The organism is Pseudoalteromonas sp. 19-MNA-CIBAN-0066 (assembly GCF_040308705.1).
Taxonomy (GTDB): Bacteria; Pseudomonadota; Gammaproteobacteria; order Enterobacterales; family Alteromonadaceae; genus Pseudoalteromonas; species Pseudoalteromonas nigrifaciens.
The window spans coordinates 1-98194 of the sequence record NZ_JBEONZ010000013.1; the positions used below are offsets into that span (position 1 = coordinate 1).

Annotated in this window: 80 protein-coding genes and 1 pseudogene; 62 read left to right on the forward strand and 19 right to left on the reverse strand. The window is 37.6% G+C overall.

Annotated features, from left to right (window positions below; genetic code table 11):
- Positions 1-217: 217 nt before the first annotated feature.
- From AAEZ18_RS09425 to AAEZ18_RS09490, 14 genes are all read left to right on the forward strand, one after another.
- Positions 218-1084 carry an ATP-grasp fold amidoligase family protein gene (locus AAEZ18_RS09425; RefSeq protein WP_011328468.1) on the forward strand — a complete coding sequence of 289 codons (867 nt, stop codon included), beginning with the start codon at positions 218-220 and terminating at the stop codon, positions 1082-1084.
- A 61-nt stretch (positions 1085-1145) separates the two neighbouring features.
- Positions 1146-2174 carry an acyltransferase family protein gene (locus AAEZ18_RS09430; RefSeq protein WP_011328467.1) on the forward strand — a complete coding sequence of 343 codons (1029 nt, stop codon included), beginning with the start codon at positions 1146-1148 and terminating at the stop codon, positions 2172-2174.
- Between the two features lie 219 nt (positions 2175-2393).
- On the forward strand, positions 2394-3671 hold the full coding sequence (locus AAEZ18_RS09435) for a flippase (RefSeq protein WP_011328466.1): 1278 nt from the start codon (positions 2394-2396) through the stop codon (positions 3669-3671).
- A gap of 35 nt (positions 3672-3706) precedes the next feature.
- Positions 3707-4621, forward strand: coding sequence for a glycosyltransferase family 2 protein (locus tag AAEZ18_RS09440; RefSeq protein WP_011328465.1), 915 nt, complete (start codon positions 3707-3709; stop codon positions 4619-4621).
- Positions 4622-4635: 14 nt separating this feature from the next.
- Entirely contained in the window at positions 4636-5862 is a 1227-nt protein-coding gene (locus tag AAEZ18_RS09445) for an EpsG family protein (RefSeq protein WP_352255342.1), read from the forward strand.
- Positions 5863-5898: 36 nt separating this feature from the next.
- The gene (locus AAEZ18_RS09450; protein ID WP_011328463.1) at positions 5899-6696 is read left to right on the forward strand and encodes a glycosyltransferase family 2 protein; all 798 of its coding nucleotides are present in this window, start codon (positions 5899-5901) and stop codon (positions 6694-6696) included.
- A 12-nt stretch (positions 6697-6708) separates the two neighbouring features.
- Complete coding sequence (locus AAEZ18_RS09455; RefSeq protein ID WP_089368434.1) at positions 6709-7437, forward strand: WecB/TagA/CpsF family glycosyltransferase; 729 nt, start codon at positions 6709-6711, stop codon at positions 7435-7437.
- Positions 7438-7634: 197 nt separating this feature from the next.
- Positions 7635-8591: a phosphoribosyltransferase gene (locus AAEZ18_RS09460; RefSeq protein WP_011328461.1), complete on the forward strand. Its 957-nt coding sequence runs from the start codon at positions 7635-7637 to the stop codon at positions 8589-8591.
- 1112 nt (positions 8592-9703) lie between these two features.
- Entirely contained in the window at positions 9704-11107 is a 1404-nt protein-coding gene (locus tag AAEZ18_RS09465) for an undecaprenyl-phosphate glucose phosphotransferase (RefSeq protein ID WP_011328459.1), read from the forward strand.
- A complete protein-coding gene (locus AAEZ18_RS09470) occupies positions 11091-12308 on the forward strand; it encodes an outer membrane beta-barrel protein (protein WP_179807282.1) in 1218 nt (405 codons plus the stop codon). The genes AAEZ18_RS09465 and AAEZ18_RS09470 overlap by 17 nt, the downstream gene beginning before the upstream one ends.
- On the forward strand, positions 12305-12826 hold the full coding sequence (locus AAEZ18_RS09475) for a polysaccharide biosynthesis/export family protein (protein ID WP_041454467.1): 522 nt from the start codon (positions 12305-12307) through the stop codon (positions 12824-12826). The genes AAEZ18_RS09470 and AAEZ18_RS09475 overlap by 4 nt, the downstream gene beginning before the upstream one ends.
- A gap of 20 nt (positions 12827-12846) precedes the next feature.
- Positions 12847-15060, forward strand: coding sequence for a GumC family protein (locus AAEZ18_RS09480; protein WP_011328456.1), 2214 nt, complete (start codon positions 12847-12849; stop codon positions 15058-15060).
- A 3-nt stretch (positions 15061-15063) separates the two neighbouring features.
- The gene (locus AAEZ18_RS09485; protein WP_179807281.1) at positions 15064-15792 is read left to right on the forward strand and encodes a tyrosine-protein phosphatase; all 729 of its coding nucleotides are present in this window, start codon (positions 15064-15066) and stop codon (positions 15790-15792) included.
- The gene (locus tag AAEZ18_RS09490; protein WP_179807280.1) at positions 15785-16507 is read left to right on the forward strand and encodes a VpsP family polysaccharide biosynthesis protein; all 723 of its coding nucleotides are present in this window, start codon (positions 15785-15787) and stop codon (positions 16505-16507) included. Before AAEZ18_RS09485 ends, AAEZ18_RS09490 begins: the two co-directional genes overlap by 8 nt.
- Positions 16508-16735: 228 nt before the next feature.
- Here the strand turns inward: AAEZ18_RS09490 and rsmF are convergent, their stop codons facing one another.
- Positions 16736-18184 (reverse strand): 16S rRNA (cytosine(1407)-C(5))-methyltransferase RsmF, encoded by a 1449-nt coding sequence (rsmF, locus tag AAEZ18_RS09495; RefSeq protein WP_041454719.1) that lies wholly within the window; start codon positions 18182-18184, stop codon positions 16736-16738.
- Positions 18185-18447: 263 nt separating this feature from the next.
- On the opposite strand from rsmF, the gene AAEZ18_RS09500 reads away from it, so the two are divergent.
- The 5 genes from AAEZ18_RS09500 to prpF all read left to right on the forward strand — a co-directional run bounded on the left by AAEZ18_RS09500 (position 18448) and on the right by prpF (position 25162).
- Entirely contained in the window at positions 18448-19146 is a 699-nt protein-coding gene (locus AAEZ18_RS09500; protein ID WP_011328452.1) for a GntR family transcriptional regulator, read from the forward strand.
- 71 nt (positions 19147-19217) lie between these two features.
- Positions 19218-20090: a methylisocitrate lyase gene (gene prpB / locus AAEZ18_RS09505; protein ID WP_011328451.1), complete on the forward strand. Its 873-nt coding sequence runs from the start codon at positions 19218-19220 to the stop codon at positions 20088-20090.
- A gap of 22 nt (positions 20091-20112) precedes the next feature.
- The gene (gene prpC / locus AAEZ18_RS09510) at positions 20113-21237 is read left to right on the forward strand and encodes a bifunctional 2-methylcitrate synthase/citrate synthase (protein WP_086994992.1); all 1125 of its coding nucleotides are present in this window, start codon (positions 20113-20115) and stop codon (positions 21235-21237) included.
- Positions 21238-21371: 134 nt separating this feature from the next.
- On the forward strand, positions 21372-23981 hold the full coding sequence (gene acnD, locus AAEZ18_RS09515) for a Fe/S-dependent 2-methylisocitrate dehydratase AcnD (RefSeq protein ID WP_350594627.1): 2610 nt from the start codon (positions 21372-21374) through the stop codon (positions 23979-23981).
- Positions 23982-23995: 14 nt separating this feature from the next.
- Positions 23996-25162, forward strand: coding sequence for a 2-methylaconitate cis-trans isomerase PrpF (gene prpF, locus AAEZ18_RS09520; RefSeq protein WP_041454466.1), 1167 nt, complete (start codon positions 23996-23998; stop codon positions 25160-25162).
- A gap of 90 nt (positions 25163-25252) precedes the next feature.
- Here the strand turns inward: prpF and AAEZ18_RS09525 are convergent, their stop codons facing one another.
- Positions 25253-26269, reverse strand: a complete 1017-nt coding sequence (locus tag AAEZ18_RS09525; RefSeq protein ID WP_086994997.1) for a LacI family DNA-binding transcriptional regulator — start codon at positions 26267-26269, stop codon at positions 25253-25255.
- A gap of 145 nt (positions 26270-26414) precedes the next feature.
- Between AAEZ18_RS09525 and AAEZ18_RS09530 the strand changes: the two genes are divergently transcribed.
- The 4 genes from AAEZ18_RS09530 to AAEZ18_RS09545 all read left to right on the forward strand — a co-directional run bounded on the left by AAEZ18_RS09530 (position 26415) and on the right by AAEZ18_RS09545 (position 31314).
- The gene (locus AAEZ18_RS09530; protein ID WP_306287947.1) at positions 26415-27458 is read left to right on the forward strand and encodes a UDP-glucose--hexose-1-phosphate uridylyltransferase; all 1044 of its coding nucleotides are present in this window, start codon (positions 26415-26417) and stop codon (positions 27456-27458) included.
- A complete protein-coding gene (gene galK / locus AAEZ18_RS09535; protein WP_306287948.1) occupies positions 27458-28600 on the forward strand; it encodes a galactokinase in 1143 nt (380 codons plus the stop codon). Before AAEZ18_RS09530 ends, galK begins: the two co-directional genes overlap by 1 nt.
- Before the next feature lie 41 nt (positions 28601-28641).
- Positions 28642-30204, forward strand: a complete 1563-nt coding sequence (locus tag AAEZ18_RS09540) for a sodium/sugar symporter (protein WP_350552124.1) — start codon at positions 28642-28644, stop codon at positions 30202-30204.
- Between the two features lie 135 nt (positions 30205-30339).
- A complete protein-coding gene (locus tag AAEZ18_RS09545; protein WP_306287949.1) occupies positions 30340-31314 on the forward strand; it encodes an aldose epimerase family protein in 975 nt (324 codons plus the stop codon).
- A 59-nt stretch (positions 31315-31373) separates the two neighbouring features.
- Here the strand turns inward: AAEZ18_RS09545 and AAEZ18_RS09550 are convergent, their stop codons facing one another.
- The 11 genes from AAEZ18_RS09550 to AAEZ18_RS09600 all read right to left on the reverse strand — a co-directional run bounded on the left by AAEZ18_RS09550 (position 31374) and on the right by AAEZ18_RS09600 (position 41100).
- Entirely contained in the window at positions 31374-31577 is a 204-nt protein-coding gene (locus AAEZ18_RS09550; RefSeq protein ID WP_011328442.1) for a hypothetical protein, read from the reverse strand.
- A gap of 106 nt (positions 31578-31683) precedes the next feature.
- A complete protein-coding gene (locus tag AAEZ18_RS09555; protein ID WP_306287950.1) occupies positions 31684-33171 on the reverse strand; it encodes a bifunctional 2-methylcitrate dehydratase/aconitate hydratase in 1488 nt (495 codons plus the stop codon).
- Between the two features lie 410 nt (positions 33172-33581).
- Positions 33582-34847, reverse strand: coding sequence for a RidA family protein (locus AAEZ18_RS09560; RefSeq protein ID WP_350552128.1), 1266 nt, complete (start codon positions 34845-34847; stop codon positions 33582-33584).
- Between the two features lie 188 nt (positions 34848-35035).
- Entirely contained in the window at positions 35036-35620 is a 585-nt protein-coding gene (locus tag AAEZ18_RS09565) for a HupE/UreJ family protein (protein ID WP_089368418.1), read from the reverse strand.
- 59 nt (positions 35621-35679) lie between these two features.
- A complete protein-coding gene (ureG, locus tag AAEZ18_RS09570; RefSeq protein WP_089368417.1) occupies positions 35680-36318 on the reverse strand; it encodes an urease accessory protein UreG in 639 nt (212 codons plus the stop codon).
- Between the two features lie 30 nt (positions 36319-36348).
- The gene (locus AAEZ18_RS09575; RefSeq protein ID WP_197108153.1) at positions 36349-37056 is read right to left on the reverse strand and encodes an urease accessory protein UreF; all 708 of its coding nucleotides are present in this window, start codon (positions 37054-37056) and stop codon (positions 36349-36351) included.
- Positions 37046-37558: an urease accessory protein UreE gene (gene ureE, locus AAEZ18_RS09580; protein ID WP_197108154.1), complete on the reverse strand. Its 513-nt coding sequence runs from the start codon at positions 37556-37558 to the stop codon at positions 37046-37048. Before ureE ends, AAEZ18_RS09575 begins: the two co-directional genes overlap by 11 nt.
- A gap of 20 nt (positions 37559-37578) precedes the next feature.
- The gene (gene ureC / locus AAEZ18_RS09585) at positions 37579-39282 is read right to left on the reverse strand and encodes an urease subunit alpha (protein ID WP_011328435.1); all 1704 of its coding nucleotides are present in this window, start codon (positions 39280-39282) and stop codon (positions 37579-37581) included.
- On the reverse strand, positions 39282-39614 hold the full coding sequence (locus AAEZ18_RS09590; RefSeq protein ID WP_011328434.1) for an urease subunit beta: 333 nt from the start codon (positions 39612-39614) through the stop codon (positions 39282-39284). The genes ureC and AAEZ18_RS09590 overlap by 1 nt, the downstream gene beginning before the upstream one ends.
- 11 nt (positions 39615-39625) lie before the next feature.
- Complete coding sequence (gene ureA / locus AAEZ18_RS09595; protein WP_011328433.1) at positions 39626-39928, reverse strand: urease subunit gamma; 303 nt, start codon at positions 39926-39928, stop codon at positions 39626-39628.
- 263 nt (positions 39929-40191) lie between these two features.
- A complete protein-coding gene (locus AAEZ18_RS09600; RefSeq protein ID WP_179807370.1) occupies positions 40192-41100 on the reverse strand; it encodes an urease accessory protein UreD in 909 nt (302 codons plus the stop codon).
- A 1046-nt stretch (positions 41101-42146) separates the two neighbouring features.
- Between AAEZ18_RS09600 and AAEZ18_RS09605 the strand changes: the two genes are divergently transcribed.
- The 15 genes from AAEZ18_RS09605 to AAEZ18_RS09675 all read left to right on the forward strand — a co-directional run bounded on the left by AAEZ18_RS09605 (position 42147) and on the right by AAEZ18_RS09675 (position 62073).
- On the forward strand, positions 42147-43001 hold the full coding sequence (locus tag AAEZ18_RS09605) for a pirin family protein (RefSeq protein ID WP_011328431.1): 855 nt from the start codon (positions 42147-42149) through the stop codon (positions 42999-43001).
- A gap of 164 nt (positions 43002-43165) precedes the next feature.
- The gene (locus AAEZ18_RS09610; protein WP_011328430.1) at positions 43166-44053 is read left to right on the forward strand and encodes a LysR family transcriptional regulator; all 888 of its coding nucleotides are present in this window, start codon (positions 43166-43168) and stop codon (positions 44051-44053) included.
- Between the two features lie 100 nt (positions 44054-44153).
- The gene (locus AAEZ18_RS09615) at positions 44154-44849 is read left to right on the forward strand and encodes a pirin family protein (protein WP_011328429.1); all 696 of its coding nucleotides are present in this window, start codon (positions 44154-44156) and stop codon (positions 44847-44849) included.
- 1 nt (position 44850) lies between these two features.
- A complete protein-coding gene (locus AAEZ18_RS09620; protein ID WP_011328428.1) occupies positions 44851-45582 on the forward strand; it encodes a sulfite exporter TauE/SafE family protein in 732 nt (243 codons plus the stop codon).
- Positions 45583-45640: 58 nt separating this feature from the next.
- Complete coding sequence (locus AAEZ18_RS09625; RefSeq protein WP_217896478.1) at positions 45641-46264, forward strand: nitroreductase family protein; 624 nt, start codon at positions 45641-45643, stop codon at positions 46262-46264.
- 1148 nt (positions 46265-47412) lie between these two features.
- The gene (locus AAEZ18_RS09630) at positions 47413-48291 is read left to right on the forward strand and encodes an NAD(P)-dependent oxidoreductase (protein ID WP_350552237.1); all 879 of its coding nucleotides are present in this window, start codon (positions 47413-47415) and stop codon (positions 48289-48291) included.
- A 139-nt stretch (positions 48292-48430) separates the two neighbouring features.
- Positions 48431-50692: a chondroitinase-B domain-containing protein gene (locus AAEZ18_RS09635; protein WP_350552234.1), complete on the forward strand. Its 2262-nt coding sequence runs from the start codon at positions 48431-48433 to the stop codon at positions 50690-50692.
- 4 nt (positions 50693-50696) lie between these two features.
- Positions 50697-52913: a heparinase II/III domain-containing protein gene (locus AAEZ18_RS09640; protein WP_192532096.1), complete on the forward strand. Its 2217-nt coding sequence runs from the start codon at positions 50697-50699 to the stop codon at positions 52911-52913.
- Between the two features lie 5 nt (positions 52914-52918).
- On the forward strand, positions 52919-53263 hold the full coding sequence (locus AAEZ18_RS09645) for a cupin domain-containing protein (protein WP_011328423.1): 345 nt from the start codon (positions 52919-52921) through the stop codon (positions 53261-53263).
- Between the two features lie 2 nt (positions 53264-53265).
- Positions 53266-54573, forward strand: coding sequence for an MFS transporter (locus tag AAEZ18_RS09650; protein ID WP_011328422.1), 1308 nt, complete (start codon positions 53266-53268; stop codon positions 54571-54573).
- Positions 54574-54646: 73 nt separating this feature from the next.
- The gene (locus AAEZ18_RS09655; RefSeq protein ID WP_192532097.1) at positions 54647-55579 is read left to right on the forward strand and encodes a sugar kinase; all 933 of its coding nucleotides are present in this window, start codon (positions 54647-54649) and stop codon (positions 55577-55579) included.
- Positions 55580-55636: 57 nt separating this feature from the next.
- On the forward strand, positions 55637-56254 hold the full coding sequence (gene eda / locus AAEZ18_RS09660; RefSeq protein ID WP_192532098.1) for a bifunctional 4-hydroxy-2-oxoglutarate aldolase/2-dehydro-3-deoxy-phosphogluconate aldolase: 618 nt from the start codon (positions 55637-55639) through the stop codon (positions 56252-56254).
- 13 nt (positions 56255-56267) lie between these two features.
- Positions 56268-57350, forward strand: coding sequence for a class II fructose-bisphosphate aldolase (fbaA, locus tag AAEZ18_RS09665; protein WP_350552229.1), 1083 nt, complete (start codon positions 56268-56270; stop codon positions 57348-57350).
- The gene (locus AAEZ18_RS09670) at positions 57347-58327 is read left to right on the forward strand and encodes a class 1 fructose-bisphosphatase (RefSeq protein ID WP_350552226.1); all 981 of its coding nucleotides are present in this window, start codon (positions 57347-57349) and stop codon (positions 58325-58327) included. Before fbaA ends, AAEZ18_RS09670 begins: the two co-directional genes overlap by 4 nt.
- Positions 58328-59022: 695 nt before the next feature.
- Positions 59023-62073, forward strand: a complete 3051-nt coding sequence (locus tag AAEZ18_RS09675) for a TonB-dependent receptor (RefSeq protein WP_350552223.1) — start codon at positions 59023-59025, stop codon at positions 62071-62073.
- Between the two features lie 65 nt (positions 62074-62138).
- On the opposite strand, the gene AAEZ18_RS09680 is transcribed toward AAEZ18_RS09675, so the two are convergent.
- Entirely contained in the window at positions 62139-62870 is a 732-nt protein-coding gene (locus tag AAEZ18_RS09680) for a FadR/GntR family transcriptional regulator (protein WP_041454459.1), read from the reverse strand.
- A 404-nt stretch (positions 62871-63274) separates the two neighbouring features.
- Here AAEZ18_RS09680 and AAEZ18_RS09685 point away from each other — a divergent pair, with 404 nt between their 5' ends.
- A complete protein-coding gene (locus AAEZ18_RS09685; protein ID WP_350552220.1) occupies positions 63275-63718 on the forward strand; it encodes a hypothetical protein in 444 nt (147 codons plus the stop codon).
- A gap of 309 nt (positions 63719-64027) precedes the next feature.
- On the opposite strand, the gene AAEZ18_RS09690 is transcribed toward AAEZ18_RS09685, so the two are convergent.
- Entirely contained in the window at positions 64028-65548 is a 1521-nt protein-coding gene (locus AAEZ18_RS09690) for a catalase (protein WP_182683415.1), read from the reverse strand.
- Positions 65549-65966: 418 nt separating this feature from the next.
- Here AAEZ18_RS09690 and AAEZ18_RS09695 point away from each other — a divergent pair, with 418 nt between their 5' ends.
- The 19 genes from AAEZ18_RS09695 (at position 65967) to AAEZ18_RS09785 (ending at position 88003) form a co-directional block, all read left to right on the forward strand.
- Positions 65967-67562: a hypothetical protein gene (locus AAEZ18_RS09695; RefSeq protein ID WP_350594623.1), complete on the forward strand. Its 1596-nt coding sequence runs from the start codon at positions 65967-65969 to the stop codon at positions 67560-67562.
- Between the two features lie 169 nt (positions 67563-67731).
- Positions 67732-68868: a CRISPR-associated ring nuclease Csm6 gene (gene csm6 / locus AAEZ18_RS09700; protein ID WP_350594621.1), complete on the forward strand. Its 1137-nt coding sequence runs from the start codon at positions 67732-67734 to the stop codon at positions 68866-68868.
- 70 nt (positions 68869-68938) lie between these two features.
- Positions 68939-72382: a type I restriction endonuclease subunit R gene (locus tag AAEZ18_RS09705; protein ID WP_350594619.1), complete on the forward strand. Its 3444-nt coding sequence runs from the start codon at positions 68939-68941 to the stop codon at positions 72380-72382.
- On the forward strand, positions 72383-73126 hold the full coding sequence (locus AAEZ18_RS09710; protein WP_350594617.1) for a virulence RhuM family protein: 744 nt from the start codon (positions 72383-72385) through the stop codon (positions 73124-73126).
- A complete protein-coding gene (locus tag AAEZ18_RS09715; RefSeq protein ID WP_350594615.1) occupies positions 73104-73322 on the forward strand; it encodes a hypothetical protein in 219 nt (72 codons plus the stop codon). The genes AAEZ18_RS09710 and AAEZ18_RS09715 overlap by 23 nt, the downstream gene beginning before the upstream one ends.
- Before the next feature lie 133 nt (positions 73323-73455).
- Complete coding sequence (locus AAEZ18_RS09720) at positions 73456-75036, forward strand: type I restriction-modification system subunit M (RefSeq protein ID WP_350594613.1); 1581 nt, start codon at positions 73456-73458, stop codon at positions 75034-75036.
- A complete protein-coding gene (locus AAEZ18_RS09725; RefSeq protein ID WP_350594611.1) occupies positions 75033-76232 on the forward strand; it encodes a restriction endonuclease subunit S in 1200 nt (399 codons plus the stop codon). The genes AAEZ18_RS09720 and AAEZ18_RS09725 overlap by 4 nt, the downstream gene beginning before the upstream one ends.
- A gap of 140 nt (positions 76233-76372) precedes the next feature.
- Positions 76373-76690, forward strand: a complete 318-nt coding sequence (locus tag AAEZ18_RS09730; RefSeq protein ID WP_350594608.1) for a hypothetical protein — start codon at positions 76373-76375, stop codon at positions 76688-76690.
- Positions 76691-76754: 64 nt separating this feature from the next.
- Positions 76755-77765, forward strand: a complete 1011-nt coding sequence (locus tag AAEZ18_RS09735; RefSeq protein WP_350594606.1) for a glycosyltransferase family 9 protein — start codon at positions 76755-76757, stop codon at positions 77763-77765.
- A gap of 18 nt (positions 77766-77783) precedes the next feature.
- Positions 77784-78809: a radical SAM protein gene (locus tag AAEZ18_RS09740; protein WP_350594605.1), complete on the forward strand. Its 1026-nt coding sequence runs from the start codon at positions 77784-77786 to the stop codon at positions 78807-78809.
- Complete coding sequence (locus AAEZ18_RS09745; protein WP_350594603.1) at positions 78806-79651, forward strand: histidinol-phosphatase; 846 nt, start codon at positions 78806-78808, stop codon at positions 79649-79651. The genes AAEZ18_RS09740 and AAEZ18_RS09745 overlap by 4 nt, the downstream gene beginning before the upstream one ends.
- Positions 79629-80819, forward strand: a complete 1191-nt coding sequence (locus tag AAEZ18_RS09750; RefSeq protein WP_350594601.1) for a phosphoribosyltransferase family protein — start codon at positions 79629-79631, stop codon at positions 80817-80819. Before AAEZ18_RS09745 ends, AAEZ18_RS09750 begins: the two co-directional genes overlap by 23 nt.
- On the forward strand, positions 80809-81801 hold the full coding sequence (locus AAEZ18_RS09755; protein ID WP_350594599.1) for a capsular polysaccharide synthesis protein: 993 nt from the start codon (positions 80809-80811) through the stop codon (positions 81799-81801). Before AAEZ18_RS09750 ends, AAEZ18_RS09755 begins: the two co-directional genes overlap by 11 nt.
- Before the next feature lie 431 nt (positions 81802-82232).
- Positions 82233-82469, forward strand: a complete 237-nt coding sequence (locus AAEZ18_RS09760; RefSeq protein ID WP_350594597.1) for a hypothetical protein — start codon at positions 82233-82235, stop codon at positions 82467-82469.
- 373 nt (positions 82470-82842) lie between these two features.
- Positions 82843-83700 carry a GTPase gene (locus tag AAEZ18_RS09765; RefSeq protein WP_350594595.1) on the forward strand — a complete coding sequence of 286 codons (858 nt, stop codon included), beginning with the start codon at positions 82843-82845 and terminating at the stop codon, positions 83698-83700.
- 3 nt (positions 83701-83703) lie between these two features.
- Positions 83704-84234 carry a hypothetical protein gene (locus tag AAEZ18_RS09770; protein WP_350594594.1) on the forward strand — a complete coding sequence of 177 codons (531 nt, stop codon included), beginning with the start codon at positions 83704-83706 and terminating at the stop codon, positions 84232-84234.
- Between the two features lie 16 nt (positions 84235-84250).
- Positions 84251-86098: a dynamin family protein gene (locus AAEZ18_RS09775; protein WP_350594591.1), complete on the forward strand. Its 1848-nt coding sequence runs from the start codon at positions 84251-84253 to the stop codon at positions 86096-86098.
- A gap of 1 nt (position 86099) precedes the next feature.
- Positions 86100-87722 (forward strand): GTPase, encoded by a 1623-nt coding sequence (locus tag AAEZ18_RS09780; protein WP_350594589.1) that lies wholly within the window; start codon positions 86100-86102, stop codon positions 87720-87722.
- A 2-nt stretch (positions 87723-87724) separates the two neighbouring features.
- Entirely contained in the window at positions 87725-88003 is a 279-nt protein-coding gene (locus AAEZ18_RS09785; RefSeq protein ID WP_350594587.1) for a YkgJ family cysteine cluster protein, read from the forward strand.
- Positions 88004-88195: 192 nt separating this feature from the next.
- On the opposite strand, the pseudogene AAEZ18_RS09790 reads toward AAEZ18_RS09785, so the two are convergent.
- Positions 88196-88861 (reverse strand): annotated as a pseudogene (locus AAEZ18_RS09790) (transposase); the annotation flags it as partial.
- 244 nt (positions 88862-89105) lie between these two features.
- Between AAEZ18_RS09790 and AAEZ18_RS09795 the strand changes: the two are divergent.
- From AAEZ18_RS09795 to AAEZ18_RS09805, 3 genes are read left to right on the forward strand one after another with little or no spacing between them, the layout of a single operon-like run.
- A complete protein-coding gene (locus AAEZ18_RS09795; protein WP_290191940.1) occupies positions 89106-89675 on the forward strand; it encodes a hypothetical protein in 570 nt (189 codons plus the stop codon).
- The gene (locus AAEZ18_RS09800; RefSeq protein WP_290191941.1) at positions 89672-92206 is read left to right on the forward strand and encodes a hypothetical protein; all 2535 of its coding nucleotides are present in this window, start codon (positions 89672-89674) and stop codon (positions 92204-92206) included. The genes AAEZ18_RS09795 and AAEZ18_RS09800 overlap by 4 nt, the downstream gene beginning before the upstream one ends.
- Positions 92176-95289, forward strand: coding sequence for a site-specific integrase (locus AAEZ18_RS09805; RefSeq protein WP_290191942.1), 3114 nt, complete (start codon positions 92176-92178; stop codon positions 95287-95289). The genes AAEZ18_RS09800 and AAEZ18_RS09805 overlap by 31 nt, the downstream gene beginning before the upstream one ends.
- A gap of 33 nt (positions 95290-95322) precedes the next feature.
- Here the strand turns inward: AAEZ18_RS09805 and AAEZ18_RS09810 are convergent, their stop codons facing one another.
- The 3 genes from AAEZ18_RS09810 to AAEZ18_RS09820 are packed head-to-tail and all read right to left on the reverse strand — an operon-like array spanning position 95323 to position 97628.
- Entirely contained in the window at positions 95323-96180 is an 858-nt protein-coding gene (locus tag AAEZ18_RS09810) for an HD domain-containing protein (protein ID WP_157696007.1), read from the reverse strand.
- Positions 96173-97384 carry a site-specific integrase gene (locus AAEZ18_RS09815; RefSeq protein ID WP_290191943.1) on the reverse strand — a complete coding sequence of 404 codons (1212 nt, stop codon included), beginning with the start codon at positions 97382-97384 and terminating at the stop codon, positions 96173-96175. Before AAEZ18_RS09815 ends, AAEZ18_RS09810 begins: the two co-directional genes overlap by 8 nt.
- Complete coding sequence (locus AAEZ18_RS09820) at positions 97377-97628, reverse strand: hypothetical protein (RefSeq protein ID WP_024594200.1); 252 nt, start codon at positions 97626-97628, stop codon at positions 97377-97379. The genes AAEZ18_RS09815 and AAEZ18_RS09820 overlap by 8 nt, the downstream gene beginning before the upstream one ends.
- An 87-nt stretch (positions 97629-97715) precedes the next feature.
- Here AAEZ18_RS09820 and AAEZ18_RS09825 point away from each other — a divergent pair, with 87 nt between their 5' ends.
- A complete protein-coding gene (locus tag AAEZ18_RS09825; protein ID WP_222714603.1) occupies positions 97716-97937 on the forward strand; it encodes a helix-turn-helix domain-containing protein in 222 nt (73 codons plus the stop codon).
- Positions 97938-98194: the final 257 nt, after the last annotated feature.

The following is a 98194-nucleotide window of genomic DNA, read 5'->3' on the forward strand; positions in this document are numbered from 1 at the left end:
CGCTTTAGCATTTACTATGATGTGGCTACCAATGTGGGCTGATTGATATATGTACTACAAAGATCAACAGCCCCTAAGTAAATTAAAAGTTTAATCTTATAAGTTGATCTATTATAAGATGAATTGTTCTATTTAAAACCAAGTGAGTTTGATGGTAGCTCCAATTTTGGAGTTAGAAAAATTATTTTACGTTTAGTAAATTTAAGAGAGTCAACGGATGGGTTTATTTTTGAAACTGTTGAAAAATAAATTAAAGGTATTGATACCTGACTCTATATATATTCGATATGAATATTTAAAGCTTCACCGTAAATTTTATTCAAAAAAGAAAGTGCTTACTTTTAGCGATAGGATTTTCTCCTGGAAACTAAGTAAGAAACTAACTGATTTTTCTATTTTTGTGGATAAATATAAAGTTAGAGCATTTGTCGCTGATAGGTGCGGTGAAAAATATCTTCCAACCTTACTAAAAACTTGTACCGTAGCTGAAGATTTTAATTTAACCGAAATGCCAGATAAATTTGTCATAAAACTAAATAACGGTAGTGGCTATAATCTTGTTATCAATAATAAAAATGATCATTGTAATGCTGAAATTCGCCAATTAATTACACAATGGCTAAAGTCTGATTTTTATGCAATAAGTAAAGAAAAACAGTATAAAAACGTTGAGCAGCTAGTTATTTGTGAAGAGTTTATTGAATCAACAGATGGCCTAAAAGACTATAAATTTTATTGTATAGAGGGCGCAATTGAATTTGTGCAGGTAATTTCACAAAGGGCAAGCAATAAGCAAACGCACAACTACTATTCAAGGTTATGGCAACCACTTCCAATCTTAAGGGCTGGATGTGATATTGGAGAAGTTGAACTCAAACCAAAAAATTTTGCAGAGGCAGTTGTAATTGTAGAAGCATTGAGTAGCTCATTTTCTTTTGTAAGAGTTGATCTCTATATTCAAGATAAAATATATTTTGGTGAATTAACGTTTACTCCTGGGAATGGGTACATTAAATTCCTGCCTGAACAGTTTGATAGGGAGTTAGCAAGTAAAATGAAATTAGCTTTTAAAAACAATGGTTAATAAATTAAGAGAATAAGTATATTTAATAAATGGTTCACGCTTTTACTTTAAGGGAGTGAAGATGAAAATAAAAAAAATTCTCAGTCTAGAAACACTCAGAGGGTGGGCTTGTTTATTATTAGTACTTAATCACTTAATAGGTGAACCAAATATATCAGGTTTAAAGTTACCCGAAAATAACGACTTTTATTTTTTTAACTTAATGTTAGAAAATGTCAGAATGCCATTATTTGCATTTTTAGGCGGCGTTATTTTCTCTTTTAGAGGAGTGACATCAGAGCAATTTTTTTCTATGTTAAAAGGAAAGTACTTTAGACTAATCATTCCTCTAATTTTTGTAGGCCCAATTTATCTATTTATTCAGGCACATACTTTAGGAGCAAATCAAAAAATAGAAATAACCAATATTACTTATTACTTTAGCGTGATATGGGAAAGTAAATTTCATTTTTGGTTTTTACAAGCAATGTTTTTGGTGTTTTTATTTTATGGCTTATCATCATTTATAAAAACTACAACTCAAAATAAATACATATTTGCGCTATTTACGGGGATTATTTTATGCGTATTTATGCCTACAGATATTTATTTTTTTTCATTATCTGGATTTTTCTTTTTATTACCTTTCTTCTCGTTAGGGTGCTTACTTAGCTCAAAAAGACACAGCGAAGAAAAGCTAAATATAAAGTTAGTTACAATATTATTAACTTTGTTTGCTGGCCTTATGTTGTATAAATTTTTACAACTACAAAGCCAGAGTAACTTTGAAAGAAACAGCCTAATGGGGCTAGTAACTGGATTTGTTGGTTGTTCATTATTTTACTTTGCAAAAATAAAGATTATACCCCTTGTGTTTATTGGTAAATATTCATTTTCAATATACTTATACCATGTTTACTTTTTGGTTTTATCTAGAATGTTACTAGTTTATTTAGGTGTGCAATTGACAGAGCTTAATATTGTATTTGGCATGTTCTTTGGGATCTTTGGTCCGATTGCAGTTGAAATTGTATTATCAAAAAGTAATTACGCATCACGAATTTTTTTAGGGCAAAAAAGTACTGTTAAATATGCACAAAAGTCGACATAGGAAACGATGTTTGTATATGAGTACTAATTATGTGCGTATTTTTTACGTAGCAGTGATTAGTGAATTTTAATAAAGCAGTACACATTACTAATATGGTTACTACACTGAGATCTTTATAAATCTAAAACAGTCAGTCAGTTAATTTATTTAGTTATTGAATTTTAAAATTTTGATTTATTGAAGTTATAAATATGACTCTATTATTACAAGGTAAGTTTTTTGAGCCAATCGCCAGCTATTTTAAATAAGTTTTTAGGCACAGCCGGTTTACAAATGATAAGCCGTGCTTTATCCGTTATAGCAGGCGTAATACTTGCCCGTTATTTAGGACCTGAGCAATATGGCTTATATACCTATGTTTTATCAATTATTGCCATAGTCACAATACCTGTTATAGCAGGTTTACCACAATTATTGATCCGTGAAATTGCACATGCTGAATTGGAAGGTAAATGGGGAGAATTAAAGGGGTTACTCAGGTGGTCATCGGCATTTATTATCAGTATTTCTGCGCTTGTGATGCTTACGACCATGCTTATTTTATATTTAGGCTTAATAAGTTCCCAGACTGCTAGTTTACTTTGGTTTGCAATTTTTTTGATCCCTATAAAAAGCTTTTCTGCAAAACAAGGAGCTATTTTAAACGGTTTTAGAAAACCAATTCTAGGCTTATTTCCAGAGTTTATTTTGATGCCATTTTTAGCCATTTTAGTTTACTTATATTTTATTGTATCAAAAACTGAGTTCACCAGTTTACTGCTTATAAAAGTACAGTTAATAACATCGGCATTAACGCTGTTATTAGGCTTAGGGCTAATATTTAAAGAGCGATCGAATAACCTTAACCATGTTAAACCTACTTACTATTTTAAAAAATGGCATATTGCATTACTCCCGTTTACGCTAATGATATTTATTAGCACCATGAATGCACAGCTTGCAAACGTATTTTTAGGCTACTTTGATGATAAAGAGTCTGTCGCTTCTTTTAAGGTAGCTTTACAAGGGGTGACATTAGTTACCTTAGGGTTTGCAGCGGTAAACAATATTATAGGCCCTAAAGTTGCTAGGTTGTATAGAAGTGGCGATATACAGTCAACACAGGCTTTACTAACTAAAAGTGTAAAGTTAAGCGCCACTTTTTCAATACCAATAGCGGTTGTTTTAATTTTTTTTGGGGATTGGTTTATAAGAATACTTTTTGGAGAGCAATATCTGGCTTCCCATCCAATTCTTATTATTTTATGTATTGGCCAAATAATTAATATTTGTTTTGGCTCTGTTGGTTTAGTGCTGAATATGACAGGAAATGAAAAACGTTCATTAAAAGCATTGTTGGCTACATTATTAATAAACGTGTTGTTGTTATTTATTTTAGTGCCTATCTATCAAGCAATTGGGGCGGCTTTAGCTGTAAGCATGAGTCTAGTGCTGTGGAATATTTGGATGTCGATTGATGTATATAAAATAACAAAGTTAAAAACTTGGTTATGCTAAATTTCATTTATAAAAATTAAAAAGGATTAAGCTAAATGGTAGAGTTAAGCATCATTATTCCTACTTATGGAAGAGTCACAAAAATAAGAAATGCAATACAAAGTGCACTTATAAACTCACTTTGTGAGGTAATAGTTGTTGATGATAATGGTAAAGGGTCAGAGCATCAGCTAAATACAGAGTCTATTTTAGAGGATTTAATTGTCTCTAAAAAAATAAAATACATACCATTAGAAAAAAACTCAGGAGCAGGGATTGCCAGAAACATTGGTATTAAGCAAGCCAATGGCGAGTATGTTACTTTTTTAGACGATGATGATTTTTTTATAGATGGGAAATTACTCGAAAAACTTAACTTTTTTAAACACCAACAAGAGCAGCCTGCTGTCTGTTGTAGCCATATGCAAGTAGAAGAAAATGGTAAAGGTGTTTTAGCAAACGATGATAAGTTTGTAGGCCATGACGCTAAGACCTTTTTGCTATCTGGGAGTTGCTATACTTCAATGATAATGATTAAAAAAAGTGTTTTAGAAGCCATAGGTGGGTTTTATGATACACCTTACTTACAAGATCATACCTTAATGTTAAAGGCCTTTATTCAAAATTATAGTGTGTGCATATTTGCTGAAAATGTCTTTGTGCATACAATCCACAATGGAGCGAGTATTACCACAGGTACTCGACCAATAGCAGGCGTACAGCTCAGGTGTAAATTAGAAAAAGAGCTAAGTAATAAGGTCACGTTGTCAGCTTCAGAGCAAAACGATTTGAATTATAGGTGGAGCACAATTGACTATCATAATTACTGGCTTGAACATGGGCGCAATTTCTCTTTATTTAAATTTTTGTTCACAAAAATAGTATGGCGCTCAAGAACAAGCGAACAACTTTATGAATCATTTAAGTTACTCGTAAAGTTTGGGATGAAATATCAATATTACTCAAAGTAAAAGGAAGCTTTATTTTGATCTATCACAATAAAACTTTTCTGTTAAATAGAACAATGTTGATTCTTGTTTTTGTATCATTAGTTTCACTGCTAGCGCCTTTTTATATAGGGATTTTTGCTTTATTCACGTATTTAACAACTAAAAGATCTGAGTGGCTTTACGTTTTTTTTATTAGCTTTATTTTGCTTTTTTGCAATATGAATTTACACAAAGAAGCATGGGCATTTGGCGATTTTTTAGGGATAGGCAATGACTTAGGCTGGTATTCAACCCAATGGTTTGCATTCAATAATTATCAATATGGTTTTTTGAGTATTTTTGATGAAGATTATGCAATTTTTATTAATGATGGCTTTTTAGTACAACCGAAAATATCGGAGCCGATTTATCATGGCTATTCTTACTTCTTTTCAAAATTAACGAATGGCAATTATATATTTTATACGTATACGATTACGTTATTTATCTATTTACCAGCATGTATTGTTATTTACAAGATATTAGATTCAGCTAAATTTAGTGAGGTGTTAATTGCGTTAGCGCTGATGTTTTTTATTTTTTATTCAATGAAATTTACAAACATGTTTAACATGATACGGCATTATTGCTCAGGTTCTTTCTTAATTATTACTCTATTTTTTTTATATTTTGACAAAATACGCTTCGCCATTTTTTTTGGTGTCATCGCATCATTAACACATAATGCAGCCGTGGTTGTTTGTGCAATTTATTTTGTTGTTTATTATGTTACGGCCTCTGATGAAAGAAGTAATAGATACAAAATTTTATATGTCGTTATGGGCTCTGCGGCAATATCAATATTATACCTTTTAGTTTATTACGCCACATTTACCAATTATGAAGAATTAGATGATAGAGGTTCAGGAATACTATTTAAGCTTTTAGATGTTGCTATCGTACTGCTTTCTATATTCGCCTATATGGTTAGGCGTAAATCGACATTTGATAAGATGTGGTTTTATTATATAGGTATTATCGTATTAATTTGTTTTATGCATACAACAAACTTCTTACAGCTACGCTATTATGCCTACTTTGATTATTTTAGATGGATTGGCTTGGTATATATATTTTCTTTAATACTACGTGTTGTCAGGCTAAAGCTACTGTTTTTTTCATTATCTTTAATCGCGTTTATTTTATTTTTGTGGTACAGAATTTATATTTCTGATTTCGATTTTAACGGAATGTTCCACCATTATTTCTTTATAAAATTTTAACTTCATATTATGTAATAACTACTTATAGGGATTGTAATGAAAATTTTATTATTAACAACATGTATATGTAATGACGAAAATATCAAAGACTTAAAAAGACTAATACTATCGATAAATAGTGTAAGAAACATTCAATTTGTACACTATGTACTATTACAAAGTGCAGATGGCTACAGTGAAGAGTGTTTACTTGGGCTAGCTAGTAACTATACGCTAATCACAATTAGTCAAAGTCATATTGTGTCGTTATCAAAGGCCAGAAATAAGCTTATTAAAGAAGTGAACAGTCGGTATTCATTGAATGATTTTGATTTCGTGTCCTGCCCAGACGATGACTGTTGGTACCCAGAAGGGTTTTGGAATAGCTTTAATGAACTACAAGCACTCAGTCGATTTGAATTGTTTTATACTCAATTTTCATCAGCACCAAGTATTAGCCCCTTTACTTCTAATGAACATAATTCGTCAAACTTAATACGATACGCATCATCTAACACTACATTTTATGCATCTAAAGTATTTAATGAAGTAGGGCTGTTTGATGAAAACTTTGGCGTCGGCGCTAAAAATAATGGAGGTGAAGATTTGGACTTTGCAATAAAAGCTTCACTTATTAGTAAGGTTATATTTTTTATGAACTCTGCAGCTATTGGCCATCGTGATCCATTACCAGAATTTAGATATAAGTATTTTCAAGGCTCTTTCGCGGTATTAAATAACCACAAACTAAAAAGTACTGCTCTTTACTATCACTATTTGCGAAAGCTTATGGTTGGTATTTTTTATTATTCACAAAGAAAAATAAAGTTTGCTGACTTTAAAGTAATAAAATAGGAGCTTAAAGCGATGGACCCTATCTTAAAGTCATTAACTTTAGTCAATGAGGTATCTTTAGCCAGTATTTTAGAGCGTATCACAAATACGGATAAAGCAATTTCGATCGGTTTTTTAAATCAGTATGCATATAACTTAATAAGTAGTAGTGATGCTATAAAAGCTAACTTTTTCGATTTAGATTATTTATTCAGAGACGGTAAAGGGGTTGAATTAGCGTGCTTGTACAACAATATTGACCCTCAATCTAACTTAAATGGTACAGACTTTATTCCGCGATTAATCTCGCAATTATATTTATCTAACAAGGAAATGACCCTTTTTGCGTACGGTACTCAGCAACCTTGGTTAGATATAGGTGCAACCTCGCTTTTTAACACCTCCCAATATTATAGTTTAAATGGGTTTAAAGATGTCGACTGTTATCTTGAGCACAATTTACAGTATCAAACTGAGAGTCTTAACGTAGTCGTTCTTGCTATGGGTATGCCTAAGCAAGAGCTGATAGCTACACAACTAAAACTACAGAGCAAAAATAAAATGATAATAATATGTGGTGGTGCAATATTGGATTTTCAAGCGGGTAGGGTAAAGCGCGCACCGACGATATTTAGAAAGCTTGGTTTTGAGTGGCTATACAGATTTGCTCTAGAGCCTAAAAGGTTATTTTCTCGTTATGTTGTCGGGATCCCATTGTTTTTTTTAAATGTATATCGCTCCAGTACTAAAAGAGTTTTGTAATTAAAGGGAGTGGTAAAAGTTAATTTCTATTAGCGTGAAGCTAACGCTTAAATCAAAGATATAATAACAATTTGATGGCTATTTTTGACGTGAGATCTACATTATTGCGATAAATTGTACTAACCTTAATAAAAGCAATGTAATTAATAATAATTTTAGTATGTTAGGTAAAATGTTTTTAAGGGAGGGTGATTCTAATGAATTATAAAAGTTATTGTCATTTAAGTCAGGATATAAAAGAACACTTGCCTAAAATACAGAGTTTAAACTTTGATTTAATTGTAGGCCTTCCAAGAAGTGGTTTAACACCAGCTAATATGCTGGCATTGTATTTGAATATTCATTGTACGGATTTGATTTCTTTAATTAATAATTCAGAGCTCAAAACAGGAAGTACACGAAAAAGTAAAAATCAATATTTAAAATACCCACAAAACGCACAAAAAATATTATTAGTGGATGACAGTATTGCAAAAGGTGACTCGATTAAAGCTGATATGGCTTTAATTCCCACATATTTACACAGTAAAATTACGACATGTGCAATTTACTCATCGCTAAAACAAAGAAATGATGTTGATTTTTTTCTAGAGTACCTACCATCACCAAGGGTGTTTGAATGGAACATTTTTCATCATCCAATTTTAACGACTGCTTGTTTAGATATAGATGGTGTTTTGTGTATTGACCCTACTGAAGAGCAAACTAATGATGCCGAAAAGTACATTGAGTTTATTTTAAATGCACAGCCATTATTTATACCCTCTAGAAAAGTTTATGCGCTTGTTACCAGCCGGTCAGAAAAGTATCGAGAACAGACTGAGATATGGTTAAAAAAGTATAAAGTAGAATACGAGTATTTAATTATGCAAGATTTACCTGGTAAAGAAGGAGGACAAAAGCAAATTAGTCATGCAAAGCATAAAGCTTTATTTTATCAAAAAAGTAGTGCAGAGCTTTTTATTGAAAGCGACTATAAGCAAAGTATTGAAATTAATCATATCACTAAAAAACCAGTTTTTTGTGCAGCTAGTAACCAAATAATTAACAACGGCTTTTATAATCTAAAGCATGAAGCAGTTACAAGCTTAAAAGAACGGTTGGCTTCGTTTATACCTCGTGGCATAAAAAATCAGATTAAAAAATTATATTAACTTTATTTACAAAGACTTATCTTGTTCTTTAGATAAATAGAGCCTAGCTTATATTATTGTTAATTTGCAAGTGTGTAGGGCTCCCATCAACTCAAAATATAAAAGCTAAGTTTTCAGTATTCACCGTATTTAGGCTTGATATTGTTTGCGCTTAAGCTCTTCAGTACTTAGCGTTTTTTGTTTATTAACTAACGCCAAACGTTTGTGTAAGCCTTACTGGTTAGTCATTGCCACCGTGTGCAGTATTATGTGACCACAGGCTACCCTAAAACCACCAAATAATAAAGATACACCATGCTTGTATTAAATCTAGAAGCAAACACTTATAACGTGTTTTCGGTTGTGTTATTAATTATTATCTAAACCAGTTAGCGGTCTGCTCTCTTACTTTTTGTACAGTCTATTATTTTTCTAAAGAATTACACTAGGGTAAAAATGTACTATTTCACAGGGTTTGGTTGATAGTAGTTTTTATATAGTCGCAGTTTAAACCTAAACACTGATAAGCAGGCTGTATAAAGCGATCTTTTATGTTTGTTTTTGTTTTATGTTTGTTTATTTTGTGTTTGTTTTATTAAGTTGTTTATTTTATTGGCTATAAATAAAACTATTAAAACCTTCAAGTAAACAGTAATTAAGCCCCAAGGTAATAGGTTGCTATTATGTTGTTGGTAAATGAATGTAGTTGCTAAAACTAAGTAGATGATAATTAAAAATAGCTGTAGGGCAAATTACACATCAAGAACAGAGCCAAAAATGTGCAAAATTTATTGTAATATTATGCTATTAGCTTTTATTCATCGGCATAGTTTTTACTGAGAGAGTAAGTTACGTATACCCTACTCATAATATTAACCAGATGGATTCATGCATTGTTTATTTAAATATCTAAGCATGATTACATAAAAAAGGGCTGTTGTTTAGATGAGGAGTTGTAGTTTAGATACATTTATATTTTAAGAAATATGTTTAATAAAATAGCTTTAACCTTTTGTATATTAGTAAACCCGCCTGTATGTTAATTGTGCAATTTGAGATGTTAATTTAGTATTAATTCCATAGTCTAGTGATGCTTCTTCTTACCTGAGACCAATTAATAGGAATTAATAGTTATGAGCTCTTCAAGGACATTTAAGTTATCAGGTTCGTCAGATGCCTGCTTTTATAGACTCTTCGATATTTTTGCATTATTTTTTGCTTTTCAATGCTCCGCCTTATTTTATAACTTTAATCTAAGCTCTTTTTATATGGTATCAGTGCTAAGTGTTGCATTAATTTACTTATATTGCGCTGAAATATTTTCTACTTATAGATCGTGGCGAGCAGGGAAGTTTAGGGTAATGATGTTGTGTGTTTGGGGCGCTTTATTAGTTTCATTCGCTTGTTTGTTTTTTATATCATTTATTTTTAAGTTTTCAGAATCCTTATCTCGGATTGGCATTAGCTTGTGGTTTTTATTAAGCATGCTTTATTTATATTTATGGCGCTTAGCTGTGTACTTGTATAAGCGAAATCGTCGTAAATTTGGTTCATATTTACGCAATGTAGCCATCATTGGTGCTACAGAAACCGCTGCTTACTTATATGATGAAATTGAGAAGAATGATGAGTTAGGCTTTAAGTTTTTAGGGTTTTTTGATGATAGAAACCCAGAGCGTTTATTTAGTAAATTAGCCTCTCATGATGTTGCAGGCAACATACAAAAAGCTGTGGATTTAGCAAGAGAGGGCAGAGTTGATGTGTTATATATTGCTCTTCCCATGAAAGCAGAAAAACGTATTGCAGACATTTTATTGCAGCTGGGTGATACCACTGTTGATGTGCATATAATACCTGACTTTTTGCTTTCTAATCTTATACATGCGCGTATTGAACATGTTGGCGAAGTTGATACTTTGAGTGTGTTTGAGTCGCCATGCATTGGTGCTCATGAGTTTATTAAGCGTACAGAGGATATTGTGTTTTCAATGATTATATTGTTATTGATTTCGCCATTACTATTAGTTATTGCCGCGGCAGTGAAATTAACATCAGCTGGTCCTGTAATATTTAAGCAAGATCGTTATGGACTTGATGGACGAAAAATAAAAGTTTGGAAATTCCGTTCAATGACAGTCACAGAAAACAGCAAAGTGGTAACTCAAGCTACAAAAAATGATGTGAGGATAACAAAGTTAGGCCGATTTTTGCGACGTACGAGTCTTGATGAACTTCCTCAGTTTTTAAATGTACTTGAAGGTGACATGTCCATTGTTGGCCCAAGACCTCATGCGGTTGCGCACAACGAAGAGTATAGAAAAAAAGTAGAGTTTTATATGTTTAGGCACAAAGCCAAACCAGGCATTACAGGGTGGGCGCAAGTTAACGGCTGGCGTGGTGAAACAGATACGTTAATAAAAATGGCGAAACGTGTAGAGTATGACCTACACTATATTAAGAACTGGTCATTACTATTTGATATAAAAATAATAATCATAACAATATTTAAAGGATTTAAGAATGAAAATGCCTACTAATACAATTGCCCCTTGCCTACTCGTTGTTTGTATTGGGGGCAGTCCTTATGCAGCGGCTAACCTAAAACCAGGTAGTATTATTACAAAAGATGGTGCCGAAATAACGCCTACACTACAAACAGGAGTGAGTACTAATAATAACTTTTTTAGAACACCAACTAATGAGGAGTCGCGGTTAATATGGAATATATCACCTAACATTTCGGCTGTAATTGAAGATGGCCCAGACAATTATAAGCTTAATGTTGGAACAATAACGTCCTTTCATAATAAAGATACCACAGATAACTTCACTCAAGTGACCACAGCAGCGAGCGTTCATAAAGAGTTTACCCAACAGCATAGACTCGATATTAAAGGTGATGCAGATTGGTTATATGAACCCAGAGGAAGTGGTTTAACCGAAGGTTTGGGGGATATTGTTAATGAATTAGTAAAGTACCAACAGCAAAATGTAACAACGCGTTATGAATATGGCGCAAAAAGCTCTAAAGCTCAAGTTGCGCTTATTGCTGGTTTTTTCAATAAAAAATACCAAAATTTTAGACCTGTATCTCAATATCGCGATTATGATAAAACTTTAGTGGGAATAACCGGTTACTACAATACGCTTGCAGCAACGCGCACTTTTTTGGAGCTAACACAAGAAAAGTACCGCTATGATGTTTTGCAAGCCAATGGTATTTCACGAGATTCAGATGACAGAAAAATATTACTGGGAATAGAGTGGGAGGCAACGGCGGTAACATCCGGTACCTTCAAAGTCGGTTATCAAGACAAAGATTTTTTTTCTGACCTACGTGAAGATTTTACCGGTTTAAGCTGGGAAGCCGCAGTACTTTGGCAACCACTTACTTATTCATCGTTACAATTTTTAACTAGCCGCTCAGCTAAAGATCCCTTAGTAGCAGGTGATTATATTAAAGAGAGTGTTTATAACATTACCTGGGATCACAATTGGAGTAATTACTTTAGTTCGTTGGCAAGTTTAAATTATGCAGATGAGCAATACACTGGGGATGTTGGCAGACAAGATAAAACAACAGCGGCTCGACTAGGTTTAAACTATTTGGTTAGTAACTTTGGGATGGTATCTAGTTACGTTGATTTTATAGATAAAAACTCTAATCAAAATACGATTGAATATGATCGTGTCATTGTCGGGATTAATTTTACCTTTGTTTTAAAGGCTAATCGATGAAATTTTGGATGCTTGTTTGCCTGGCTTTTTTATTAAGTTTTAATAGTTTTAGCCAAAATGCGCAAAACTATACTTTAGGGCCAGGTGACAAAATTGAAATAAAAGTTTTTGGCCAACCAGATTTAGATGTGACGGCGTTATTAGGTAACAGTGGCAAAGTTAATTACCCTTTTTTGGGAAAAGTTAAACTCGCTGGCCTAAATACATCACAGGTTGAACAAATAATAATAAGAGGGCTACAGCCTGACTATTTAGTTAACCCCAATGTGTATGCGCAAGTTACACAATATCGACCTTTTTATATTCATGGTGAGGTAAATAACCCAGGTGCATACCCTTATCAGCCGGCAATGACAGTAAATCAAGCGATTGCACTTGGCGGTGGATTAACAGAGCGAGCATCGATAGATAAAATATATATTTTTAAAGAACAAACCAAAGAGCAACAAATTAGAGGCAGTTTAAACAGTCAAATTGCAGCGGGCGACACCATTAAAATAGAACAGCGCTTGTTTTAAGCCGTTAAAGGCAGTGATGAATGAATCAAAAATCAGAAAAATTAAATAATAATGATGATGTAATTGAGTTGGGCATTAACTTTAATGTTATTAAGCAAGCAAAGTGGCGAATTTTGAGCTTTGCGATAGTTATTACATTATTAGCGATAATGATTACGTTAACTTTAATACCTAAATATAAAGCAAGTGCAACGTTATTAATTGAAGCTGAGCAGGCTAAAGCGGTTAGTTTTGAAGAAATATATGGTTTAGACTCAAACCAAAAAGAATATTATTTAACTCAATTTGAGGTAATAAAATCAGACAGTATTGCACGTGAAGTTATTACGAAACTAGATCTGCAGTCACACACTGACTTTATTCCAAAACCTTCAATATTTAATGAAGTTAATATACTAATTAAAGAGTTGCTGCCTTTTTTAAATAAAAAAGAAGTTGCTGCGCTCTCGTATGAAGATCAAGTTGAGCAACAAATGCAAGATTTGCTTAGTATATTTAATAAAGCATTAATAGTTTCACCAATTCGTAAAACGCAATTAGTTAGGGTGAGTTTTGAGTCGAGTGATTCTAAACTTGCAGCCTTAGTAGCAAATACGGTAGGTGAGGTATACATAGACAGCCAAATGCGCGCCAAAATGGGGATAACGCAACAGGCAACAAGCTGGTTAAACACACGCTTGTCACAGTTACGGATCCAATTAGATGATTCAGAGGTTCGACTGCAGGCGTACCGAGAGGCGCAGCAATTAGTTGATATAGAAGGTATTGCGGGGCTAGTGACACAAGAGCTAGAGCAAATGTCTCAGCAGTTAGTTGATGCTCGAGCCGCAAGAAATAATTTAAAGAGTATAAACAGAGTAATCAAGGAGTACGGAAATAATAATATAGAATTTTTAGGTAGTATGCCCGAAATAACATCACATAAAGTAGTACAAGATGTAAAGCGCGAGTTAGTACTTGTTGAGCGAAAAGTGAGTGACTTGGGCGAAGTATATGGCAATAAGCACCCAAAAATGATTTCTGCTAAAGCTGAACTTGCAACTGTAAAAGCTAATTTAAATAAGCAAATTAAAGGCCTAGTTACAGGTATCGAAAAAGAGTTAAACAGAACAACTCGAACCGTTAATACATTAGAAGCTGATCTAAAAAAAATCCGAGATGATTATCAATATATTACACGCAAAGAAACGCAGTATAATCAGTTAAAACGTGAAGTTGAAACTAACCGAAATATATTTAATACATTTTTATCTCGCTCTAAAGAAACCGAAGTAACCAGCGACTTCACCTCAGCAGCAGCTCGCTTTACCGATAGAGCATACACACCTAAATATCCCAGTAAGCCCAATAAAAAGCTTATTGTAATAATTACATTTATAGCTAGCTTTGCCTTTGCAGTAGTGATGAGCTTTATATTTGATGCATTAAACGATACGGTAAAAACAAAAAATGACGTTGAAAGTAAACTAGCGCAACGCATGCTAGGTTTATTACCCAAAGTTAAAATATCGAGAAAGAATCCGTTTCCGATATACGCATATTTAGAGGATGAATACCGTCGTTTTGCAGAATCTGTGCGTACATTTAGAACAAGCTTATTGCTTACTCAGTTAGACCGAAATCATCAAATAATAGCAGTTACATCAAGCGTCCCAGGTGAAGGGAAAACCACAACATCAGCTAACTTAGCCTTATCGCTTGCGCAAATGGGGAGCGTTTTACTGATTGATGCTGATTTACGTAAACCCAGCTTAGCAAAACGGTTTGATATACCCGTATTTCACCCAGGCTTAAGCAATTTAATTACTGGCACAGAGCAGTTTTCTGAGTGCGTTCATTTAGATGAGCGCTCTGGTGTTGCTATTATGCCAAGTGGGCAAATACCATCAAATCCGTTAGAGTTACTCTCTAGCGCCCGGTTTGATGAGTTATTAAAGGTTTTAAAAACCAAGTACGATCACATCATTATTGACACTCCCCCAACACAAGCGGTTAGTGACGCATTAGTAATTGCACAAAGTGTTGATTCGGTAGTGTATGTAGTGAGAGCAGACGTAACAAGAGTAAAACCGATTAAAGCTGGGTTAGAGCGTTTGTTTGAGGTAAAAGCACATGTGGCAGGCGTTATACTTAACCAAGTAGATATGAGCAAAACTAAAGATGAGCATAGCTACGGATACTATGATTATTATGATTACTCACAACCGCCAGAAAAACCTCAACCTAATGGCTAAATTATGATTGATATTCATTCGCATATTTTACCCGGTATTGACGATGGTGCTAAAAATTTAAATGAATCTTTAGCATTATTAAAGCTAGCGCAAAGTGATGGAATAACACATATGGTGATTACTCCGCATATTCATATAGGGCGATTTGATAACTCCGCGGTACAACTTCGCAGAGACTTAGCTGATTTAAAAGAGCATGCAAAACAGGCTCAAATTACTATAAAGCTAGCAGTAGCGGCAGAAGTACGCCTTGATATAGAGTTAATGGCACTGGTAAAGGCAAATAAATTGCCCTTCATTGGGAATTTAGCCGGAGCAAATTACTTATTGTTAGAGCTACCACATTCTCATGTACCACCAGGCTACGATAAGTTTATTGGCTGGTTAACAAAACAAAATATTAAAGTGATTATACCTCACCCTGAACGTAACCGTGATATTCAGGCTAATCCTTTTTATATAGAACATTTAAAGCAGTTAGGTTGTGAGTTTCAATTAACCGCTTCAAGTATTGAAGGGGGGTGGGGGGATAAAGCAAAACAAATTAGCAATGACATGCTTAAAGGTAATTTAGTTAATTATGTTGCCTCTGATGCGCATTCGGTAAAACGTAGGCCGCCAATACTTAGTAAAGCAAAACACATTGTGAGTAATTTAGTAGGGGAGGATAAAGCACATATGTTATTTGTAACTAACCCTTGGCGCTTAACTGAGTCACTATTTTGTGATTAGTTTTAAATTAAATAGGTTAATCCCTATTATTGTTTTAGCGCTTATAACCTTGTTTATTGCCTATTACAGTATAAAAAGCATACGCGCCAATGCTTGGTATTTTAATGCTAGAAATACGCTGGAACAGCTGTCCTCTCCAATTAAGCGCTCAGAATTAAAGCAGGCCGAAAAAGCTATTACTTTAGCGGCTAAATTTGAGCCAAGCCATCCTCATTATTGGCACTTGAATGCGTATATAAAAATATTATCAGTAAGTATTTTAAATCAGCCGACTGTAATTAATGCTCCTACACATCAGCTGGCTTACCAACAAGCCGAACAAGCGCTTTTAAAGTCTATTGAATTAAGGCAAACATGGGCAGAAACTTGGATAGCATTGGCGCAAGTGGTGAGTTATCAAGATGGGCCCACAGAGCAGGTTTATGATTATATTCAACAAGCAAAAAAAGTAGGACCTTATAAGCTTGATGTACATTTAGGTATTATTCAAATAGCGTTGATTCATTGGTCGCAGCTAACTCCACAATACAAAGCTTTATATGTTAACGAATTGAAGTTAGCAGTTAAATATGGCTATAAATTCAATCAAGTATTTGATATTGCAAAACAAAGTAATAGCTTACCCATATTGTGTTTATCGTTACAATTTGGTGGCGATTTCGATTCTGTTCGCAAAAGTTATATATTTAAAAAACATTGTGGTAGTGGCAAATAAAAATGCCCAGAGTTATAAAAACTCTGGGCTATAAAATGGCTCTTAGTTGAGCCTTACGTTAACTGAAGACGCTTTCTTGATTATAGGGAGAAGAAGAAAGTACATATAAGTATAGCTAAAATCATTAAAACCGCACATTTATTATCCGAATTTAAGTACTTTTAACAACCCAATTATATTCAAAAATGTATACATGTTTTAATACTCACATTTTACATTAAACGCTGTTTAATTGCTTTGTGCCCATGTTATTAGCTGCGTATTTTGTACTAGATCGCGTGGGAGTGAGTTTTTAACTTTATTTTTTTGCCATTTACCTAAGCCAATAGGGCAGCCACATAAAGTTAAAATAACTTCTCCTGTATTTTGGCTTACATCAGCTAAGCGAATATCCTTACCCTGAAAGTAGTCGTTAGCTTGAGTGTCGGTTAAAGGCAACACATTACTTTTACACTGCTTACCAAATGCGGTTGCAAACTCGTGGGCTAAACGCACGCCATTATTATGAATGGCACCAAGTTGAATGCCTAAACGGGCGTATTTAATTTTGTTTTGCACAGCTTCAAACTCCTGCGGAAATAACCACAGCTCTTTATCGCGCTGCATTAATATGCCCGGTAAGGTATTTAAACCAAATTGTTGCTTAAGTGTTTGCATAAAAACAGCACTTTTTTTGCTCTCAAATTGCTGAAACGGAAAAGCACCTTTTTTGACTTTTAGATTAGGGTTGTCACTACTTGCTTGTTTTTTGAATTTGGCAATAAAAAAGCCTTCACTGTCAAACGTTTGCGGCCACACATGTAAATACCCCTCTGGCGTAGTTGCTTTACTTGCGCCAGGAAATAGATCACTTAAAGACTCGGGTATTATACAGTCGCCAAATTCACTGAGTAAAAAGTCGCACACGTGTTGGTTTTCAAGTGGAGTAAGCGTACAGGTTGAATACACTAAGGTTCCACCGGGCTTTAAGGCGTAAAATGCACTTTTAATTAGATCTTTTTGTACTTGGGCAATTTCAATATTAGAGTCGATTGACCAATTTTTTAGTGCATCTGCATCTTTTCGTACCGTGCCTTCGCCAGAGCAGGGGGCATCGAGTAAAATGCTATCAAAGCACTCAAACATATAATTACCAAAAATTACCCCATCAAAATGCGATAACGCACAGTTACCTACTCCCATGCGTTTTAAAGTAGCGCTAAGTACTTTTAAGCGTGATGACGAAAGCTCATTTGCAACCAACACCCCTTGGTTATTCATTAGTGCAGCAAGCTGCGAAGTTTTAGAACCAGGTGCAGATGCCATATCAAGAACGTAATTAGTGTGCTCTATACTTTGTTTTAGTGCTATGGGGGGCAGCATAGAGCTTGCTTCTTGAACATACATAGCACCGCTAAGGTGAAGATCGGTATTGCCAAGTGCTAGGTTTTGCTCTTCTGCGGCAGGGCGCTCTAACCAAAAACCTTCCTCGCACCATGGAATAGGAGTGAGTAGCCAATTTTTTTGCTTAGCGTATTGCTTAAACTCAGTAACAGATATTTTTAAGGTATTAACACGAATAGATTTTCGTAGTGGCCGCCGGCAAGCATTAATAAAGTCGTCTATATCTAGGTGTGCAGGTAAATAGGTTTTTACATCATCGATAAAGTGCTCGGGGATAAAGGTATTTGCGTCCACGGTTTGGCCAGTCGTTATATTAAAGACAAATAATAACATTTCTTAAAGTGTGTTTCAGTGCTTAACAGGTAAAAAGTTAGTTTTTATTGGTGTCGACACTTAGCAGTGGTTTATCACTTTAGAGCAGATAATTATTATACTTTAGGCTAATGATGTCGACAATAAGTGTGTTTTTTAAGTTTTACATACTGTTTTAGGGTTGACACTTAGTGGTAGTGAGTTCATAGTGGCTTTATAAATTGTCGACAATCTAATAGTAACCTATGACGCAAAGCCTGTTAAATGAAACACCTATTACAACCGCATCAGATCAAGTGTTTGTAAATATGCGCCGAGAAATAGTAGAGGGCAGCATAGCACAAGGCAGTAAAATATCTGAGCCAGAACTGGCAAAGCGTTATGGAGTGAGCCGTGCAACGCTGCGTGAAGCGTTAAATCGTTTAGAAAGCTGTTATTTAGTTGAGCGTAAAGCCAACATAGGTTGCCGAGTTGTATCGTTAACAGCAGATCGCTTGATAGAAGTTTATCAAGTGCGCAGTGCCTTAGAGGGCTTGGCGTGTCGTCTTGCTGCCGACAATATGGCAGCCGATGAAGTCCAAGGTTTAAAGCAATTACTTAATCAGCATTTAAAAACGCAACGAGTAAAAGAAGGCGAGTCGTACTATCAAGAAGCAGGTGATTTAGATTTTCATTACCGCATTATTAAAGGCAGTAAAAATGCCCACTTGATTCATTTGCTATGCCACGACCTTTATCAATTAATAAGAATGTACCGTGTACAAATGGGTATGGTTGGTCCGCGGGTATCAAAAGCATTTGATGAGCACTTAGCTATTATTAATGCGATTGAAAACCACGATGGTGAATTAGCCGAAATGTTGATGAAGCGCCACATAAGTGCTTCACAAGCCAATATTCAAACTAAATTTGATTTACTTGCAGCGCAAACTAAAGCCAGTTAAATAAATCGTTTTAGTATTTAAAATATCAAAACTGCCCCAGAGCAGCCACCGTTCAAAGTTAGGAGAAACGAATGTCAGCAGGATCAAAGTTTAAACAGGCTATTGCCAATAATCACCCATTACAAATAGTGGGTACTATTAATGCGTACACAGCAATGATGGCTGAAAAAATGGGTCATCAGGCAATTTACTTATCGGGTGCTGGTGTTGCCAATGCTTCTTTTGGTATGCCTGATTTAGGTATGACTAGCCTTGATAACGTGCTTGAAGATATTCGCCGTATTACCGGTGCAAGCGACTTACCTTTATTAGTAGATGCAGATACAGGTTGGGGTGGTGCGTTTAATATTGCCCGTACAGTAAAAGAAATGACTAAAGCAGGCGCTGCCGGTTTCCATATTGAAGACCAAGTAGCGCAAAAGCGTTGTGGCCACCGCCCAAATAAAGAAATAGTTAGCCAAGGTGAAATGGTTGACCGTATTAAAGCTGCTGTAGATGCAAAAACCGATAGTGACTTTTACATTATGGCACGTACCGATGCGTTTCAAAAAGAAGGTTTAAATGCCGCTATTGAGCGCGCAGCAGCGTGTGTTGAAGCCGGTGCAGACGCCATTTTTGCAGAAGCCGTGCACGACCTTGCCGACTACCAAGCATTTACAAAAGCGATTAACGTTCCTGTATTGGCTAACATTACTGAGTTTGGTCAAACGCCTATTTATACTAAAGAGCAGTTAGGCGATGTAGGCGTTGAAATGGTGCTTTACCCATTAAGCGCATTTAGAGCGATGAACAAAGCAGCCTATAATGTATATAGCTCAATTTTAAATGAAGGTTCGCAACAAAGCCAAATTGAAAATATGCAAACCCGTGCTGAGCTTTATGATTTTTTAGATTATCACACCTATGAAAATACCCTAGATAACCTTTTTTCATCAACTAAATAATAACAATTTAAGGAGATAAATTATGAGTACTAAAGTATTAGCGGGTGCAGGTTTACGCGGTCAAGTAGCAGGTCAAACTGCATTATGTACAGTAGGCCAAACAGGTTCAGGTTTAACTTATTGTGGTTACGATATTAGCGAGCTTGCTGAAAAAGCGCAGTTTGAAGAAGTATCGTTTTTATTATCTCGTGGCGAATTACCAACAACCGGTGAGCTTGCAGAATACAAAGCTAAACTAAAAAGCTTACGCGGCTTACCACAAGCACTTAAAACAGTGCTTGAGAACATTCCAAAAGACGCACACCCAATGGATGTGATGCGCACAGGTTGCTCTATGCTGGGTAACCTTGAAATGGAAAATGATTTTAGCGAAGCCAATGATGCGATTGACCGCATGGTTGCAGTATTTCCAAGTATTATTTGTTACTGGTATCGCTTTACGCATGATGGCGTACGCATTGAAACGCAAACAGATGATGACTCAGTTGGCGCGCATTTTTTAACCTTATTACACGATAAAGCCCCGTCTGAGCTATTTGCTCAAGTAATGAATGTGTCACTAATTTTATACGCAGAGCATGAATTTAATGCCTCAACCTTTACTGGTCGTGTGTGTGCATCAACGCTATCTGATATTCATTCATGTGTAACCGGTGCCATAGGTACGTTACGTGGGCCATTACATGGTGGTGCTAACGAAGCGGCAATGGATATGATTGAAAACTTCACCAGCGCAGATCAAGCAGAGCAAGAAATTATGGGCATGCTTGAGCGTAAAGATAAAATTATGGGCTTTGGCCACGCTATTTATCGCGAATCAGATCCACGTAACGTAATTATTAAAAAGTGGTCTGAAAAGCTCGCAGCAGAAGTAGGTGATGATGTACTTTATCCTGTGTCTGTTCGTTGTGAAGAAGTAATGTGGCGCGAGAAAAAGTTATTTTGTAATGCTGATTTCTTCCACGCATCGGCGTATCACTTTATGGATATTCCGACCAAATTATTTACGCCAATATTTGTAATGAGCCGCGTAACAGGTTGGACAGCACACGTTAAAGAGCAACGTGCAAATAACCGTATTATTCGTCCAAGTGCTGATTACACTGGGCCAGATGCACGTAGCTACACACCTATCGAATCACGTTAAAATTATTTGGTGGGCACGTAAAGTGCTCACCTTTTTTATTTGCTGCACACTATTTTAAGGCTCATCACTTTTCACTCTCTCCTTAAATAAGCTAGTAGTGCACAACCACCGTCACCAAATTAGCGAATATTTTAATGACTATAATAAATAATACTGAATATCGAAAACCCTTACCCAATTCAAACGTTGATTATTTTGATGCTCAAGCAGCTGTTGATGCAATTAAACCAGGTGCATATGCAACACTGCCTTATACATCACGTGTATTTGCCGAAAACTTAGTGCGCCGCTGCGATCCAGCAATGCTTACCGATGCACTAAACCAGTTGATTGAACGCAAACAAGATTTAGACTTTCCTTGGTATCCGGCGCGTGTAGTGTGTCACGATATTTTGGGTCAAACTGCACTGGTTGATTTAGCTGGACTGCGTGACGCGATTGCTGCTAAAGGTGGCGATCCGTCTAAAGTAAACCCAGTTGTACCTACGCAATTAATTGTAGATCACTCTTTGTCGGTAGAGCATGCAGGGTTTGATCCCGATGCATTTGAAAAAAACCGTGCTATAGAAGACAGACGTAACGATGACCGTTTCCATTTTATAAACTGGACCAAAACAGCGTTTAAAAATATTGATGTGATCCCGCCAGGTAACGGCATTATGCATCAAATTAACCTTGAAAAAATGTCGCCGGTAATTCAAAACCGCGATGGTATTGCCTTCCCAGATACCTTAGTAGGTACAGACAGCCATACTCCACACGTTGATGCACTGGGTGTTATTGCTGTGGGTGTAGGTGGCCTTGAAGCAGAAAGCGTAATGCTAGGGCGCGCTTCGTACATGCGCCTGCCAGACATTGTAGGGGTTGAGCTAACAGGTAAGCGCCAACCGGGCATTACCGCTACCGATATCGTACTGGCAATTACCGAATTTTTACGCGCGCAGCGTGTGGTATCAGCGTACTTAGAATTTTACGGTGAAGGTGCAGATGCACTTACACTGGGCGATCGTGCCACTATTTCAAATATGACGCCTGAATTTGGCGCCACAGCGGCGATGTTTTACATCGACGATATGACCATAGATTATTTGCGTTTAACGGGTCGTGAAGAAGAGCAAATTGCACTGGTAGAAAACTACGCTAAAACCACCGGCCTGTGGAGCGATAGCTTAAAAACAGCGCAGTACGATCGCGTGCTTAAGTTTGACTTATCAAGTGTGGGGCGCAACATTGCTGGGCCATCAAATCCACATCGCCGTGTATCTACAAGCGATTTAGCTAAAGAAGGTATTTCGGGCGTAGTAGAAAACGAAGCAGGCTTAATGCCAGATGGCGCGTGTATCATTGCCGCTATTACCAGTTGTACAAACACCAGTAACCCACGTAACGTTATTGCCGCGGCATTACTTGCGCGTAACGCTAACGCCAAGGGTTTAACGCGTAAGCCTTGGGTAAAAACCTCATTAGCACCGGGCTCTAAAGCCGTGCAATCATACCTAGAAGACGCTAACTTACTTACCGAACTTGAACAACTAGGTTTTGGTATTGTTGGTTTTGCTTGTACTACGTGTAATGGCATGAGCGGCGCGCTTGACCCTGCAATTCAAAAAGAAGTGATTGATCGCGATTTATACGCCACCGCGGTACTGTCGGGTAACCGTAATTTTGATGGTCGTATTCATCCTTACGCCAAACAAGCCTTTTTAGCATCGCCGCCTTTGGTTGTTGCTTATGCAATTGCTGGTACGATTCGTTTTGATATTGAAAAAGATATACTGGGTAAAGATCAGCAAGGTAACGACGTTACGCTTAAAGATTTATGGCCGTCAGATGAAGAAATTGACGCAGTAGTTAAGCAAAGCGTTAAGCCAGAGCAATTTAGAAAAGTATACGAGCCCATGTTTAACTTAACCGTAGATTACGGTGAAGATAACGACCCGCTATACGAATGGCGTCCAGAAAGCACTTATATTCGCCGACCTCCTTATTGGGAAGGTGCATTAGCGGGCGAGCGTACCATGACAGGTATGCGTGCACTGGCAGTACTTGGCGATAACATTACAACCGATCACTTATCGCCTTCAAATGCGATAATGGCCAGCAGTGCCGCGGGTGAATACCTATTAAAAATGAACGTACCTGAGGAAGACTTTAACTCATACGCAACCCATAGGGGCGATCATTTAACAGCGCAGCGCGCTACGTTTGCTAACCCTAAATTGCTAAATGAAATGGTACTTGATGAAAGCGGCGAAATTAAGCAAGGTTCGTACGCGCGCATAGAACCAGAGGGAAAAAATACTCGCATGTGGGAAGCAATCGAAGCATACATGCAGCGTAAGCAACCACTTATTATTGTGGCTGGCGCAGATTATGGCCAAGGCTCGTCGCGCGATTGGGCGGCAAAAGGCGTAAGACTCGCGGGTGTTGAAGTAATTGCAGCTGAAGGGTTTGAGCGTATTCACCGTACTAACTTAGTGGGTATGGGTGTTTTACCGTTAGAGTTTAAAGCGGGAACAACTCGTAAAACACTCAAACTAGATGGCAGTGAAAGTTACGATGTAGCGGGTGAACCAACCCCTGGTTGCACACTTAACTTGTCGATCACTCGTAAAAATGGCGAAGTACTAAACGTACCAATGAAATGTCGTATAGATACACAAGAAGAGCTGTCTATTTATGCTGCAGGTGGTGTATTACAACGCTTTGCACAAGACTTTTTAGAAGCTACAAAAACAGCATAAGGGCAGGGTTAATTATGTTTAAACCACAAATTAAAGTACCTGCCACATACATGCGTGGCGGTACTAGCAAAGGGGTGTTTTTTAACCTTAGTGACTTGCCAAAGCCTGCCCAAGTGGCAGGTGAGGCACGTAATAACTTATTACTGCGCGTTATTGGCAGCCCAGATCCGTACGGCAAACAAACCGATGGTATGGGCGGTGCTACATCTAGCACCAGTAAAACAGTTATTTTAAGTAAAAGTGAGCAAGCCGATCACGATGTTGACTATTTATTTGGCCAAGTGGCAATAGATAAAGCGTTTGTTGATTTTAGCGGCAACTGCGGTAATTTAACCGCAGCTGTCGGTGCTTTTGCTATTAGTAATGATTTAGTTGATAAAAGCCGTGTACCCGATAATGGCGTTGCTGTTGTACGTGTGTGGCAAGCCAATATTAAAAAAAGCATTTTAGTGCATGTACCTATGACTAATGGCGAAGTACAAGAAACCGGTGACTTTGAGCTAGACGGCGTTACATTTGCAGCAGCTGAAGTAAAACTGGAATTTATTGACCCTGCAGATGGTGATGGGGCGTTATTCCCAACTGGCAATGTGGTTGATGACCTAGAAGTGCCGGGAGTCGGTACTTTAAAAGCGACGATGATCAACGCAGGCATTCCCACCATTTTTGTTAATGCAAGCGACATTGGTTATACCGGCACTGAATTGCAAGATGATATAAACGCAGATGCAGCAGCGCTTGAAAAGCTTGAAACCATTCGTGCCTATGGCGCAGTTAAAATGGGACTCATACAAAATATTGATGAGGCAGCAGCACGCCAACATACACCTAAAGTGGCATTTGTTGGTGCAGCACAAAATTACAAAGCGTCAAGCGGTAAGCAAATTAACGCCAGTGAAATTAACTTGTTAGTGCGCGCTATGTCTATGGGTAAATTACACCATGCAATGATGGGCACAGCAGCAGTAGCTATTGGTACCGCTGCGGCAATTGATGGTACGTTAGTTAATTTAGCCGCTGGTGGCGGGGCATTGAGTGAAGTTAACTTTGGTCACCCATCGGGCACCTTAAAAGTAGGCGCACACGCTACAAATACGGATGGTAACTGGCAAGTAACTAAAGCCAGTATGAGCCGCAGTGCACGGGTACTAATGGAAGGCGTGGTAAGAGTACCGCAATAAAGCATTGTTTTAATTACGATTAAGTTATTTATAATTTATGCATAAGTTGATGCGGTAATACTTTAGGGTATTACTCATCAACTTTTTTGTTTATGGGCTATTTTTGATACTCGTTGACTCTCGTTTGACCAAGCGGGGTAAATATTTATGCTCACTGTGACTGACACTTTCAACTATTTCATTTTTAAAGTGTGTTAACGCCAACTGAGCTGCATGCTGCGCCATTTTTTCAATGGGATAGTTTAAAGTGGTTAGTTTTGGCCTTGAATAACGCGCAATCAGCACATCATCAAAACCAATCACCGACACATCACCGGGTACTTTATAGCCATTATCTTCAAGTGTTGAAATAGCACCAATAGCCATAGCATCGTTATAAACAAAAATAGCGCTGAAGGGCTGCCCAGAGGCTAATAAGTTTTGCGCAGCGCTTTGTCCGCCTTGTAGGGTAGGCTCCGCGTATTTAATCAGCGCAGGGCTAATTGGATTACCTGCCATATTTAGTTCTGCCGAAAAACCATTAAGGCGTAGCGCAGGATCTTCAATTTGATACTTGCTGCTTATACAGGCAATGTTTTTATGTTTGAGCGCCATTAGATGCCGCGCTGCTATTTTTGCACCTTCTTCGTTATCTAACCAAATACATTTATGTTTTATTTGCTCAATGTGTCTATTGATAAGCACTAAGCCAGGGAGTTTTTCACATAAGGTGATTAGTTCGCAGTCAGGAATTATTTTACTATGCATAACAACAGTTTGGCAGCGGCGCTCAAGTAATAAATTAATAGCTGCGCGTTCAGATTCTACACTTTGTCCTGCGGTACTTAACAGCAATTGCATATTATTTTCGCGGGCTACTTTATCTACCCCGCTGGCTAATGATGCAAAAAATGGATCGCTAAGTTCGGGGATCACCACGCCTATGGTCATACTTTTTCGGGTTACTAAAGCACGTGCATTAGCATTGGGCGTGTAGCCAAGCTCTTGCATTACTTTATTTACTTTTTCTATGGTTGCCTTACTTACTTTAGGGCCATTATTAATTACACGAGATACCGAGGCGATAGACACGCCTGCAATTCTGGCTACATCTTTTATTGTTGTCATTGACGGGTAATCGTTTTCTACATCCTGTTAATAATAAAATTTACACTATTTAACGTGGGCTGTATATGTTGATTTTTTAGGTTGCAAATAGTGGGGTAAGCGTTTACCCTTTTTAGTTTTATCATAAACCACATTTGAGATATTTATGGATACAATTTTTGACCCAACTGAGCATCCACATCGTCGCTACAATCCATTGATTGATGAGTGGGTGTTAGTTTCACCGCATCGTGCCAAACGACCTTGGCAGGGACAAGTTGAAACTCTTGATGAAGACGTTAGAGAAAGTCATGATGAAAACTGTTTTTTATGTGCTGGTAATACTCGCATAAACGGTGAAGTTAATGACAACTATAAAAAAACTTACGTGTTTACTAATGACTTTTCAGCTCTGAAAATTGATACTCCAGAATTTAAAACAGATGATCCGCTATTTAAAATGGCCACAGAGCAAGGCGAAAGTCGTGTTATTTGCTTCTCTCCAGATCACAGCAAAACCTTACCGCAACTTAGTATTAGCGCCATTACCGACATTGTTAAAACATGGCAAAGCCAGTGCTTAGAGTTAGGCGAAAAGTATAACTGGGTGCAGGTATTTGAAAACAAAGGGGCGATGATGGGGTGCTCAAATCCGCATCCGCATGGCCAAATTTGGTCGCAGCAGCAATTACCTACTTTGGTAAATAAAAAACAACATGCGCTGAGCGACTATGCTAAAAAATATAACAGTAACTTATTACTTGATTACGCTCAGCGTGAAGCGCAGTCGGGCGAGCGTGTTGTTGTTAAAAATGAAGATTGGCTGGTGGTTGTACCGTACTGGGCAGGCTGGCCATTTGAAACCTTATTATTACCGCGTTTTGCGTTAACACGTATGGTCGACTTAACCCGAGAACAAGCGGTAACTCTAGCCGATGCATTAAAACAAATTACCACTAAATACGACAATCTATTTAATTGCTCGTTCCCATATTCTATGGGCTGGCACGGCGCGCCTTATGATGGGCAAGAGCACAGTGAATGGCAGCTCCATGCCAGCTTTTTCCCACCATTGTTACGCTCAGCTACTGTGCGTAAATTTATGGTGGGCTACGAAATGATGGCAGAATCACAACGTGATTTAACTCCAGAGCAAGCAGCACAAAGATTACGTGATGTACCAAACGTACATTATAAGGAGGCTAAGTAATGCCAAGAACTACAATGCTTATTAGCCAATTTGAACAACATTTTAATTGCCCGCCAGAGCAGCTATTTCATGCACCTGGGCGCGTTAATCTTATTGGTGAACACACAGATTATAATGATGGTTTTGTGCTACCCGCTGCGATTAATTTTGGCACCGACATTGCTGCAAAAGTGCGAGCTGATCGCAACATTAACGTCTTAGCAATTGATTGTAACAACGAAACCAATAGTTTTAGCCTAGATAAAATAGAATTTAGCCAACAAATGTGGGTTAACTATATTCGCGGCACACTACAAGCATTAATGCAAAGCTACCCAAATATTAGCGGTGCCGACTTAGTAGTGTCGGGCAATGTGCCACAAGGTACGGGTTTGAGCTCATCAGCTAGTTTTGAAATTGCTCTTTTAAAAACGTTTGCAACATTAAACAATATTCCGCTCGATGGTGTTAAAGCGGCACTCATGGGACAAAGAGCTGAAAATAACTTTGTCGGCTGTAATTGCGGCATTATGGATCAATTAATTTCGTCGATGGGTAAGCAAGGGCATGCCATGTTGCTCGATTGCAGAAGTTTAACCTTTGAATATGCTGTTATTCCAAAGGGAATGTTGTTAGTTATTGTTAACTCTAATGTTAAAAGAGGGCTGGTCGACAGCGAATACAATACCCGACGCGAGCAATGCGAAGCTGCAGCAAAGCACTTTAATAAACCGGCATTGCGCGATGTTACTCTTGAGGAACTAGAAGCAGAGCAAGCTAATTTACCGCCATTAATATATAAGCGCGCTAAACATATAGTCACTGAAAATACCCGTACCGAACTAGCTCTCAAAGCGCTAAACGTCAATGATATGGTAACTATGAGCCAACTTATGGCACAATCGCACCTATCAATGAAAAATGATTTTGATATTACTACCTCTCAAATAGACTTTTTAGTAGATATTACTGCTCAAGTTTTAGGCGATAAAGGCGGAGTGCGTATGACCGGTGGTGGTTTTGGTGGTTGTATCGTTGCTTTAACACCGGATCATTTAGTTGAGCAAGTACGTAACGCTATTGATACACATTATTATGCAAAAACAGGGCTTCAAGCAGACGTTTACGTATGCCTGGCTTCGCAAGGTGCTTTTAGTAATTAATAAAACACAATAAAAATCAATAAGACAACAAGGTTAAAGCTATGAAATTACAACCGCTCGACATTGCCATATTTGTTACTTATGTGGTGGGGTTATTAGTACTCGCGCTGTGGATCTCGCGAGAGGAGAAAGGTGCTAGTAAAAATACCGAAGACTACTTTCTTGCTAGTAAAGCACTGCCTTGGTGGGCAATTGGTGCATCATTAATTGCCTCAAATATATCGGCAGAACAAATTATTGGTATGTCTGGTTCGGGCTATGCGATTGGTTTAGCTATTGCATCTTATGAGTGGATGGCGGCAATTACCTTAATTATTGTAGGTAAATATATGCTGCCGATATTTCTTAAAAATGAAATATTTACTATGCCGCAATATTTAGAGCAACGCTTTGATAGCAAAGTTAAAACAGTGTTAGCGCTGTTTTGGCTAGCGGTATATGTATTTGTAAATTTAACCGCTGTTTTATGGCTTGGTGGTTTAGCAATAGAAACTGTTGCCGGTGTTGACTGGATGTACGGAATGATCTTTTTAGCCTTATTTTCAGTCGCTTATTCACTTTATGGTGGTTTGAAAGCCGTTGCTTATACCGATATTTTACAAGTAGTACTGCTGGTATTTGGTGGCTTATTTTTAAGTTACTTAGCACTTGATGCAGTAGCAGATGGCGACGGAATAATAGCAGGCTTTGGCGTTTTAACTGATCAGCTTCCAAACCACTTTGATATGATTTTAAGCCCAGATAGCCCGCATTATATGAGTTTACCTGGTTTATCTGTATTAATTGGTGGCCTGTGGATAATGAACATTAGCTACTGGGGATTTAATCAATATATTATTCAACGCGCACTTGCCGCTAAAAACCTTAAAGAAGCACAAAAAGGTATTGCCTTTGCTGCCTATTTAAAATTACTAATGCCAGTAATTGTAGTGTTGCCAGGTATTGCTGCGGTTGTTTTATACCCGCAACTTACCACGCCAGATCAAGCGTATCCATCTATGATGGCGTTAATGCCAACAGGTATTAAAGGTCTTATTTTTGCTGCATTAGTGGCGGCAATTGTTTCATCACTTGCCTCTATGACTAACAGTATTTCAACTATTTTCACTATGGATATTTACAGCAAGTTAAAACCAGGTAAATCACAAAAACATTATGTATTTATAGGCCGCTCAGCTGCATTAATATCTTTAGCTATAGCCTTGGTTGTGGCAGAGCCATTATTAGGTAAGTTCGATCAAGCGTTTCAATATATTCAAGAGTTCACCGGTTTCTTTACTCCAGGTATTGTAGTGATTTTTGTAATGGGTATGTTTTGGTCAAAAGCCAGTTCAGCGGGTGCGTTAGCTGCTGCAATTGGCTCGGCTGTATTCTCAATCCTGTTAAAAGTTTACTGGGTGGCGTTGCCATTTATGGACAGAGTTGGCTTAGTATTTTTACTGTGTTTGGCATTGTGTGTAATTGTATCATTAGCTAAGCCAGATAAAGGCCAAGACAGTAGCGTTAGCCTAGACGATGTTAACTTTAAAACCTCAAGCAACTTCAACATAGCGGCATTGGGTGTAGTTATCATCTTAATCGCTTTGTATACTACTTGGTGGTAATGCAGAATGCTTACTAAGTGAGTATGACAGCCATAGCTATCTGCTCACGTGTTTAACGCAAAATATAGTGAATCAAAGCAGCTTAGGTTGCTTTGATTTTTTTGTGTTCTAATAGACATAACAAGAAAACAGTAAATGAATCAATTACACAGTTATATATTAAGCAATGAGCAAGGCATGCGGGTCGAAATATTAAATTATGGCGCGCGGGTTAAATCTATTTTATTTCCGGTAAACGATACACCCACAGAAATGACAGTCGGGTATGCCGATACCAATCGTTATTTAACCGATACTTATTATTTAGGTGCTACTTGTGGTCGCGTTGCTAATCGTATTAGTGGTGCGAGTTTTGAGCTTGAAGGTGAGCAATATTTACTGAGTAAAAATGATGGTGAAAATTGCTTACATGGCGGGGCGGATAACTTTTCTCTGCGTTTTTGGCAAGTGCAATCGAGTACTGCCAACGAAGTGATTTTGAGCTTAAGCTCAGAAGATGGCGACCAAGGCTTTCCTGGCAAGGTTGAAATGCAAATACGTTATCATTTATCACATGATAATAAGTTGACTATGAGTTTTAGCGCAACCACAAATAAAGCAACCCCTATTAACGCTACTAATCATTGCTACTTTAATTTAGGTGAGCAAAATTGCTTGCCACTCACGTTACAAATAAATGCGGCCAGCTATTTAGAGCGTGACAATAACAGCTTACCAACGGGTAGAGTGTTAAGTGTCAAAAATAGTGACTTTTGTTTTGACCAACCGGTTATTATTGGCCAGCGTCTGCAGTCAGCTCAGCACCCACAACTAACAGGGCCAACAGGGTTTGATCATTGTTTTGTTATAAATCAGCCACAAGCAAACAAAGCTGCAGCGGTATTAAGCTCATTACGCAATAAAGTTAAAATGTCGTTGTACACCGACCAAGCATCTATACAGCTTTATACTGGTGCATTTTTAGCCGCACCATTAAGCCCTGATCAGGGAGTGTGTTTAGAAGCTCAAAATTATAGCGATGCAGTAAACTTTCCAGATTTTGAAAACTCAATACTAAAGCCGGGCGAAGTTTATAATAAATATATTAGCTATCACTTTGAAAATATTTAAATAAAGCTGTGCTAATACATAGCACAGCTTTATTGGCTATTTAGTATAAGGGCTATGAGCTATTTTTTAACGGGAATATCTTCGAGTATCTTTAAAATAGCCTGATTACTGTTTAATTTGGCTAAATCGATTAGGTAACTTTTTTCAAGATCTTGCATAGGTTGCTTTGTTAATAGCGCTTTTACTGACTCTTCTTCTGCATTTACTATGGCGGTTTTTAACGCTGCAAAGTTTGCGATACTGTGTTCATTTTGCTCAGTCATATTAAATCCTCTTATTGGCGCGAGTTGTGACTTTTAAAGTTATGGCCTTAACTACTTGGCCATATAATTAAATTTACGCGCTTTAATAAACCAGCCAGCGGTGTACTTACTCAATAACAAATAAGTCCATAAAGCTATTTACAAGCATGGCCTCAAGCGCTGTTTGATTTTTACAAAGCGTGAAAATAGTGTGGCATTGTTTATTCTCAAAGCGGGATGCTAAATTAGCTTTAAATTTTTGCTCCAATAGTGGTATCCCTTCCTCACGACGGCGACGATGACCCACAGGGTATTCTATAACTATGTCCTCGGTGCTACTGCCATCTTTAAAGAATACCTGAATAGCATTGGCGATAGAGCGTTTATCATCCTCTAAATATTCTTTGGTAAAGCGTGCATCTTCTACAATGTGCATTTTGTTGCGCAGCTCATCAATAATCGGGTGTGCGTTATGAAATTCGTCTTCGTAATGATCAGCGGTTAAATTGCCAAATATTAACGGCACTGCAATCATGTATTGTAAACAATGATCGCGATCGGCTGCGTTAGCAAGGGAACCCGTTTTTGAAATAATACGAATGGCCGACTCGTGAGTACGCACAACAATTTTATCAATATCAGCTAACCGATCTTTTACCTGAGGATGTAAAATAACCGACGCTTCAGCGGCTGTTTGGGCATGAAACTCAGCAGGAAACGATATTTTAAATAAAATATTTTCCATAACATAACTGCCGTAGTCTTGGGTGAATAAAAACTGCCGTTCGGCCTCAGGTTTAAGTGCTTGGTCTTTGTTGGTTTTAGAAAAAGAGACATCATAAAACCCCCATTGCGGGGCTGTTAACACGCTTGGAATGCCCATTTCACCACGCATAGATATATCAGCTAAATGAACAGCTCGGGAAGTTGCATCGCCAGCAGCCCATGATTTACGAGAGCCTGCATTGGGTGCATGCCTATAGGTACGCAGCGCTGAGCCATCTACCCAAGCTTGTGATATAGCGGCCATAATTTGTTGTTTATTGCCGCCCATCATTTTAGTGGTAACCGCAGTAGATGCAACCCGTACTAATAATACGTGGCATAAACCCACCCGATTAAACGAATTTTTTAGCGCTATTACGCCTTGAATTTCATGCGCCATGATCATGGCTTCTAGCACTTCGCGCATTGTTAAAGGTTGTTCACCCTTGCTCAGTCTCACTTGAGATAGATGATCAGCAACGGCTAAAATAGCACCTAAGTTATCTGACGGATGACCCCATTCGGCGGCCAACCAAGTATCGTTATAATCGAGCCAGCGAATAATACAGCCAATATCCCATGCCGCTTTTACAGGGTCGAGTACCAAAGATGTGCCCGGTACGCGTGCACCATTAGGCACAATAGTACCTGCTACTATAGGGCCGAGGAGTTTGCTGCATTCAGGAAATCGCAGCGCTAATAGCCCACACCCTAAAGTGTCTATTAAACAGTTACGGGCAGTATTGAGTGCTTCCTTGCTGCTTACTTTATAATTTAATACATAATCAGCTATATCTTGTATTACATGGTCGTAATCAGGGCGATTATTAATATCTACATTATTACTCATTTTTTATCCTTATTCGTTTAATGTTAACGATTAGAATGTGCACTGAGTATTTAATACATATTTATTAAACACTTTTATTTTTAACTAGTTTACGTTTCAACCATAGCACGAGCCGTTACCAGCTAATAGGGAAGCAGGTAAACATAATGTCGTATATTTAAAATACACTTATGACTAGGTGAAATTATTATGTACACAGAAATATTGGGCAGCTTTTGTATTCAATATTGTGCAATCTGTATTTAATTACTTAAATTCAAGATAATAGTGGAGACGCAAAAATTAAAAAGGGCAGCGTAGAGATCCGAGTGGATTTTGCGCTGCCCTTATTTATGCAAACTTAACGTTTAAAGTCATGTTTGTATTTAGTTGGTGATTAATCACCATTGCTTATAAACCCAAGTTTACAATTATAACTTAGGTGGCGTACCTTCAGCGTTAGACACTACCGCATCAATTTGTACTAGCGCGTTCATAGGGATAGCTGATACGCCTACCACAGTTCTTGCTGGCAAATCACCTTTAAAGAAGCTGGCGTACACTTTATCAATAGCGGCAATATCGCTAATGTTTTTAACTTGAATGTTAACTTTTACAAGGTCGTCCATAACATGATCAATACTCTCTACAATGGCTTTAATATTGTTTAAGCACTGTGTTGCTTGTGTTGTTACGTCATCAGCTACAAGATTAGCCGTTTTTGCATCAATGGGTAATTGTGCTGAAATATGGTTGTAGTGCGAAAATGCCACTGTTTGTGTAGATAGGGCATTAATTGGTGCATTTTGTGTGTTACTTGCTCTAATAATAATGCCGTGTCTGTCCTCAACTGCTTGTGGTGGTGTGCCATCTCCATGGGATATAACTGCATCAATTTGTACTAAAGCATCCATAGGTAGTGCTGCAACAACCATGGTTGATCTTGCTGGTACGTAAGCTACAGCTCTGGCAATAGCTGAGTCTGGAAAAAAGGTTGTATAAACTTCGTTTATTGCGTCAATATCTACTGGGTTTTTAACAAATATATTTACCTTAACTATGTCGTCAAAGGGTACGTCAATACTCTCTAAAATAGCTTTAATATTACTTAAACACTGTTTAGTCTGATTTTTTATACCACCGGTTACTATTTCTCCCGATTTAGGATCGACAGGTAACTGAGCAGAAATATTATTGTAATGAGAAAAAGCAACTGTATGCGTAGACACTGGGCATATAGGTGCATTATTGCTATTTTTTGCTACTTTAATTAAATCGCAAGGCGCTTGTGGTGTAGTACCTTCGCCATTAGAGATAAGCGCATCCATTTGTACTAATGCACCCTCTAGCGGTAAAGCTGCCACGGCAACTGTTGTGCGTGTTGGTAAGTAGTCTTGGAAGAAACTAGCGTATACGTCGTTTACAGCATCAATATCTGTGATGTTTTTTAAAAACACATTAATTTTAATCACATCGTCCATAACATGATCAATACTTTCAATAACCGCTTTAATATTTGTTAAACACTGTTTTGCCTGTGTTTTTATATCATCAGCTACAATGTTACCGCTTTTAGGAGCAATCGGTAATTGTGCTGAAATATTATTGTAATGCGAAAAAGCAACTGTTTGTGTAGCTACAGTGCTGCTTGGTGCATTATTGGTGTTTCTTGAAAGCTTTATGATTGTGCCGCTCATCTTGATATTTCTCCTAGCTGAGATAGTTATAATGAGGTTAAAATTAACCACATTAAAAGTGGGTTTATTCTCGCAGACTATCTAGCTGCTGCTCGATAGTCATTGATTTGAAGGTAAGGGTAACCATAGCATCAACTATGTTAGCGACAGTAAAGCTACCCTAATGGGGATAATAAATTCAGTTGCTATTAGCCAACTGCCAATACGCCACCAATTACAGCAACAACACCGCCAAGTGCACGGGTAGCGCGGTTATCAGCTTTTAGCATAAGTGTGCCTAAACCACGACCAATAAAGGTGATAGCTAAAGTAGCAACAACAAAGCCTGCCATGTAGCTCAATATACTTGCGCCTTCAGCCATTTCTGCACCGTGGGCATAACCATGTGTAAGCATAAATAAAGCGACTAAGCTTGCGCCTAATACGGTTGGTAATTTAGCCATAGTGGCAATTAAAATACCGGCTAGTAATACGGTCATTGCAATACCGGTTTCAACGCCTGCAAAGCTTAAGCCACTCCAAGCAAGGGCCGCACCTAAAACCATGCCGCCAACTACAAATAATGGCGCGCCGCGTTTCATTGCTGTGCTTTGGCGAATACTCCAAAAGCCAATTGCTGCCATTGCTAATAAGTGGTCAATACCCATCAGTGGATGTAACAAGCCACTAAGAAAACCGTTATGGGTTTCAACGCCATGACCAGGGTGGGCTAAAGCTGCAGTAGCTGTTAGCATTAGGCCTAATCCCATCAGTAATTTGGTCATTATTTTCATACTATTCTCCGTTTATATTTTTTACTATTGAATTGTGTTTTGATTAAAAATTGTGTTGCTTAATTAATACTATTTGGCTTGCCAGGTCGGCGTTCAGGTAACATGCCTTGCTTTAAAATAAAGCTGATGATTTCTTCTAAGCCAACACCATCGTAAAGGTTAGCAAAAACGAAAGGGCGTTCACCGCGCATTTTTTTCGAGTCACGTTCCATTACCTCTAACGAAGCATGTACATATTCTGCGATATCAATTTTATTAATTATTAATAAGTCAGACTTAGTGATACCTGGGCCACCTTTACGTGGAATTTTGTCGCCAGCAGACACGTCAATCACATAAAGTGTTAAATCAGAAAGCTCTGGGCTGAAAGTAGCTGATAAGTTATCGCCGCCAGATTCAACCAGTACTATTTCTAAATTGGGGTGGCGTGCTTGTAAGTCGTCAATCGCAGCTAAGTTCATAGAAGCATCTTCACGAATTGCCGTATGTGGGCAACCACCTGTTTCTACTCCTAAAATACGGTCCGCTGGGAGTGCGTCGTGTTTAAGTAAAAAGTCAGCATCTTCGCGGGTATAAATATCGTTTGTAACCACGGCGATATCATAGTGATCTTTCAATGCTTTACATAATTGACGTAATAAAGCTGTTTTGCCAGAGCCAACTGGGCCGCCAACGCCGATTCGTAAACAATGTGTCATTGCTGTTTTCCTTATGTATATAGAAGCGTATTAGCTTCGAAATAATCTTGAATATTGTGTTTCGTGCTGTGCACTACCAAGCGCTAAGCCAGGCATAATTGGCCCAAGTTGGTCGTCGGCTAATGCTAATGCAGTGTCGATTGCGATAACCATTTTAGGCCGTAATTGCTCAATTAAACGCTGCGCTGCAGTATGGCCAAGCGGCATTGCTTTACAGGCAACCGCCAGTTGGTTTTCTAACCAGCCCCAAACAAACCCGAGTAAGCTTTGGCGTACTGGAATTTGTCGCTGCTGCGCTAACCAGGCAAAAACGGTGACATAACCTGGGTCTTGCGGTAATGCTGCATGTCCTTGCTCGATTTGTGGCTGTAACTGTAAACTGTTGAGCAAACGCATCAGGGCTAAGCCTAAGCGAGTATCTTCATCGCTTAATTCGGCAGTTTCACGATTTGCATGTAGCCATTCGTTCCAGTAGCTTAAACCTTCGCTGTCGCTTTTAGCCCAGCAGTTTTGTAGCCGAGCAAGTACCGGTAATTCGCAGCGCGTTAAACCGTCGTCAAGCACACCTTCTAACCATTCGCCAAGTTGTTGCTCATTAGTAACCCAGCCAAGTTCAAACGCGCTTTCTAACCCCTGAGACCAAGCAAAAGCACCAATTGGCAGCGCAGGGCTGATCAATTGCATCAAGCCCAATAATGCCAGATCACTGCTTTGTGTTGGCTCAGTATTAGTGTGCATGAGTATGACCATCGGCATGTGAATGTTCATGGGAGTGAGCATGCGATTGCTCACGACCTGCGTGTGCATATGCACCAGATTCTGGATCAAACGGTGCTTGATGGTGCGTTAATTGCGCGCCTAAAAGTACCGCTAACTCTTCTAATACATGATCTGGCGGAAAACGTATCCAATGGCGACCATCAGCATCAACGCCAATTGCAAGTGACACATGGCGGTTACCTAAGTGGTAACATAAACGTGCCAAAGGCAAGCCGTTTTCTATGTATGCTGTGGTAACCGGCTCATCGGCAGCGCTAATACTAAATACTTCGCCGCTGCTGGCACGCAGTAAATCGCCATTACGAAGCACTGGGCCACGGTCAAGAAATAAACCAACATCATGACCATTGTCGGTCACTGCTTTTAGGCGACCACGAATACGTAACTCGTATGGCAAAGTGAGGGTATCGAACACAGCATCTTGTGTGTTGCTATCTATTCTTTTTGTTAATTCAAACATTAAATTGTCCTAAAAATGGATTAAAACAAATGGTAGCGCTGGGCTAACGGTAATTCAGTTGCAGGTTCGCAGGTAAGTAATACACCGTCAGCGTGAACCTCATACGTTTGCGGATCTACCGTTAATACTGGGCAAGCATCGTTGAGCTTCATATCGCATTTACGCACTTGTCGCACATTTTTACAGGCCACAAGCTGGCTTTTCAAACCGAGCTTTTCTTCAAGCCCAGTATTCATAGCAGCTTGGCTTACAAAGGTCATACGTGTTGCACTTACTGCTTTACCTAATGCACCAAACATACGGCGGTAATGTACTGGTTGTGGTGTAGAAATAGCTGCGTTTGGATCGCCCATTGCCGCACCTGCAATCATGCCGCCTTTTAATATAATTGATGGTTTAACCCCAAAAAATGGCGGTTTCCACAGTACTAAATCTGCAAATTTACCCACTTCTATTGAGCCTACTTCATGGCTTATACCGTGAGTGATAGCTGGGTTAATAGTGTATTTGGCAATGTAACGTTTTGCGCGAAAGTTATCGGCGCCCAGTGCTTCATCTTCTGGTAATAAACCACGTTGCACGCGCATTTTATGAGCGGTTTGCCACGTACGACACACTACTTCGCCAATGCGACCCATAGCTTGCGAGTCAGAGGACATCATCGAAATAACGCCCATATCATGAAGAATATCTTCGGCCGCAATTGTTTCACGGCGAATACGTGAGTCGGCAAAGGCTACATCTTCAGGAATGTTGGGGTCGAGGTGATGACAGCCCATCAACATATCAAGGTGCTCATCCACGGTATTAATAGTGTATGGGCGAGTCGGGTTAGTTGACGACGGCAACACATTAGGCATAGCACAAGCAACAATAATATCAGGAGCATGGCCACCACCGGCACCTTCGGTATGATAGGTGTGGATACAACGATCTTTAAATGCCTCTAAAGTATCTTGCACAAAACCAGATTCATTGAGGCTATCAGCATGAATGGCAACTTGAATGTCGTAGCGATCGGCAACATCTAAAGCATTGCTAATAGAAGCGGGTGCTGCGCCCCAATCTTCATGAATTTTTAAACTCATAGCGCCGGCTTTAATTTGTTGCTCAAGTGCTTCGGGAGTACTTGCGCTGCCTTTACCTAGAAAACCAATATTAATCGGTAAATCGTCCACGGCTTGCATCATTTTGCCTAAATGCCATGGCCCCGGTGTATGTGTTGTAGCTACTGAGCCTGTTGCTGGGCCAGTGCCGCCGCCAATCATGGTGGTTAGGCCACTCATGAGCGCTTCGTCAACTTGTTGTGGGCAAATATAGTGCACGTGGGTATCAACGCCACCGGCGGTCAAAATTTGACCTTCACCGGCAATAATTTCGGTACCTGGGCCAATAATAATGTCTATATCGGGCTGTGTATCAGGGTTGCCAGATTTGCCAATAGCAGCAATGCGGCCATTTTTTAAACCCACGTCGGCTTTAATAATGCCCCACCAGTCGATAATCACTGCGTTAGTGATAACCGTGTCCATAACGGCGTCATCACAGCGTTGGCTTTGACCCATGCCATCACGAATAACTTTACCGCCACCAAATTTTACTTCTTCACCATAATGGGTATGGTCATGTTCTATTTCGACCCATAATTCGGTATCACCTAAACGAATTCTATCACCCGTGGTTGGGCCATACATGTCAGCATAGGCTTGACGAGATATTTTCATTACACGCTCTCCTGTTTAGGTTTATTGTCTAAAGGTCCCATTACTTCACCACGAAAACCGTAAAGACGACGTAAACCTGAATAGGGGATCAAAGATACTTCACGGGTTTGTCCTGGTTCAAAGCGAATTGCTAAACCAGCAGCAATAGCTAAGCGATAACCATAGGCTTGCTCGCGATCAAAACTCAGTGCTGGGTTACTTTCGGCAAAGTGGTAATGAGAGCCAACCTGTACAGGTCGATCCCCTTTATTAGCAACATTAATGGTGATGCTTTTACGGCCAACACACAGTTCAATATCGCCACTTTTTAGTTGATATTCACCTGGAATCATAACGAACTTCCTTAAACTATAGGGTTATGCACAGTGACCAGTTTGGTACCGTCAGGAAACGTTGCTTCTACTTGGACGTCTTGAATCATCTCAGCAATGCCTTCCATTACATCGTCGCGGGTCAACATTTCACGACCCAATGCCATCATTTCTGCCACTGTGCGTCCTTCGCGCGCACCTTCCATAATAGCGCAGGTGATTAGAGCAATTGCTTCTGGGTAATTTAGTTTTAGCCCTTTGGCTTTGCGTCGCTCTGCAAGTAAACCTGCAGTGAATAACATTAATTTATCTTTATCTCTGGGTGTTAATTCCATCGCTAACTCCATAGTCCTCGATGTTGTTATATTAATTACCTATGACTAATTGGCACAGGTAGTGTGTTCGCCTAAGCAAAAGCTAAGACGATATGTTTAAAATATCGGTACAGTTTTCTTCAGCCAAGAGGCTAATCATAAGCAATAACTAGGCTCTGCTTATAATTAACACCTTGGTAAATAATAGTGTTTAATTAATCACCTAAAGAGCATAGGCGATAGAATTATTGTTGTCATTTTTAGCCATGACAAACAGTTAAAAATTAGGTTAACCAAATCCGTGGTATGGTGGCTTGATGTCCGCTTAATAGCGGGCGAAGTATGTTGCGTACTTGTTCAAATAATTTCCATACTTGGTTACGTTCGTGCCCTAAATAGCGCACTAATAAAACGTCACGGCGGTAGGTAGCGGCCCAATTATTACTGGGCGGTAGTTGTTCACGCAGTGCAGCAATAGCTGCTGCTGGATCGTTTAAGCCAACTGTCCAAAATGTGCCATGTACGGTAGCACCACCTTGGCCCCATTTACCGTTAAATCTAGGGTGAGTGGGGTCTAAATTTTGACGCTCTAACCACAATGGCTTACCGTCTTGGGTTAACTTAAAGCGCTGCTCAATACAGCCAGTAGCAAAGGGCAAATCACTGGCAGGGCGACCAAGGCCTAGTATTTCCCAGCCTAGGCACTTAGCTGTTTTAGCCAGTTCAATGTTAAATACTTGCAGCCCACGAGAGCCATCAAAGGCGAGGGTTTCTTGCGGTAACCACTCTAAAATGGCGTTGTCATCCACTTTTAAATTAGTAGTTTGGCTCCATGCAACCCCGTTGCTGTCGGCTTTATAAAGCTTATTGGCAGCAGGTGTGGTAATTAAACTATGCGCACCTTTAGTGAGCGAAATATCGATATTGAGCGCATCGCCACTCACAACCCCACCGGGCGGATGCAGTAAATACACGTGACAGCAACCATCTTTGCCTTCAGGGTAAAAAGGTCTTTGCACACGTAATGGACCATAATGACGAGCAATATTCATGCGCGTAACACGTGTATCGCCGCTGTTTTGAGCACAGAAGCCGAGCGTTAAAGAAGCCGCCCAGTGGCGATTGGCATCAAAGCTATGCCCAGATTTAGCGTCTGCCCGATGTGTTACGGGCATGGAGGAAAGTGTCATCATTCCAACATATACCTTTTATATAGGCCCAGCAGTGCACCTTTCGCTAAATTTATGGCTTTTCTGACGCGCAGGGGTATAGCCTTAAGATAGCAAAATCTTTAAGAACGTCCACATGTGTGGATTCGGTCAAATTGACGGAGTTGGCTTGTTAGCCTTCGCCGGATGTCAGTATGCGGGCAATTAATTGCCTGAAATTGCAAAACTGATGAAGATAAACTTCGAATACATATCAGGGTGTGTATCTACTTCCCGCAAATAGAGTCTGTTAAAGCTCAAATCATAGGGCGTGTAGAGTTGTGAGGAAATAGCTATGTTCTAGCTAGATGTTAGCTGAGGAAAATAAATTGTCCAGAAAAAAATTTAAAAAATTGCATTTTTTCAATGGATTTAACTATTTGTTTTTATTTATTAATTAGATACGGGGTTTTTCTGTTGGTACAAAATATGTACCAAAGGTTAAGTTTGATTAAAATAACGGCTACTCAAACATTAGTATAATATTGTATTAGCTGTTTTTAAGCTTTGGATTAGTATAAATATTAAGCCATTGAGGGTAAAAAAAACAAGCTCAGTAATAGCAATTAATGCAAATATACTTTTGCGCTAGCGTACTATTTTAAGTGCTAAAATTATATTTTAGCTTAAAGTATAGACAACTTAATAAGTTAAATACCTTGTATGCTATGAATTTTCTTTGCGATAAAACTAGCTAAACTATTTGGTATTTTGTACTGCAGCACTATTTACAGGTATAAACATTTTCACAGGTATGCACGTTTTAACCTAAAAATAAGAACGGTTTAATTTAAAATAAGAATAAAAAACAACCATGTAAATTACCGGTTTCTTTTGTATTATTGCAATGACATGCTAACATTCTCAAAGAAAGAATGCTGCGGGCTAAAGTGGCGTTATTCATTAATTAAATAAGAACAACGGATGTTGGCTATCATTAAATTACAATATGAATCGTAGATAGTTGAATGTATATAAATTACAAATAACATACGTTTATTTTTATAAAGCAACTTAAGAGGATGTTTATTATGGCTAAAGTGCTTAAAGCTAAAGAGCATGATATTGGTGGATTAAATGTAAAACGCGTTTTACCTCATCAAGAAAAACGCATGGTAGGTCCATTTGTTTTCTTTGACCAAATGGGGCCAAATAATTTCCCTGCGGGCCAAGGTATAAATGTTAGACCGCATCCACATATTGGTTTATCAACACTAACTTACCTATTTGATGGTAGTATTTTACATCGTGATTCGCTGGGTAATAATTTAGAAATTCGCCCCGGTGATGTTAACTGGATGACCTCTGGCAAAGGTATTACCCATTCAGAGCGTGAAAGCTTTGAAGTACGAGCAAATCCACATTCAATTAGTGGTTTACAGTGTTGGGTTGCATTGCCAGAAGCTATGGCAGAAATTGAACCGTCATTTAATCATGTGAAAAAAAACCAATTACCGCACATTACCCACGAAGGAGTAATGATGCGATTAGTGGTGGGTGAAGCTTATGGTTTAAGTTCGCCGGTTAAAACCTATTCACCCATGTTTTATATTGATGTTGTTGCCAGCAAAGGAAGTGTTATAAAGCGCCCACACCCAGAACAAGAAACTGCAATATTTACCATTTGTGGCGAAGTAACTGTTAACGGTGAAACGTTTGGTACTAATGAGTTTATTTTATTAGAGCCAGGCGATAGCGAAATTACACTGGCAAGTGACGGTCGCTTTATTATGTTAGGCGGCGATAAATTTGAAAAAGTACCATTTTTGTATTGGAACTTTGTGTCATTTAGCAAAGAGCGCATTGAGCAGGCGAAAGACGATTGGGAAAATGGGCGCTTTCCAACTATTCCAGGTGATGATAAAGAGTTTATTCCACTTAAATAATGCCAAAGCTATTGAGCTTTAATAGCTAATTACCTGAGATCCGAATAAAAGCCACATCTATTTATACATCATAACTAGGTGTGGTTTTGCTCAAGTTTAACTTGTCTGAAGATAGCCTGCAGAATTAACAACAAAAATAAAATATAAAGCAATAAGAGGTAATCATGCTTAGAGTCACACTAGAGCAATGGCGAATGTTTCGCTCTGTGGTGCAATTTGGTGGCTTTAATCAAGCCTCACAAGGAATTCATAAAAGCCAGTCAAGTATTCATAATGCGGTGGGTAAAATAGAAAGCTCGCTCGATGTTAAGTTATTTGAAATTGAAGGGCGAAAAACTGTTTTGACTCAAGCAGGTGAGCTAATGCTTAAGCGCGCCAACTTTTTGCTTGATGAAGCCGCTAAGCTGGAAATAGTGGGACATACTCTTGGTCAAGGCACAGAAGGGAGCCTAAAAATTGCAGTTGATGAAATGTTTCCACAAGCAAGGCTGTATAAAGTGCTTGATACTGTTTCTGCCCAATACCCAATGCTGCAAATTGAGTTGGTGGAGTCGGTACTGAGTGGGGCAAGGGAACTGATTGAAAATGCAGATGTAGATATTGCTATTTCACCGGTTGCATTAACAGAAGGTTTTAGTGAGCAACTTTGCCAAATAGACTTTATTGCAGTTGCTAATCCAGATCACACATTACATTCTTTGGGGAGAGATTTAACCGCAGAGGATTTAAAAAGTCATCGTCAAATTGTAGTGCGCGACTCAGGTATGCATCGTAAAAGTGATGCAGGCTGGTTAGGTGCTAACCAGCGCTGGACGGTGAGTCATTTACGCACTTCTATTGATATGATCTGCAGTGGTTTAGGTTTTGCTTGGCTACCTTTAACTTCTATTAAAAATGAACTAGCACAGGGCAAACTCAAAACACTCCCTTTGCAACATAACAGCAAGCGCTCTATGCAGTTGCATTTAATCTTTAAAGATGGCGACAGCTTAGGTCCAGCAGCCAGCGCTTTTTTAGCTGAACTAAGATACCAATGTGAAGAATTACAATAAACATTCTTTTAAATAGAATGATTGATACTAAAACAGCTAATTTTAATCGTATAAACACAGTAGTAAACTGGCTTCATTGAAATAGATGAAGGAATTTATAATGAAATATATAAGAAAGTCACAAGAGCGCGGCTCGGTCGATCTTGGTTGGTTGCAAAGCAAACATAGTTTTTCTTTTGGCAGTTACTACGATCCAAAACATATGGGTGTTTCAGCACTGCGCGTAATAAACGACGACATGGTTATGCCAGGTAAAGGTTTTGGGACGCACGGGCACCGCGATATGGAAATTATTTCGTATGTTATGCAAGGCGCATTAAAGCATGAGGACAGTGAAGGCAATAAGCACACTGTACCGGCAGGCGACGTACAACGTATGAGTGCGGGCAGTGGCGTAATGCATTCAGAATATAATGCATCTAACACTGACCAAGTTAAGTTTTTACAAATTTGGATACAGCCCAATAAAATGGGAATTAAACCAAGTTATGAGCAAAAAAGTATTGCGCAAAATGGTCCACTAACGCCATTACTTACACCAGAAGGCGGCGAAAATGCATTGTCAATTAATCAAGATGCAAGCTTGTCACGCTTAGTTTTAAACGCGCAACAAACGTTTATGCTGGCCTCGGGTAAGCAAATTGGTTACCTGCACATTGTAAAAGGTAGCGTAATGGTTGATGGTAAAGAATTTGCTGCAGGTGATGCCTTTGCGGTTGACCCTGCGACAGAGTTAAACCTTGAAGCAACAGCTGAACTTGAAGCCTTATGGTTTGAATTACCGGCGGATTTCTAGTATGGATATTACAACACTTGTTTTAATAGCAGCTGTTGTTGTGTTAATAGGTGTTTCAAAATCAGCGTTTGCAGGGGCATTAGGCGTGTTTGCCGTGCCGCTGCTAATGCTAAAATTGCCAGCAGCGCAAGCCATTGCACTGATGCTGCCACTATTAATTATTGGCGACATGTTAAGCGTAAGAAGTTACTGGCGAAAATGGGACAATCAACTACTTCTGCCCCTAATTCCTGGGGCAATAGTAGGTGTGCTCATTGCTTATTTAATTATAGACGTTATTAATGCAAAGCACTTACGCTTGATAATCGCCTTAATATGTATTGTTTTTTCAATTAAAAATATTTTCTTTAAAAAAAGCTCGCTTAAAATTCTCAGTAATAAAATTGGCGCGGGGATAATGTCCATGTTCTCCGGTATTACCAGCAGTTTAGTGCATGCGGGTGGGCCACCCATTATTATTTATTTCACAGCGATAGGGCTTACTCCGGGTAAGTTTGTTGCTACCGCGGCGATATTTTTCGCAATGATGAATGTAATAAAACTTATTGCAGCTTTATCGTTCGGCTTGTTAACGGGTGAGACAATTTTAACTGCACTGGCCTTTTTCCCACTGGCATTTGTAGGTAATTGGTTAGGGGTAAAAATTAATGAAGTACTGGATAAAGTGTTATTTTTAAAGATAATGAATTATTTATTGTTAGTGCTCGGTTTTTGGTTACTTTTAGGTAAGTAACTGTAAATAGATTAGTTTTTTAATTACTTAAATATTTGAACAACCACAGGAGATACTCATGTCTGAATTGAAAATGTCAAATTTAAAAGATCTACAACAATTAGCACAGAAGCGTCGCTCTATCTATGCTCTAAGCGATCAGTTGCCAGTTTCTAACGAAGAAGTAGTTAAGCTTGTTGAGCACGCGGTTTTGCATACGCCATCAGCTTTTAACTCTCAGTCGGCACGTATCGTCGTTTTGTTTGGTGATGAGCATCACAAACTGTGGGACATTACTGAAGAAACGCTTAGAGTTATCGTTGGTGACGACGAAAAATTTCAAGGTACTAAAAATAAAATTGCAGGCTTTAGAGCCGGTGCAGGTACGGTATTGTTCTTCGAGGACAAAGCCGTAGTAAGAAACATGCAAGAAGCTGCACCTTTGTATGCTGACAAATTTCCAATTTGGGCGCAACAAAGCAGCGCTATGCATCAGTATGCGATTTGGACAGCATTGGCTAGCTTAGACATTGGTGCCAACCTGCAACATTATAATCCAGTTATCGATCAAAAAGTTGCAGATGAGTGGAACATAGCTGCAGACTGGGAATTGAATGCACAAATGGTATTTGGCGCTATCGATCAGCCAGCAGGCGACAAGGAGTTTAAACCGGTTGAAGAACGTATGAAAGTATTTGGTTAATACACTTACTTTAATATAATTTAACCAATGAAACCGTTTAGATATATTTCTAGCGGTTTCATTTTTTATAAGTAACCAATTAATCTAACATTGATTTAAACAACAGCCAAAGCGTTTAACTTTAACATTTGTAATGTTAAAGTATGACTTACTTTTTTAGTGAATAAATCAGAATACCCGCCATAGCACCTAATACCTAACACCTAACACCTAATACCTAATACCTAATACCTAATACCTAATACCTAATACCTAATACCTAATACCTAATACCTAATACCTAATACCTAGCAATAGCATTTAGTATAAAATGATAAGCACTACTTCGCTTTGTAACCTCTACTTAGCTTATATTTTTAAATTAGCAATTTATAGCTTCAATAATCAAACGCTTGGCAATATAGCTTTATCCTATAAAAACAATACCGTGGCTTTCATGGTTGCTTAGGTATAGTTAGTTTAAGTCATTGTTTTCATTTCTTATTAAATTAAATTTAGGTTTATTATATCTGTAAGAAAGCGCATCTACCCTGCATAGCTTTTCTGAGAGCTTTGTTAAATTTAATTAATATTAGTTCCTTAAATCATAAATTCCCCCTTTTTATTGTCTTGAAATAAGTTGAGCCATCAATTACGCCTGCAGCTTTTTAGTAACAAAGCAAAAAGCTTTAAATTAAATTTACAATGTTATTACCAATTTTCATTTTTGGGTGCACTAGGTTGGGTAGGTGTACAATAAATATAAGTCAATTAAAATCAACACCTTGAATTTTGTGATTGTTTTTTGTCATATTAATAACTTTATTTTTAGATGAAGAGTATGTTTTAAATCTTACTTTGTTGTTGCTTGGTAAATTATATTGGTTGACAATTAAAGTGGTTGGTAATACGGTGTTTACATTCTCAAGGGTAATTCTTTACTAATGTAACGCTTTATCAATGTAGAGAAGAGCAGTTCTAAATTAAAATTAGATTGTTTATTAAGCTAAATTATTCAGGTTGATTAAAATTGGATACTTAATTTGGTTATGGCAGCCAAAGCTTTTTGGTAAATAATTTTAATGAATTTAAATTTAAATAAAGTGTGCTTATCAGGTGTATAAATAATTCGACTATAAGTATACGTCACAATTATTGGGAGTTTTTTTATGTCAAAACCTACTATTGGTTTTATTGGCCTTGGCTTAATGGGCGGCAACATGGCCGAGAATTTACAAAACAAAGGCTACGATCTTATTGTTATGGATCTTAACAAAGAGGCGGTTGCAGCGTGTGTTTCTAGAGGCGCAAAAACAGCAAGCACAGCAAAAGAGCTTGCTGCAGGGTCAGACATTGTTATGTTTTGTCTTACAACATCTGCTGTTGTTGAAAAAATTGTTTACGCCGAAGATGGCATTTTAGCCGGTATTAAAGAAGGCGCAGTATTAGTTGATTTTGGTACATCTATTCCATCATCTACTAAAAAAATTGGTGCAGATTTAGCTGCTAAAGGCGCAGGTATGATTGACGCACCATTAGGTCGTACACCTGCACACGCTAAAGATGGTCTATTAAATATTATGGCTGCGGGCGATATTGATACATTTAATAAAGTTAAGCCAGTGCTAGAAGATCAAGGCGAAAACGTGTTTCACTTAGGTGAGCTAGGTGCAGGGCATACTACTAAGTTAATTAATAACTTTATGGGTATGACAACAGTATGTGCAATGTCACAAGCATTTGCAGTGGCTGATCGTGCTGGTGTAGACCGCCAACAACTTTTCGACATTATGTCTACAGGTCCATCAAACTCTCCATTTATGCAATTTTGTAAAAACTACGCCGTTGATAATGTAAGCGATCTTGGTTTTTCTATTGCTAATGCAAACAAAGATTTAGGTTACTTCCTGCAAATGGTTAAAGACTTAGGCACTGAGTCAAAAATTGCCGAAGGTTCTTCTGCTAACCTACAAGCTGCATTTGATGCGGGTATGGGACAGGGCAACGTACCAGAAATTTTTGATTACTTTAAGCAGTTAAATAAGTAATACAAAATGGCGTTTAAATTAGCGTTTAAACGCCGCAACACACAATATTATCGATTGATTAGATTGACTGCTTTATACAAAAACCGTTGTTCAACATTCATAAAGCCTAAATTTAAATCACAATAAAAAAGAGTTAACTATGCGTCTAATGAATATAATAAAGCTTAGTCTAGTTCTCACTGGTTGCTTATCGACACAATTAGCTGCCAAAGATTATTTTGTAGAGAATAAACAAGCCTTTAATAGCATCTCAGCCGATTTAGTAGCAGGCGATAAAGTAATATTAAAAAATGGTACTTGGAATGATTTCGAAATTTTGTTTTCAGGCCAAGGAAGTAAAGCCGCCCCAATTTTATTAACCGCGGAAACTAAAGGCCAAGTAATTTTATCTGGTCAATCTAACCTTCGCCTTGCAGGTAAATACTTAGAGGTTTCAGGCTTAGTATTTAAAGATGGCTACACACCAAGCTCAGCGGTAATAGAATTTCGTCGAAATAAAAGTGAATTAGCCTACCATTCACGCGTAACTCAAATAGTGATCGATAATTATAGTAATCCAGATAAGCGCGAGTCAGATTACTGGGTTGCTTTATATGGACAACATAACCGCTTTGATCATAGCCATTTAGTGGGTAAACGAAACAAAGGGGTTACCGTTGCAGTTCGTTTAAACTCAGTGCAAAGCCAAAAAAATTACCACCGTATAGATAACAACTATTTTGGTTATCGTCCTACTTTTGGCTCAAACGGTGGTGAAACCCTACGAGTTGGCACCAGCCATCATTCATTAACTGATTCGCACACATTAGTAGAGAACAACTACTTTGACCGCACCAATGGTGAAGTAGAAACGGTTTCTATTAAAGCCGGTAAAAACATTGTTCGTAATAACGTATTTTACGAGTCGCGTGGCACATTAACACTGCGCCATGGTAACGGTAATGTTGTAGAGGAAAACATTTTTATTGGTAATGGTGTTGACCACACAGGTGGCATTCGCGTTATTAATAAAGATCAAATTATTAGAAATAACTACCTACAAGGGTTAACCGGCTATCGTTTTGGTAGTGGTTTTACGGTTATGAACGGTGTGCCAAACTCATCTATTAATCGTTATCACCAAGTTGAAAACGCAACAATTGAAAACAATACATTTGTAAATGTTAGTCATATTCAACTTGCTGCAGGTAGCGATGCTGAGCGCAGTGCTGTACCAAAAAATAGTGTAATGAACAATAATTTAATTATTAATCAAGACGCTAAGCAACCATTTTCGACATTTGATGATGTTAGCGGGTTAGTATTAAGTAACAATATAGCAAATACTAAAGTGCTCTCTGAGCTTGAATATGGTGTAAAACAGCAAAGTATTACACTTGAAAAAGCAAGTAACGGCTTACTTTACCCTTCATCTAAAAGTGTAAATGTGGGTGCAAAGCGCGACCTAAAAGTACTTAAAAAAGAAGACACCGGTGTTAGTTGGTATGCAAAAGTACCAGCAATAGTTGAGTTTGACTCAGGTAAAACGCATGTTGTTAAAGCCAGTGCTAGTGCGTTATTAAATGCTATTGATAATGCACAGTCGGGTGATGTGCTTGAACTTGCACCAGGGCAATATGATGTGTCTAAGCTTGTTGAAATTAATAAAACTTTGACCATTAAAGCCAAGCAAAGTGGTAAATCTAAACTTACCTTTCAACGCTCTACCTTATTTGAAATACACGATGGCGGTAACTTAAAACTAGAAGGGCTACTTATTTCTGGTGAATATGCACCAGATGCTATTGATAATAGCATTGTGCGTACGCAAAAGTGGGGCATGCTTGATAACTATCGTTTTGTAATGACCAATTCAAAATTAATTGCTTTAGATATTAACCATTCATTCCACTTTTTTGTTACCGGAAAAGGCGCTATGGCTGATGAAATTATTCTAACAGGTAATAGCTTTACAAATGTGACAGGGGATATTTTACGCTTAAATACTGAAATTGAAGATTTAGGTGTTTATAACGCTGAATACGTAACGGTTAATAACAATACCTTTAATGATGTAGAAGGCAGCCTAATTAAGCTTTATCGAGGTGGTACAGACGAAAGTACATTTGGCCCTCATTTAGAAGTGATTAATAACACGCTTAATAATGTTGGTTTTGGGGCGCGTAATAAAGCACAAGCAAGCATTTATGTGCATGGTGTTCAGGTAACAAATATTAAAGAAAATGAATTTGTTAAATCGGCCCCAATTGTTGTTGAGCATACGGTAGGGGAGCCAAAAACTGAGATTTCAAACAATACATTTAATGCCACAAAAACACCTAAGGTTAAAGAGCTAATAGTTAATGGCCCTCACACAGCGGTGTTAAAAAATAATAACGTTTTAAATAATAAGGCAGATTAATATTATGTATTTATTAAAATGCCAAACACGTTTTAAAACAGTTGCTATAGCGGTATCTGCCTTGTTTTTATCATTGGGTGCGCATGCCGCGCACCCAAACTTGGTAATTACTACAGATGATGTTAAGCACATGCGCCAAGCAATTAGCAGTAATAGCAGTGGCAAGTTTGCCACTGCGTTTGAGCTGTTAAAAGCGCAAGTAGATGAGCAAATAGCACACCCTATTACAGTGCCTGTACCTAAAGATGGTGGTGGTGGTTATACACATGAACGCCATAAAAAAAATTACCAACTTATGTACAACGCTGGCATTATTTATCAGCTAAGCCAAGACGATAAATACGCCAATTATGTGCGCGATATGCTACTTGATTACGCCAAATTATATCCAACATTGGATGTACACCCACAGCGTAAGGTTGACTCTCAAAACCCTGGTAAGTTTTTTTGGCAAAGCCTTAACGAAGCAATGTGGCTTGTGTACACAATACAAGCATACGATCTCGTTTATGATTCGTTAAATGCCGCAAATATTAAAACAATAGAGAACGATTTATTACGCCCGGTTTCATTATTTACATCGGTAGGCCAACCATCAACATTTAATAAAGTACATAACCATGGTACGTGGGCAACTGCGGGTGTAGGTATGGCAGGCTATGTGCTGGGTGAGCCAGAGTGGGTAGAAAAATCGTTATACGATTTAGAAAAGTCGGGTAAAGGCGGCTTTATTAAGCAGTTAGAAATGCTGTTTTCGCCACAAGGTTACTACAACGAAGGTCCTTACTATCAACGCTTTGCACTACTGCCGTTTGTAACGTTTGCGAAGGCAATTGAAAACAACGAACCACAAAGAAAAATATTTGAATACCGCGATGGTATTTTATTAAAAGCGATTGATACCACTATTCAACTTAGCTACAACGGTTTGTTTTTCCCAATTAACGATGCAATAAAAAGCAAAGGTATAGATACCATTGAGCTAGTGCATGGTGTTACTACTGCTTATGGCTTAACAAACGACGCGGGTTATTTAGATATTGCTAAACAACAAGAGCAAATAATTCTCTCTGGCGATGGCTTAAAAGTAGCACAAGCACTCGATAGCGATATGGCAAAACCTTATTCGTTTAAATCGGTTGCTTTTGGTGATGGTAATGACGGTAAGCAAGGTGCTTTAGTGGTTATGCGTACCCAAGTAGGGGGCGATCAGGCTTTATTGTTTAAGCCAGCAGCACAAGGTTTAGGCCACGGTCATTTTGATAAGTTAACGTGGCAGTTTTATGACCACGGTAACGAAATTGTATCTGATTATGGCGCCGCTCGTTTTTTAAATGTAGAGGCCAAATACGGCGGGCGCTACTTACCTGAAAACGAAACCTATGCCAAGCATACGGTTACACACAATACTGTTGTGGTTGACGAAACGACACACTTTAATGCCAATGTAGATGTGGGTAATAACAACCATCCTACACTAAACTTTTTTGAAACCAATGAGTTTGGCACAGTATCAAGTGGTGAAATAAGCACCGCGTATAAAGGTGTTGAACTTGAGCGTACCTTGGCATTAATTAATTTACCAGAGCTTAAAAGCAGCATTGCACTGGATGTATTTAATGTTACTGCCGATAACGCGCATCAATTTGATTTACCACTGCATTACAAAGGTCAGCTTATTGATACAAGCTTTGAATTAAAAGCCAGTACAACTCAGCTTGCTGCACTTGGGTCTAAAAATGGTTATCAGCACTTATGGCTAAAAGGGCAGGCACAACCACAAAGTGGCTTAGCTAAAGTAACTTGGCTTAACGATAACGGTCGTTTTTATACGCAAACCAGTTTGGTGAAGGGTGACGAGTCGTTTTTGTTTACTCAAATTGGTGCAAACGATCCGCAATTTAATTTACGCAATGAAAACGGTTTTATTCGCCGTGTAAACGCGCAAAAGCAGCATACGTTTATATCGGTATTAGAACCCCATGGTGAATACAACCCAAGTAAAGAATATACATTAGAAGCGGTTAGTCGAGTGTCGGCACTTAAATATACCGAGCAAGATGACTTAGTACTTGTACAACTGAGTATTAAAGGTAAATCGTATTTAGTGGCTATAAATAAAGCTCAAAACGCAATAAAAAATACATTTAAATTTCAAAATAAAGTATTCACCTTAAATAGCCGACTGGGCGTTTATGCGATGAACAATAACCAGGAGTAAACAGGATGCAAAAGCAAAGTGCACACTTTTCATTTGGCAACGAAACTGAAATTGAAGACTTAGGTAATGGCTTAAAGCGTCAAATGCTGGGTTATAACGAAGAACTAATGGCCGTTAAAATTTGGTTCGAAAAAGGGGCTATTGGCTATAACCATGCGCATAGGCACTCCCAAGTTACTTATGTTGTTGAAGGTGAATTTCATTTTAATATTGATGGCGTGACTAAAATATTAAAACCAGGTGATAGTTGTTTAATACCTCCTTTCGCTGATCATGGTGCAACCTGCCCAACGGGTGGTATTTTAATTGATACCTTTAGCCCAGCTCGTGAAGACTTTATTGAGGAATAATTATGCAACTTAAAGGCTTACGTTGGTGGGTTATCGCGCTAATTGCGCTTGCCACTATTATCAATTATATCGATCGCCAGGCACTGAGTGTACTTTGGCCAGACATAGTTGAGGATTTATTCCCGGATGAATCGGCGTTAGAGCGTAAACAAATATACGCTAATATCTCTATTGTGTTTGTGTTTTCTTATGCTTTTGGCCAAGCCATATTTGGTAAAATATTTGACTGGGTAGGCACACGACTCGGCTTTGTTTTATCAATTGGTGTTTGGTCGCTTGCAACAATTGCACATGCATTTGCCCAAGGTGTACTTAGTTTTAGCTTTTTCCGCGCTATTTTAGGTGTGGCCGAAGCAGGTAACTGGCCAGGTGCTGCTAAAGGTAACGCTGAATGGTTTCCGACTAAAGAACGTGCTTTAGCACAGGGTATTTTTAATTCTGGCGCGGCAATTGGCGGTATTATTGCCATCCCTTTAATTGCCTATTTAACAATTTACTTTAGCTGGCAAATGGTGTTTGTTGCTATTGGTGTTTTAGGTTTTCTTTGGTTAGTGCCGTGGTTAATTTTAGTTAAAGCGCCGCCTAGCTCTCACCCTTGGCTTACAGCTCAAGAACGTGAGTATATTTTAACCGGCCAAAGACGTGTTGATGATAATGGCGATGTAACAGACGAAGAGGAAGAAGAATACAACCCTTCTACCGCAGAGCTGTTGTGTCGTAAGCAAAGTTGGGGCGTAATTATTGCCTCGGCAGCGATTGATCCTATTTGGTGGCTGTTTGTTTTTTGGATCCCTATTTATCTAAACGAAGTGTATGGCATGGATGTTAAATCTATTGGTATATACGGATGGGTGCCTTATGTTGGTGCTATGTTTGGTGCATGGTTTGGTGGCTTGTTAGCGCAAAACAGGCTCAAATCTGGTTGGAATACCGATAAAACACGTAAACTTACCATAACATTGGGCTGTTTAATTATGCTACCGGCACTGCTTGCAATGGCTAACCCAGGTGGCCCAGTAACAGCGGTACTTATTATGGCGGTTATTTTATTTGGTTTTCAAACAGCCATTGGTAACGTACAAACATTACCGAGTGACTTACTGGGTAAAAAGGCTGTGGGCACACTATCAGGTTTCTCTGGTATGGCGGCAAAGTTAGGTGCTGTAGGCCTTACATCTTTGGTTCCTATACTTACTGCCGATGGTAATTATGCGCCAGCATTTATTATTGGTGCCTCATTAGCAATTATTGCAATGGCTGCTGTTTGGATCCTTATTCCAAAAATAGAACCTCTTAAAAAGCCTCAATAATCTCGATACTAACTGCTATGCCACTGTGTATTATAAAGCGCATAGCAGTTAACTACATAGGATAACTTCCAAAATGAAAAATATTTACTTTCTTGGTGAATGCATGGTCGAGCTTAGGGCTATGAGTGAGGCAACACTGCACCAATCATTTGCAGGTGATGTTTATAATTCTGCCGTTTATTTAAAGCGTAGCTTTGCGCAAATTTCGACCTCTGTTGTAACCGCTTTAGGCCAAGATAACTTAAGTAAAAAAATGCTTGAACGCTTTAAAAGCGAACAGTTAGACACTCAGTTTGTATTTGCTCACGATACCAAAGTACCGGGCATGTATTACATAGAAACGGATGAGCATGGCGAGCGTAGCTTTATTTATTGGCGCAGTGATGCTGCCGCTAAAAAGATTGTTGATTTTTTAACTCCCGATCTTGTTGAGCAACTTTCACAAGGTGATATGTTTTTCTTTTCGGGTATTTCACTCGCTGTAATAGAAGAAGGAGCGCGTGAGCGCTTTTGGCAAATTGTAACGCAGCTCAAAAATGCCGGAGTAAAAATAGTATTTGATCCCAATTACAGAGCGCGTTTATGGAAAAACACAGAGGAGACGAAAGCGCAGTATCATTTAGCGTTTTCTGTTGCAGACATTACCCTACCAGGCGTTGAAGATTTAACCACGCTTTATAATGTGCATAGCGTAGATGCGGTTATTGAATACTTACAAAAATATAAAATTGAAGAAATTGTTGTTAAAAATGGTCCAGCATCAGTTGTGACAAAACACGACAATACGCTTCAAAGCCATACTATTATACCGGTTAAAAATGTTGTTGATACAACCTCCGCGGGTGATGCTTTTAACGGTGTATATTTAGGTGCGCGTTTATCGGGGTGTACTATTGAAAACGCAGTACAACTTGCTGCAAAAGCCGCCGGTGCAGTTATACAACAACCTGGGGCTATTGTGCCAAAAGATATATTTCAGTTAGCAATGGCTGAAGCCGGTATTTAACTAAATTTAAAGGCCGCATCAGTTCGGCCGCATTATCTTTAATAAAGGAACAAGGTTATGACTCGCTTTTCTGAACTTATGTCAGGGCAAACATTATTGCCTATAATTCAAGCCGACACACCAGAGCAAGGCGTTAAAATAGCTCAAGCTATGGCCAATGCTGGCCTTACTTTGGTTGAAGTAGTTCTTAGAACTGATGCATCGTTAGATGCATTAAAAGCTATTAAAGAGCAGGTGCCAGCGCTTAAAGTAGGTGCTGGTACAGTAATAAATACTGACATTTTAGAGCAAGCACTTGCAGCAGGTGCCGACTTTATTGTTACGCCAGCAGTGTCTCCGCAATTATTAGCCGCGCTAACAAAATGCAATGTGCCGGTACTTCCTGGTGTGTCTAACACGGGTGACATTTTAATGGCGCTTGAGTACGGTTTTGAAGAACAAAAATTATTCCCTGCATCGCTCGCTGGTGGTACAGCATTCGTATCGGCTGTATCGTCAGTATTTAGAGCCGCTAGCTTTTGTCCTACAGGTGGCGTAAGCGAGCAAAATAAAATGGATTACTTATCTTTAAATAATGTATTTGCTGTGGGTGGTACTTGGATCGCAAATAAAGAGTGGGTTGCACAAGAAAACTGGCAAGCAATTACTGACTCGTGTATTCAAGCATTAAAGTAGTAAGGAACAAACAATGAAAGATTTAGCCCCGGCAATATTGCCAGGTGTAGTAGTTGGCGACGATGTTAGAATTGTATACGAACATGCACGTGCTAATCAGTATGCTTTACCTGCGGTAAATGTTGTTAGTACAACGTCTATTAATGCAACGCTTGAAGCTGCAAAAAAAATGAACTCGCCTGTTATTATTCAGTTTTCTAATGGCGGCGCACAATTTTTTTGTGGTAAAAGTTTGGTATTACCTGAGCAACAATCTGCAGTACTTGGCGCAGTTAGTGCGGCTAAATATGTACATACAGTTGCTGCGCATTATGAAATCCCCGTAATGCTACATACAGATCATGCTGCTAAAAAGTTACTACCTTGGATAGATGGTTTGCTCGATGCAGGTGAACAGCACTTTGAGTTAACGGGAAAACCACTTTTTAGCTCGCATATGATAGATTTATCTGAAGAACCTTTAGAAGAAAATATCGAGATATGTGCGCGTTATTTAGCGCGCATGAGCAAAATAGGGATGACGCTTGAAATTGAACTTGGTTGTACCGGTGGCGAAGAAGATGGTGTTGATAACTCTCACCTAGACAGTTCTGCACTGTATACGCAACCTGAAGATGTTGCTTACGCGTATGAGCGATTAAGCAAAATAAGCCCTAACTTTATTATTGCGGCGTCTTTTGGCAACGTTCATGGTGTTTATAAGCCGGGTAACGTGGTACTTACACCAACCATTTTAAAAGACTCACAAGCTTACGTATCAAATAAATTTAATTTACCCCCTAACTCAATTAACTTTGTATTTCATGGTGGTAGTGGCTCAGAGTACGACAAAATTGTTGAGTCTTTAACCTATGGCGTAGTTAAAATGAATATTGATACCGACACCCAATGGGCGTGTTGGACCGGTATTTTAGATTATTACACTAGCAAGCAAGCGTACTTACAAGGCCAAATTGGTAACCCAGATGGGGACGATAAACCCAATAAAAAATACTATGATCCGCGCGTATGGCTTCGCCATTCAGAGCAAAGTATGGTTGCAAGGCTTGTTCAGTGTTTTAACGATCTAAATTGTGTAAATAGGTATAGTGCATGAAAAGACTAAATACAGTATTAAAAGAAGATGGCGTACAAATCGACCTTATTTTACTTATTCGCACAATTTTAGCGACCAGCAAAGAAATTGCTTTTAGAGTAAGCCAAGGTGAATTAGCCGGTGTTTTGGGTTCAACCTTAAATGAAAACATTCAAGGTGAAGTGCAAAAAAAGCTTGATGTAATAGCCAATCAACTACTTAAAGATATTTTGCTAGAGGACAGCTCAGTGAGAACTGTAGCGTCAGAAGAAGAAGACCACGCAGTAGGAGCCAACCCAGAGGGTAAGTTTATAGTGGCATTTGACCCACTTGACGGCTCTTCTAACATAGATGTAAATGGCCAAATAGGCACTATTTTTACTATTTATTTAGCCCGAGATGATGTGCCCTATGATAGCGATGAGCAATTTAACCAATTAGGTGCAAACCAAGTTTGCGCGGGCTATGTGCTTTACGGCCCCTCGTCATTACTTGTAATGAGTACTGGCGGCCCTACACGGTGTTATACATTAGACTCTACACACGGCGGTTACTTACTAACAAATAGCCAACTTAGTGTGCCAGAGCAAAGCAGTGAGTTTGCCGTAAATATGGCTAACTATCGCTATTGGGATGAGCCTACACAGGTATATTTTGACAAGTTGCTATATACATGTAAAAGCTTTGATAAAAGCTCAGTGCGTTGGAACGCTGCTATGGTGGGAGATGTACATCGTATTTTATGCCGTGGCGGGTTATTTTTATATCCACAAGATAACCGCGCTGGTAATGAAAATGGAAAAATAAGACTCCTCTATGAAGCAAACCCATTAGCCTTATTAGTAGAAAATGCCGGCGGTAAAGCCACTTCAAAAGGGGCCCGAATATTAGATATAGCCCCGACTAACTTGCACCAGCGAGTGCCTGTTGTTTTAGGCTCTATAGCGCCAGCTGAATATTTTAATAGCACTGTTTATAACAGTAATGCTAAATATTAGTGTATATAAAACGTGTAGCGATGTGTTAAGGCCAATACACGCTATTTGGTTGCTCTTTTGTGCGTTACCCACATAGATGTAGGTAGCGCGCATTACCCCACGTTTACTTGAGTCGACTTACTCGGCTCTTGCATGGGTGTAAGGCTAAAATAACGCATAAGCAGTTATCGAGCCTATTAGAGGGTAAACTCGCGTTAATTTTATTTTTTGCTCCTCCTTATTACTCCTTAATTACTCATACCTTAATAAATCACACTTAAAAGCCTTACTTAAATTAATAGCCTCAAGTAAATACCAATACAGGGTAATAAATTGGTAATAACAAGAAGCCGTTGCTGGTAAGTTGTTTGTGGGCGTTTTATGCTTGTTTCGTTATTCTTTTGTGAATTAATTGTTCTTTTTTTGATTGTTTTTAGTGGCAAAAGTTATTTTATTATGGTTATATGACCAAGCTGGTTAACAGCGCAGGGTTTTATTTATACAAATTGGTAATGCGTGGTCTTTTATTTGGTAATGTAAGTGGGTTTGTAGCGTGAAAAATTGATTTACAAATTTTCAGCGTTAAAGAAAAAACCACACCTAATAATAAACGCAGTAATAAAAGTCCTTTAACAAAAAAATAGCTGCCTTAGTTCATTTACACAAATAAACGGCTAGCAACACACTTCACACACAACTAGAAAGGAGAATTTGTAATGGCGTTGAACAAAAAACATATAAATAATGTTGAAGCGTACAAACAAGTTCGTAATCGATTTAAACTTAGCCCAGTAGCTAAATTAATTAAAAACAGCGTTATTACAGGTGTATTAGGCTCATTTGTTTTTTCCGCAAATGGACAGGAAGCCGTTGAAAATACTCAAGCAAAAGAAGACGTTGAAGTTATTAGTGTTACAGGTACTCGTAGAACTATACAAGACCAAATAGCAATTAAACGCGAATCAACTACTGTGGTCGATGGCCTTTCATCAGAAGACATTGGTGATTTACCGGCGTTATCTATCGGTGAAGCACTTGAATCTATTACTGGCGCTGCCTCTCATCGTGAAAATGGCGGTGCAACAGAAATAACTATTCGTGGTCTTGGTCCTTTCTTAAGTGCAACACATATTAATGGCCGTGAAGCGACTAATGGTAGTGGTGATCGCTCAGTTAACTTTTCACAGTTTCCATCTGAGCTGGTTAAAAAAGTAGCCATATATAAAACCCAAGACGCATCAATGATAGAAGGTGGGGTAGCAGGTGTAATTGCACTTGAAACCATTACTCCGCTCGACTTTGGTAAGCAAAGTATATCTGGCGAAGTTAAATTAAATTACAACCCAGATGAAGGTAACGTAGATAACTCACTACAAAGTGATATGGGCTATCGCGGTACGTTTAGTTATGTAGATCAGTTTGAATTTGACAATGGCCAAGCCGTTGGTGTGTCGTTTGGTGTACAGCGCCAAGATATTAGCCAACCAGAAGCTGAATATAGAAGCTCTAGCCCATCGGGTTCATCATTATGGGCTTGTATAAACGATCCTAACAATACCAATGAGGGATTTTATCGCAGTAAAGCTGGCGACTGTGAAGACCAAGTAGCGGGCGATAAATTAAAAAACCAAGGTTATCAAACCAAAATAGACTCGCAAACTGGTAAAGCAGAAAGTGACGGTACTCCATATGCTTGGACTGGCAGTAGCCGCAGCTTTCGTCAAAACGAAACGTCTGATGAGCGTGATGCGGTGTTTTTTGCATTACAGTACCAGCCATCAGCTGCGTGGGATATTAACATTGATACGCAAATATCAGATAGAACACAACAAGAAGCGCGTCACGATCTAATCTTTTTACAAAAACGTGCTACACCAGGTATAACAGGCCCTACATTGGTTACCAATGATGTAGGTGGTATTTTGCATTGGGAAGGTGAAGAGCGCATAGAGTCGGCGGGTGAGCAATTTTCTCGTGAAGAAAACTACCAAGGCTACGGCATAAACATTGAACATACTGTTACCGATAGATTAACAGTTGACTTAGATTTAGCCTATTCAAAAACTGAACGAGAAGAGCTGCAAATATCTAACCGCGGTAGGACTTCAAGCCAAAAATTCTTTACCTGGGATATGGGCACAGAAATACCTCACTTTACGTTAACAGACTTTGATGTTACCGATATTTCAAACTTTACAGATAGCTTAAGAACACGTTTAGATCGTGAAAACGTTCGTGAGAACGAAGTTATGTCAGCTCGACTAGATTTTGATTACTTACTCGAGGGTAATGTTTTTACTAGTATTAAGGGCGGCATTAGAACATCTGAATTGAGCTTTGTGCAATTTGGTGGCAGCCAAGGTAATGGTTCAAGAAACGAATTTACGTTAGATTCAGGCACAGATGCGCTTAATGTGCTACAAGGATGTCAAATTGACTTCCCTGAATCAGGTTTTTTATCAGGCGTATCTGATGGCAATATTGTAACCAATATAGATGCTGATGGTAATGCAATAGGCAGTGGTACAGGCTCATCATGGGCAACCTACGATAACGTTTGTTTTTCTCAAGCAGTTGCCGGCTCTAACGTAGACGGGCAGTTTGCTTACCCCGATGTTGAGTACGAAAATACAGGTACAATAGATGTAACCGAAAAAACAACATCAGTATATTTAATGGCTAATTATGATACTGAAATGTTTGGTAAGTTTATTCGCGGTAACTTTGGTCTTCGTATTGTAGATACAGAAGTTACGTCGATTGGTTTTAGAAATAGCTTTGATATAGTAACTAGTGACACAGGTGTGCTTTCTCTTGTTGAATCAAGTTCAGGCTCATTAGATAGAATACAAAGTGGTGGTGATTACACTAAATACTTACCAAGCTTTAACTTAGTTATTGATTACAGTGAAGATATTTTACTTCGCGCGGGTATATACCGTGGTATGTCGCGTGCTGATCCATCAAATTTAGGTTACAGCCGTACATTTGAAGAAGATAAAGAAGGTACTGCAACATCAATTAGTGATTTACTAGTAGGCGTAAATGGTTCTGGTAACCCAAATACTCAACCACTTATGTCGTGGAACTACGATGCCGCTTTTGAATGGTACCCAAATGAAGACTCGATTTTTGCGTTAAGCCTTTACTACAAACAATTTCAAGGCGGTTTTCAACAGCAAACAGTTATTGAAGACTTTATTGTGGGCGGTGAAACAGTATCTTTACCCATTACTAACTCTGTTACCTCTGACGAAGATAGCGAAATATTAGGCCTTGAAGCCTCATTTTCATATCGCTGGGATAACGGAATTGGTATGAAGTTTGGTTATAACTTTGCCGACACTGATTTTGAGTTCCAAGATAGTTTATACGGCGACACGTATGAAACTGATGTAGATGGAAATTCAACTCAACTGCAAGCAGGTATTATTCCACCAGCTTCAGTACCTGGCTTCTCTAAGCATGTATTTAGTAGCCAGTTGTACTACCAAATTGGTGGATTTGATACCGCGGTTATTTACAAATACCGTAGCGAATACTTCCAACCTTACACATCTAATGGTACTCGCTTACGTTATGTAGACGGGGTAGGGGTGTGGGAAATGCGCGCATCTTATAAAATTAATGAGCACATTAGAATTAAAGCAGAGGCAATTAACTTATTTAGTGCACCTAAATCACAAGACTTCTTTGTTGAGGGGAACTTAGGTGAAGTGAATGACTACGGCCCACGCTTATTCTTGGGTATGAGCTTTAAGTTCTAAATTAAAGCAACTAATACACAAAAGGCTCTAATTTAGAGCCTTTTTTATTTGGTGAACACACTAACTTAGTGGGTTAAATGGGTAATAGAATACAATCCACGGGTTTCATCTGTTTTACGTTTTATCTCTTCAAGCGCTTTAGCTTCACTCGCTGCAAATAATGCGTTAATTAATCGGTTAAAGTGGTTATGCATTGCTTTTCTTGCTGCTGATGAGTCATGCGATGCAATTGCTTCGTATATAGCAGTGTGTTCTTGTATTCGTTGCTCGTTACTTTGCGAACAAACATCTTCATGAGCCGAGATAATTTCAGGTTCGGTTAATCTCAACTTCCAAAGATTATTAATTGTTAAAACAATAGCGTTATTACGGGTTGATTGCGCGATAATTTCATGAAAACGTTGATCGGCTGCATTCGCGGTTTCAGCAATACGCATGTCATCAAGTGTTTGTTTTAACAACGCTAACTCTTCACTTTGTATCGTTGCGGCAGACAGTGCTGCAGCCTCTGCTTCAACCAAAGCACGGGCTTGAGTTAGCTCAAATGCACTTATTGGTTTAGCGAAGCTTTCTGACTTTTTAGTGTCAGTAACAAAAACACCAGAACCCGTTTTTACTTCAACGCGCTCTCTGACTTCAAGTGCAATAATTGCCTCGCGTATAGTTGGGCGGCTTACTTGGTGAATTTCGGCTAACTCACGTTCTGCTGGTAACCGTGTACCCACAGGATAAATACCTTGATCTATCGCGGTTTCTAATTTTTCAACAATTGTCCAAAAACGTCTGCGCCTTTTCATTTTCATATCCTCTGATTTAAATTGTTGTAAATTCATAATGTTGCCACAATAGAAAATTAATAAGGCTACTTTACGCCTACTTTGTAATCGTAAGTTAATTGGTAATTTTATAATACTAATTGGTAAGATAACCCCCTTCAAGAGGCTTGTCAAATTGGCTTCACTTTTCATGTAAGGTATTGATATACATTTCTCTATTGATAAATACCTAGCGTATTATTGCAAACAAAAACGCATTTATTAATCAATCTTATTTACAAATAAATCTAAGGCATAATACTGTGGTTTGAGGTAGCCTATTTAGCATTTTAAAAGGTGCATTTATAAGTAATTAAAAATTTAGCGATTAAATACATGGCGTATTTAAATACATAAGTTAAATATATCAATAAAAGGAGTTTAGTATGAAAAGTTATAAAGCGTTCCCGCTTGAAGTTAAAAATGACATAACAGAGTCAATTAAAAGTCAGTTTGGTGATACTTTTTCAAATGATTTAATTTTAACCTTTATTCGGGTAATGGAAGAGTCAACATTTGTTGAAGTTGACTTTGCGGATTTATTAGCATTTTTAGCCGAGTGTAAACATGGTTTTAAAACCTTTTCTAATCAAGATACGTTAACTGAATTTGTTAAATCAAATCAGTACACACCAAAGGCTTTATTTGGGCATAAAAAGTTGCTTGAAAACTCCGAGACTAATTTTATGGATGACTTTTCTGATAGTGTAAATAAGCTTAAACAGCTTGTAGCAAATGATGGCTTTTTATATGTGTCGGCTGGCTTTAATCAAGGCTTAAGCGAGCAGAAAAACGGTTTTGAATTTTTTATGATTAGCTGTCATGAATAGAGAAGGTTAATTATGTAGTGGAACTGGTATAAGGGAGAATATATAAGTGCATTATTTAAATGGGCTATATAAATTAAACCACAGACTAAGGTTAACCACATTTATTACTGCTGTAATTAGCTGGCTTTTTGTTAGAAAAGCCAGCTAGCAATAACTGCGTTTTAGCATAAAACTCACAAATAGACCGGGTTACACTATTAAGCCAATAAAATTATTTGCCCTTTAAGGGCAGCAAATATTACAAAGCATCCTTGCTTATCAAAACTGTGTTTCTAGCTGTAATATCAAAATTTAGATATAACTAATAGTTTATAAGCAGCCAGGTAAATGTTTTGCAGGGTCTGTTTCACGTGCTTTTATTGCATCAGCAACCGTCATTCCAAGGGCTTTAGCAACACCTTCACCATAGGCAGGATCGCACTGATTACAGTTACGAATATGACGATATTTAATAAAGTCATAGGTATCACCCATTTGTGCCGCCGTATTACTAAATAGCGCTTGTTTTTGCTCATCATTCATTAAGTTAAAAAGAGCGCGTGGTTGGCTAAAGTAGTCGCTATCGTCTTCACGGAAGTCGTAATGTTTAGCATCGCCATTAATTTTAAGTGGCGGTTCAACATATTGTGACTGCTCTTGCCACTGGCCAAAGCTATTCGGTTCGTAGTGTGGCCTTGCGCCATAGTTACCATCAACACGGCCTTGTCCATCGCGCGCATTGCTATTAACAGGGCAGCGAGGTTGATTTACCGGCACTTGATTATGATTCACACCTACACGGTAGCGCTGTGCATCAGCGTAGTTAATTAAGCGGGCTTGTAGCATTTTATCTGGTGATACACCAATTCCAGGTACTAAATTACTCGGTGCAAAAGCAGCTTGCTCTACGTCAGCAAAGTAGTTATCAGCGTTTTTATTTAACTCATACTCACCTACTTCAATCAGTGGGTAATCAGCTTTAGGCCATACTTTAGTTAAATCAAAAGGGTGATACGGGACGTTATCAGCTTCGGCTTCAGGCATAATTTGCACATACATTTTCCATTTAGGGAAGTCGCCGCGCTCAATCGATTCAAATAAATCTTTTTGATTACTTTCACGATCCATAGCAACTATTTCAGCAGCTTCTGCATCGGTTAAGTTTTTAATACCTTGCTGTGTACGAAAATGAAATTTCACCCAAAAGCGCTCACCGGCTTCATTCCACAAACTATAGGTGTGTGAGCCAAAACCATGCATATGTCTATACGAGGCAGGTATACCACGATCACTCATTACAACCGTTACTTGATGGAGTGCTTCAGGTAATAAAGTCCAAAAGTCCCAATTGTTAGTTGCAGAGCGCATATTAGTACGAGGATCGCGCTTTACCGCTTTATTCAAATCTGGGAATTTAAGTGGATCACGTAAAAAGAATACAGGGGTATTATTACCCACCATATCCCAATTGCCTTCTTCGGTATAAAACTTTAATGCAAACCCACGAATATCACGCTCAGCATCAGCAGCGCCACGTTCACCTGCTACCGTACTAAATCGAGCAAACATTTCGGTTTTTTTACCAACTTCGCTGAATATTTTTGCACAAGAATACTTACTAATGTCGTTAGTAACAGTAAATGTGCCAAACGCGCCAGAACCCTTTGCATGCATACGGCGCTCTGGAATAACTTCGCGTACAAAATTTGCCAGCTTTTCATTTAGCCAAACGTCTTGAGCAAGTAATGGCCCACGCTTACCAGCGGTCATACTATTTTGGTTATCAACAACAGGCGCACCGCTGTTAGTGGTGAGAGGGGTATGGTCAAAAGGACATCTTTTATCACTCATACAATTGCTCCTTTAATGATTATTTAGAATAAAAACAAAATACACTGATCACTCAATACTATACTAATAGCCCAAATAGTATAGTACGAGAATTAGCCGAGGTAGATCCCTGTAAAAAATGGTATTTAAAGTTTTATAAAAAGGCTTTTTGATCAGCAGTGGTTGAGCACAATAAATTTAAAAATAACAATGTGGGGACGAAAAGCACGTTAAATAAACTTTAAAAGTAAAGATCATTTTATTTCTAAGGTATGTTTTGAGTCTTCTAAAGCAGTACGGCAAACATAAATAAGTATGCTATGAATGATATTTCCTTGTATTAAACAAAATAGTTAAAACTACTTTGCAAGCTTGCGATCCTCTTTAATAAATTTTTTAATTTAATATTAAAGGCCTTAAAGTACACAAGGCTTAAATAATGTTAACAATGCAACAAACAACTCATTCAGTTTCGATCACCAATTTTGAATTTATTAAATCAACTTTTCCGGAACTATATCGTTTAGCAAACGAAATGGAATATTATTATTCAACCGACCATAGTTGCGCTTTACTCAAAGCTCGCTTGTTTGCTGAGGTTTGGTGCCATCAAACAGCACAGTTTTTTAATTTAAAGTTAGCTAAAAATTCAGATCTTAGTCAAAAAATAAATCAGTTAAAGCTTTTATCTACGGTTCCAACTTATATTATTGATGAGTTAAGCCTAATAAGAACAAGCACTAATCATGGGGTTCATGCATCTCAGGAGTGGGAAGGGAGTTGGCGTTCAGTTGTTAGTTGTAGTCGTACACAAGTAAAGCAAACACTAAAGGCTACTTTTGAACTAGCTCAGTTTTCTTACTTTAATTTAGCAAATGAGCTAGGAGAGCAGGCTATATGGCAAGAGCCTGTTTTAGAAAATACCGTTTCTAATGTAAACCTTGCTTTAAATGGATGCCCCCAAGCAAATTTAGCAATTGCCGAGCAAGCGTATTCGCAATTGCTTTCAATAAAAAATCAAGTATCTACTTTGAGTAATAAAACAAATAAAAAAGCGTATAACACACTAAATAAAAAAGATTTAGAGTATTGGTTATCTCGGGCGCATTCATTAAATGCTTCAGGTACGTGGCAATTATATGCACAAGCATACGAGCAAAAATTTTTAGAAGAGTCTAAAACTATAAATGCAGAGTATTGTTATAAACAGGCTATAAAAGAATGCACTACGGGTGAATCATACTTTTTATATGCTAATTATTTAAGTGTAATAGGTCAGTCTAAAAGAGCGTGGATTCTTTGTGAGGAGTCTGCAAAGCATGGTTATCATCAAGCTATTGTTGCTTTGCAGAAAAAACACTATAGATCAGATGATAGTATTTATAATCATTGGGTTAAGCAGGGGGTTGAGTATAAAGAAATTAACTCATTTACTATCGATGCTGCAAATAAACTCGAATTATGGCTAACAGATAAAGAAAACGATTTGGCAAAAAAACGAGCTCGTACGGCGTTAATTACAGCTCAAGCAACGCAAGCACCAGGGTATCAATATTTAAAAGCATTTTGTGATTACTTTGGTTACTGGGGTAAAACACCAAAATTAAATGTAGTTAGCGAGCTTATTAATACTTATAAAAATTTGCCGGGCACAGTGTATTACCAAACTCGGTTATTTAGCATATTAAAAGAACACACTGCGCACAGAGTAACCGCTATAGAGATTGGTTGTGTCGCAATAAAGTTAGAAAAAAATATAAAACTAAAAGCACAAATTCAGTTTGAAATAGCAATGTTGATGAAAGAAGAGCTAGCAAGTTGTGGCAAAGTAAAATGCAGCTTTGGGTTAAAAGCGTTAATAAAAGAGTCGGCTCAACTAGGGTATGAAAAAGCTAAACAATTTTTAAAGCTTCCTGTAGGCAAGGCACTAATGCGAGATAATTCCTTTATTAGCCAAACAACAACATTTAAACAAGTTAATCGTCAAAAGCAAAAAATAGCTAAAAAACAGGCTAAAAAAGCAAACAAAAAATAGTTATACCAAAATAGTGTTAACTTTAAATAGGTAACAACTTATTTAAAGTTAACAAAATGATGTTAAAAAATACAATATAAATTAATTAACTCAATAACATAAGCACTTCTAGTTTCACTTAAGCAGCCTTTGGGATAAGATATAACAATCTCATACGAAAGGATTCTTGATGAAACACATTCTACTTATTGTGACAGGTGCAAGCCCACAAGTATTAACCGAAACTCTTTTTGCGCTTCACCAGCAAGGTAAGCAAATTCCTGAAGAGATTTTTGTTATTACAACAAAAAGCACAAAGGTTATGCTTACTGATGGGCTATTTAAGCAAGGTCATTTAGCTAAACTAATAGCAGATTATAAACTTCCCAATATTAAACTTCCCGATGAAAATATATGGCTAATAGAAGACGATAAAGGCCAACCTATTAATGATGCTAAATCTGAAATAGAACAAACCTACATGGCCGACTTTATTACCCGTAAAGTGTTTGAACTTACTAATAAAAACGATATTAGCATTCATGCATCTATTGCTGGTGGACGCAAAACAATGGCGTTTTATTTAGGTTATGCAATGTCATTGTTAGGGCGCGAGCAAGATTCACTCAGTCATGTATTTGTGAATAACGAATTTGAATTTGTCAGAGATTTTTACTACCCAACACCTTATGACCATATTATTGATGGCAAAAATGGCACACAAGTAAACTGTATTAATGCAAAGGTAACCCTTGCCGAAATCCCATTTGTACGAATGCGCCAATCTATAGACGAAACTCTAATTGCTTCAATGCAGAGCGCATCGTTTAGTCAAACAGTAGCAAGTTTAAATTCAGCCCATAAAAAAGATTTAACCCTTGAAGTAAACGCAAAAGCAAAAACGCTCACTTTTGCAGGTATTGAAATTAAGCTTACCGCAAAAGAAACCGCCTTTTATTTATGGTTAAACCAATACAGCCAAAGTGAACATAAAAAGCTAGTTGTGGGTCGTGATTTTGAAGAGTCTTTGCGTTACAGCAAAGAATATCTCATGCTTTTACAGCAAAATAGTAGTGATTTACGTATATTCCGCGACACCTTTGGCATAGAGCCCGAAGATTTCAGAGATGGTTTATACAATGATTTGAAAGTAATGGAAAAAACCTTTGTGCAACAAACGCGCAGCCGCATAAACAATAAAATAAATAAGGTGTTACCAAACGAGCTTGCTAAAAAAGTAGCGATTGACTCTAATAACCAAAGCTTTGAAACAAGCTATTGGTTAAGTGCAGCAACAAGTAACATAAAAATAAATATAACAGCTTAATATTCTCAAGCTTGCAAACGCATAAAAATAATAACGCATGGTAAATTAGTTGATAAGGAAGTAATCAGGAATGAAGCAGTCAATGAACTTTGAACATATTCAATCTAAGTGGCCAGAGCTACACCAGTTAGCCGCTTTTGCAGAAGACTATGCGATTACCGATCCACAAAGCTCACTGGTTAAGCTGCGTTGCTTTGCCGAAAAAGTAGTAGGCTACTTATACAAAGAACTTAGCTTACCTGTTTTACCAACGTCTAACATTTTCGATAAACTCACCGCCGACGACTTTACCAGTGCCGTGCCGCGTTTAATTACCGATAAGCTCCATGCCATACGTAAAAGTGGCAACCAAGCCGCGCATGAAGGCAAAGTAGATCAACAACAAGCTATTTGGATATTAAAAGAAAGCTACTTTGTAGCCTCTTATTTGTTTATGGCTTATGCCAATGGCACGCAACAAGAATGCCCAGAGTTTAAAGCGCCTGAGCAAGCACAACCTAGCAATCAAAGCGATGCCCAGTTTGCTAAAAAGAACAAGCAACTCACTCAACAATTAGCCGAAAATCAAGCCCGTTTAAAACGCGCACTTGACGAACTAGAAGCCGCAGAGCTTGCACAAAAACAAGCGCAGCAGCAAGCTGCAAAACTAAAACAAACTATTGATGCAGAAAAGCTTACTCAGGTTAAAACCCGAAATGAGCAAATTGTTAACTCAAGCTTTAACTTTAATGAAGATGAAACTCGTAAACGTATCATCGATTTAGACCTGCGTAATGCAGGCTGGCATGTTGCACTTGACGACGAATCAACAGAAGACGTTGGCAAAGAGATAAAAGTAACAGGCCAACCTACAACAACAGGCATAGGTTATGTTGATTACGTATTATGGGATGACGATGGCAAGCCACTTGGCGTAATTGAGGCAAAACGCACCCGCGAAAATATCGAAAAAGGCCGCCAGCAAGCAACGCTTTATGCCAACGCGCTCGAAAAGCAATATGGTCAACGCCCCGTTATTTTTTATTCAAACGGCTGGGATATAAAAATTCTTGATGACGCGCAAGGTTATAACAGCCGTGGTTTATACGGTTACTACTCAAAAGATTCCCTGCAATACTTAATAAAGCAGCGCACACTTAAAAAAGAGCTAAGCACCACGCCAATAGATACCGCAGTAGCAGGGCGTTTGTATCAAATGGAAACCATAACTCGTGTGTGTGAGCGCTTTAGTGATAAACACCGCAAAGCGCTTATTGTGCAAGCAACCGGCACAGGTAAAACACGCGTATCTATTGCCCTTGCCAAACGGCTGCTCGATGCAGGTTGGGCTAAGCGCGTACTATTTTTATGTGATCGAAAAGAGCTACGTAAACAAGCGGGTAATGCCTTTACTGAACACACCAAAGAGCCAGTACACATTGTAGGCAAAAGCGCTAAAAACACCGCAGCAAGTGCGCGTGTTTTTATAGCAACCTACCCAGGCATGCTGCGTATAATGAACAAGTACGACGTAGGCCACTTTGACCTAATAGTAGCCGATGAATCGCACCGTTCAATTTATAATATTTATGGTGATATTTTTAAATACTTTGACGCGCTAGAAGTGGGCTTAACCGCCACGCCGGTTGAAATGGTATCGCGCTCAACCTGTGATTTATTTAGCTGTGATTACAAAATGCCAACAGCCAATTACCCACTTGAAGACGCCATAGAACAAGGCAACTTGGTCCCTTACAAAATTGTAAGTTACACCACACAATTTTTACGCGAAGGCATTAAAAAAGATAACCTAACCGATGAGCAAATAGCCCAACTAGAAGAGCAAGGGATTGATCCGAACGAGCTCGACTTTGACGCAAAACAAATAGACGAAGCCATTAAAAATAAAGACACCAACAGGCTAATACTACGTAACTTAATGGAAAAAGGCCTGCGCGATAAAGACGGCCAGCTACCAGGTAAAACTATTATATTTGCCCGTAACATAGCCCACGCCGAATTAATGGCGCAGCTGTTTAGCGAGCTTTACCCACAACATGGTGCTAATTTTTGCCGCGTTATTCACTCAAAGTACGAACGCGCTGAAGAGCTAATAGACGACTTTAAATCAAGCGACGAAAACAGCGTACGCATAGCCGTATCGGTCGATATGCTCGACACCGGCATAGACGTACCTGAATGTGTAAACCTCGTATTTGCAAAACCCATAAAATCAAAAGTAAAATTTTGGCAAATGATTGGCCGTGGCACACGCTTATGCGAAAACCTATATGGCCCTGGCAAGCACAAAACCCACTTTTTAATATTCGACCACTGGGCAAATTTTGAATACTTTGACGAAAACCCAGAAGAAGAAGATGTAAAACAAGCTAAATCCTTATTACAAAAGCTATTTGAAGCGCGGGTAACCCTTGCACAAACCGCCCTTAAAAAAGCCAATATGGATGTGTTTGACCAAACAATCAAATTAATACACGACGATATTTGCTTACTGCCAATGGAATCAATATCGGTGCGCGACAACTGGCAAGTAGTCGAAACCTTTAAAGACCTAAAACGCCTTAATCAGTTTATTCCTGATGATGTACAAACGTTACTAGAAGAAGTTGCGCCGCTTATGCAATGGCGTAACATAATGGGGCAAAGTGAAGCCTATAAATTTGATTCTGAGCTAACCACCATTCAAACGTTGTTACTAACCGATGCCAGCCAAATTGATTTAGCCAAGCAAAATGTAATGAACAAAGTTGAGTCGCTTCAAATGCACTTAAACGAAGTGCGTGGTAAAGCACCCGCAATAGCGGAAATACAAACCGAGCAATATTGGCAGTATTTAACCCATGCAGCGCTTGAGCAAAGCCGCATTAATTTACGCAGTATTATACACCTGCGTAATAAAGACATAACACCGCCAAAAAATGACTTTGTGCTTGATATAAAAGAAGACGCAAACCAAATACACGAAGCCGACAGGCTTACAAAAATAGTCTCTATTGATTATCAAATATACCGACAAGAGGTAGAAAAAACACTAACCCCATTATTTGAAACCGACAGCGTACTTAAAAAAATCCGCAATGGCGAACAAGTAACCGAGGCTGACTTAGCGCAATTAAGCTCGTTAGTGCATACGCAAAACCCAAGTGTTGATTTAAATACATTAAAAGAGTTTTTTCCCGAATCAACCGCGACTCTCGACAAAATATTGCGTACCATAGTAGGTATGGATAAAAACGCCATAGAGCAAAGCTTTACAACCTTTGTGCAGCAAATACACACCCATGTTAATGCCAAGCAACAGCGCTTTATTGGTATGTTAAAAAACCACCTAATTCGCCACGGCTCTATTGAAATAGCCCAGCTTTACGACGCACCTTTTACACAAATACACGACATGGGGCTCGATGGCGTATTTAGCCAGCAACAAGCCGACGTAATAGAGCAATTTATTAAGCAGTTTGATGTACAATTGGGTGATAAAAACCAATCTGTTGAAAAAGAGGTGAGATTGTAAATGGCTAATCAAGGTGTTGTTATATACCAAACTCCGGATGGTTCGTTATCTTTTGATATTCAATTTAAAGATGAATCGCTTTGGATGTCTCAAGCGCAAATGGCTGATTTATTTGGAACGAAGCGACCCGCTATTACAAAGCACTTGTCTAATATTTTTAAGACTGGTGAACTGGAGCAAGAAGTGGTTAGTTCCATTTTGGAACAAACCACTGAACACGGTGCAATAGCTGGGAAAACACAAAAATCAAAAACTAAATTTTACAATCTTGATGCTATTATTTCCGTGGGCTACCGCGTTAACTCAACCCAAGCAACGCGCTTTCGCCAATGGGCAACTAAAACATTAAAGCAGCATTTATTAAAAGGCTACACTTTAAACCAAGAGCGATTAGCACAAAATGCAACAGAGCTAGATAACGCATTACAACTCGTTAAACGTATTGCTGTTTTGCCACAAAACAGTGAGTTTGGTGCAGGGCTTGTAGATATAATTGCCAGTTACACGCAAACCTTTTTATGGCTGCAACAGTACGATGAGGGGCTACTTAATTCACCAAAAGGAGAGTTAGGCGGTGCACTTACACCACTTAATGATGCAAAAATCGCGATTTCACAGCTTAAGCAAAACCTTATAAATAAAGGTGAAGCCACTAAGTTATTTGCACAAGAGCGTAACAACGGCCTTAATGCAATTTGGGGCGCGTTAGGTCAAAGTGTATTTGGCGAGCCTGCCTACATTTAGTGATGGCAATAAACGCACCGCAGCATTTTTATTTGTTGATTTTTTAAATCGTAATCAACGCCTGTTAAATGAAAATTACCAACCAGTAATAAACGACACAGGCTTAGCGGCAATAACCTTATTAGTAGCAGAGTCAAACCCTAAAGAAAAAGACACCATTATTCGCTTAATCGAAAATTTATTAAGCCAAAATTAAATAGCACAAAACGTAGGTCGGATAAGCCAAAGCGCCATCCGACGATGTTGAATAGGCAAAGCGCCATCCGACACCATGATATAAAATTTAACCAATACAATGAGCGCAACAAACCGCTCAAAATAGGAAAACTATGATCACCGGACCTTTAAAAAGTAAAATAGACAAACTATGGGAAGAATTTTGGACAGGCGGAATAACTAACCCGCTAACCGTAGTAGAGCAAATTACTTTTTTAATGTACGCCCGTATGCTCGACATGAACGAGCAAGCCGACGAAAAACGAAGTGCGCGTACTAAGCAGCCGTTTAACCGCCGCTTTAACGACGCCGAACAACACATTCGTTGGCAAAACCTGCGCCATTTAGGGGCCGAAGAGTTATACAAACTGGTTAAAGATGAGCTGTTTCCGTTTTTTTCAAAAACCTCAGACGACGTATCGCCAGAAGGCGCGGTATTTAATGAGTTTATGAAAGACGCGCAATTAATGATTCAAAAGCAAAGCTTATTGGTAAAAGCCGTTGAAATGGTAAACGACCTACCGCTTGAAAACTCAGACACCAAAGGCGATTTGTACGAATACCTATTAAGTAAACTCACTACCGCAGGCATTAACGGCCAATTTAGAACCCCGCGCCATATTATACGCGCCATGGTCGAAATGATGGATCCAAGCACCACCAGCCAAATTTGTGACCCATCAACCGGCACCGGTGGCTTCTTGTCAGTAAGTTACGAATACCTATTACAAAAATACACATCAGCCGAGGGCATAGAGCGCGAGCCAGTGCTTGACGTAAATGGCAACGTACAATGTGATGACAGTGGCAAACCGCTGGAAAACCTACTCTACTCAGGTGATTTAATTACCCCAGAACAGCGCAGCCACATAGATACAAACATGTTCAACGGCTTTGACTTTGACGCCACCATGCTACGCGTAGCCGCCATGAACCTAGTAATGCACGGCATTAAACAACCGGGCATTCATTATCAAGATACCCTAAGCCAAAACTTTAAAGAGCATTACCCGCAAAAGGCAAAAGAAGGGTACGACATAATACTCGCCAACCCGCCATTTAAAGGCAGCCTAGACGAAGAAGACGTATGCCCTGAGTTATTACGCAAAGTAAAAACTAAAAAAACTGAGCTGCTATTTGTTGCCCTTATAGAGCGCATGTTAAAAGTGGGCGGGCAGTCGGCCACTATCGTGCCTGATGGCGTATTATTTGGCTCATCAAAAGCGCACGTTCAACTGCGCCAATTATTGGTAGACAATAACCAGCTAGAAGCGGTAATTTCACTGCCAAGTGGCGTGTTTAAACCCTACGCCGGTGTTTCAACCGCCATACTTATATTTACCAAAGGCGGCAGCACTGATCACGTCTGGTTTTACGACGTGCAAGCCGATGGCTTTAGCCTCGACGACAAACGCACCCCAATAAAAGCTAACGATTTACCAAGCTTAATCAGCGAATTTAAAGCACGCGATAAAACAGCGGCGACAAGTGATGCTAACGATAAAACCCAGAAAGCCTTTTGGGTAAGTAAAGACGACATAGCCAGCAATAAATACGACCTATCAATCAACCGCTACAAAGAAGTGGTATACGAGGAAGAAAGCTACGAACCGCCAAAAGAAATTTTAGGTAAATTAGTGAGCTTGGAAAATGAAATTCTTGACGACCTAAAAGCGTTGGAGAAAATGCTGTGAAGATCAAATTGAAAAAGTTTAAAGATTTGATTTCAAAAGAAGGCGTGTTTTCTGATGGAAACTGGATTGAAAGCAAAGATCAAAACCCAGATGGTTCAGTTCGATTAATTCAATTAGCAGATATCGGTGTGGGGAAATTCATAGATAAATCTAATCGTTTCATGACTGAAGAGCGTGCAAATGATCTAAACTGCACTTATCTTGTTGAAGGTGACATCCTTGTTGCTAGAATGCCAGATCCAATTGGTAGAGCTTGTATTTTCCCTCAAGTTCAACAGAAATGTGTAACTGTTGTAGATATTTGTATTATAAGACCTGCTTCTGATCAAATAGATACTCGTTGGTTAATGCATTTAATTAACTCTAAACATTTTAATAATCAAGTCTTACAATATGTGACTGGTACTACTCGGCAAAGGATTTCGAGAGGAAATCTAGCTAAACTGGATGTTGAAGTACCACCATTAGACGAGCAAAAGCGCATTGCCGCGATTTTAGATAAAGCCGATGCCATCCGCCGCAAACGCCAACAAGCCATTAAACTCGCCGACGACTTCCTACGCAGCGTATTCCTAGATATGTTCGGCGACCCCGTCACTAATCCAAAGGGATGGGAATTGAAGCCTCTCGCCTTTTTGTGTAGAAAGATTACAGATGGCACTCATCATTCACCGCCTATAGTTGAAAAAGGCGTGCCTTACGTAACAGCAAAACATTTGAAGAAAACAGGGTTAGAATTTCATGCTAAACCTTGGTACGTGTCGGAAGAAGAACATAAAAAAATATTCTCTAGGTGCAATCCTGAAAAAGATGATGTTCTCTACATTAAAGATGGCGCAACGACCGGCCTTGCTGCAATAAATGAATATGACTTTGAGTTCAGTATGCTTTCAAGTTTGGCTCTCTTAAAGCCAAATTTTGAATTAGTTAACTCAGAGTTTTTATGCATGTTTTTGAATCATCCAAGAACAAAATTAGTTTTAACTGCGAATATGGCAGGTGCAGCTATTACAAGACTCACATTAGCGAAAATCAAAGATGTACAAGTACCTTTACCCGACATAAATACTCAGGAAAAGTTCAAAGAAGTATATCTCTCTGTAAGGGCTCTTTCAAATAAGGTTAAAGCAAGTGATGGATTGAGTGAGCAAGAATTTAACTCATTAAGCCAAAAAGCCTTTGCTGGCGAACTATAACGCTATTTATAAAAATAAGAACAAGGACGTTATATGACAGAGCGTGAATTAAATAACAACATAATCAAAAGCCAGCTTACAAAACAAGCTGCTTACTTCACGCGTAAGGATAAATAAAAATGCAGGCGTAAATAAAACGCATGAACGAAGTGGGCGATACGGTATTTTTAACACCCACGCCATTACTCAGCTACGAGAAATTGGTATTAAAAAGCTTAGGCTCAAATACCTACCGTGGCTTTCATCGTAAAAATAATAATTGTTTAGGTGCATCACATACCTTTAGAGATGTGTTAACTAAAAAGAAGTGCGGATTCAATTCTGAAGAGCATAGCGTTAGTGATTATATCAACGGATATTACAACGACGTTAGACCGCATCATTATGATGCCGCTTTAGCGCGAAATGAACCTGGGGTTAGATACAAGGGGTATAAAACTGTGGCCAAATTTTATTGACCACGGACAGAGTATTTATACACATTAATGAATTAAAAAATTGAACTTGTGAGGTTAAAGGGATTTGATCAAATTATTAAGGTTTATTTTCAATGTTATTATCGACAATGGAGTTGGTAATACAAATAAAGTCGATTCAAAAAATATACTATTAGTGAGGTGGGATGGAAAGGTTGGAGATTCTATAGTTTCTTCTTTATTAGCCCAATCTTTACAAAATGATCCCACTAAGAACTTGTATGTTGTAACAACAAAAGCCTTATCGAATTATTATATTGAACATTTGAAGCTAAATGATGAACAAGTTTTTACCATAGAAAAGAAGCTGTCGTTAAGAGATATTTACAAGTTGAAAGGGTTTTTACCTAAAATTGACACTGTAGTCCACCCAATTGGGTATTTCCGATTTTATGACTTAATGATGGCTCTGCTTTTGAAGCCTCAGAATGTTTTCGCTTTAGACGATAAGCAAAAGCTTGTTAACTTTAAGCTCGGTCAATTAACTAGGGGAATGAACTTTAACGATAAGTATCAATATATCTCCAGTCTACTTACTGAATATGTAGTTGAGAGTTACTTTATCCCACAAACAAAAAACAACAAAAAAATATCAAAAGACACTATTATTTTTAACCCTTTTGGCAGTAAAAAATATCGAACATTCAGTTTCACAAAGTCTGTAGAGCTATTAAATAAAATTAGCGATGCTTTTCCTGCTAAGAAAATTGTTGTTATTTACTCGCCATCAACAAAGGTTATTGCAGATAAAATAATAAAAGAAGTGAATCGAAGAGAAGTAATTTGTGCCGAAGATATTGTTACAATATATGATGCAATTGAGTATATATCTGGTGCTAGCTTAATCATATCTGTTGATACAGCTATTGTGCATATAGCTGAAGGGCTTAATAAAAATATCGTTAGCATTTATCCTCAACTGCCACACAGAGGTAACCCCTGGGTGCCCCCTAGCAGACCGAATTCAAAAGTCATTTTTGGTTCCCGAAATATAGATAACTATTTTGACGACTTTTCAGTTGTTGACGTTTTGGAATCAGTTAAAGAGATATTATAAGTTAAGGAAAAGTAGTACATGAAATTAGATAACCACCTTTTATATATTGATATCACTCAGGTATGTGATATTGGGTGTTCATTTTGTATGTATACAGATAAACACTCTAGGGAAAATATGATACTAACTGAGGTTGCAAGAGAAAACCTTAGTGCGTTGATAAATGATAAAGAGGTCAAAAGAGTTTCCATAAGTGGAGAAGGGGAACCTATTTATAACTTGAAAGTATTTAAAGAGATACTAAAACTTTCGAGCGGTGGTGTTGCTTTTGAATTTATTACAAGTGGTTTCGTAAATCATGAAAGACTATTAAAAATATACAATGAAATTTCTGATATTATCCAATCAAATGGAGATAGCTGCAATATCCGGTTGAGTTCAGATTCTTATCATGTGGATAAGATTCCTAACAGACCGCACGGCTTTAGTATTCAGCATTTTATTAAATTTAATAGTGAATTTATGTCTCTATCATTTAGATCAATTGATATTGATAAAGAGTTTACAAGAGGGTTTTTAAAAGAACAGTCACAATTGTTTGGGTTTGAGAGTAAGGTCGTTAGCGAAGGAAAATTAGAAGACACTCTTATTGTGGATGGTTTTGAGTTTAAGGTTGATTATAAAAACCTCGTTAAACCAACTTTCTTATTGGATAAAAACTATATTGATATATATGAATATATAGATGAATTGGAAAAGCGTTATTTTAAGCCATTTACCCTTGGAAGTATGAATAAATACCCAAGTTCTAACGGGTTAGATATTACAATAAAACCTAATGGAGACGTGTTTTTATATGGGATTGAATGCTTTAAGTTGGGTAATATACACGACGAAACTATATCTGTTAGCATTCTAAAAGAAAAATTTAACACTGAAAATCTCATAAAAAAATTATACTCGATACCTTTTAAGCTCATTTTGGATGAGCTTTGCAAAGATAAGAACACTAAGTTATTAATTGAAAAGGTAAATAACCCTTATTGGATAATAAAAGAATTAAATAATGACAGGAGGAAAATAATAGAGGGAGTTGTAGGTTGATAGACTCTCATACACATACAAAATATTCAAAACATGCGACAGGCTCAGTCACTGAGCTAGTTGAAGCAGCAATATCGAATGGTATTAAAATCTTAACAATAACAGACCATGCCCCATTTTTGATTGATACAAATAACCGGCTGCTTGAGTCAGAACTAGATTCATATGCAAAAGATGTCCTATTGGCTCAACAAGCATACAAAGGACATATAAAAATTTTATACGGTATGGAGTTTGATTATTCAGTTGGGCACTCAAATTATGTTGAGAAATTAATGAGGAACTTAGATTTGGATTTTGCTATCGGATCTATACATTATATTGAAACTGTAAACGGGCGCGTTAACAATTGGGATATTAATAAGTTAAATACGGAAGAATATTGTGAGCTTTATTTTGAGGGTCTTGAAGACCTTATACACAGTAACCTCTTTAATTCTTTGGGTCACGTAGACTCGATTTTAAGGGGAGGGGTAAGTGAACGATATTTTTGGAGTAGTTTAAAGAAATTAATTCCAAAAATTAAGGCGGCAAACCTATCATATGAAGTTAATTGCTCCGGTATGTTTAAATCAATGATTTGCCATAAAACGGGTGAACCTATTAAGAACAGAGTTGCCTTTCCAAATTTTAATGTCATAAAAATGTTAGCTGATTTAGGTATGGACTTCACAATAGGCTCAGATGCTCACAAACCAGAGCATGTAGGTCGAGGAATAAAGAATGCGGTTAAAGAGCTTCGAAATATAGGGGTTAATTCTCTTTGTTATTATGAGAGAGGCAAAAAAAATGAAGTAAATATAAAGGAGCTTTGTGAGTATGATGTTCCCATTCGAAAATAGCTCTAAAGAATTTCGCCTTATAAAAGCAATTAGTGGATTAGAACCAGAAAATGCAGGTTTTATAAATGCTATTTCTAATGCTCTCGATATGACACAGGAAGAGTGCAAGAAAGAATCTGGATTACTTAAGTTATATAGGAATATCAAACAACATTCTGAGATTCCAAGTTTAAACTTGCAACTAAAAAAGTTAGAAAGATTTCTTCTATCAAATGAAATCTTAAATATAGAACAGCTTAAATCACTTTCTAAAGTTATTTGTAACTTTGACATGTCTCAAAATAATCATGGTGATTTCGTTTCGTATAAAGGAGATTGCCTTAAAAGTATAGCTAATAAATATAGCTTAGCTAAACATGGAAGTTATATAGAAATTCAGTTTTTCGCAGAACAGCTATCCAACTTATTTATTCGAGAGTTGATGAAAGAAAGTGGGCATTGGAAAAAGTTATTCTTAAAAGCGAAGGAAAATAAAGAGTATGTTGTACTTTTTGTGCCCGGTTCTAGGAACATAGATTCTACATCGAATTTAACATTTGAACTTGCACTTAAAAATATCAATATTTACTTAAGCAGGAATTCATATCCAACTATTGCAAATGTTAAGATTCCAAGAATAGACCCACCGTGTGAAAATTACGCCAGTTTGAGTTTAGTTGAGAGGGAAGAGGTTTCTAAAATTCAGGATCATATTTTACCTAGTGAAAACTTTTATAATGGTAGAAAAATAAACGTAATTTTTGGTGATGATGTCTTAATTACAGGTGCTACTGCCGATAAAGTGTATTTGGATTGTATGAACAAGGGAGCAATTTCGTTTCAGTCTATTTACTCTGTACTTATTGATCCTTTAGTTGCTAATACTGACCCCGCAGTTGAAAGTAAGCTTAATAATAGTGTCATTTCAGGTAAGCTTGATGACTCTGCTCTCTATGCTTTTTCTCACTCTAAATTTTTACCAGTCATGAAGTCTTTTGCTATTTTACTAAAAGCTGAAAACACCAATGACTTGAAGAGTTTTTTATTAAAAATACCAGAAGATAGCGTTAAAAAACTATTTGTTTACGCAATGTCTAACGGTTACTTAAATGAAAATAAATATAGAAGTGCTATGAAAATTTTGGATGAGTACGTCGTAGAAAAAGGATGGTTTTCGTTTGCAGTTTAAAAAATATGTTTTTTTATATTGGCATTCAGGAGAACTGAGTTTACCAACTTTACTCAAAGCAAATTTAAAAAACATCAGACATAGATTAAATGGGAGTGGTTGGAAAGTAATATTACTCTCCCGAAATAGCTCAGAAGAAAACTTCATCGGAAATTGGATTGACTTGCACCAATGCATCGACTCAATACCTCAAAAAAGAATTGAGACTTCAGGTAACGAAGCTTTAATTGGAGATGTTATAAGGCTAAGCTTACTTTTGAAATATGGGGGGGCCTATTTTGATATAAGTACAATATTACTTCGTAACTCTATAGATGAGGTTTCATTGTACAAAAGGTTTATAGGTAATAAAAACGCCACTTTTGCAGGTTATAGTAACGTAACATTCACCAATAAGGTAAATGGAACTCCAGCATTCAGGAACGCTATAGACGGTATTGAACTAGGAGCACTGTTTGCTGAGAAAGGCTCTAGCTTTTTAGAAGTTTATTTGAAAGAAATCTATAAATATTGGGAGTGGAAAAAAGAACGCTACGACTATCGAAATTACCCCGACTTTAAAAAATACCATTTAAATAGTAAAAGCTTTTCAAATGAATATCATGTTCACTATAGCATTTATCATTTGATGATCTATAAGTACCCTGAGCTTCAGATTCAAATCGAGTCACAGAGTATTCATATGATAGGAAAAGAAGAATCAATACTACACGGTCCATATGCTTTTACGGACTTGTTTGCTAGAGAAGATGGTTATTCTACAGCTTCAACTGAAAAGCTATTACAGGCATTTACCGATGAAGTAGTTTGTGATTATAAGGGGAATGAGTTAACTCTTAATTATAGGAAAAGCATATTGGAAAAAATGGATTTAATCATTATACCTAGTTATTTAAGAAAGAGCATAGAACAAAAACTCGAGGGGCTTTCCTGTCCAACAGAGTTAGGTGGATGTTTCGACTGTTTATATATCTTCAGCTAAGTGTAGCGATTATTGAGTTATTGCCTATCCCTCTGCACGCGAGTGCAATCAGAAATTAGCTCAACAAATGTTACTGTTGGTAAGAGTAATACCATCAATTTCAGTGATTACAAAAAAGACTAAAATCAACTCAATTAAGTTTTTACAAGCTTGTGAAAACTAATCCTATCATTCGCTTTGCTATCATAGTTTACGAAATAAGAAATTGGTTATATTTTGTAAACTATGCTAATCATCTAAAAAATAAGTGCTTTTTATATAATTGGCTTGAAATATATAATTTAGAATGTACTATTAAGCTTAGGTTCATGGGCTTATGTTCTTGAGATTAATTAATCCTAAATTATTAATTTTAGATAGATAACGGCTTGTAACCTTTACACTCAAAGGACATGCATTTAGCTGAATTTGTGCACTATTTAAGGATGATAATGGCTAGCATATTAGAAAGTTTCAAAAAGGTTTTATCTGTAGCAGATAAACTATTTATAAATTATGTTTTAAAAGCTTTTAAAACTAAGCCTCTTAATAAAATGGCTATTCCAAGATTAGCAAAAAACACCACTCTTGTTACTGCGAATAAGCATTTTTACATACTCAAGTTAAAGCCAACTAAACAAAGCGTTAGCTCAAATTATATTGAGCTGAACAACGCTTGTCGTACCTAATTCTAAATATAAAAACGTTTTAAAAACGCAAAAATTAATTTATTGCGGACATATTAATTTCAAGCCGAAAATATTACCTTATCGTAAAATATAGGAAGAATAATGGATACAAAAAGAATTACGCAGTGGACGCTATCTAGCAAAGATGCTCAACAAATAGGTGTTGATGCTTCATTTGAAAAAAGGATTATAGCTTAGACAAAACAACCAAAAAAATTACTGCTTTAGTTAATGGTGTAGCTGCCATAGATAAAAATAAGCGATTAGTATTTTTTTTAATAATGAATAATCTTCGCTTACGATTTTAATTAGAACACCTGTACTTTTAAAGCACAAGCAGGTGCTTTCATCAATAAACCTACAAGGAAAGCTTATGACGACCAAGAATTCAAGACACTCAGTAGATCTGAATGTGTTGCAGAAACAGGTAAAAGATACATTGGCGAAAAAGGAGGGCAAAGATAAACCTGTGATCGCTGTTTGGGGGATGATGAATGCAGGTAAAAGCTATTTACTCAACATGCTTACCCAGCACTATAGCGCAGAGTATTTTCCTACTAATGATATTCGAGAGACCGCTAAAATAAGGCAGTTTGAAGGAGAGGCTTATATTTTCCTTGATACACCCGGTTTGGATGCTAATGATGCTGATGATCAGGTTGCGATGGATGGTGCTGCTAAAGCAGATGTTGTGTTATTTGTGCATCAACCCCGGGGTGAACTGGAAAAAATTGAACTTGATTTTCTCAAAAACTTAAAAGAATCATTTGGTTTCTATGCCCAGGAGAATATTGTTCTCGTGATTAGTAAAACTGATGTAGAAAGCTTAGATAAAATTGAACAGATTGAACAAAAAGTGCTTGAGCAATGTAATCAATACTTGGGGTTTACCCCTGCTAGTTTCCTCATTTCTGGGACTCGGTTTCACAAAGGTATTCAACAACATAAAGAAGGGTTGGTTAAAGCTAGTCATTTAGAAAAGTTGAAGCAGCACATTGAAACTTTGGGGATTGATATTAGCGTTCTTCGTGAAGAAAAAGTGCGACAGATACAGAATACTTTGTTAACAAATATCTCGGTCGCCGAAGGCGCACTCAATGATGAAAAACAGCAATTAGAAGATAATCTTCATCAAGACTTTATCAGCTTTGATGCAGCCATGCTCTCGTTAGATTTGAGCATGACAATGAAAAGAGCTGAATACCTTAATGAAACAATACGTGGAGAATAGAATATGGCATTACCTTGGTTGATTGGAGCTGGAGTTATTGCACTTGGAGCTGCAGCTGTTTCTGCGTTTAGTGACGATAGTAGTAGTTCTGGGAATGGTGGAGATGGTGACGAAGAGCGTCGTCGTAGAGAGCGTGCTGAGCAAGAGCGAAAGGCGCGTGCGCACAAAGAAAAATTGGAAAGTATGAAAGAGGAATTTGCTCAAGAAGGAATGCAAAGGTTTATCGACCTACAAGAAAGTTTAGATGGGCAAATAAAAGTAACCTTGCTTTGTGATAAACCATTTAAAGCGACTTTGGATAAGGATGAGGAACAATATAATCCGGATATTCCGAGCTATGTTGAGGTTTGTGAACTTCAGTTTTTATCTAAAGAAACGCAGGATCATTTGGTTAGATTCGAGCTTTTATATGATGTGGAACTAGAACCAGAAAAAAAGTTAATGCGGGTTCCTGTCAGGTTAAAAGAGATTGATCTTAAGCTAGCTAAATTAAAAGAGTTACGCAAAATGCTAACCACTTCTAAAAATAGGTAAATAGGGTAAATACAAAATGTCAGATGTAATTTTACGTGAAAATCTATTGAGCTCATTCTTAGTATTACAAGAGTCTTTTAAGGAGTCTTTGGATGATGCTAAAAAGTTGGATAAACAGTTTCAGAAAATTCAAAAAGACTTTTCGGTGAGAATGGCATCATGCATCAGGCAAGCAAAGAAATCTCTACCAGATGAGAATCCTCTAAGTAATCAAATGGATAGCATATTATCTGCTATCACCGCTACAGATAAAGCGTGGCAAGATAATTTAACTTCATATGATAAAGGGCTTAATTTTCGTCAGAATTTTCAAGACTCTTTATTGGTATTTGTTTTTGGGAAGGTCAAATCAGGGAAGAGCTCTTTAGGTAATTATATGGCTTGGGGGAATACAGATCCTTCGACAATATTGAAAACTCCTGAATCAACATTTTACCAGCCTGAGTATTTCACAGAGGTAAATACCAACGTTGCAAATGGTGATACTCATGATGAGGCTAAGCTCAATCGTGAGTTTAGGGTGGGAGCGACAGAAGCGACGAGTTCTATTCAAGGTTTTCGCTTACCTGGTTTAACTTGGGTGGATTCACCCGGTTTGCATTCTGTTAATGATATTAACGGTCAATTGGCGCAAGAATATGTAGATCATGCAGATTTAATCCTCTACACCATGAGCTCAGATGCTCCAGGTCGTGCGAGTGATATAGAGGAAATTAAGGAGCTAACAAATAAGGGAAAAGAAATACTTATTCTAATTACCGGAAGTGATTTTAATGATGAATTTTGGGATGATGAGCTAAATGATTTAGTTGTCAAAGTTAAAATGAAGACAGATGGAAACCAACAGAAGCAGCGAGAATATATTAAAAATGAATTAAAGGTTGTTAATAGTAGAGATATTCTTTCAGTTTCTGCTCGGTATGCTCAAGAACACTCAGACGAACTTAATGAAATGGAGAGTAGTGGTATTACTCAACTATTTAGCCGTCTACGTAGTATATCACAAAACCAAGGTTTACAGATAAAACGCGCTGTTCCAATGACGAATTTCAATAAGTTTTTGAGTAAGTGTCAAAAAGAATTACACCCTTATAAAAAATTAACAGAAGATTTAAATGCAGAAATTAGCAAATTAGAACGCTCTGTTCCAATGATTATGAGTAGACATGCTCGAGAAGCTCAGCAAGAGATGTCCGCCTTAATTAGCAGCACTTTTGACTTGCTAGCAAATCATCGTGATGATGATGAAAAAATGAACCAAGAGTTGAGGGAAGCCAGGCGTGGTTGGAATGATAAACTTCAACAAATAATTGGCACTGCTTTAGAGAGTGGACTAGTGGATATATCCAATAATTTAAAACAAGCTGCAGATAAGACTTGGTATACCGCATCACTTGAATTACCAGGTTTCTCAATAGAGAAAGTCACTGAGAAAATTTCTATAGGGCACGTGCCAGGTACTAAAAATCGTAATAGTGGGTGGGGAGGGCTAAGCGGAACTGTAGTGGGAGGAGTTGTTGGTTTTTTCATTGGTGGTCCTCCAGGTGCTGTTTTAGGGTCATCGTTGGGAGGAGGCGTCGGTGGTTTGGCTGGTAGTGCAATTGGTGATGATGCAAAATTAAAAACAAAAGATATAGAGATAAATGTTGGCGATAACTTAGAATCACTTAAAAAACAGGTACGCGATGAGTATTTGAGAGTTATAGAAACGGTGATTAAAGATGAATCAGAAAAAATGCTTAAAGATGTACTGGCTGATATGAAAAATGTAACCAGACAGATTACAAATGAGCTGAGTAGGGTTAATGAAGGGGTAAAAAACTTGAAAGCATTATCGTTACAAAATAATAGAAGAGGTATATAAGATGCAAACAGGCTCAGAGCTTTACAGAGGTTACGCTGAAACGAAAAAATTGGTTGACGAATATCCTGATATGCAGAAAGTATTTCAGGATGTTGAAATAATGTTTGAAAATAAAAAAGCTTCACCTAAACTAAGTGCCATGGTCTATGGTATTTATAATGCTGGTAAAAGTACTTTGATTAATGCATTGATGGGTTCAGAGGTTGCCCCTACAGGAGATATACCCTTAACCGCAAAAGTGAGTGCATATGAGTGGGATGACTTTAGCATATTAGACACTCCGGGTGTTGATGCCCCGTCAGAGCATGAGCAAGTAACTAAAAAGCAAATGATGCTTGCTGACGCAGTCATATTTGTTGTTAACCCATCTGGTGCTGCAGAGGAAGAAAAAACCCTTAGTAAGCTTATGAGCTTAATTTATGATCGGAAAAAAGTATTTCTCGTATTCAATGAAAAAAATCCCCTTTCTCAAGACGATTTTATTCGTTTAAAAAATGATACTCGTATGCGGCTTCAATCTCTTGCAACTTCTCAGGGACTTAGTGAGGTTTTAGCTGAAATCCCTATATTACGTATTAATGCCGCTCGTGCTTTAAAAGGGAAATTAGCTATGCAGCAGGGTTTGATTGAGTATAGTGGTATTATCGAACTCGAGAATTCACTCAAGCTATTCTTTTCTAGCATTAAATCAGAAGATGTAAACAGTCGCTTGTCTCATTCCTTGCAAGTATTTTTAAGTCAGTTTATTCAGCAATTAACAAATTCTGGTAGTAATGAGCTAGTCAATCATTATAAAGAATTGTGTCGTAGGTTGATCGCTAACCAAAACCAATGCCGAGATAATATTATTCAAGAAATTGCTAGGAATAGAAAGTATATTACGAATAAAAGTAAATCTGCTATGTTTCAAAATCCCGAAAACAGTCTTGAAGTTCTTGAAGAAGTCTATGAAGTATCAGGAAAAGCCGTCGTTACTGTTATGGATAAGGAATTACAGTACTTGATGAGTCAATACAACGATGATGTTGAAAAAATCTCGGCGATATTAGATGCCCAACATGAAGGACCGATTATTAACGATGTCCCACATTTCTTGTATTCAGAGCCAAAAGATTCTGCTAGTCAAGGAGGGGTCGATAAAGAAATGTTGGCTAACTCGATGGGCTATGTTGTAAAAATGGCGACGCCAGAGCATATTGTTAGTGGGTTAAAGCTGGTTAAAGATTGGGCACCTTCACTGATGAAAGGGATAGGACCAAAAACCATGGAAAAATGGGCTGGGCAAGCTATCGGCAAATGGATCCCATACGCAGGTACAGCCGTTACTGTTTTGTCTTCTATTTACGATTTATTTTCTGAAGATGCCTCTGATAAACAAGCTCAAGAACAAGCAGCAAAAATTCAACAAGAACGTGAACGATTCGAGCAGCAGGTTAACGATACAGCTAAAGAGCTTGGTGAGCAATTTGAAAGTGCAATGAATCAGATTTTACGCCAAGAGCTTGAGCCTATTCTTCAACAAATGTTGGAAAAGGTAGAGTCAGCGCTAACTAATGAAAATGAAAAGGAAAAAGCTAACAGTATTGCTTTAATGAGAGCTCAGACTTTGCTTGCAACTATATAGTAATGGTGACTTTATCTAAGCCGTTTCCTTGTAATGCTTGTGGGCTTTGTTGTCGTAGAGTGAATGAGAGCGTGGAAACAACTTTTCTTGATCGCAGCGATGGGGTTTGTCGTTATTTTGATGAGCAAACACACCTTTGTACTATTTATAACAAACGCCCACTTGTTTGTCGCGTAGAGGATTATTATGAAACACGTCTATCTTCTGTGATTTCCTGGGATGCTTTTGTTGATCTTAATGTTGAAATTTGTAATGAACTGCAACGCTCAGAAAAGTCTTAGCCTATAGCCTACTGTAACTATGATTTAAAGCTTAACAGCGAGAAGGTTTTTAAAAATTGTCTTGCTATTAAAAAGAAAGTAACATTCAGGTAATGCCGTTCACTTAAGGTGAGCGGCTCTTTTATTTCTTAATAGGCGGTGTTTTTCAAGTTAGTTGTCGCAGCAAGTTAAATTTTATGCCGCCCGTATTGCTTATTTTTTCTCTGGATTTAAATTTACTTCATTGATCATTGTCCAATCTCTAGACTTTCCTGACCAACGACTTGGGTTCTTTAATTTCGCCATTTCATTTACCCGATGACGTTTCGTTAGTATCGCTTTATCTAATCCTAAATGACGCTGGTTTTGCGTGACAAATTTAATACCGCTGTGCAAGTGCTCATCGTTGTACCAATCTACAAACTTGTTAACCCATTTTCTTGCGCTCGCGATATCTTCAAAGGCTTTCTCAGGGTATTCCGAGCGATACTTTAACGTCTTAAATAACGATCCCGTATAAGGGTTATCATTGCTCACAGACGGTCGGCTAAATGAAGGAAGAATACCTAACTCCTGCAATGTTGCCAATAACGTTGCCCCTTTCATTGGACTGCCATTATCCGAGTGCAATGTGACTTGCGCTGGCTTTACCTGCTCTCGACTGCAAATATCTATCATTAAATCCGCCGCCAGTGTGCTTGGTTGTGTCTCATGAATCTGCCAACCAACTATTCTTCGACTATAAATATCCATCACTAAATATAAGTATAAAAACTGGCCTTTAACAGCTGTTGGCAGATAGGTGATATCCCATGTATAAATTTCGTTTACACGTGTTGCCTTGAGCGTTTTTGGCTTTTTCTTTGTTTTTTGAAGTGGTACGACTGAGTGGATTCGAACCACCGACCCCTACCATGTCAAGACGTTAGTTTAATTACTTCTATAAATAATAATCTCCAGTAAATATAATGAATTGCATATTATTACAATAGCTTAGATAAAATTTAGTTAATATTAAAATCTGTTTTTGAGTGTTTTACGAACATTTAAAGCTTGATCTGGGCACTACTTAGGCACATTATGAAAATGTCAAAAATGACTACTTATTGTTCTGGTGCTGAATATGATTGATGAGAATGTTGAAGGCAAATTAAAAAAGATCGATGAATTATTAGACAGGTCTACATTTGAGTATATTGTCGCAGAAAATATTACCCTTGAAAAAACCATAGATAATTTAATCAGTAATATAAATTTATTTTCGTTTTTAAAACCAAGTTCAAACGACAGCTTTGATACAATTACTACTTGGAAACTTGATGCTTATCAAGCCCCGATAATTGGATATAAAACTGATAATGAAAAGTTAAAAGTAGTCTCTGGCTTATTTACATTTCATAAAGTTTGTCGACTTCAAGATCAGTCAAATCAACTTGTCCCATGTTTGATCCTTCCTAATCGTCCGACACCCGATCTTAGACGTTTAATTTTTCTTAATGATATTGTTCGGCTACTTTTTAAGCAGTACTTTAATGCATCCGGCCCTTTAATCTCAGAGTTACTTATTGGCTTATTCAAAGGTGAACAACCAGTAATTGATTCAACAGAATGGCGTACCTTATTTCCAGCTATTAAAACAAAAACAGAATTATGTAAATGGCTTAAAATTAGTACAAAGGTGATTAAATTATGACGGGTATGCTAAAAGTTAAGCTTCTTGAGCAGATTGAGTTGTATTGCAAAGGGGTAAACTTGGAAATCAGTATCGAGGATATAAAATCTGACTTTGATGATTTTACTTCTCGCATAAGTGCTCCTGAAGATTTGAGTGGTTTATCACAAGTTTTTTTATTATTACAAAGGATGAATGATGCATCACGAAAGCTATGGGAGTTTACTAAAAGTGAGCTATGTCTTCCTGAGTATATTTATTACGCCTTTAATGAGTATGGAGTTGAGCTAGATGCAAGCTCAAGAGAGAGTTTTAAACGCTGTACATATAAAAATGGATGGTGCAATGAGATACCATTTTATGTATTACTTATTAAATCATATGAGTATAAGCAAGATTCAAAATCATTAAATCTTCTTGCTAATTTTATTGGTAATTATTTTAAAACAATACATACACTCATCGATCCTGAATTAGCTACAAGCTCGTCAACAAGGGAAGTAGAGGTTTGTAGAACGTTTCGCTTATTAATGACAAAGTACAATATAGCCTCCGAACTGGATAGAGATAAAATATTAACGAACTACCTTGATTCAGCTTCGTCAATCGCGAGTAAGTTAGAGTCAATTAATAATGATATATATAGTAATGATGCCAGAAAGAGAGGTTATTTAAATACTTTAATTCATTTTTATAAGAATGACTGGCAACCAGCTCGGCTTTATAAAACCGGAGGCCGTTACAGAGGCTCCATCGCTAAATGGTATAAAAAACCCAATACTTTACCTGTTATCGGTACTGTTGATAATTTGTCAGTTTTAATACCATTTTTAAACCATTCATTAGATACAGAGGGGTTTAATCCTGAAGATTCAGAGGTTCAGATGCCTTTTGTAATTGATAACAATGAAGGTAATACTGTACGAGATAAAACCGAGCATCAAAGTATTGAAATGATTTTTAGTCCTGCCTCTAAGAAGAAAAAACAGATAGATATAACTCGTAATGTGCACAGAGCTCATAATATTGCTTACCAAGATACGCGATTATTAAAGGCGCCAGAACTGGGTTTATTATTTGATACACTAAATAAGTATGGCCATTCCGATAAAAATATTGAGCTAGCGATATTGGGATGGCTGATGTTTTTGTTGGGTAAGACGTTGCATGAGATAAAAGATTTACAGATATTTAATAAAATAGATGACAAAACACGAGGTTTGTTTCTAGATGAAAATGACCGTGGTTGGTGGTATTTTCCTATAACTCAAACTGCTAAACCAACGATTAAAAAAGTTGGTCTTATTAAAACAGCAAATGGTGTATTTACAGCCTGTCCTACATTTTTTACAGATTTAATAATTAAATATTTAAAGGGCAGAAAAGAAGGTTTACTTATTAACGTAGACAATTTTGCAGCACTTGAAAGCAGTTTAGCCAAAAAATTAAAAAAGGTATCAGATAGAGCTTATAGCGGAAGACTAAGTATCAATAGCATTAGTAATTTTATTGGGAATTATATTAATGCAACAGGTGTGATAGACCCTATTTATATAGACTTTAGTTACGATGTAAAAATGTATTCTACTCGAGTATCTAGAAGCTATAGCAATATTGATGATGTTACGCGGTGTGAAAGGCTATTTGAGTTTTGGCAAGAAGTTGAGTCTGATTACTATGATTATTGTAAAGAAAAATTCCCTATAAAACTTTTTGAATTAGTGTGTTTTGATAAGCGTAATCGTATGCTTGGTTCTAAATTTACACCAAAGAATATGACAGTTAAGAGCCTCATAGCAGCTTTGGCATTAGAAGTTAAAAACACTAAGTTAAACTCTTTAAAACAACTTGATGCAATCTTAAAATACCATAACGCGTTTACAGTCTATACGGCATGGATGTTAATGTTTGGAACTGGTTATCGGGCTGTTTGGAACCCGTTACCAACTTTTTCTCTGTATTTTCCAACGCTAAACCTCATGGGGATAAGTGATAAAGATGATAGTGATTTTACGCATTCTAGATTAGTTTGTTTACCGTCTATTTTAAATGCGCAAATCACAGCTTATCAAGAGCACCTTAGTTGTTTGAGAGGGTTAATAAGAGTATTAAAGCCCAAGTTATGCCAGTCAATAGATGACTTTTTAAATGCCGCCTCTAAAAGCTTAAATCTCGATTACAAAGAATCTTGTCAGTGGTTTAAGCTAATTAGAAATTCACGTATAAATCATGGACCTTTATTCATATTTCAAAGACAAAGAGCAGGAATTGTTACTAAAGGTATTTCTCCTACAGAGTTAGTTCTCAGGTTACCTAAGGAACATAAAATACCTGCAAATGCAGGAAGGCATTGGCTTAAAAGTAATTTGCTTTATAACAACGTCAATTCAGAGCTAATAAACTTTCAAATGGGCCATTGGCAGTCTGGTGAGGTTCCTTTAGCTGATTATTCGACACTAAATTACATAGATTCTGTAAATGAATTATTACCTATTCTAGATAAGTTATTTAAGGGGGTAGGGTGGCAAACTCTAAAGTCCGATCTTATTTAAATGAACTGAAGAAGCAAGGTAAGTTCCATCAATGTTTTCAACAGATTGTAAATGCTTATAGAAACGGCTCAGATAATGATTTTGGAATTAGATTTAGCGATGATGATTTTTTAAACGAATATAAAAAGCTATGCATGCTAATGCTTAGGTATTTTAAAAAATCCGATGAGAATGTTCTTTCTAGTGAAATGAACATTTTAAAGTCACGGTTAAAAGAAGACTTAACGATTAAACACCTTCAGCTCATGCTTATTGATGCTATATTAAATTATGGATTAAAGCATCATGGTATTGAATCTTCAAAAGTCCCTCAAATCGTCGTACTAAAGCGCGATAAACCTATGTTATCACCAGTAGAATTAATAAAACTACCGATAGCACTACAAATTAAGTCAATATTAAGTAAAGAGCTACAAACACCAACTGCTAATTTATCAAAAGAAGCTAGTTATGGTCGGTTAGTTTTATTTTTATATATGACAACAGGTGTTCAGTTTGACGAGCTTATTACAATCATAAATGCCCCAGATGCTTTAATGTATTTAGGTGGTCAAGTATTTTGGTATGGGAAAAGCGAAAAAGAGGAACGACGATACGTACTATGTGATGCTGTTGTCCTTTTATTATTACATCATAAAAACTTCATTAAGCCGTCTGAGAAAATACGAGTAAATAAAAATAGATTAAGTGAATTTATAATAACGTTTTTAACAGAAGCTAGTGGTACAAACTGGCAAAGCTTGTCACTTTTAAAATTACGAACACTTAGAAAAATAGATACTATAATCAACCTTAGCCCTATCGACTATCAGATGTATTTACGGTCTAGTACCTGTACCGAGCTACCTCAAACAGCTTTTTTAAGGTTAATAAGTAATAAGGCATTAGTTGCAAACGAAATAGCAAAACAACCTAAGAAATTTAATGAGCTTAATAAGCTATTGTCATTTGATAGTGACAGCTTTGATTATATTGAGCCTAAATTAATAATAGCTAAGTTAGAGTATACCTATAAAAATGTGCGGGAACTGAATGGCCAAAGAGCTTCAAGGGCACAGTGCATTAAATTTGTTGAACAAGAATTGAAAAATGATAAAAATAGTATTTATTTCAATATTTTGTGTGGTTGGCTTTATTATCTTTTGAAAGAGGGAGGGGTAACTAAAAAGAAGTTAAAAGTAGGCACAGTAATTGATTATGTGAAAAGTATCAGTGAACCTTTTTTAACTGTTTTTACTCGAACTGATCTAGCAGTAATATCAGCGTCAGATTGGGCAATAAAGTTAAATGATACGAGTGAATATTTTAATTCTGCCCAACGTAAAAAGTATTTATATTATTTCTCTGTGTTTTTAATAGAGTCTGAAATTGTCAAAGACTTGTGTATTGACGATCTTGATATAGCTCCTGTCCAAAGTAAAGTTGATGCTAATTTAGTTTCAGCTGGTCATGCAAGCGCAATTCTTGAATATTTAAGTGACAGCCTCAATAACAGTCCGGTTGAGTTATATGCATATTTATTAATGTGTTTTTGTTTTTATAGTGGCTTGCGCCGTAATGAAGCCGCTAAGCTGTACTTTGGTGATATTCAGGTTTCACCTATAAAGCCAAATGAAGATGAATATGATTGGGTTCTACTATCAATCAGACCAAATAAAATAAGGGGTTTAAAAACACCTTCAGCTAGAAGAGAACTACCTCTTGATGCGTTATGGCCAAAAGAGCATTTAGCCAAGTTAAGAAGCTTTTATGACGTTCAAAAAAACACTGAAAATAAGCCATCAAATTCATTGTTATTTAACTGCTCTGTTAGCGTAAATAAAGCATACGAGCTATTAACGCAATTACTGCATTATTATACTAAGGATCATACTCTAAGAATTCATCACCTAAGACATAGCTTTGCTAATTGGACTTGGTACAGATTAAATTCAAACTTGGTATTAACGGGAAGGCAGTATTTATCTATATTTGAAAATGACTTATTTGATCAAAGTTTTATTACTCACTTTAACAAAAGATTAAAAGTTAAAGACAATACTCGCTCAAAAATGTTTTTTTTGTCTCATTTACTTGGTCATAAAGTCACTGTGTCGACACTAAATAGCTATTTACACTTAAAGGACATACAGCATTGCGCTCAAATGAATCAGACATATACAGTATCTAAGTATTTTTTATCTGAATGTATAGGGAGAGCTAATTTTAAGGAGTTTATGCTAGGTGAAAGTTTAATTGAAAGAATTGAATTTTATAGTAAAAAACAAGAGCAAGACTATTCGATCCAATATGCGGGTAAGGTTAGTGATTTAATCACACCATCGTTTAAAGGTTTTAAACAAAAGTTTGAAGCTGATGGGCAAATAAGAATGTTAGATTATGCAAATGCTCTTAAATCGCTAGAACTAAACTCAATACACGATACAGCATCGAGTTACTCACTCCCTGTGGAGCAAGTTCAAAAATTACATGATAATGCTCTGAGTGTAAGCAGAGAATATCCTAGGAAAGGTAAAAAGCTTCCCTTAATTCCTAACTTCCCAAGTTTAGATAATACTAAAGATGACTTAAAAAGAGTTTCTTCACAAAAAGCATTTTATTATTTATGTCAGAAATTTGATACTTTATTAAGTCAGAAAAATGTAACGCTTAGTGAAGCATTTGATGCCCTGCAAATATTAAAATATGCTGCTGCAGGGAAAAATTTCGCTCTTCGTTGTCCTGAAGAGCAAGTAATACACAACTTTTTGAATTTATGTATAAAATTTAAATTAAAGTCGAGCCACTTCAAATTTCGTTTTCATCAAGTAGATTTACAAAATCAAAATGTTACTCAAGCGAGGTCTTACTGGGAGCAATTAGTTTCTTCATTTGGATTAAGCGATAGTCACATCGAAAGCGCCTCAATTGAGGAGGGCAGGTTTCTAGGTAAACATAATGGCAATGGCTTTTTGGAAGTTGGATTATTAATTACAGTAAAGGGTAGTAAAGGCACATATAAAAAGTCGAGGCGCCACCATAGCTTAATGAGTTTTCTTCATTTGCTGCTTATTATAAGTTATAGGGCCGGCGAAGACCCTTAAAAGCTTCAAATTAAGTTTAGGTATTTTAAAACTTTAACTCATTCTTTTAAGAACTTTATCGCCAACTTTACAAAAATGGTAGTAATCAGGAAGCTCTTGAAATTTAGCATGTATAAAAGCTGATTCAGAAGAGCATCGGTCAGCTTGTTGCACAATATGCTCAATTGCATATCTCGCTTTATAGCCAGATGGCTTGGCAGCTAATAAACTGCTTAATAACTCAAGCAATTGCCTATTCCGACTGCCTAGCTTCGCTAAAGGTTCAGCTAAGATAGCAAAGTTATAACCTTCGTGTGGTCCTGGTATATAGCGATCGTTGGCTTGATGTAGCATGACAAATATTTTACCAATATCGTGAAATAAGCCAGCTACTAATGCAGCTTGGCATTCAATACTGGAATGATTTAAGTGTTTAGCATTATTAAATGCAATTTCAGCTACCTCTATACTGTGCTCAAACAATCCATGAGTATAAGAGTGATGGTGGTTTAGGCTAGCCGGTGCTTGTATGAATTTTTGTAAAATGCTTTGTTTAGTTAAAATAAAATCAATAAAAGGCTGCAACTCACTGCATGTGACAAAGCTAAGCAGCTTAAAAAATCGTGCTATTAAATGCTCATTTGTATTATTTATCATCGAAGTTAAATTAAGGTACTGCTGTTCGTTACATTGAGAAAGTATAGGCTCTATATCACAAACAACATGATTACCCATTATATCGTGAGTTAACTGAAATTGAGCTAAGCCAGACACTATTTGGCATTTTCTAGCAATATCAGCAGATGTAATAGCGTAAATTATTTGCTTGCTTATCAATAGCTCACAATTGGCTGTTGGCAAAGTACCATTAATATGTAAATTCTTTAACCAACCATAGATATAGTTATTCATAAGTAGCCTCTTCTTCAATGTTGGCATTTAGAAGTAGGCGATCAAAAGCACTACCATCTTGTCGAGTATTGTTTGGAACATAACGGCTGTAAACTTCAAATAGCATTTTAGTCGTGCTGTGACCCATTTGTTTAGCTATCCATTCAGGATTTTCACCAGCAGAAAGCCATAAAGTTGCGCATGTATGCCTCGTTTGATAAGGGCGTCGCCTTTTTAAAGAGATCTCTTCTAGCGTTGGATACCATACCCTTTTAGTTATATTTCGATGGTCAAGAGGGTTACCTTTTTTATTACAAAAAACATAAGTGTTCTTACCTGTTATTTTGAATTGTGTTTTTAATGCATCAACAACAACTCTAGACAGCTGGATATTTCTATATGATGTGGCTGTTTTAGGTGTCTCAACATTGCCATCAACTAAGGTTTCATGAATAGTAATTTCATTTCGATCAAAGTTAACGTATTCCCACTTGAGGCCATCAATCTCTGCTGTTCGTATCGCAGTAAAAAAGCGAACGGTATAATAATTACGAAAATCACTTCTTACATACTTAAGAAATTGCTGAACTTCCTTGAGTGAAAAAGGTTCTATCTTGGTTTTAACTACTTTTAGTGGTTTTATATTGTTAAAAGGAGTTTGAAAATCATAACGTAATGACGCTTCTTTAAGTATGCCTCTAAGAGGTGTCATAACATGATTGATCCAATCATTACTTAATTGTTTTTTACTACTACGCTTAGGCTCTAATATGCCCGCGCGATATTTAATAATATGAGCACGACTTATTTCATCAAGATTAAACTTGCCAAATTCAGGAATTAAATAACGCTCAAAGATCATAGACACATTTTTAAAATGACTAATTTTCCAATGAATTTTACTTTCTTCTAGCCACTCATAAGCAAATGCCTCGAAGTTAGGTACATTCTGTAAAATAACATCAGCTTTATTCGTTTCATTAGCTTTTATAGCTTCTATCTGGTCATCAAACAGTTTAAATGCCTTGCAGCGGTTACTATTCGGAAACATATCTCGGTAAACAAAACGATCGAGCATAATTTGAATTTCAATATTTTCTAGAACTTTCTCAAGTTTGATACGATTAGCTTTTGTATCCTTGAGTAAGGTCTGCTCACGACATCGTATGTTTTGATAATAAAAATCAAAAAACAACTTATCGTTTCGGCTTCTTACACTAGCCATAACATACACCTCCACTTGCAAGAGGAATGACAAATTCGCGCTCAGCTTTATACGTGGTGTTGTACATTTCTTCCATTACACTTTCTAAAAGGTAAAGTATTTTTCTTGATCCAAAAGGTCTAATGTAATGCTCACCCTCAAAAAAAACATTGTCTTTCAACTTACGGTTAATGTAATCTGGGCTGAACTTAATAAAGCTTGAAAGTTCTTTAGCAGAAAGCAAAGTAAATTCATTTTTAATCATAAAAGTATCCTCACAAGAAACTAAGCTGATTAAATCATACGTAAAGTATCCTGTAAAGAAACTTTTTAAATAATTGGTTGTATTAAAATGATTGTTTATAACTTAAAGGAATTAATCGCAGCTAAGTCATTGAAAGAGGGACGTAAAATTACGTTAGATGAAGTTGCAAATGCCGCAGGAGTAAATAAAGCCGCTATGTCAAAAATGGCTAATAACAATAATTACTCAACAACTACGCGTACTTTGGATGCATTATGTGCTTACTTCGATTGTAAAATAGAAGAGATAATTACTTATGAAAGGCAGTGAGATCAAAAATTTATTTAGATATTACTCTTCTCTGCTGATATAAGTTACTGATAAAAAGGTTATCCATTTTCTCAATATAACTGCATTATAATTATTAAACCAACACCAAGCTCACAGTTTTCATAAAATCAGCAAGTTAGCTTTAGTATTTTAATATTCTTCGATGTGTAATGGATTTTATTAGGGGCTGTTGATCTTTGTAGTACATATATCAATCAGCCCACATTGGTAGCCACATCATAGTAAATGCTAAAGCG

Bases quoted from the DNA above. Each gene is read 5' to 3' on its own strand.
- AAEZ18_RS09425 (WP_011328468.1), top strand. From the start codon at position 218: ATGGGTTTATTTTTGAAACTGTTGAAAAATAAATTAAAGGTATTGATA.
- AAEZ18_RS09430 (WP_011328467.1), top strand. From the start codon at position 1,146: ATGAAAATAAAAAAAATTCTCAGTCTAGAAACACTCAGAGGGTGGGCT.
- AAEZ18_RS09440 (WP_011328465.1), top strand. From the start codon at position 3,707: ATGGTAGAGTTAAGCATCATTATTCCTACTTATGGAAGAGTCACAAAA.
- AAEZ18_RS09450 (WP_011328463.1), top strand. From the start codon at position 5,899: ATGAAAATTTTATTATTAACAACATGTATATGTAATGACGAAAATATC.
- AAEZ18_RS09455 (WP_089368434.1), top strand. From the start codon at position 6,709: ATGGACCCTATCTTAAAGTCATTAACTTTAGTCAATGAGGTATCTTTA.
- AAEZ18_RS09460 (WP_011328461.1), top strand. From the start codon at position 7,635: ATGAATTATAAAAGTTATTGTCATTTAAGTCAGGATATAAAAGAACAC.
- AAEZ18_RS09465 (WP_011328459.1), top strand. From the start codon at position 9,704: ATGAGCTCTTCAAGGACATTTAAGTTATCAGGTTCGTCAGATGCCTGC.
- AAEZ18_RS09470 (WP_179807282.1), top strand. From the start codon at position 11,091: ATGAAAATGCCTACTAATACAATTGCCCCTTGCCTACTCGTTGTTTGT.
- AAEZ18_RS09475 (WP_041454467.1), top strand. From the start codon at position 12,305: ATGAAATTTTGGATGCTTGTTTGCCTGGCTTTTTTATTAAGTTTTAAT.
- AAEZ18_RS09480 (WP_011328456.1), top strand. From the start codon at position 12,847: ATGAATCAAAAATCAGAAAAATTAAATAATAATGATGATGTAATTGAG.
- AAEZ18_RS09485 (WP_179807281.1), top strand. From the start codon at position 15,064: ATGATTGATATTCATTCGCATATTTTACCCGGTATTGACGATGGTGCT.
- AAEZ18_RS09500 (WP_011328452.1), top strand. From the start codon at position 18,448: ATGACGCAAAGCCTGTTAAATGAAACACCTATTACAACCGCATCAGAT.
- prpB (WP_011328451.1), top strand. From the start codon at position 19,218: ATGTCAGCAGGATCAAAGTTTAAACAGGCTATTGCCAATAATCACCCA.
- prpC (WP_086994992.1), top strand. From the start codon at position 20,113: ATGAGTACTAAAGTATTAGCGGGTGCAGGTTTACGCGGTCAAGTAGCA.
- acnD (WP_350594627.1), top strand. From the start codon at position 21,372: ATGACTATAATAAATAATACTGAATATCGAAAACCCTTACCCAATTCA.
- prpF (WP_041454466.1), top strand. From the start codon at position 23,996: ATGTTTAAACCACAAATTAAAGTACCTGCCACATACATGCGTGGCGGT.
- AAEZ18_RS09525 (WP_086994997.1), bottom strand. From the start codon at position 26,269: ATGACAACAATAAAAGATGTAGCCAGAATTGCAGGCGTGTCTATCGCC.
- AAEZ18_RS09530 (WP_306287947.1), top strand. From the start codon at position 26,415: ATGGATACAATTTTTGACCCAACTGAGCATCCACATCGTCGCTACAAT.
- galK (WP_306287948.1), top strand. From the start codon at position 27,458: ATGCCAAGAACTACAATGCTTATTAGCCAATTTGAACAACATTTTAAT.
- AAEZ18_RS09540 (WP_350552124.1), top strand. From the start codon at position 28,642: ATGAAATTACAACCGCTCGACATTGCCATATTTGTTACTTATGTGGTG.
- AAEZ18_RS09545 (WP_306287949.1), top strand. From the start codon at position 30,340: ATGAATCAATTACACAGTTATATATTAAGCAATGAGCAAGGCATGCGG.
- AAEZ18_RS09550 (WP_011328442.1), bottom strand. From the start codon at position 31,577: ATGACTGAGCAAAATGAACACAGTATCGCAAACTTTGCAGCGTTAAAA.
- AAEZ18_RS09555 (WP_306287950.1), bottom strand. From the start codon at position 33,171: ATGAGTAATAATGTAGATATTAATAATCGCCCTGATTACGACCATGTA.
- AAEZ18_RS09560 (WP_350552128.1), bottom strand. From the start codon at position 34,847: ATGAGCGGCACAATCATAAAGCTTTCAAGAAACACCAATAATGCACCA.
- AAEZ18_RS09565 (WP_089368418.1), bottom strand. From the start codon at position 35,620: ATGAAAATAATGACCAAATTACTGATGGGATTAGGCCTAATGCTAACA.
- ureG (WP_089368417.1), bottom strand. From the start codon at position 36,318: ATGACACATTGTTTACGAATCGGCGTTGGCGGCCCAGTTGGCTCTGGC.
- AAEZ18_RS09575 (WP_197108153.1), bottom strand. From the start codon at position 37,056: ATGCACACTAATACTGAGCCAACACAAAGCAGTGATCTGGCATTATTG.
- ureE (WP_197108154.1), bottom strand. From the start codon at position 37,558: ATGTTTGAATTAACAAAAAGAATAGATAGCAACACACAAGATGCTGTG.
- ureC (WP_011328435.1), bottom strand. From the start codon at position 39,282: ATGAAAATATCTCGTCAAGCCTATGCTGACATGTATGGCCCAACCACG.
- AAEZ18_RS09590 (WP_011328434.1), bottom strand. From the start codon at position 39,614: ATGATTCCAGGTGAATATCAACTAAAAAGTGGCGATATTGAACTGTGT.
- ureA (WP_011328433.1), bottom strand. From the start codon at position 39,928: ATGGAATTAACACCCAGAGATAAAGATAAATTAATGTTATTCACTGCA.
- AAEZ18_RS09600 (WP_179807370.1), bottom strand. From the start codon at position 41,100: ATGATGACACTTTCCTCCATGCCCGTAACACATCGGGCAGACGCTAAA.
- AAEZ18_RS09605 (WP_011328431.1), top strand. From the start codon at position 42,147: ATGGCTAAAGTGCTTAAAGCTAAAGAGCATGATATTGGTGGATTAAAT.
- AAEZ18_RS09610 (WP_011328430.1), top strand. From the start codon at position 43,166: ATGCTTAGAGTCACACTAGAGCAATGGCGAATGTTTCGCTCTGTGGTG.
- AAEZ18_RS09615 (WP_011328429.1), top strand. From the start codon at position 44,154: ATGAAATATATAAGAAAGTCACAAGAGCGCGGCTCGGTCGATCTTGGT.
- AAEZ18_RS09620 (WP_011328428.1), top strand. From the start codon at position 44,851: ATGGATATTACAACACTTGTTTTAATAGCAGCTGTTGTTGTGTTAATA.
- AAEZ18_RS09625 (WP_217896478.1), top strand. From the start codon at position 45,641: ATGTCTGAATTGAAAATGTCAAATTTAAAAGATCTACAACAATTAGCA.
- AAEZ18_RS09630 (WP_350552237.1), top strand. From the start codon at position 47,413: ATGTCAAAACCTACTATTGGTTTTATTGGCCTTGGCTTAATGGGCGGC.
- AAEZ18_RS09635 (WP_350552234.1), top strand. From the start codon at position 48,431: ATGCGTCTAATGAATATAATAAAGCTTAGTCTAGTTCTCACTGGTTGC.
- AAEZ18_RS09640 (WP_192532096.1), top strand. From the start codon at position 50,697: ATGTATTTATTAAAATGCCAAACACGTTTTAAAACAGTTGCTATAGCG.
- AAEZ18_RS09645 (WP_011328423.1), top strand. From the start codon at position 52,919: ATGCAAAAGCAAAGTGCACACTTTTCATTTGGCAACGAAACTGAAATT.
- AAEZ18_RS09650 (WP_011328422.1), top strand. From the start codon at position 53,266: ATGCAACTTAAAGGCTTACGTTGGTGGGTTATCGCGCTAATTGCGCTT.
- AAEZ18_RS09655 (WP_192532097.1), top strand. From the start codon at position 54,647: ATGAAAAATATTTACTTTCTTGGTGAATGCATGGTCGAGCTTAGGGCT.
- eda (WP_192532098.1), top strand. From the start codon at position 55,637: ATGACTCGCTTTTCTGAACTTATGTCAGGGCAAACATTATTGCCTATA.
- fbaA (WP_350552229.1), top strand. From the start codon at position 56,268: ATGAAAGATTTAGCCCCGGCAATATTGCCAGGTGTAGTAGTTGGCGAC.
- AAEZ18_RS09670 (WP_350552226.1), top strand. From the start codon at position 57,347: ATGAAAAGACTAAATACAGTATTAAAAGAAGATGGCGTACAAATCGAC.
- AAEZ18_RS09675 (WP_350552223.1), top strand. From the start codon at position 59,023: ATGGCGTTGAACAAAAAACATATAAATAATGTTGAAGCGTACAAACAA.
- AAEZ18_RS09680 (WP_041454459.1), bottom strand. From the start codon at position 62,870: ATGAAAAGGCGCAGACGTTTTTGGACAATTGTTGAAAAATTAGAAACC.
- AAEZ18_RS09685 (WP_350552220.1), top strand. From the start codon at position 63,275: ATGAAAAGTTATAAAGCGTTCCCGCTTGAAGTTAAAAATGACATAACA.
- AAEZ18_RS09690 (WP_182683415.1), bottom strand. From the start codon at position 65,548: ATGAGTGATAAAAGATGTCCTTTTGACCATACCCCTCTCACCACTAAC.
- AAEZ18_RS09695 (WP_350594623.1), top strand. From the start codon at position 65,967: ATGTTAACAATGCAACAAACAACTCATTCAGTTTCGATCACCAATTTT.
- csm6 (WP_350594621.1), top strand. From the start codon at position 67,732: ATGAAACACATTCTACTTATTGTGACAGGTGCAAGCCCACAAGTATTA.
- AAEZ18_RS09705 (WP_350594619.1), top strand. From the start codon at position 68,939: ATGAAGCAGTCAATGAACTTTGAACATATTCAATCTAAGTGGCCAGAG.
- AAEZ18_RS09710 (WP_350594617.1), top strand. From the start codon at position 72,383: ATGGCTAATCAAGGTGTTGTTATATACCAAACTCCGGATGGTTCGTTA.
- AAEZ18_RS09720 (WP_350594613.1), top strand. From the start codon at position 73,456: ATGATCACCGGACCTTTAAAAAGTAAAATAGACAAACTATGGGAAGAA.
- AAEZ18_RS09730 (WP_350594608.1), top strand. From the start codon at position 76,373: ATGAACGAAGTGGGCGATACGGTATTTTTAACACCCACGCCATTACTC.
- AAEZ18_RS09740 (WP_350594605.1), top strand. From the start codon at position 77,784: ATGAAATTAGATAACCACCTTTTATATATTGATATCACTCAGGTATGT.
- AAEZ18_RS09750 (WP_350594601.1), top strand. From the start codon at position 79,629: ATGATGTTCCCATTCGAAAATAGCTCTAAAGAATTTCGCCTTATAAAA.
- AAEZ18_RS09760 (WP_350594597.1), top strand. From the start codon at position 82,233: ATGGCTAGCATATTAGAAAGTTTCAAAAAGGTTTTATCTGTAGCAGAT.
- AAEZ18_RS09765 (WP_350594595.1), top strand. From the start codon at position 82,843: ATGACGACCAAGAATTCAAGACACTCAGTAGATCTGAATGTGTTGCAG.
- AAEZ18_RS09770 (WP_350594594.1), top strand. From the start codon at position 83,704: ATGGCATTACCTTGGTTGATTGGAGCTGGAGTTATTGCACTTGGAGCT.
- AAEZ18_RS09775 (WP_350594591.1), top strand. From the start codon at position 84,251: ATGTCAGATGTAATTTTACGTGAAAATCTATTGAGCTCATTCTTAGTA.
- AAEZ18_RS09780 (WP_350594589.1), top strand. From the start codon at position 86,100: ATGCAAACAGGCTCAGAGCTTTACAGAGGTTACGCTGAAACGAAAAAA.
- AAEZ18_RS09785 (WP_350594587.1), top strand. From the start codon at position 87,725: ATGGTGACTTTATCTAAGCCGTTTCCTTGTAATGCTTGTGGGCTTTGT.
- AAEZ18_RS09795 (WP_290191940.1), top strand. From the start codon at position 89,106: ATGATTGATGAGAATGTTGAAGGCAAATTAAAAAAGATCGATGAATTA.
- AAEZ18_RS09800 (WP_290191941.1), top strand. From the start codon at position 89,672: ATGACGGGTATGCTAAAAGTTAAGCTTCTTGAGCAGATTGAGTTGTAT.
- AAEZ18_RS09810 (WP_157696007.1), bottom strand. From the start codon at position 96,180: ATGAATAACTATATCTATGGTTGGTTAAAGAATTTACATATTAATGGT.
- AAEZ18_RS09815 (WP_290191943.1), bottom strand. From the start codon at position 97,384: ATGGCTAGTGTAAGAAGCCGAAACGATAAGTTGTTTTTTGATTTTTAT.
- AAEZ18_RS09820 (WP_024594200.1), bottom strand. From the start codon at position 97,628: ATGATTAAAAATGAATTTACTTTGCTTTCTGCTAAAGAACTTTCAAGC.
- AAEZ18_RS09825 (WP_222714603.1), top strand. From the start codon at position 97,716: ATGATTGTTTATAACTTAAAGGAATTAATCGCAGCTAAGTCATTGAAA.